The sequence below is a fragment of the Rhodococcus ruitaii genome (genome assembly GCF_055230935.1).
In genome coordinates this window covers 1-113,575 of sequence record NZ_JBUYWC010000007.1, presented here as the reverse complement: position 1 = coordinate 113,575, position 113,575 = coordinate 1, and the positions used below count along the sequence as shown (strand labels likewise).

Sequence of the window (113,575 nt, the reverse complement as noted above, 5' to 3'; positions counted from 1 at the left end):
CGGATCAGTATTGGTGATCAGGAAGACGTACCGGCAGTTGTGTGCGCCGGTGGTGAACATCTTGGAACCGTTGATCACCCAGTCGTCGCCGTCCCGCACCGCCCTCGTCTTGCAGGTCGCGATATCCGAACCGCCCTCGGGCTCCGTGTACCCGAGGCACATCCGCACGTGACCGCTGAACACTCCGGGCATCACCTCGTCCCGCAGTTCCGCCGAGCCGTATGCCTCGACGGAATGCGAGACCAGGATCGTCGTTCCCCATGTCACCCACGGAACATGAGAACGGCGACGTTCGAGTGCCCAGATGCGGCTCTCGACACGAGAGAAACCGCCGTCCTCGGGTGTGCGATACTCGCGTTCGAGGTAACCGGCTTCGCCCATCGCGAGATGGACGCCCTCATCGAAGTTGTCTCCCGTCTCCCGATCACGTCTGCGCACTTCGTCGGTGACATGCTTGTCCAGGAACGTACGAATCTCGTCGAGAAACGCCTGCTCGTCTCCGGCCAGTTCGACCCGTGAGAAATCCATGTTCTCCTCCTCTACACCGCGGCCAGTGCCGCATCGGCACCCGCCGGAGCGACGGAAAGTAGTGCGGAACGTTTCTGTGCCACCAGCCGAGCCACGTGCCGTGTGGTGTCGGCGAGATCTCCGCCGGCCAACGACCAGCCACGCGCCCGCACGAGATACGAACTTGCTGCCGCCTCGGTGGACACGCCGAGCCCGCCCTGGATGTGCACAGACATGGTCGCGGCGGGCGCCGCCTCTTCCGCCATGAAGACGAAGGCCGCGCCCGGAAGTTCAGGTCTGACGTCCGGCTCGTTCTCCAGGAACCACGCTGCCTTGCGCACCAAGGCTCGTCCGCCTTCCACGACGATGGCGATGTTCGCCAGTGGATGCGAAATGCCCTGCAGCGAGGAGATGGGAACCCCCAGCGTATAGCGGGTCTTCGCGAACTCGGCGGCGAGGCGCATCGTCTGTTCCACCAGACCCACCAGCGCCGACGCGGTCAGCAGGCGCCATTCGTCGAGTGCCCGATCCAACTCCGCGATGGCGGTGGGGCCACTCCCGAGAACCTTCCGGTGTGTTGCATCGGCGGGGTCGACCCACGCCATCGGCAGCTTCCCAAGATTTTCGACATGCTCCGGGGCCGGGGCAAACGTGAGGAGCACGACGTCGTCGCCGTCGCGCACGATGAGGTCGTCGGCGATCGATGCGGTGGGGATCAGGCGTCGGCCCGTCCGGTCACCGAGATGTGGGTCGAGACCGACGATGCGTGTGCCCGAGGCCACCGGACCAAGATCCCGGGTGTCCAGACGCGCGAGAAGTCTCGCCGCACAAATATGATCGATCCACGGGATGGGAGCGAGATACCTGCCCGCTTCCTCGGCGACCAGCGTCAGATCGACCAGCGTCGCGCCGTCGCCGCCGGCCTCCTCCGGAAGGGCCATCGTCGTCGCACCGGTCGCGCAGAGTTTCTCCCACAGTGCTCGGTCGAATCCGTCGTCCGCGGCGGCCTGCACGCTCTCGATCGTGCAGCGGGTTTCGAAGAACTTGGCGTACGCGTTCTGCAGGTCCAGCTGGTCTTCGCTCAGGCTGTAGTCCTCGCGCCGCAGCTCGTACCGATCCATCTCTACTCCTTAAGTTGTCGTCCGGAGATCAGCCGAGGGGCTGCCGGTCGCCGAAGAAGAACTCCTCTGCATTGCCGAAGAGGTAGTTGTCGAGTGCCGTCTCGGGCAGGTCGAGTGCCAGCGCCTCGGGGATGATGCGGCGCTGCGTCAGCACCGGCCAATCGGACGCGAAGATCACCTTGTTCTGCCCGCGCGTGCGCATGAAATGCAAGAGGTTCTCCGGCAGGCGTTTCGGCGACCACGCCGATGTCATGAGCCGCAGGTTCGGGAACCGGATCAACATCCGGATCGCGACATCCCACCACGGATCCGCTCCGTGGACCATGCAGAGCTTCAATTCCGGGAAGCGCACGCACACCTTGTCGAGGTGAATCGGGTTCTGAACTTCTCCGGGAAGCGCAGGACCGGGAATGCCGGTGTTCATGCACAGCGGCAGGCCGATCTCGGCGCACTTCGTGTACAGCGGGTAGTACAAGGCATGGCTCGGCGGATAGTCACCGTCACCCCAGAAACTGGGGCCTATCGCCGCATAGCTGACCGGCAGGTCCTGCGTAATTACGGTGAGTTCCCGCAGCGCCTTGATCGGTCGGAACAGACTACCGACCCCCATCGCGAGAGAGAACCGCTCCGGGTGGGCTTCGACGAACTTCCGGGCGGTGAGCCGGGGCGTCGCGATGGAGTCCATCAGGATCGCCTTCTGCACGCCTTGCTCGTCCATCTCGTCGAGCAGTTCCGACATGTCGACCGGATCGAACATCGATTTCGGGCCCTTGAAGTAGTTGTCGCGAACCGACGTCATCCACTTCGGCTGCGAGTCCGCCTCCCCGAAGTGGACGTTGACCAGACAGTCGATAGCTTTGCGCGGCATATGAACTCCGTTCGGACAGCGGTGTGGTCTCTCGCGCGGTAACCGCTACTACTGTATACCTATCGGTATGATCTACCGCAAGATAGGAAGATGTCGACGGTGAGCATCTTCCCCGGTCCCGACAACCCGAGGACGAACCATGCAGAGAGCGATCGCCCCAGAACTATCGACCTGGCCCGACGACCGGCCGCAACTCCTCGCAAGCACATGCGACGACTGCGGCGCGACGGTCTTCCCCGTGCAGCCGTTGTGCCCTCGGTGCAGCCGCGAGCAGATGACCGACGTCGCACTACCGCACACCGGGACACTCGTCGCCTGGACCACGCAGGGTTTCCTCCCCGGCGCGCCGTATCTCGGGGACGAGACACCCGAGACGTTCGTACCGTTCGGTGTCGGCCTCGTGCAGTTGGGAGACGTGGTTCGAGTGGAAGGTCGCCTCACGGAGAACAGTCCGTCGAACCTGAGGTTCGGGATGAACGTCGAACTGACGATGGTCCCGCTCGGGCACGACGAGAACGGCGACGAAGTCATCACTTTCGCATTCCGGCCCGTCGACCCCAAGGGAGCATCGAATGAATGAGGTAGCGATCATCGGCGTGGGGATGCATCCCTTCGGCCGGTTCGACAAGACGGCGATGCAGATGGGTACCGACGCCATCCGCGTCGCACTCGCCGATGCCGGCGTCGAATGGAAGGACATCCAGTTCGCCGTCGGCGGAAGTTGGGAGGTCGCGAATCCCGACGCGATCGTGGGCCTGATGGGGCTGACCGGGATTCCCTTCACCAACGTGTTCAACGCCTGCGCCACGGCGGCAAGCGCCACCGAGGCATGCGCGGATGCGATCAGGCTCGGCAAGTACGACATCGGCATCGCCATCGGACTCGACAAGCACCCCCGCGGCGCTTTCACCGTGGATCCCACACTGGTCGGGATGCCCTCCTGGTACGGCGAGAACGGCCAGTACCTCACCACGCAGTTCTTCGGAATGAAGGCGAACCGCTACCTTCACGACCACGACATCTCCGTCCGGACCTTGGCGAAGGTCGCCGCGAAGAACTACCGGAACGGTGTGAACAATCCGAATGCGTTCAGACGCAAACCCGTCTCGGAGCAGCAGATCCTCGACTCCCCCATGCTCAACTACCCGCTGACGCATTACATGTTCTGCGCCCCGGACGAGGGCGCGGCAGCAGTGATCATGTGCCGAGCGGATATCGCTCACCGCTTCACGTCCAAGCCGGTCTATGTCCGCTCGGTCGAGGTGCGTACACGTACATACGGGGCCTACGAGGTCAACACCACCTACGCGCCGGTCGACGAAGTCCCGTCTCCGTCCGTATTCGCCTCGCGCGCCGCGTTCGAGAAGGCCGGCATCTCGCCGCAGGACATCGACGTCGTCCAACTCCAGGACACCGATGCCGGCGCCGAGGTGATCCACATCGCGGAGGCGGGATTCTGCGCCGACGGCGACCAGGAGAAGCTGATCGCAGACGGCGCCACTGAGATCGGCGGCAGCCTTCCCGTCAACACCGACGGCGGGCTGATAGCCAACGGCGAGCCGATCGGAGCCTCAGGACTTCGGCAGCTGCACGAACTCGTGCTTCAGTTGCGCGGAGACGCTGGGTCACGTCAGGTGCCGGGGAACCCGACTGCAGGCTTCGCACTGCTCTACGGGGCTCCGGGCACTGCGGGCGCGACCGTTGTCACCACGTAGATTCAATCAAACACCGCTGCATGAATAGACAGAAACAACCTTCCGGAGAGATTGTTTCTGTCTATTTGCGGTGCGATCGCCGCCCGGCGTCATTGCGGCCGGGCACGAACCCTGACCGGCACCCGCTCGTAACCCGCGACGTTCTGCATACTCACGCGGGTGCAGTTGTCGAAGTCGACCTCGAACTCGGGCATGAAATCGAGCAGATGACCGAGGGCCAGTGCACTTTCCATCCGCGCGAGCGCCGCACCCAGGCAACTGTGGATTCCCAGGCCGAAGGCAAGACTCTGCCGCCCCGAACGATCCCGCTCAATGTCGAAGACATCCGGGTCGTCGAAGGCGGCAGGATCCCGGTTCGCCGAACCCAACATCAGGAACACCGGCTTGCCTGCAGGAATAGTGACCCCGTGCAGCTCGACGTCGCGCATGGAATACCGCACGTTGTACTGATTCGGAGATTCGAAACGCAGCAGTTCCTCGACCGCATCCGGGATCAGCGAGCGGTCCTCCCGCAGCTTGGTCCACTGATCCGGGAATCGTGCGAAAGTCACGGGAGCTCCTCCGATCAGTTTCGCTACCGTTTCGGCGCCGGCTCCGCCGAGCAGCGACGCGAACATCGCGATCTCCATCGTGGTGAGCTTCGGCGGCTGATCGTCGTCGCGTTCGATCTCGGCCTCGATGAGCTTGCTGATCATGTCGTCCTGGGGATTGCCGCGACGCTCTTTGACGAGTCCGTAATAGAACCGCATCGCTTCGACGACCGCATCGGTTCCGGCCTCACTCATCTCGATCTGCCCGATCTCGCGGTGCAGCGACGCATCGGTCCACAGACGCAGCTGGGTTCGGTATTCCGTTGGGACACCCAGCATCTCCGAGATGATCTCCATCGGGAAATATGCGGAGAAGTCCTGAACCATATCGAAACCCGCGGGATCCACACGACCGAGAAATCGGACGATCTGCGCATCGACCATATCGCGCAAGTCGTTGATCGCACGAGGTGTGAACACCCTGCTCACGAGTCGTCGCATGTGCCGGTGCTCGGGCGGGTCGAGCACGATGATCGACTTGAACGAGGAGATCTCACCCTTGCGCACGGTCGCAAGATCGAGCCCCCGCGCCGACGAGTATGTCTCGAAATCTCGGTACGCCGGGGCGACGTCCTCGTACCGGCTCAACGCATAGAAGTCGTATTCCTCGCTGTAGTAGACGGGCGCTTCCTCGCGCATCCTGGCATAGATGTCATACGGACCGTCGAAGAACTCCTGCGAGAACGGGTCGAAAACGAGCTTCGTGTGGGTCACTGCATCCTCCTGTAGGAAACTCACGTCAAGTCCGGCTCGGGGACATGAAAATGCTCGTCGCGAAGACGGAACGCGTCTTTCGTGCCATGTTGCGCACGTGTTTTCACGAAATTGAACTCGCCGGATGCGAACTGGAGGTTGGTTCCGAATGCGTGGAAGAGATAGCTCGCGACTTCCTCCCCCTGGTACGCCTGACTCTGCTCCACCAAGCGGAACGCTTCCTTGGCGATGACGACGCCGTCGGCCGGCATCCTCGAAGCCTTCTCAGCCCAATACCTGGCGCGGGCTGTCGTGTGTGCGGGCTCGCAGGTTTCGGTGAACACACCGAGGTGCTCGACCGACCCAGCAGTGACGATGTCGCCGGTGAGCAGCAACTTCCGTGCCAGGACGGGGCCCAGTCGGTGGAAGAACATGTGCAGACTTCCGAGCGCCGGACCGAGGAAACGGGTCGCGGGCATGCCGATTCGTGTGTCGCGTGCGATCACAGAGATGTCCGTCATCAGCGCCATCTCGAACCCGCCGCCCAACGCGAATCCGCTGATCTCGCCGACCGTGACCTTCGGAAAGCCCAGGAACTCGTGGTAGAAGTCGAAGGTCTTGCGATCCACGGTCAATCTGCGACGCTGACTCGGTCGGCGCTTCTCGGGTGCCGGGGTATCACCGTTGCCGTTCCCCTCGCCGTACCAGCCGTAGGCGTTGTTCATGTTCGCCCCGGTGCTGAACACGCCTTCCGCTCCCCGCAGCAGCACAACGGTGATGTCGTCGTCGTCGACCACGATGTCCAGGCATCGCGCGAGTTCATCGCGCATCGTCTTGTCATATGAGTTCCGCTGTGACGGATTGTTGAGGGTGATGGTCGCGATTCTGGCATCCCGGTCGCTGTCGAACAGCACCCTGCCGTCGGACGCACTGGCCTTTGTCATCTATATGTCCTTCTCAATAGTGGTTTCCTGCGGCGGGACACAGCCGGTCACTACGTCATCGGCGGCGGCCGAGCCCCGTAGCCCCCAGCTGGTCGATCTGCTTCGCAACCGAGTCGAGCTCGGCGATACACAACACTTCACCGTCCCGCATGAGACGCGCTTCGGACACGAGCCCCCGCTCGGTCTGCTGTCGGACGACATCGAACTCCAAGTCGGTGAGCAACGGGGTGGGCCGTCGATACCGGACGCTGAGTAGCCGCGTCTTGCCCGCAATGCCGACTTCGCAATTATGTTGCTGGATGACGCAATCGAAGAACACGGCGAGAAAGCCACCGTGCACGAGCCCGGGTGGCCCCTCGTACATCACGGGGAAATTCACCGTGCCGGATGCGGTATCGGCGTCGAAGGTTCGGAGTTCGTATTCGGGAAAGCTCGGGTTGAACGAGCCGATGTCGACGGCATGGTCGAGATAGACGCGCCGCGCGCCGCTCGTGTCGTCGGCACGCCGGAGTCGAGAGTCGGCGGGCACCGCCGCTACCAATGTCTGTTCCCACTCGGCGAAGCGGATGAGCATCTCGTCGACCACTTCGTGTTCGTACTCGAGCGACAGCAGCAGCCCGCTGAGCCTGCGGATCCATGCCGCCGCATGCCGGGTCTGCGCCAGTGGCGGTTCGCCGAGCCTTCCCGGGACAGGAGACCCATCCCGGCGGGGCGTGTTCTCCACCTCGTTGCTGGTCATCGCGTCTCTTTCGGCCGCCCCGGTTCCGCCTGCCCGGGTTCCTTGCTAACTTGTACAGAAGGCAACGGTACTACATACCGTATACATCACAGTATAGGTTTGAGGGGTGGTTACGACGGTGCACAACGAAGACGGTTCACCCGCACGCTCCGGAGAGGTGCGCGTCGAACGCGACGGGCAGATCCTACGGCTCACTCTCGACCGCCCTGAGGCACTCAATTCGTTGAGCCCTGCGATGGTGCAGACGCTCATCCACGAACTCACCGACGCCGCACACGATGATTCGCTCCGCGCGGTGCACATCACCGGCGCGGGAGAGAACCTCTGCGGCGGCGCCGACTGGGTCGCGACGAACCGCAAGGATGCGCCCCGACCGCGCGCTGGAAATCTGGTGCGCCGCGTCCCTCATCAGGCTCACCGCATCGTCGAACTGGTCCACGACCTCCACCTTCCCGTCGTGTGCACCGTCCGCGGGTGGGCCGTGGGCCTCGGTTGCAACCTCGCATTCGCAGCCGACTTCACGGTCGCGGCCGACGACGCGGTGTTCTGGGAACCGTTCATCACGCGAGGGTTCAGCCCCGACTCCGGCGCCACCTGGCTCGTGCCGCGGCTCGCCGGGACGGCGCGCGCCAAGCAGATGCTGATGCTCGGCGAGAAGGTGAGTGCGACCGACGCGAGCAACTGGGGCCTCATCTATCGCTCGACCCCCACCGCCGACCTCGATGCAGCCACCGCCGAACTCTTGGATCGTCTCGCATCCGGCCCCACTGTTGCACTCGGGCTTGCGAAGCAGGCCATCAACCGCAGTCATGCGACCTCGTTGACCGACGCCATGAACCAGGAGCTCTACTCCCTGGAACTGGCCTGTCGTACGGACGATTTCAAAGAGGGTTTACGCGCATTCAAAGACCGAACCGAACCCGAGTTCCGCGGCCGCTGACCACAACCGACCTGATCGAGAATCGGAGACCCGCAATGGCATTATCGACGACCGTCGACGAGTCGGCGATCCCCGAATTCGAGACGATCCTCCTCGACGTCGATGCCGACGACCACGTTGCCACGATCACCCTGAATCGGCCGGACCGGATGAACTCGTTCGACCGGACGATGTGCAACGAGATGCGGAATGCGTGGCACATCGTCAAATTCGACGAGCGAGTGCACGCGGTGGTCCTCCGCGCCGCGGGCGACCGCGCCTTCAGCGCCGGTCTCGACATCAAATCCACTTACGGTCAACCCGACAACATCTGGAACCACGAGGACCCCGGCGAACTCCTCAGCCCCAAGTGGCAGAAGATGTGGAAGCCCGTGGTGTGCGCAGTCCACGGACTGTGCACGGCGGGCGCGTTGTACTTCGTCAACGAGTCCGACGTGGTGATCTGCTCCGAGGACGCGACGTTCTTCGACTCCCACGTGTCGGCCGGCCTCGTCTCCGCTCTCGAACCCGTCGGGCTGATGCGCCGCGTGGGACTCGGTGAGACACTACGGATCGCGCTGATGGGCAACGACGAACGCGTAGGCGCAGATGCGGCACTCCGCATCGGGCTGGTCACCGAAATCACCTCGCGCGAACAACTCTGGACGCGGGCGCACGAAATCGCCGCGGTAATCGCCGCGAAACCTCCGACCGCAACGCAGGGAACCGTGAAGGCGATCTGGGAATCCCTCGACAAGCCTTATCGGGCCGCGATGGATCAGGGCTTGATCTACACGCGGCTCGGCAACCCGATCGCGAAGAACGAACTCACCACGCCGGCCCGGGGCACCGGAGCCTCCCACCACACGACACCACCGAGGATCCGCTGATGACCCGAAGCGCGCTCGCCGAAGCCGTCACCGACCATCGCCTCGCGCACCGGATCGAGACGGCGCTCGGCCTCGACCCGGACGCCGGTGCGATCGAGTACGAGGGCCGATGGTCCACCTGGGCGCAGATCGCTCGCTGCGCCGACCGCATCAACGCGGTCTGCCGGCGGTACGGGCCGGATGAAGGAACCGGAATCGGCGTGCTGCTCCGCAACCGCCCCGCACACGTGGCCGCCCTGCTCGGAGTGCTGCTCTCCGGTCGATGCCTCGTCGTCATCAACCCGTCGCGCGGCGACGAGCGCACACGCGCCGATATCGCGGCACTGAACCTGCGCGTCGTCATCGGAGAACCCGACGACCTCGACACCCTCGTCGGACGGCCATCCGGCACGACTACCGTGGCGATCTCAGACATCTCCGATGAACCCGGCTTGGTCACTGCCACCGATCATCCGAAGGCATTCGCCGCCCGCCCCGGTACCGCGGTTCTGATGCTGACCAGCGGAACGACCGGGCCACCCACACGCGTCGAACTCACCTACGACATGCTCGCCCACAGCGTTTTGGGGCCAGCCGGCGACGACTCACCACCCGAACACCTCAGCTCCGGTGTCGCGATCGTCAATGCGCCTCTCGTGCATATCGGCGGGGTGTACCGAACGCTGCAGTGCATTGTTTCGGCGCGGCCCTATGTCCTGTTGCCGCGTTTCGAACTCACCGCGTGGGCCGATGCAGTCCGCCGTCACCGTCCCCGTGCCGTCTCCCTGGTACCGACAGCGCTCCGCATGGTGCTGCACTCGGATCTCACCCGCGACGACCTCTCCAGCCTGCGCGTCGTCACCTCCGGTACCGCACCGCTCTCGGCCGACGACGCCGACGCATTCACCGACAAGTTCGGTGTCCCGGTCCTCACGTCCTATGCCGCAACGGAGTTCGGCGGTGGTGTCGCCGGGTGGAACCTCACCGACCACCGCAAGTACTGGAAGTCCAAGCGGGGAAGCGTGGGTCGCGCCGAACCGGGTTCCCTGCTCCGCATCGTGAATGAGTCGGGGAACGAGGTCCATGCGGATACGGTCGGACTCCTCGAGGTCAAGCCTGCGCAGCGTGGGCCCGCAGCGGACTGGATGCGCACCACTGATCTTGCTCGGATCGACGCCGACGGGTTCGTCTGGATTCACGGTCGCGCCGACCAGGCGATCATTCGCGGCGGATTCAAGATCATGCCCGACGACATCCGGAAGGCTCTCGAAACCCATCCCGCGGTGGAGAACGCCGCGGTGGTCGGGCGTCCCGATGATCGATTGGGTGAAACGCCCGTGGCGATGGTCGAATGTCGCGCCGACACACGAGTCACTCCCGGCGAACTGGACGACTACCTGTCCGTCCGCCTTGCTCGCTACGAAATCCCGACCGCGATCGCCGTCGTCGGCGCCATCCCCCGCACGCCGTCCGGCAAGGCCGATCTGACGGCCGTCCGGAAGAGGATGGGTACACCGTCAGGCCTCTCCTCACCGGCCACCATGGCGGCATTGCTCCGCGCGCGGGCAGACGCGATGCCCACGAAGGACATGGTCGTCGACCCCGTCACCCGAGTCGACTACCGCGAGCTCGACACGTCCAGTCTCCGCGTCGCTGCTGCGCTCGTCGCCGGTGGAGTCACCGCCGGCACACGGGTGGGTCTGATCATGCCGAACAATGCCCGATGGGTACAGATCGCCGTAGCGGTCACCCGGATCGGTGCAGTACTCGTTCCGCTGAGCACCCTGCTCTCCGGAGCTGAACTCCGCGCACAGATCCGGACAGCATCGATCGGACATCTCATCACCGTCGATGAGTTCCGAGGTCGTCGGTACCTGGACTCCCTGGCCTCCGAGATCGGCGAACCCGCACTCGGACCGGGCGAGGTTCTCCACCCGGAACTGCCGTCCGTGCGACGAATCTGGGACGCCGCGGACGTCCTCGACGCACAATCGGATCCCCGCTCCCAGTCGGTGGCTTCCGCGTTGGAAGACGCCGTGAAACCGGCCGACACGATGGTCATCATCTTCACGTCGGGAAGCAGTGGCGCGCCGAAAGGCGTCATGCATTCGCACGGCGGTGCGCTTGCAGCCGTTGCATCCGGGCTGTCCGTTCGCCGCATCACCTCCGACAGCCGGCTCTACCTGCCGATGCCGTTCTTCTGGGTCGGGGGTTTCGGTGCAGGAATCCTGTCGGTCCTGCTTGCGGGTGCCACCCTCGTCACCGAGGAGATCCCGGTGCCCGAAACGACACTGAAACTCCTCGAAGCAGAGAAGGTGACGTTGTTCCGCGGCTGGCCCGATCAGGCCGAAGCGCTGGCACGCAGGACCTCGACGGGTATCGATCTGTCATCGCTGCAGCCGGGCAGTCTCCCCGCGCTGATACCCGCCGCAGAGCGTGGCGAACCGGGCTCACGCGCAAACCTGTTCGGCATGACGGAGACGTTCGGACCGTACTCGGGCTATCGGCTGGACACCGCAATGCCTCGCAAATCCTGGGGAAGCTGCGGCACGCCGTTCGACGGCATGGAAGTCCGCATCACCGATATCGACACGGGCAGCCCGCTCTCCCTCGGTGAGGAAGGCCAGATAGAGGTCCGGGGATCACATGTCATGCAAGGTATCTGCGGTCGCAGCCATGCCGAGGTGTTCACGCCCGACGGTTTCTATCCCACAGGCGATCTCGGCTGCTTCGATGATGCGGGATTCCTCTACCACCGGGGCCGGATCGACGACATGCTCAAAATCCGCGGAGCCACCGTGTATCCGAGCGAGGTGCAGGGCGCACTGAAGATGATCGACGGCGTCGAGAATGCTTTCGTCACGCAGGTCGATGGCGATACCGGGCCGCAGGTGGGCGCCGCGGTGATCTGCTCACGCGCGTTCGACCCGACCGAACTGACCTCGGCAGCAAAGGGACTGTTGAGCTCGTTCAAGGTCCCGACGGTGTGGCTCGTTCTCCGGTCCGACGAGACCATTCCACGCGGAGGCACAGGGAAGGTCGATGCACCTCGACTCCGCGAGCTGCTGGCCCGCAGTTCATGACTCCGATTCCTCGACAACGAAAGGCAAACCCATGAAGAAGCGATTGACCTGCCCGTGCGGCGAATACCTGCGTGGTACCGACGAGGACGATCTTGTCGACAAGGTCCGGCACCATCTCGGCGAACGTCACCCCGACCATGACTACAGCCGGGACGAGATCCTGTTCATGGCGTACTGACCACAGAGGCCATTCCTGGATTCCGAGTATCCGAGCAAGGAGCGAGACAATGCGCGTTGTAGTCGATGGCGACAAGTGTGTGGGCCACGGTCTGTGCGAAGCGACCGCACCCGATGTTTTCGAGGTCGGGGACGGAGGGTACGTCCTCATCGACGACGCCGCAGCCGCCGCAGCCGGCGAAGCCGATCTGCGTACCGCCGTGAATAATTGCCCGTCCGCTGCCCTCAGCATCGTCGACTGACCGGCGCATCCCGGCGGCATTCCGGTATGCGCTACAGTGAGCCGGAATGGTCGGCAGCACTCGGTGCCACCGGCAGTCCGTACCACCGCACGGGCCGCTTCACGCCTGTGCTGCCGCCCTGACGGACGAACTGTGGACGGAAAGTCGGAGAGCAATGGCGCGTAAAGTAGAGCCTCAGAAGCGCGAACGTCGTGAGCGCGGATCCATCAATCCCGAGGACATCATCGCCGGCGCGTTCGAACTCGCGGAGAACGTCCCGGTCGACAACCTGAGCATGCCGCAGCTCGCGAAGCATCTCGGCGTCGGTGTCACGAGCATCTACTGGTATTTCCGCAAGAAGGACGACCTGCTCAACGCGATGACAGACCGCGCTCTCGCGCAGATGCAGGTCGAGGCCGTGATGGGCGACTCCGGCTCGAACTGGCGCGAACGCCTCTACAACCACGCACACGCGGCACGCGGTGCATTCCTGGCCAACCCGATCCTCTGCGACCTGATCCTTATCAGGTCGTCGCTCAGCCCGAAGAACGCTACCCTCGGTGCACGCGAGATCGAGCACATCATCGACGACCTCGTCAAGGGTGGTCTGTCGCTCGACGACGCGTTCGACGCATACTCCGCCGTCCAGCTTCACGTCCGCGGTTCCGTCGTGCTCGCGCGCCTGCAGGAACGCGGCAAGAAGTACGACCCGACGGCGCAGGCATACTACGAGAATCTCGTCATCACGCCGGACAGCACTCCACTGCTCGCGAAAGCCGCTGCTCGAGGGCGAGTGGGCGGTGCACCGGACGACGACAACTTCGAGTACGGGCTCAACTGCATCCTCGACTACACCAGCCGACTCCTCGAACAGAAGCCGGCACCGAAGAAGGCGGCCGCCCGCTCGTCGCGCGCGAAGTAGGCGCCTGCAGATCAACACCTTCAACGACCTACTCACCAACGCGTACATCCGCGACGAGCGCGACGCGGTCAAGGATCTGCTGCGCGAGCACGGACTCACTGTGCTCGCGCAAGGAGCCGGACATCCGAACGAGTTCCGTTGGGCGCGAAGCGCCTACTGACACGCCTGCGCCAACACCACCGATGCCGGGAAGTGAACGCGATGGCCCGGAGTCTCGACGACACGGTCCTCGCCGCACGGATAACCACCACACCGAAAACTGGTATTCCAACGGCCGTTCCCCTCGGCGCCGCCGACCCTCTCGTTGGGTCGATCCTGGCAGACGACCTCATCCAGCTCTTCGACGACGAGATCGTCGCGAGCAGGCCTGCGGAAACGAACCGCTTGTCAAGACGGTCTTGACAAGCATGGGTGTAAAGATAAACTTGACAAGTGTGGATCGCCGACTCGGCGTGGAAACGCAAGATCAGCGATGATGACATCACCCACGCGTTCGAGAACGTGATCCGCTACGTCGAGTACGACGGCGAGGAACGACTCCTCATCATCGGCACCGATACGGCGGGGCGACTTCTCGAACTGGGCGCCGTGCCCGCCGGCGAACCGAACCGGATCATCCACGCAGACCGCCTTCGTGCGAAGTTCTACGATTACCTGAGGTGATACGCATGCAGACGATCAAGCGCACCAGCGCAGACCCCACCGGTCTCGACCACCTGAACCCGAACACCACCGAAGCCCGAGATGCTAAGAACCTGCGGCGTATCGTCGCCGCTCGCAAGCACCTCGCCGACGCCGAATCCGAACTCCGCGCTGCCGTCGCCGCCGCCCGCGAAGACGGCGACTCCTGGGCGGCTATCGGTCTGGCACTCGACACCACCCGGCAAGCCGCCTACCAACGGTTCGGGGCCACCAAGTAGGCCACAGCACATCAGTCCGGAATACCTCGACACTTGTTTCCGACACAGCTACCGCGCAGCAGCGAGCGCTCGAGATCTCCGATGCACCGCCGTATTGGTCGATGATGCGGAAGGTCCAGTGTCCGATACTGTTCACCCGGAGGCTCGGGGGCCGGCAGCGCCCACCCGGCATGTCGCGCGTTCCGCTTCGCTTGGCGCCCAACGCCGAGAGTTCGTCCCCGACGAGGCGATCAGCGACCGATCCCGGATAGTGCCCGTGCGAGGTCAGCGCCACGGGCCGCCGGAATCACCGTCGACAACAGCGTGGATCAGGCGGTGGAGAATCCGGCATTCTGGGCCGCGCACGATGTTCAGCCGAAGACATACGAGACCAAGGAACTTCTTCATCACAAGCGAGGTCTCTTGACGATCGACTGCCATGCCTTCGCCGTGTCGAGCGCTCCGGGACATCAGCTTCTTGTCTATCAGGAACGGTTGGCGAACGGATCATGAACAGTGCGCATGACGAGCCCTGAAGAACCCCGACGGACCCCGACGGACCCTGACGCAAACGTGAGTAATGCTCGCTGAGTTCGGTTTCAGGGCGGGATGATGCTCGACCGGGTGGCAGCGCCGGACCCACGCCTCACCGACGCCTCACCGACGCCTCACCGACGCCGGTCGAGGCCCCACACCTGACCGGGATCGGAGTGCGACGCACCCGATCGAGGAAGTATCCCACTGGTGTCGACGGTGATTCACCGGGCAGGAGCACGTTGTTCTGCCTCAGTTATGAAATCGGCACCTCACTTCTGCCGAGCACCCCGCACGAGGGGTCACTAGCATCCCGCCGACCTGTCGGTAGTGGACTACCGGCAAGCCAGTCTTGCGTCACCGTCTCGGCGCGCCCATAGTCCAGGACTTTGACCCGTCGAGTGATCAGCCAACGGCCTCCATCATTCTCGAGGTGGTCCAGATAGCGGCCGGCAAGTGTCAACTCGATCGTCTCGCCATTCTCCACATGCCGGTGCCTGGCAAGTTCATAGGACTCTGCAACCGCAGTGTCGGCATCGAGATCGATCGTGGTGGCGCCGAGCAGGTGCTGCACCTGGAATTGGTCCCTCTGAAGGAGCATTGTCGACTCGATGAATCCGGCGACTGGACCGCTGTAGATCTGACCATAGTCAACGTACGCCTCAGGGTGGAAACATGAGGCGAGCAATCCACGGTCCAGTCGATCGATGCCGCGAGATGCCGACGCCAGGCAGATTCGGATATCTTCCCTCGCTGTCAGGCGCCCGGTCTCTCCGACGATACGGGCCAACACGCCCTCCAGATCGTTCACTCGGTTCTGGAGCTCACTCAGTTCTGTCATTGTCACACACCTGATTTCGTTGCAACGACTTGAACGTAGTCGAAGGTGGCAACCAAGCTGCCGTCGGTGGCCTGGTTGTGGTGCTCGGCCACGGCCGCGACCCTTCTCTTGTATTGGTCTGCGTCCTCTTCACCCATCGCATGAACTCGGCTGACCATCGGTCCGTAGTATCTCGTGTAGTGATCTACATACGCTTCGGCTGAGTCGTAGCAGGCGCTGTACGACATCGGAGTTACCTGGATGGAAGAGCAACCGTAGCCCAAGAGCTCGGTAACGCGGGCCCCCTCCGACCATTCGAATGCGGGGCGAAGACCTTCAGGTGGCGTTAGGAACTCGGTCCCGACCCAGTAGATGTCAGAAGCGAGAGAAGCACGAGCGTGGCTTGTCAGTGCGACAACACCACCCGGTCGCGTGACCCTGAGTAATTCTCGTGCTGCCTGTTCTTGATCCGGCACGAAGGTTGCGCCGAAAGTCGACGTTGTGACGTCGAAGGCATTGTCCTCGAATGGAAGCGCGGAAGCATCACCTTCAACCCAGTCGATTGGACCAATCCCTTCGGCAACTTCCCGCATGCGGGCACGTTCGAGCAGGACAGCGGCAACATCGCATCCGGTGACCGATGCCCGTCGCCGCGCCGCGGCCAGGGCGGTGTTTCCGGTCCCACACGCGACATCGAGAACCTTGTGTTTCGTGCCGAGCGCGAGATCTGAACAAAGCCTCTCGCTCACCAGTACGTGCTCGGCAGCAATCAATTGGTAGTCGCCGCGCGACCAGACTTCGGATGGCGAATCAAACATGGGTGACCGCTGGAATCAGCCGAACGACTTGCTGCAGGTATGTTTCGGCTAGCTTCATGCAGTCGCTCATGTCGCCTTCGGCGGCCATTCCGAGATAGCCGTCGGGTCTGATCACCGCCACACCGCTGGTGCCGATGCCGAGCGCCGCAGCCAGCTGGTTCTCTGCGGTACGAGGGCCGGTGCGCAGGTCCGCCACTTGGATGTCGAAATTCCCTTCCCACGCTGCAGCCTCGACATCGTGGCCGACCATGACGAGGAGAAAGCGACGATCCCGCAGTAGTTCATAGAGCGTCGAGTTACCATGAATCTGGTTGTTGGGGACGCGGTCTCCGGAATGGAGAGATCCTGGACCCGGCACTCGGGCCGTAAGCGGGCCGTGTCGATAGGTGACCGCACATTGGCTGACCACCGCCGCGGTCTGCCGCATGTCCTCAGGATCGAAGGAGCCCACTTTGTGCGGCTCACGGGCAAGAGTCTCGGCGAGTCGCAGTACTTCGGCGGCGATGGGATGCCGCTCCTGTTCGTACGTGTCCAGTAGGTCGGCGTGTGCATGACCGCAAACAACATGCGCGAGCTTCCACCCGAGGTTGATTCCGTCCTGGATACCAGTGTTGAGGCCCTGGCCGCCGGCTGGGGTGTGGATGTGTGCGGCATCCCCGGCGAGGAATACGCGTCGATCCCGATAGGTGACGACCTGCCGCCGATGTACTCGGAATGCGGAACACCAGAAGGGGTTCGACAGGATGCCTGCGCGGTGTGTGTACCGATCGAACTTGTCCTGCATGTCCGCCAAGGTGGGCGGCGCGAAGTCCTCAGGGTTCATCTGATCGGTCTGCACGCGGTAGTGCGTTCCCCCGAGAGGAACGACAATGTACTGCCCGGCTTCGGCCGAAGTACGGAAGATGCGCACGCTGTCGGGGGGCAGGTCCCAGTCGAGATCCACATCCATCAGTCCCCACCGCTCGGTGTAAGACTGGCCATCGAATGCCATCCCGAGCAATTCCCGCACAGTGCTGCTCGCCCCGTCAGTACCGACCAGCCAGCCCGCTTGAACGGTCACCACAGTCCCGTCGCCGCTCTCGAGCGACGCGACTATTCCCGAGTTGTCTTGTGTGAATCCGAGGAGTTCGGTTCCCCATTCGACCTGGACACCCAACTCTGCGAGACGCTGGCGTAGTACTCCTTCAGTGCCGGATTGCGGAAGTGCTACCGACGAGAACTCCGACGGTGCGAGCCGGTAGTCGACCTCCATGACGCGGGCTTCATCGTGAAAGGCACTCAAGGTCGATACCGTGTGGCCGATCGACACCAGCTCACGCGCAGCGTTGTGAATGTCGAGGAGTTCGAGCGTGCGCGCCTGCAACCCGGTTCCTCGCGACTCGGTGCACGGGCCTGTTGCGCGGTCCACCACGCGGATGGCGACACCGCGTCGGGCAAGTTCGAGTGCGGTCACCAAACCGCTGCCTCCGGCCCCCACGATGAGCACATCTGGGCTTTTGAGTGTCATGTTCTTCGGGTTCTCCTTTGGTGTGTAAGTCACGGTACGACCGGGACCAGCAGGTGAGCGTCATAGTGCGCCCCGGTATGAAGTGTGTGTTTGCCGTTGTTTCGGGTGGTGTGGCGGGGCCATGGTGAGTTGGTAGGAAGCCCCGGATCAGCTTCGTCGTAGATGTCCTTGCCCGCGACGATCAGACGGAGCTTCTCACCAGCACGAAATTGTGTGGACGAGGGCCAGATTTCGATATCCACGCCTACCGGAACGCCGGGTTCGAGGAGGTCCTCGTGGGTGTGCGGATGGATCGGCCGTGATGGGCTCGAGCGCTCCGTGTCGAGCGCGCGGTGACTGGCTCGAAGCCACCCCTGCGCTACGGGTCCGTCGGTGAAGGTCGAATAGAAGATCTGCGGTACGCGATTCCCGTCGGGGCCCACCTTCTCGACAGCGACAAACAGGTCTGCGTCCGTGGCGCAGTCGGTAGAAACCCACAGCCGTAGTGCCATGTAGCCGGTCAGCTCGGTGTCCACGTCAAAGGTGTACTCGAACACTGCGCGACCACTGTCCGATTCGTAGCTGGTCCGGCTTTCAGCGGAGGAGGCGGTGGCTGACAGAGTTCCCTCTGCGGCTTCCAGATACAGTCGCTGGTGGACTGTGCGGGCGAGCGGCCACTCGTTCTCGTCGCGTACCGTTCCGCTGTTGACCGTGTCGCGAATCTCCAGAGACACTCTGGGCCGCGATGCCAGGCCTGGTCCTTCACCCTTGAGATAGTGGTCGAAGAACGCCCTCACTCGCTCGACGGTGTCGGGTTCGTAGAAGTACTGCCACTTCTTCCGCCCATGCACTTCCAACCACTTGTCGGATGAGGCGATGGTGTTGAAGAAGTCGAGGGTTCCTCGAGAGTGGAGTCCTTGGTCTCCCCAGCTCGCGACGATGAACGCCGGTATCGTGATGGACGAGGCGTCGATCGACTTGGATGCCCAGTACTCGTCGTCCCCGAGCAGGGGATGCGCTGCGAAATTGGCGGGAAGATCCTCGACCAGTCCGCGGCCGTTGCCGACCCGCCGATTCACGAGGGCGGTGAATCGTGTCTCGGGGATACCACCGTGGTAGGCGAACTCGCGGTACATATCGGTGAACGCCTCGAACGGGGCAATCGCAGCGAGATGCGGAGGATGACTCGCGGCGACAGCATACGCGCTGCGCGCAAGATAGGAGACGCCTGTGACGCCGACTTTGCCGCTGCTCCATGCTTGGGTTCCGAGCCACTCGACTACATCGTGGTAGTCCTCAGCCTCAGTAACGTCACCGTGGGTGTATGCGCCGGGTGAGTTCCAGGTTCCCCTCGGGTCTGCGAAGGCAACGGCGTAGCCGTGTGAAGTCCAGTAGACCGGGTCAGGAGCTTCGAACGGTGTGAACTGTGAAACCCATTCCGGTGCAACACCATGCCCCCCGGCGAATAGTGCCTCGATTCCACAGTCGTGCTTGCCGAACGCGCCCCACGCGACGATCACCGGCAGGCTCGACGTATCGCGGCCGGCGGGACGATATACGTCGATATTGATGTGACCGCCGGAACGTACATCGACCGGGATGTCCCGATCGACGATCATCCGATCCTGGCGTTCCTGTCGCGGGTTCGTCTGCGGAAACTCTTCATCGAGCTGCTCTGCTGGTCGCAGGACCAGATCCCGGTATCCGACGGATTTCGTATTCATGTGCGTCTCACTTTCAGGCGGATTGAGGGGTTACGGCCATCGCGGTTGACGGGGAAGCGGCGTTCTGCTCTCCGCTTCGCGGGACGAGCAGCAGCAATACCGCGCCGATCGCTGCTACACCTGCAATGACATAGAAATTCGTTTGGAATCCCAACCCGGAGCTCATGATTGCCCCGACGAGGGTTGGTGCGAAGACCGAGCCGAGTCGTCCCACGGTCATCACCCAACTGAGTGCTGACGGGCGACTGGCCAGCGGATAATAGGTGGCGACGTACCCATTGATGAGGATGGTCGTGCCCGACGTGCCGACTCCGGCGATCGCGACGGCGACCAATAGCGTCGCGGTGTCCAACGGCCTGCTCAACAGTACGATCGCCGCGGCCGCCGCGATCAGCGCCACGCTTGTGACAACCTTCGGACCGATCCTGTCGGCGAGCAGTGACACCGACGTCACCCCGATGATTGCTCCCAGGCTGTAGGCAAGCAGGAAGTGGAGCGACGATCCGGTGTTGTACCCGGCCTGTTGCATGATGGCCGGAAGGCCGGTATTCATGGCGAATACGAGGAACAATCCACAGAAGGCGGCTCCGCCGAAGAGGGCAGTTGCCTTCAGGTAGCGGCGCGAGAAGAGCACGGAGATTGCGTCGACCCTCCTGGTGGGTTTTGAGTGCGCGAGGCGGTCCAACGCCGAGAGGGACACACCGAAACGGGTTGCTGTACGTTCCGCTTCATCACGTCGTCCTTTGTAGATCAGGTACTGGAGCGACTCCGGTAGGAACCAGTAGACGAGAGGAAGCACAACAAAAACGGGGAGCACCCCCACCGCGAAGAGGGATCTCCATCCGCTGCTGGGCAGTAGAGCCAATGCGACGAGAGCTGCGACAATTCCTCCGGCGGCGTATCCGGACATCATCAGCGCGTTGTACAGGTTCTCTCGTCCTCGGGGTGCGTACTCGATAGTCAGAGCGGCGGCAGCCGGGATAACAAGGCCGAGACCGACTCCGCCGAGCAGTCGGTAGAGGCCGAGCAATTCGGGAGATGTTGCTATCGCGCATAATCCGGTGAAGGTGCTGAACCATATGATGCTGATCATGATGACCTTGCGCCGGCCGATCGCGTCGGTGAGTGGAGCCGAAATCACGGATCCGATGGCCATGCCGATCAGTGCGAGGCTGGCGATGCTGCCGGCCGTCGCGGCCGTCAGTCCCCAGCCGGGTTCGTTGATGATCGACGGCATCGCTGCACCGAATACGACCAGGTCGTAGCCGTCGAAGATGATTGTGAAGAAGCAGATGCCAACGACGAGGAGGCTGCGGCGCTGTTGCCCGGACTCTCCGGCACCTCGTTGCATGGGTGCTTGTGGGATTCGTGTGTTCTCCATCGTTTCTTCCTCATTCGAAGGTGCGCCGAGGAGGTGTGGGCGCGATACGGAGGAGGCCGGCCTACCTCGGCAGTGGTAGGTGACAGCTCCCGCTATTGAGTCACCGCTAGGGCAATCGTTGAACCGCGATATTCGTCAACGTCCACAAGACAGGCGTCTCGACGCCGATTTCCTGGCCGCGTCGTACGATTGCCCCGCCGATGTAGTCGGCCTCTGTGGGCCGACCTGCTTCCCGGTCCTGGAGCATCGAAGTCTTGTGGTCCGAGTGGTGGACGTATGCATTTTCCAGGGCCGAATCGATCCGGGTGCGGTCGACTCCGATATGCAGTTTGGATGCAACCGCACCGACTTCGTCGAGCACCTTGGTGACGATCGCTCTACTCTGTGCGCTGGCTCCGATTTGACCGACCGTCTGACCATTGACTGCACTGAGAGTGTTCAACCCGGCATTGAACGCAATCTTCTCCCAGATCGCGGCGTTGATATCCGCATCAGCGCGGGTATTCAGCTGTGCTGCGTCGAACGTCTCGACCACATACCGCGCAACTGCATCAGCGCTGGCGTGGAACGGGCCGATGCTCACCTTCCCGTCAGCGCTGGTGGAGACGAATCCCGGCTGCCGCAGGTCGGCGGGGAAATCAGTCACCCCGACGCAGGTGCGGTCGGCACCGAAACGTTGGGCGAGAAGTTCGCCGTTGCCCAGTCCGTTCTGCAAGGTCAGGCCGATCGATTGCGGCCCGATCAAGTGACCGATCGACTCCAGCGCCACGGAAGTGTGAAAACTCTTGGTAAACAACACGAACAAGTCGAAGTTCTCATCGAAATCCCGTGCCGTTCCGGACCGCGCGGCGGTCCACTCCGTACGCCCTTCCGTGCTGACTGTGATTCCATCACGGTTGAGTGCATCGATGGTCCGAGGGACAGCGTCGACGAAGGCAACATCGTTGCCAGCGATCGCAAGTCGGGCTCCGAAGAGCTGGCCCATGGCACCGGCCCCCACAATGGCAATCTTCATATCGTTCCCCGCTTCCTGTCAGAGGTTCAAAAGGGATACTGACGCGGCCGACTCTGCACACTGATCCACTGGTCAGTGGTGAATTCGTCGATTGCCCACTCGCCGTTGAACCGGCCCAAGCCAGAACTCTTCTCGCCGCCGAATGCAACGTGAGGTTCGTCGTTGACCGGAATGTCGTTGATGTGAGTCATACCGGCGTCGATCTGCCGAGCGAATCGGACGCCACGCTCGAGATCTGCGGTGAAGACTGCGCTGGACAGGCCGAAGTCGACATCGTTGGCGAACGCGAGCGCCTGCGCTTCGTCGCGAGCGCGGAGGATGCCCACGATTGGACCGAAACTCTCCTCCTGGGCAATCGCCATCTCCGGTGCGACGTCGGTGAACACGTGAGGTGGCAGAATTTGTCCCATTGCGGTGCCCCCCGATACGAGGTGAGCCCCTTGCTCCTGGGCAGTCAACACCTTGGCTTGCAGGTCTTTGAGCTGCTTGTCGTTGATGATCGGCCCGATCACCGTGGAGGGGTCGGACGGGTCTCCACATTGGAGTGACTCGACCCGCGCGACGAACTTCGCCACGAACTCGTCGTGGACGGGTGCCTCGACGATGATTCGGTTGATCGCCATGCAGATCTGGCCTTGATGCAGAAACTTCCCCATCACTGCGGCACTGACAGCAGCGTCGAGGTCGGCGTCCGCGAGGACCACAAATGGACTGTTGCCACCGAGTTCCAATGCGACGTGCTTGAGGTGCTTTCCCTCGATCGCGTGCCTGGCCACAGACTTGCCGACCGGAGTTGAACCGGTAAACGAGATGAACTTCGGGACTGGGTGGGTGACGAACGCGTCGCCGATTTCTGCCCCGGAACCGATGACCACATTGAGTACACCGGGCGGAAGACCAGCTTCTTCGAAGATGCCGGCGATGATCAGCCCACCGGTCACGGGGGTGTCACTGGCGGGCTTGATCACCACGGCATTTCCCAGGGCAAGGGCGGGGGCGACTGTTCGCTGCGTAAGGTGCAGTGGGAAGTTCCACGGGCTGATGACGCCGATCACGCCGATCGGCTGCCTGTAGACCCGATTCTCCTTGTCCGGTGTGTTCGATTCGAGAATTCGTCCCTGCACTCGGTACGGGAACGAGGCCGCTTCGTTGGTGATGGCGCCGGCGGCCGAGACTTCGATGTTGGCCTTGAGATGGGTGCTCCCCGACTCGGCGGCCAACCAGGCCACGATTTCTTCGCGGCGGTCCTCGAGGATTTGTGCTGCGCGGAGGAGTACTCGTTGGCGCTCGGCTGGACTCGTTGCTGCCCAATCGGTTTGCGCTTGCGCGGCCGCGGTATAGGCGTCGTCGAGATCGTCCGCATCGGCCTGCTGGATTGTCGTGATCTGTGCACCGTTGAATGGATTTGTGACGGTCAGAGCGGAAGGTGAGCGCCCACCGCGCCATTGGCCCCCGATGAACTGTCGATCGATGAACCACGGTGCTACTGAAAGGTCCTTGTTTTCAACGAGAATGGGCATTGCGTTCCTTAGCCGAGTGTGTCGGGATGCCGCTGTGCAGCAGCGACTGTGTGGGATGGGGTATTTCTTCGGGGCGGCTGGAGTACTCGCGGGTTGTTACGGTTCGACGAGGTTCGTCTGGACCTCGATGAGAGCGGGCTGCCCACTCCCGAGGGCAGATGTGAATGCGGATACGAAGTCGTTGCCCGTTCGAACAGAGGTCGCCGTGACGCCGTATCCTGACGCGATTGAGACGAAATCGATGTCGGGAATGTCCATTCCTGGGGTTTCTCCCGCTTGGAGGACCTTCGCGAACCAGCGGAGCGCTCCATATGTGCCGTTCTTGAGTATGACGATGATCACCGGGATGTTGTATTGAGCTGCCGTCCACAGAGCAGTGATGCCGTAGTTCGCGGATCCGTCACCGATCAGTGCCACCACTTGACGGTCGGTGTGTGCCAGCTGTACCCCGACTGCCGCTGGTAGTCCGAATCCGAGGCCACCTGAGGCAGGAAAGAAGTAGCTTCCCTGTCTTGTGAGGTCCATCTGCGCCCAGAATGCTCCGGTGGTGGACGTTGACTCCTTCACGTAAACCGTGTCGGTGGGGGCAGTTTCGCGAAGTAGCGCAAAGAGCTCCTCGGGATGCACCAGGTCCGCCAAGATGTCGGCAGGCGGGATCTCCGGCAAGGCGGGCAGGCAGGGGCGCCGGTCCGTACGTACTCGATTTGCGAGCCGGGACAGGGTGTCACGCACTCCACAGACCAGAGCGTCACCCATCGGTGCCCGTGCAGCTTCTGCCGGGTCGCTGGTGAGCTGGATCAGCCGGGCGTTCACGGGTAGGTACTCGCCCGGTTCGAATTGGTGGTACCGAAACACGGGGGCACCAACAACGAGAATAAGGTCGTAGCCGGCAAGAGTGTCGGTGACCCCTTGCACCGCAGCGGGCAGTACGCCACGGAAGCTGCGGTGGCGGGTTGGGAAGGGGCAGCGTGACGGTGAGGGCGCCAGCCAGACTGGCGCATTGAGCGCATCCGCCAGCCGGACGGCGTCAGAGTTGGCTGCCTCGGCATCAACCTCTGGCCCGAGAACCAAGGCCGGGTTGTCCGCACTGTCCAGCGCAGCCACCAGGGAATCCAATTGGGCCTGACCAAGCACGTTTTCGAATCTGGTTCTGCGAGATAGCAGATGAGGTGCCTCCTGCGGCGCTGGTTGTGCCCAGTCGTCATAGGGGATGGAGACATAGACCGGCCCCTTTGCGGGCAGGTTTGCCAGATGGATTGCTTGACTGATGGAGCGAGGCACGTCCTGAGCGCAAGCGGGTTCGTACGACCACTTCACCAGCGGTTTCGGGAGTGATGGCGCATCGACATTGGACAGCATCACCTCTTGACCGATCGTCGACCGGACTTGCTGTCCGGCCGTAATGACGAGCGGGCTATGTGAGTACACAGAGTTGGTGAGCGGGCCCATGGCGTTGCCCGTGCCGGCCGCCGCGTGCAGGTTGACGAATGCAGCTCCGCCACTTGCCTGTGCGTAACCATCTGCCATGGCGAGAACTGCGCCCTCGTGAAGTCCGAGTATGTACCGGAAGTCCTTCGGCATTCCTGCGAGAAATGGAAGCTCATTCGAACCCGGGTTTCCGAAGATGGTGGTCAGATCATGTGCCCGCAGTAACTCGTAGGTCGTATCCCGCACGTTGAGCGTCACGCGCACTCCGTCTCAGATTGTTGTAGTTCGTCACAGAAGCAGATCATCTGTGGTGTCAACCACAGTAGGGACCAGCAGGGTATCGGTCCAATGAGTAGGATCGATGAGTGGATAGACAATACCTATACAGAGTGCGTACGAACCGCAACCTTGATCTGAACCTGCTCCGGACCTTCGTTCTTCTCTACGAGACACGCAGCGTCACGGCGGCAGCCGAATTGCTGTTCATCACGCAGCCATCAGCCAGTCATGCGCTCAAGCGTTTGCGGCAACAGTTCGGCGATGAACTCTTCGCTCGATCGACCGGCGGCCTGGTCCCGACTCATCGAGCAGTCGAATTGTATCCAAGCTTGCGTCAAGTCCTGGAAGTGGTCGACGAGACAGTGGCCGGCGGCGGCCCCTTCGAGCCATCAACGGCTGATCGATCATTCCGAGTGCTCACGACGGACTTGGTCGAAACCGCCTCCCTGCCGGCAGTACTTGCCTCCGTCGATGCAAAGGCGCCTTACTGCAGAGTTGAAGTGTCCCGATTAGATTTCGACACAGTCGCAGAAGAATTGAAAACGGGCAACGCCGACGCCGCGATATGTACACCATTGCCGGCCACGCCCCACCTTGACGAAATACCATTGTTCTATGGCCACTACGTGGGACTTTGTTCGAGTGCGCATCCGAGGATCGGATCAACACCGACGCTGGACGAGTACCTCAACGAACGACATGTGAACGTCGAATCAGCAACGGTGCACCAGGATACGGAACACGCGCTCGAGCAGATGAACCGCCAACGAGATATCGCCGTGCGCGTTACCCAATTTTCGGCATTACCCGAGATCATCACCCGAACGAATCATATTTCCATCATACCGAGTCGGACCGCTAGCTTGTTCACCCAAGACGGACGGCTCCGGACATTCACCCTGCCCTTTCCTGCCCCCTCCATCGGAATTTGCCTCTACACGGCCAAGCGCGTAATACCCTCCCCGCCCGTGGATTGGCTGCGCAACGAAATCGTAGAGACTCTGAGGATTTCGGCTTAATAATCGCGGGGCCTACGCCGAAGCAGTGCGCACCGGCTCACCGGATGCGGTGCAGGTCGCAGGCCGGTGGCATCTGTGGCTGGGCTTGGTCGGCGCGGGTGGAAGACCGCGGTTCGGCACCGCGCGGACCTTCGCTCACCGACCGAACCTGCTGCCCCTGACGCAGTGACCAACGGTATCGAAATGGACTGCGGCACAGGTATTACAGATGACGAAATGGCCGATGGTCGGTTGGTGACCCGCACCAGGGAACGGTATGCAGCCTTGCAGCGCTTCGTCTCGGGCGGAATGTCGATCTCGGCGATGAGCAGAGAACTGAACCTCGATCGCAGGACTGTACGCCGATTCGCCCGCGCCGGTTCTGTCGAGGAGTTGTTGACCACCACCCGAGCGGCAGGAGTCACCCTGTTGAGCGGGTATGAAACCTACCTGCGCGAACGTTTCGCGGCCGGGCGCACCAATGCCACCCGTCTGACGGCGGAGATCATCGAACGCGACTACCGGGGCAGTGCCAAGACCGCCCGCCGGTTCCTGCAGCCGCTGCGCACTGCCCACCGAGCGCGGTCGGCATCGCCATAGGCACCGTCCGTCCGGCAGGTCACCGGATGGCTGATCTGCCGACCCGACCGTCTCGCCGAGTGGATGACCGGCGTCGACGCCACCGGATCTCCGGTCTTGCGGTCTTTCGCTGCTGCTCTGCGCTGTGATCTCGAGGCTGTCACTGCCGGGTTGACCCTCGAACACAACTCCGGTCCATTCGAGGGTCACGTGAACCGGATCAAGATACTCAAGCGGCAGATTACAGGCGCTCGAACCTCGACCTGCTGCGGAAACAGAAAACGTGTCATCTATCTCGAATGATGAAGCGTGGTGGTGGCTTCACGGAAAGTGCGCCAGATCCACTTTCGGTGAGCCTCGTCATCAGAGCCGAACCGGGGTCAGTCCCCTACAACGCGACGGTGGGGTACGTCTTTCCGGTCCACGCGGCTAGGTTTGCAGCCCAGTCACGCTGATAAGACAGGGGGCCCTTCTCTGCGGTCCAGTCTTCCTCGAAGAGGCCGATGAACAGCGTGAGGTACAGGAAGAAGTGGGCCCCGTACTCGAAAAGCCAGACGTAGTCGTATGTCTCGAGTGCCCGACGTTCGTCGGGAGTGAAGGAGAGCCAGGAGGTCTTCTCGGATGAGTTGAGCCATGGCCCCACTTCACTTTCCCAGTCTGTGAGGGTGGCTCCAGGATCAGCCTTGTATCGGGAAACCCATTTGGGGTCGCGGTCAACGGTGTAGAGGAATTTGTTGACGTAGTACTTGCTCATGCCGAAACGCCTTCCTTGGTTGCGTATACGGGTCCGAGGGTGGCCTGTGAGGTGTCCGCCGCGCGAGCAGCGGCGGCCGTGAGGGTCGCGGTCTTGGTCGGGTACCAGGTCATGAACATCTCTCTGGTGTGATAGAGATCGAGCTGGTCGACATAGTCGGCTTCTTCGCCGCCGGCGATCCCCATCATCAGAATGAGGTCCATGAAGCCGTGTGTGGCGTTGCCGACTGCGGCCATGGATTCGTGGGTAACGTTCTCGAGGATCGCGGTGATGTTCCCGGTCGAGAGCCATTCGATGGCTTTGGCATCGAACTCGGGATCGGGTCCGTGATTGCCGAACATGCGGGGCCCGCCGAGCTCGAGAGACAGGTGCCCGGTGCCGATGGCGGCGATCTTCTTGTCCGAAGGGTAGGAGTCGATGATGGCGCGGATCGCGCGGCCCAGCTCCCAGAACCTCCGGGGTGAGGGAAGCGGGGGGCGAAGATGTTCGTGTAGATCGGTACAATCGGCAGGTCCGCGTCGGGGCGCACGGTGATGATCGGGCAGATGATGGAGTGGTCGATCTTCAGTTCGTGGCTGAACGAGAAGTCGAAGCCGGTGTCGAGCAATGCGCGATGCATGTAGTCGGATAGCTCCGGGTCGCCGTCGAGGAGGTATTTCGGGATGCCGAATTCGCGCTCTTCGTTGTAGAACGTGGCGTCGTAACGTTCTTGCTTGCCGATCAGGAATGTCGGGTAGTTGTCGAGGAAGAACTGGTGGAAGTGGTCGGCCCCGACCATGACGAGCACGTCCGGCTCTGCTGCGGTGAGGGTTTCGCGATAGGCCTCGACCTTGCGTTGCCACTCGTCGGCCTGGGGCATCCGGTTTTCGGAGTGGTCGGTGGTGGCTTTGAGATAGAACGGGTGATGGGTGCTGGCAAGGACCGCCGTCAGTTCGGCCATGGTGTGTGTCTCCTGTTCGGGCCCCGACGTTGGGGCGGAGTGGTGCGTACGTCAGGCAGCGGTGTGTCGAATGGCGCCCGATTGGGCTGGATGCGCGGTGCGCATTGCGACCGGGATCGCCAGATCGGTGAAATTGTCCTCGGTAACGAAAGCAATCACAAACTCCTGGATTCGAACATCAGTTGGGCGGCGGGTTTTCCTCCACGGCGCTGGCCGGTGCGGATTCTGGACTGTCGGGCGAGGCGTAGAAGGCGCCGCGGTCGACGCTCATGTACACCTCATGCGCAATCGGGTTTCGCTGTTCTTCGGCTATCTGGCCAAGTAGGCCCGCGCAGCGGGCCAGCAGTGCGAATCCGCGCAGCAGCTCGACCGGGAGCCCGAGGTCGGACAGGGCGGCTCCGCATACTCCGGCGCCGTTGAGCGGGAGCTTGCGGCCGACCGCTTGTTCGCTCATCCGCCCGATGGCTGCGAACAGCTGCAGGTGCGGTCCCATCAGCTTCTCTTCGGCGGCAATCTCCATCAGCACCGGGGTGCGCGGGTCGCCGTCCTTGTGATTGGGGTGCCCCAGGCCCGGGACGAAATCGCCGAGCTTCTTCTGGCGGGCAATGGCGGTGAGGGCGAGCTGGTCCCAGCCTTCGTCGTTGTCGGGCAGGGCTGCGCCGTTGGTGGTGTGCGCGGCCAGGGTCGCGTGGAGGAATTTTCCGCAGTCCTCGGTGACACCGAGGAATCGGGAACCGCCTCCGAGCAGGCCGGCGGCGATAGCCCCCTGCAGTGAGTCCGGGGCGCTGAGATAGGTCAGGCGGGCCGAGATGGCGGTGGGGGTGAAGCCGTGATCGGCCAGGGCGACCAGCACCGACTCGAACACCCGCAGCTCGCTGGGGGTGGGTCGGCGCAGCGCCACCAGCCAAAACGCGAGTTCACCGAAACCGACCTTGCCCATCAGATCGCCGGCCAGGTCCTGGCCGAGCAGGTTGATCTCGGTGCGGCTCGAGGTTCCGAGGGCTGTGGGGTAACGGTCAGGGGTGTACGCGGTGCTCATCAGTCTTTCCTCGGGGTCGTGGAGGCGGCGGACAGCCACGTGCGGATCTCGTGGCTGTGTTCACCGAGCGCCGGGGGCGCGAGCTCGTAACGCGGGGCGATCGTGGAGAAGGTGATCGGGTGGCGGATCCCGGGCACGGTGTGACCGTCGGACCCGCTCTCGATCACCGGGTTCAACCCGAGGTCCTTGGCGTACTCGACACCCTGGGCGATGGTGTTGATCGGCCCATTCGGTACGCCGACGGCGTTGAGCCGGGTGAACCAGTAGTCGGCCGGCTCGGTGGTGAGCCTGTCGACGAGCAACGGCCGCAACTGCTCGCGATTGGCGGTGCGGTCGGCGTTCGTCGCGAACCTCGGGTCGTCGGCGACCTCGGGGATCCCGAGGACGTCGACGAGCTTGCGGAACTGGGTGTCGTTGCCGGCGGTGACGATGAGGTCCTTATTGGCGGTGGGCAGCGGCTCGTACGGGAACAGGCTCGGGTGCGCGTTGCCCATTCGGTGGGGGGTGACTCCCCCCGCGACGTAGGCCGCGGTCTGATTCACCAGTCCGCTCATCGCCGAGGACATCAGGTTGGTTTCGATGTGCTGGCCCTGGCCCGTGGTGTCGCGGTGGCGCAGAGCGGCGAGGATGCCGACCGTCGAGTGCAGTCCGGCCATGACATCGAAGACGCTGATCCCGGCCCGGTACGGGGAACCGTCAGGATCGCCGGTCAGGCTCATCAATCCTGACATCGCCTGCACGATGAGGTCGTAACCGGGTAGGGACGCCCCCTCGGCGGTGCCGAATCCACTGATTGAGCAGTAGACGACGGGGATGTTGCGCTCCCGGACGGAGCCGTAGTCGAGACCGAACCGGCGCAACCCGCCGGGCTTGAAGTTCTCGATGACCACATCGGCGCGTGCAGCCAGTGCCTGCGCGACCGCGAGGTCGTCAGCGTCGTTGAAATCAAGGACGATCGAGCGCTTGTTTCGGTTGATCGCCGAGTAGTAGGTCGATACGCCGTCGGAGCGTACGGGCGGCACCCACGAGCGGGTGTCGTCGCCGCTGGGGCCTTCGACTTTGACGACGTCGGCGCCCAGATCGGCGAGCAGCATAGTTGCGTACGGTCCCGCGAGAACGCGGGAGAAGTCGGCGATCACGATTCCGTCGAGGGGGCGCTGGGACTCCGGGGAGTCGGAGCGTCGAGGGAGGCCGGTCACTGAGGGGTCCTTTCCTGAATTCGGCGAGAGGACCTCACCCGAAGCCCTGGTGTCCGCTTGGCGGACGACTGTCCGCCGTTGCAATCAGGGTGCTCTCCTCACCCGGGAGATGTCAAGAGGCGAGATTGCGTCCGCACTTCGGACATCGGTCCGCTAGGCGTTACCCTCGGTGTATGCGGACCGCCGCAAAAGGACCCTTGACGAAACGGAGGCTGCTGGTGGCATCGCGAGGACAAGGACCGGATTTCATCGAAGCGCTCGCACGGGGGCTGGATGTGGTGAAAGCGTTTTCCGTGGAGCGGCCGGCGATGTCACTGAGCGAGGTGGCCGCCGCTGCAGATCTTGCGCGTCCGACGGCTCGCAGGATCCTGCTGACTCTGGAGGAACTCGGGTACGTGCGGATCGCCAACGGTGTGCACACCCTCACCCCGCGCATTCTCGACCTCGGTATGGCCTACATCGGCGCCCTGGGGCTGTGGGACATCGCTCGTCCGCACCTCGAGGATCTGGTCGCCCGGACGGGGGAGTCCTCGTCGATGGCCCAACTCGAGGGCTCTGACATCGTCTACGTGGCCCGTGTCGCGGTCCCCAAGCTGATCGGGTTGCGGGTCGACATCGGGACCCGATTCCCGGCTCTGGTCACCTCACAGGGCAAGGTACTGCTTGCGGGTCTGAGCACGGATGAAGTGCTCGAGGTGCTCGCTGAACCGACCCGATCTGGACTGTCGGTGCCCGAGCACACGACCGCGCAGGTCCTTGCCCTGCTCGACGAGGTCCGGAGCCAGGGCTGGGCCACTGCGGATCAGGAACTCGCCCCCGGAGTGCGATCGGTGGCAGTGTCCGTGCGAGACCGTGACGGCCGGGTCCGTGCCGCCATGAACGTCACCGTTCACGCGGCTGAGACATCCATGGAGGTGCTGCTCGACACGCACCTGCCGGCGCTGCAAGCGGCCGCAGAACGCACCATGCAGGACTGGGCTCGGTGGCAGGGTCGACCGATCGGCGCGGTCGCGGCAGAGGTGTCCACGGCCGCGCGTTGACGGCCTATCTGCACGGCGGGTCTTCCCGCAGGTGCCGAGACGCGGGTGTGGATCGGCGGGTCTCCATCGACTTCTTGCCGCCCGGCAGGGCGGCGCTTCGCTCAGGAATTCGTGACGTCCACGGGCCTCCTCATCGAGGAGGCCCGTGGAGAACTACGGCCGGATCCCACTTCTGCGCGTTCGCGGTGGCACCTCGATCGGCCCTACTTCATCGCCGGTCCACTCGGAGTCCGCGGCAGGGCACCGAGATCGGCGGCGCCAACCGAGTCCGAAGCAAGCCATTCGAACTCACATATCGATGCAGGCCGGAACCCGGCGGATCGCGCCAACCTCAACCGGACCGTCTGATCGGTACCGGGTCTTCGGGTTTGCTGATCGTCACCACCGCTTCGCAGAGGTGACCGAAGTCGATCCGGCCTTCGCTTCCTGCCGGAAGCGCCGTCGACGACCCGCACGTCCGGCCGCCTGCGCTGCCTCGACGTACCGGCACACCGCCTTGCGGTCCACAATTCGCTGCGATGATTGCACCCCGGCCGCGGCGCCGGTTGCCGCGTACCCCTTCGATCCGGCGGAATCGCGGACCCAATGTGACGCTTGACATCAAGTGCTTCACTTCGGCAGAATTCGTCTACATAAAATCGGACAGATGTCCGTCAGTCGGACGCTCTCATTGTGTTGTACACGCGGTCTCTCCTCAAATTCCATGCTGAAGCGAAAGGTCCCCCGACGCCATGACACAGAACCACGGAAGCCGAGACGTCTCGGAAGCGTCGACGGATCAGGTCAACGACATCGCCATCGTTGGATTCGGTCCGGTTGGCAGGATGCTTGCGCTGAAGCTGGGACGCCGTGGCCACACGGTGGTGGTTATCGAACGTCAGACACAGACGTACCCGCTTCCACGCGCCGCGCACTATGACGACGAGATCGCACGGATCCTGCAATCTGTCGGTGCAGGACCAGGCGACCACCCTGACTTGGTCGACGCCTACGAGGACTTCTACGAGTGGCGTAGCGCCGAACACAAGACGCTGCTGCGATTGGATTGGAGGAGCAAAGGTCCGTCAGGGTGGAATGTCAGCAACTTCTTCCATCAACCCGCACTCGAGAATCTTCTTGCCGAGCAGATCAATGCCCTTCCCAACGTTACTGTCATGCACGGGTGGGAGGCTCAGTCCTGTGACGAAACCGGGTCGCACGTAGCAGTGCACCTCTCTTCCAAATCCGAAAAGCGGTCCATCTCTGCGAAGTACCTCATCGGTGCGGACGGTGCCAACAGTCGAGTAAGGCAGTGGTTGGGCACCGAGATCCAAGACCTCGGCTACTTCCACGACTGGCTCGTCGTCGATCTCAAACCCACTGTCCCAATGGAGTTCGAACCCCCCGCGTGGCAATTGTGCGACCCGGTACGACCCACGACGATCGTGCCGGCAGGGCCCGGCAGACGTCGGTTCGAATTCATGCGACTCGACAGCGAGACGACCGAGGATCTGGCGCGGGAAGAACGCGTCTGGGAACTGCTCGAGCCCTGGGGGGTCAATCCCGATACCGCAGTGCTGGAACGGTCTACCGTGTACACCTTCCAAGCGCGTTGGTGCCACGAGTGGCGTCGAGGACGCATCTTCCTGGCCGGAGACTCTGCCCATCTCATGCCGCCGTTCGCAGGTCAAGGCATGTGCTCCGGTCTTCGTGACGCGGTGAATCTCGAATGGAAACTGGACCTGGTCCTGAGGGAACTGGCCTCCGACCGACTTCTGGATACATACACTTCCGAAAGGAAAGAGCATGTGAGCCATTTTATTTCGGAGTCGATGGAACTCGGGCGGGTCATCTGTCTCACCGATCGGCAGTTGGCAGCTGAACGAGACACTTCGATGACCAGTGACTTCGAAGAAGGAATCTCGATGCCCGCGCGCCCACTTCCTCGACTCGGTGCCGGCTTCCACCTCGCGGGCGACGGAGGAGGCACCTTGTCGATCCAATCGATCGTCGAAAGTCGCCACGGCAAAGGTCTGTTCGACGATGTGGTAGGCTCTGCTGGCGTTCTGCTGCTCGGTGAACGCCTTTCCAGCGACGCGGTGTCCGACGAGTTGAAACCGACCCTCGAACGCGCTGGAATCGAAGTCATTTCGATTGGATCCGAGGACGACGATGATGTCACCGACGTAGCCGGCGACTACGCGAAATGGTTCGACAATCTCGACGCTGACGCTGTCCTGGTCCGCCCGGACTACTACGTGTTCGGCGTCGCGGCCAGGGGAGGGTCCGTCCACGAGCTCGCTCATCAGTTCCTGGAAAGTTTGGCATCGACCAAGGAAGCTCGATGAGCCCGAACACCGCCTCCACACCGGTGAACCCCTATCGGAGTTCACGGTTCGACCATCTTCGCGGTAGCGTTCGGGCACTCGCCCGATGCGCTGTCTCATACGTCTTCGTATCCTCGGGCGCAACCGTCTTCAGGAACTGTGAAGGTCCGACAAATGCTGCCAGGCCACTCATCGGCCCCGCTGTGGAGCGCTTGCCGATCAGTGTCGAAGACGCTGTCCGAGCGAATGCAGCACTTCAGGTGTGCGCCGGACTCATGTTCGCCGCCGGCACAGGACGCCGGACAGCTGGTCTGGTATTGGGTACATCCCTGGTTCCGACCACGCTCGCCGGTCATCCGTTCTGGCGAGAGACCGATCAGCAGTTGCGCCGCGGACAGCGAATTCACTTCTGCAAGAACCTTGCGCTCCTCGGAGCGCTCACGTACATCTTCTGCGAGGAGGGATAGACCCTCGGCCACCTGTCCTGCCTCAATGGCGCACAAAAGACGTAGGGGAAATGAAGTTGATTCGCACCCCCCAGCCCCAGAGTCGGGTAGCCGGAGGGAGATTCACCCCCCGGCTCCCACAAACCCCGGCATGACAGCCTCCTGCCACCGGGCTTTGTCACCCTGGTCACCAGGTGTCGTGACCCATCGCCAGTGCCGAAAGACCCAGGGATGCCCGAGGGCGATCTCCCGAAGTCTCCGGCGGGCACGGCGAGTGGAGTCGTACCGTCGATACTTGTTGCGGATCCAACGCACCAGGTAGGCGTTGACGCGCATCAGGACCTGATGCAGCGAGGACGGATAGAACCGTCCGTAGTACTGCATCCACCCCGCGACGATCGGGTTGATGGCACGAGCAAGATCACCAAAGGAGTGATAGATCCTGCGATGCAGCCAGCCAGCGGCGAACCTGCTCGCTGATCTTCTTCAGGGCCTGCGTGCTGATCGCGGGCAGGAACGTCGCCCCCTGGCGGACCCGCGCCGCACGCGGCCGAAACGTGTACCCCAAGAACGTGAACGACGTCCGCTCGTATCGCTGCGGCCGGTTCCCGCCCTTGCAGTAGACGATCTGTGTCTTGGCTGGATGCAGCGTCAGACCCAGCGCCCCTATCCGGTCCGCGATACCCTCGAGCACCTCACGGGCCCGGGTTTCGCTGACACAATGCACCACCGCGTCGTCGGCGTAACGCTCGAACACCACATCCGGGTGCTCACGCGCCAGCCACGTGTCGAACGCGTAGTGCATGAACAGGTTCTCGAGTCGAGCTGCGCAAGAGCGCCTGTCGCTACAACCTCGTCGCAGTGTCGGACAACCCACAGTTGGATCGACGGATGCCTGAGTTCCACCATGTTCAGCGCGCGTGGCGGCTTGTCGCCCAGCACTGAGCCTCGGCAGCTCCGCGTCCGTCAGCGAGGGGGACCGAAGCCGTGTGGAATTCAGCGGCCGGACGTGATCCCCAGATAGTCCAGCACATTGGTGCGCATGATCTGGTCCTTCTCACGCTCGTCGAAGTCGCCCAGTTCGTTGATGAAATCCGTCGGCTTCTCTAGACCTTCGCCGTGCGGCCAGTCGGAGCCGAACAGGACACGATCGGAACCGACGAGGTCGGCCAGCGCCCGGATGTCTTCCTCGTAGTACGGCGACACCCACAGGTGCCGGCGGATCGTGTCGACAGGAGGCTCATCGAACGCCCACGGCGTCTGATTCGCCTGCTTGTTCAGCCGCTTGATCAGCAACTGCACCCAGTCGGAACCGTTTTCGATACTCGCCACGCGCAGATTCGGGTGGCGCTTCAACACGCCGTCGAGGATCAGGCTCGCCAGCGTGTCGTGGATCGCGCGATCGGACACGACGATGTTCGCGAGCGGGTTCGATGTCTTGAAGGGCACGAACCGTTCCGGCGCGCCCCAGGCTCGTGCGATCGAGCCGTTGTATCCACTGTCGCTGAGATGGAATGCCACCGGAATATCGGATTCTTCCAGTTTCGCCCACACCTTGTCGTAGATCATGTCGCCGAGCGATCTGGATGTCCCGTGCCCGGCGGGCACCGGTGCGGGTCGGATGTAGACCAGCTTTACGTCGCGTTCGAGGAGGCGGTCGATTTCTGCGACAGCTTCATCGGGATCGGCCAGCGCCAGCATCGGCGCCGAGAAGATGCGGCCCTTGTAGTTGTATCCCCAGTCCTCATCCAACCATCTGTTGAATGCACTGACACTCGCCATCGTTGCCGGGATGTCGAATTTGAGTGCCTCTTCGACGCCGCACGCGAGAGTCGGTAGGAGAATCACACCTGACATCTCCTGCTGCTCGATCATCTCGAGTCGGATGTCGTGATCCTGATACGCGGGGTTGAGTGGCTCGACCTTCATCAGACTTCGTGGGTCGACATCGTCCGGGACCTGCCCGCGGAACAACAAATCCAGCGCACCCGGGACGATCACAGGATCGAATGTCGGATTCGGAACGAATTCGAGAAGTTTTCCCCCGGCGAGCAATTCGGTGCGCTTGCCGCGTTTGATCACTTCGACACCGCGGTCCTTGAAGGCCGGGTCGAGGTACCGTGTGAAGGCGTCGATCTTCTCGTAGTAGTGGTTGTCGCAGTCGACAGGCCGGTCGTACACGACTTCGTCGATACTGGTTGTTTTCTCGGGTACGACGGTCATCGTCGTTCACCTCCGGTCGAAGTTTCAGTACACGGCGGGGCGCAACTTCCCTCGCTCGAACACTAGGCTACACGCTTACTGTTGTCCATACAGTATCTATCCCCGCAGGCGACGGGAGGTTCGCCGGCGAGCACGACGCATCATCACATCGATCATCAGACGGGGCACTCGCCCGAACGGCGGCACAGCGCTCGACGTCGCGAGCATGAAGGGAAGGTCGGTCCCCACCACAGATCGATGGTGACTGAATGTGTCGAAACCCGCCTTGCCATGATAAGCCCCCATGCCACTGCTCCCCACTCCACCGAACGGTGCAGCGGCCGGAAGCATGTGAATTCCGAACTCGTTTCGCGCCACCCCGCCGGTGCGGGTGCTGCGGACGAATCGGCGGAAGTCGTCGTCGTCCGGCCCGAACCAGTAGGCGACCAGCGGTGAAGGGCGCGCATTCACGTAGTCGACAACCTCGGAAAGATCGCGATAGGTGAGGAGCATGAGCGCCGGACCGAAGATCTCCTCCTGCGTGATGCGCATGTCGTCGGAGACATCCGAAACGAGAGTGGGGGGAACCTTTCGCGTCTCCGAATCAGGGAGCAGTTCATCACCCGGCGCGGCGGACTGCACGTTCGCGCCGCGGGAGCGTGCGTCGTCGATCAAGCTCACCACTCGGTCGTAGTTCGCGGCATTGACGCACGAGGGGTATTCGGGGTTGACGACCATGGTGGGGAATCGCTTGCGCCACGTGGACAGCACTGCGGTGGAGAACTTTTCGACTTCACTCTCGTGGACCATCACATAGTCGGGGCAGATGCAGACCTGGCCACCGTTGACCATGCGCCCGAGAGCCACTCGTTCGGCAGCCCGCTCGACATGTGCGCGTGGCCCCACCACAACGGGGTTCTTTCCGCCGAGTTCGAGTGTGACCGGAACCAGGTTCTGCGCAGCCGCAGCTTGGATTCGCTTCCCGACACCCGGCGAGCCCGTGAAGAAGAGATGGTCAAGTGGAAGGGACGAGAACGCGGCACCCACCTCTGCTCCGCCGGTGACAACTGCCAGTTCCGACTCGTCGAAGTACTTCGAGACAAGAGATGCGAACAGATCCGAAGTTTCGGGAGTGATCTCGGACATCTTGATCATCACCCGATTTCCCGCCGCGAAGGCCGCTGCGGCGGGCATGATCACCAGATGCAGTGGGAAGTTCCAGGGGCCGATGATTCCGACCACCCCAAGCGGGGATGGCACCACCTCGGCGCGCAGCCCTGCCAGCCTGCACGCACGCATCAGCGGTGCCGTTCTCATCCATTTCACCACGTTCGCACGGGTGTGTTCGATCGCATCGATGATGCCGACGAACTCCATCGACATCGTGCCGGTCCGCGATTTACTGCCGAAGTCCCGAACCAGCGTATCGACGAGCGCATCGGCGTTGTCGAGCACGAGCGCAACAAGACGATCGATGCGATGGCGACGTGCATCGACCGACGGGTACCCGTCGGCGAGGAACGCCCGTCGCTGCAACGCAAGGATTCGCGACAGCTCACTACCCGGCTCATCCAACGTTGTGACGCCGAGGTTTTCGACCGTGCTCATCACCCTCCCCGGTTCGGATCCGTATTCCCAGGAGCGAACTCTACCGCAATCCTTGCCGTATATATTACAGTCGGTCGAATAGTTTATGTGACGGGTTAGCTGATCTCACAGGAGTCGCCTTGACCGACCTCACCGCCCAGCCCTCGACAGAAGCCCGAGAGTTCACCATCCCGGAACTCGTGGATGCTGTCGCGTCGTCCATCCCAGACAGAGAAGTCGTCATTTTCCGCGACCGGAGGATCACGCAGAGCATGCTGGCCGAGCGATCTCGTCGGCTCGCCGCCTATCTGACCTCCCGCGGACTCGGTGCTCATACTGAGCGCGACCGGCTCGAGGGACACGAGATCGGCCAGGACACTCTCGGCATCTACGCCTACAACGGCAACGAATACCTCGAGTCGATGCTCGGGGCATTCCGCGCCCGTGTCGCGCCGTTCAACATCAACTATCGCTACGTGGAGAAGGAACTCGAATACCTTCTCGCCGACGCCGATACGAGCGCGATCGTCTACAACGCAGCCTTCGCCCCTCAGTTGGTCAAGGTCCTGCCGGCGCTTCCCCATATCAAGGCGCTGATTCAGATCGCCGACGACTCGGGTAACCCCCTGCTCCCCGGTGCCGTCGACTACGAAACCGTACTGGCCGAAACCTCGCCGGAAGCCGCGCCGGAACCTGCGTCGCCGAACGATCTCTACATTCTCTACACCGGCGGAACCACGGGAATGCCCAAGGGTGTGCTGTGGCGCCAGCACGATATCTACATGGCGTCCTGCGGTGGCCGGAACGTGTACACCGGGGAGTGCATCACCTCACCCGGCCAGGTGGCGTCGACCGCGGCCGACAATTCGGGATTCACAATGTTCGTGCTTCCCCCCTTGATCCACGGCGCCGCTCAATGGGCGTCACTCACCGGAATCCTCACCGGACAGACCCTGGTGTTCTCGCCGGTGGTCGACCGGTTGGATCCGACGGCGGTGGCGCAGACGATCGAGACCGAACGCCCCGCCGCGTTGATGATGGTCGGCGACGCCATCGCGCGGCCGCTCGCCACCGAGTTCGCCCGGACCGATGCCGACCTGTCGTCACTGTCGATCCTGGCAAACGGCGGTGCGATCCTGTCCCCCCCGGTCAAGCAGCGCCTCCTCGATCTCGTGCCCAATGCCGTAGTGATCGACGGCGCCGGTTCGTCCGAGACCGGAACGCAGATGACGCACGTCTCCAGCACAGGTTCGGTGTCGACCGGTCAATTCACCCCCGGGTCGAACACCTGCGTCCTCAGCGAGGATCTCGACGGACTCGCCGAACCCGGGCACGACGATCTGGGTTGGCTCGCACAGCGGGGACACGTCCCGCTCGGCTACAAGGGTGACGCGAAGAAGACCGCGGCAACATTTCCAGTGGTCAACGGTGAACGGTTCGTGCTGCCGGGAGATCGAGCGCAAAGGCTCGACGACGGATCGATCCACCTGCTCGGTCGCGACTCGGTGACCATCAACTCGGGCGGGGAGAAGATCTTCGTCGAAGAAGTGGAGATGGCGATCAGCTCGCACCCCGCCGTTGCCGACGTTCTCGTCGCCGGGCGCCCGAGCGACACGTGGGGCGAGGCGGTCGTCGCGATCGTCCAATTTCTCCCGGACCATGCAGCACCGGCCGAAGAGTTGATCGAACATGCCGCGAAGTCCGTTGCACGATACAAGCTTCCGAAGTCCGTGATCTTCACGGAGGAAATTCGGCGCAGCCCTGTCGGCAAGGCCGACTACCGGTGGGCGCGGGCGCAGGCCGCGTCACTCGGTTCCGAGTAGCCCAGAAAGAAGCTTTCCTCCCGCTCTTCGGGTTTCCGTCGGTTCGGAAACGGTGGCAACCCGAAGAGCGGGAGGAAAGTTCATGCATCGATTCAGCGGGTCTGGAACCGCTGCGCCCCGTCGAGGCGCACGACCTCGCCGTTGATGTACGAGTTCTCCAGCAGATGCTGAGCAAGGAACGCGTATTCGTCGGGTGTGCCGAGGCGCTTCGGGAACGGAATGTTCTTGGCGAACTTCTCGAGCCCTTCTTCACCGATCATCTCGAGCAGCGGTGTCCGCATGGTGCCCGGCGCGATGGAGTTGAGCCGGATACCGACCGAGCTCAGATCACGTGCACCCGTCAACGTCAGACCGATGACACCGGCCTTGGCCGCCGAGTACGCGGACTGCCCCATCTGCCCTTCGTAGCCGGCAATGGAGCTGGTCATGACAATGGCACCCCGCTCACCGCTCGGCTTGGGCTCCAGCTTCGCGATCTTCGCTGCCGCAAGGCGGAGCACATTGTAGGTGCCCGTGAGGTAGAGCGAGATCGTGTCGGTGAAACCCTTGCGCGAGTGCGGTGAGCCGTCGCGATTGACGACCTTCTCCAGCACACCGATACCACCGTGAGCGATCACGGCGTACCTGAGTGTGCCCAGCTCATCGGCCTTCGCCAATGTCTGCTCGACGGAGTCGTCGTCGAGCACGTCGGTCCGCACATACACGGCCTTGTTGCCGAGCTCGTCGGCCAACTTCTGTGCCTGCTCATCGGCAATGTCGGCGATCACAACCGCAGCCCCCTCGGCGTGCAGCTTCCGCACGGTCGCCGCGCCCAGACCACCAGCACCGCCCGTGACCAGTACAACTTCGCCTTCGAATGACATGTTTTCCCCTCCTGTGAATTCGGTTGCTACGTCGTCCGGTTTTCAGCTACCGGACCAGTTCGGCTTCCGCTTCTCCGCGAAAGCCTTCGCGCCCTCGGCGGCGTCTTTGGACATGAACACCGGGATGAGGAGATCGAGTTGCTTCTTCCACTTCTCCTCGTCCGACCAACCCCGCGACTCGGCAAGGATCTGCTTGGTTGCGGCAACGGCCAGCGGTCCGTTCTCGGTGATGCGTTCGGCCAGGCGAATCGCTTCGTCCAGAGCCTCTCCCGGCTCGGCCACGACGTTGACGAACCCGTAGCTGGCGCCCTCCTCCGCGCTGAACGTGTCGCCGGTCAACGCCAGCTCGACGGCCTTCTGATAAGGAATCCGGTCGGGCAGCCGCAGGAGACCGCCACCGCCTGCCACGAGACCGCGCTTGACCTCCGGCAGACCGAATTTCGCGCCCTTCGACGCGACGACGAGGTCGGTAGCGAGGACTATTTCTGTTCCCCCCGCCAGGGCATTACCTTCGATCGCCGAGATCAGCGGCTTTCTGGGCGGTTTCTCGGTGAACCCCAGCCCACGACCCTCGATAGCAGCGATCTCGCCCGCGGCATACGCCTTCAGATCCATTCCTGCGCTGAAGTTTCCTCCGGCACCCGTGACGATGCCTACGGACAACTCCGGGCTCTCGTCGAGTTCGTCCATCGCGTCTGCAAGCTGTTGACTGACAGCTCGGTTCACAGCATTTCGTGCCTCCGGCCGGTTGATCGTGATGATCAGGATGCGCTCTCGGCGCTCGAGCAGTACTTCGTCGGACATTGCGGCTCCTCTCAGCCGTCGACTTCGAACACCACGGCGCCGCCTTGGCCGCCACCTGCGCACATCGCTGCTACACCGATCCCCCCACCGCGGCGCGCCAGTTCGTAGACCATCGTGGTCACCATGCGAGCACCCGACGCCGAAATCGGATGTCCCAGGCTGCAGCCGCTCCCCGACACATTCACGATGTCTTCGTCGATGCCGAACTCGCGACACGCAGCAATCGGGACGGAGGCGAACGCCTCGTTGATCTCCCACAGGTCGACGTCGGACACGGCGAGCCCAGCGCGGTCGAGTACCTTGCCGATCACCGCGAGTGCGCCGAGTCCGCAGTCGCGCGGCGGCACCGCGGATGCCGCCCATGCCTTCACGGTGCCGAGGACCTTCAGCCCCTTGTCGCGGGCAAGATCGCTGCTCGCCAGAGCAACGGCTGCGGCAGCATCGTTGATGCCGCTGCTGTTGCCCGCAGTCACCGAGAATCCCTCGATCTCCGGATGCAGGACGGGAAGGTTCGCAAGTCGTTCGGCCGTTGTGTCACGTCTTGGATGCTCGTCCACACCGAAATCGATGAACGAACCGTCGGCACCAGCGACCTTCAGCGGCAGGATCTCGTCGACGAACTTTCCGGCGTCGATTGCGGCGACGGCACGCTGATGTGATCGGGCTGCCCATGCGTCCATGTCCACGCGGGAGATCCCCACGGCCTTCGCGGTGTTCCAGCCGACCGTGATCGCCATGTCGAGCACCGGCGCGTCGGGAGTCTCGGGGTGGCTCGGCGGAATCCATGGTTCGCGGAACTCCGTGCCGCCGGGTTCCGGCACGCGCCACTTCATCAGCGGACCGGTCGAGAGCGACTGGACGCCCCCGGCGATGAGGGCACGTTCCATGCCGGAGACGATCTGTGCAGAGGCATTTCCGATCGCGGTCAGACTCCCCGCGCAGTGACGGTTGACGGCCTGCCCGGGGACACTTTCCAGCCCCGCGGCAACCGCGGCGTGCCGGGCGAGGTCGCCACCGCCGTAATTGGCTTCGGCCAGGATTATGTCGTCGATGTCTGCAGCATCGAGACCGGAGCGGCGAATCACTTCCGGAAGAACTGCGGTGGCCAACTCTTCCGCCGATGTGTTGACCAGAGAACCTTTGAAAGATCGTGCGATCGGGGTGCGAACCGCACCGACGATGACGGGTTGTGGCATGGGTGAACCTCGCGTGATCAGGGGGTGACTGTGCCCCACCCCGGTTTGTCGAAATCGATCGGTGAAGACGTCAGAGTTTTCTGACCGACATCCTCTTGATGCCATGAACGAAATCGCTGTGCACGTATTCGGGGTCGGACACCTCGACCTTCGGAATCCGTGTCAGAAGCTCGCGGAACAGATGCTTCAGCTCCAACACGGCCAACTGCTTACCAAGACAGAAGTGCGGCCCACCCCCACCGAATCCGACGTGAGGGTTGGGTGTGCGACCGACATCGAACTCGAGTGGATTGTCGAAGACTTCCTCGTCGAAGTTGCCGGAGCAGTAGAACAGCACGAGCTTCTCGCCGGCTTTGATCGGCGTGCCCGCAACCTCGGTGTCGGCCACCGCATGACGAGCGAACTCGATCACCGGGGTCGACCACCTGACGAATTCGTCCACAGCCTCCGGTCCGCGCTCGTCCCAATCTTCGAGCAGCCACGAGATCTGCTCAGGGTTGTCGATCAGGGCCTTGAATGCGTGAGAGGTCGCTTGCTTGGTGGTGTCGTTGCCGGCCGACGCCAGGAGAACCATGAACGATCCGGCCTCATCGTCGGTGAGTCGATGGCCTTCGACTTCGGCCTGCACGATGTTGGTCATCAGATCGTCCTGTGGATCGGATCTGCGCTTGCGCGCGAGTTCGACACCGGCCTGTGTGAGCACGCCGAGCTGGGTCATCATGTGCGTTGCGCGCTCTTCGATACTCGCGTATTCATCGTCACTCGTACTGAAGAGGGCTTCTGCTGCATATGCGACCGCTTCATGGTTCGCCGGATCGATCCCGATCATCTGCGACACGGTCTGCATCGGCAGTTTCTTGGAGACCGACTGGACGAAGTCGACGGGCTCGCCCGAGTCGAGATCGCTGAGGAAGTCGTCGACGATCTTCTGGCAGTTCGCGATGATCTGCTCTTCGATCGTACGCACCTGCTTGGGCGTGAACGCCATGCTGATCAATCGACGATAACGGGTATGTTCCGGCGGATCCATGGTGAGGAAGAAGCTGATTCCCTTCTGGATCTCGGCAGGCATCGGGTCCATGCTGATCCCCGCCGACGAACAGAACAGTTCAGGATGTGCGCTCACATATCGGATGTCGGCGTGTCGTGTGACGGCCCAGTACCCCTTTTCCTCGTGCGGGAAAAGCGATTCGGTGGGGCGATGCCACGTGAGCCCGTCGGCTGCGCGCAATCGTGCGAATGTTCTCTCGCGCTCGAAGATGTCCTGGTCCCAGAACGACGAAGCCGAGATATCCAGCGAGTGGTACGGCCGTATCGACGCAGTGGAGACGGTGCTCATGCTACCTCCGGATACCGGTTGTGTGGGGCGTTGAAAGCTGCGGGTGAAGCAAGGACTCGCACTTGCCCGCGCGAGTCGCAGACACCCATACCGTATACCATTCCGTAAGGAAGACGACATGGCAACGACCGACTTTCTCAGATTCCAGTTGTATTTACCGCAAGCACTACCGCAGTGTTGTTCACACGTGCTAGCGTCCGACCTCGTGAGCATCCGGAATGGCACTCCCGATTGGAGGCTCGATGCGGCGCATACGTTCCGATACCACACCTCGTAAGCACGATCACGATTCGCGGACGCCGGGACGAATTTCCTCGGCAGTGGCCACCTACGGCCGAGCCACCCGGATGGGTGCATCCACGATCGCCATCGGCGTGAAGGATCTCGTCGGTATGAGGTTCCAGTGGCGGGAGACACTGCAGCAGGCCTGGTTCATGATCTCGGTGACTGCGATCCCCGGTGTCCTGATGGCAATTCCGTTCGGCGTGATCGTCTCCGCTCAGGTCGGCAATCTCGTCCACCAACTCGGTGCGAGCTCGCTGATCGGAGCAGCGGGCGGGATGGGCGTGATCAAGCAGGGAGCGCCCGTAGCCACTGGACTACTTCTCGCCGGCGCCGGCGCAGCGGCGATCGCAGCCGATCTGGGTTCACGTACGATCCGTGAAGAAGTCGATGCGATGCGTGTCATGGGCGTCGACCCGATCCAGCGGCTCGTCGTTCCCCGGCTGGCAGCAATGATCTTCATTGCGCCGCTTCTCAACATCCTGATCATCGCGATAGGCGTGGGTGCGGGCTACCTCGTCGCGGTCAGCGCTCTCGGGGTGACACCGGGCAGTTACTGGATGTCCTTCGGTGCCTTCACCTCCGATGTAGATGTATGGATCTCGCTCGTCAAATCCGTCATCTTCGGGTTCCTCGTGGTGCTCATCGGATGCCAGCGCGGACTCGAAGCGAAAGGCGGACCGCGTGGCGTTGCGGACGGCGTCAACGCAGCCGTCGTGTTGTCGGTGGTGTCGATCATCGTCGTGAATACCGGAATCACCCAGATCGCCACGATGTTCGCCCCCCTACGGATCGGATAGACATGGCAGTTCCCGCACCCTACGTACCCGGGCTACTCCGTCCGTTCCATCGACTGAGCAGGATGTCGAGGATCCCGGCGATGTTCGAGACACTCGGGTTCACGCTTGTCTTCTGCGGTCGGGTGCTGGCGTCGATTCCACTGACACTGAAGAACTATCGAGCTCAGACCCTTGCAACCATCACCGACATGACCTGGGGGCGCGGATCCATCATCGTCGGTGGCGGCACGGCCGCGGTCATGGTCGTGATGGGAGGAGCGATCGGTGCCTCGATCGGAATCGAGGCGTACAGCGCGCTCGAACTGGTGTCGCTCGGGCCGCTGAGTGGGGTGATCTCTGCCTTTGCCAACACGCGTGAACTCGCACCGATCGCGGCGGGTATCGGGTTCGCCGCGCAGGCCGGATGTCGGATGACAGCCGAGATCGGGGCGATGCGGATCTCCGAGGAGATCGATGCGATCGAGGCGCTCGGCGTCCGGTCCATCGGGTTCGTCGTGACCACCAAGGTCATCGCAGGGATGGTCTCGATGGTTCCGACCTTCGTGATCGCACTGGTAGTGAGTTACTTCGCCACCCGCACGGTGGTCACCACGTTCCACGGTGAACCGAGTGGGGTATACGACCACTACTTCACCCAGTTCGTGCTGGGTTGGGACATGGTCGCCGCCGTGATCAAGGTGCTGGTATTCACGATCGCCATCATCCTCATCCAGTGCTATCACGGCTTCTTCGCCACCGGGGGGCCCGAAGGGGTCGGTGTCGCATCGGGACGGGCTATACGAGCGAGTCTCGTCGCGATCATTTCGCTCGACATGGTCATGACGATCGCCTTGTGGGGCCTCCAATCCCCACTCGAGTTCACGGGGTAGCGCCTTGCCTGCATATGGTCTCCCCGGAGCATCGACGTCGCCGCGCACCGCTCGAACGACAGGCGTCATCGCGGTCGGCGTGATACTCATCGGGCTACTCGGTTGGATCGCACTGCCGGACGACACTGATCCCGGCGCCATGGACGTCACACTGGTCACCGAAACCGTAGGCGAAGGTATCGCATCCGGCACCGAAGTCCGCCGACACGGCGTCACGGTCGGAACGGTGACAGCGATCGAGCGTGCCGCGGCCGGGCAGTACGTCCGCCTCGAGCTCGACTCTTCCGCCGTCGCCGGCCTCACGAGCGCACTGTCCATCGACTACAGCCCGTCCAATCTCTTCGGAATAACGCAGATCACGCTCCTCGAGCAGAGCGGTGGCAGTCCGCTGCAGAACGGCGATGAACTCGACCTCACCGGCCCGGACTCAGACCGAGTTCACGATGCCACCACGTCCGCATTCCTCAACTCACTCGGCGGGCTCACCAACGAGGTGCTGACGCCCGAGCTCGCCGAACTGGCCGGCACGCTTGCTCGCGAAACCCGTGCGTTCACACCCCTGTTGGAGGCGATCATCGCGACGGTCGAATCGATCGAAAGGACCCAGGTCATGCCGTACTCCGGGATCATCCAGGGGCTCGGCGACACGTTTCTGGGGCTACCGTCCACCCTTCACGGCGGCCTGGTCCTCCTCGACTCCGTCTACAACGAGCCGTACCTCACGGTCCCCGAGAATCGCGAGAAGTTCGACAAGACCGTGAGTATGCTCGGTCAACAGCTGATTCCGTCCATTGCCCACCTCTTGACCACGTTGCAGCCCGACTATCAAGGGCTTGCGACGCTGCCCGTGCCCCTCCTCGACGCGGTGGCAACCTCCGGTACCGCCGCAACCCCCGGCGATCTCGGACAGCTCGTCGATCGTCTCGATGCGGCGTTCGCCGACTCACCTGCCGGGCCTGTCCTGCGGCTCGCACTCGGGATCGGCGGTGGTGATCGATGAAGCCGATGGGTCGCACACTGCTCGGGGTCGTGGCATTCGCGGGGGCGATGATCGCAGTGCTCGCGATCGTACTACGCACGATAGAGCAACCCGTCAACGCCGAAACACACACCTACACAGCTCTATTCGTAGATGCCAACGGCTTGCATCCGGGCGACGATGTCCGCCGGTTCGGGGTGTCGGTAGGCAAGGTGGAATCGATGGCATTGGACGGCGCTCAGGCACGCGTCGTCTTCACGGTCGACCGTGACCAGCCGGTATCCACGAACGGACAACTCGCGATCCGCTATCAAAACCTCACAGGACAACGCTATCTCGACGTTCAGCAACCCGAGCAAGCCGGTACAGCATTCGAGCCCGGTGCGGTGATCGGCACGGAAAACACCGTCCCGTCATTCGACGTCACCACGCTGTTCAACGGTCTGCAACCGATCCTCAGAGACCTTTCACCCGAAGAACTCAACAAGTTCACAGGCAGCCTACTCGCCGTCGTCGAGGGCGAAGGGGCAGGCATCGGACCGGCGCTCGATGCGATCGAGGAGTTGAGCATCTACACCGCCGACCGCCAGGAAGTCATCTCCGTCCTGGTGCGGAACCTGTCGACGGTCTCCGAGCAACTGGGAGGAAAGTCCGGGCACGCAATGAAGCTGATCACCGAACTCACCCGGTTGTTCAAAAGCCTGCAGGAGAAGCTCCCCGGTCTGATCAGCTTCGCCGCACAGATACCACCGATCCTCGACCCGCTGGACTCGATGCTCGCCAGTGCCGGCCTCCACGGTGATCCGCATCAACCGTTGAATACTCTGATCGACAATGCCTTCTCCGACGCCACGCTGGCCGTCGAAACACTCGACCGACTTCCCGGTGTCCTGCAGACATTGACTGCACTCACCCCATCTGCCGGTCGGCTGCAGTGCTCGAACGGCGAATCGGCTCCCGGACCGGAGATCTCCGTGCTTCTCGGTGGACAGAGGATAATCCTGTGCAGCGCATCATGATGTTCAGGAAAGGGCGGTCCGCTGCACCACAGGAGATCTCGGACTTCAGATGGGGACTGATCGGCCTCGCACTACTCGTCGTGGGAGGACTCGTCGTGGTTTCTACGTCGTTCGCAGGTACGGGGACCACTACCTATACAGCAACGACATACGACGCGGGCGCGATCAGCTCCGGCGACGACGTTCGTGTAGCAGGAATTCCCGTGGGTAAGGTCAGTGCAGTCGAACTCGCGGACGACCACGTGCTCGTTCGCTTCGACATATCGACCGACGTCTTCGTCGGGTCAGAATCGACGGCGTCGGTCAGGATGCTGACAGTCGTCGGTGGCAACTATCTCGCGCTCACTCCGGCGGGGGCATCTCCGCTCAACAGCAATAGGATTCAGCATCCGATCCAGACCCCCTACAATCTTCCCGAACTGTTCCAGGATGCCGTGACACCCATAGACGAGATCGACGGCGCCACGTTCCGAGAGACGTTCGCCGAACTCGGTACGTCACTCGAGAACGCACCGGACGCACTGCGCGAGTTGGTCACCGCAACGGACAGTGTCGTCGAAGTGCTGAACAAGCAAAGCGCCGATGTGTCGCGCACCCTTGCCATGGCAGACGAGTACCTGACCGCCCTCAACGAGAACCGCGCCTCGGTGCGCCAGATCATCGACTCCTGGATCCTCATGGAGGACATGGCCGAGCAGAGCCTCGCATCGGTCGGAAGTGCGCTCGGTACCGTCGCGCGAATGCTCGAGAGACTGGCTCCCCTCGGGACACACTGGGACAGCGAACTCCGACCCCGAATCGTCGAGCTCACCGAAACGATTCCGCCTCTCGAGGACCTGCAGTCCCGGTTGACCGAATTCCTCGAATCCGCACGGGCCCTCGGAAGCCGACTGGAGCCGCTGAGCGGACAGGCACGCGAAGTGACGATCTGCGTTCCGCTGCCCGAAAGGCCGTGCTGATGATCGCGACTTTCTCTCCCTCACGCCGGTTCGTCATCGTTGCTGTCGCGATACTGTCGGTGATCACACTGTTCGGCGTCACTTACCGGGTCATCGCCCCAACGAACGACACACGTTCGTACTGTGCACTGATGCCCGACAGCATCGGCCTGTTCACCGGCAGTTCCGTCACGGTCCTCGGAGTGCCCGTCGGAACCGTGACGCGCATAGTTCCCGAAGGCACCCGTGCTCGGGTGGAATTCGAGATTCGTGCGGATCGTCGACTGCCGCCGGATGTCGGTGCAACCACGCTCTCCCAAACCTTGATCGCCGACCGGCGCCTTGCCCTCGTGGGAAACCAGCCTCCAGAGGGTTCACCGTCATGGGACAACAGCGCGTGCATCACCTCGACTGCAACACCCAAGTCGATGACCGCCACACTCACAGCATTGTCCGACCTTTCCGACGAGATGAACGGAGGTCCCTCCCAAACACAAGACCTCGCTGACGGCCTGTCCGCACTCGCCGACGGGACCGACGGCACCGGTGACGACATCAACCGGGTTGTCCGGGAACTCGCGCGTGCACTGAATTCTCCTGACGCAGCTGTCGGGCGAATTGGAAACCTCATCGGCGTCCTTTCCGAGCTCGCCGACAAGGTGGAGGGTTACTGGCCCCAGATGAAACTGATGCTCACCCGTCTCCCCGGCACACTTGTCGCGGTCGAGGAACTGCTCATCAGTCCAGCTGTCGACATCGTCGAACGGCTCAGATACGTGCTGCCTCAAGTCAACGACGTCACCACCCTCTTCGGCGGCACCATCATCCGCAACGTGGACGCCAACCGGAATCTCCCCCAGATGATCAGCGCAGGTGTGTACTCGCTGAGTGAGGTCCTACAACTCCTCCCGGTGTACACGGGCGCGTTCGAGCAGGCCATCGACCCCACCACCGGGCACCTCGGCCTGTCTTACACACCACCACCGAACGCCCTACCCGACGAGGTGACCGAAACGTTGTGCTCGTTAGCGGGCGAAGCGTGCGAGGCAGCTGGGCCGCTGACCGCGCTTCTCCCCGACCTCCTCACCCAAGGGGTGCCGCAATGATCGACACGATTCGGCACCGAGTGCTGCGTTCTGCCGCAACAGTGGTGACCTGCGCACTCGTCACCGCGGGCGCGGCGGGATGCGGTTCACTCACGGTACCGTTCCTGGCGTCGTCGAGTGACACCTACCCCCTGCAGATCCAGTTCTCTGACGTACTCAACCTCCCGGCGGGTGCGCCCGTCATGTCCAACGGAGTTCGCGTCGGACAGCTCACCGGCGTGCACATCGACGACGCCGGGTTCGTACTGGCCGACGTGGAGATCGACGTCGGTGTAGATCTGCCGGCCGGGGTGAAGGCCACACTGCGGCAACCCGCCCCGTTGGCAGATGTGCACGTTGCACTGATCTCCGACATCGACCCCGACGGGCCCCCTCTCGCTCCGGGTTCGACGATCCCACTCGAACGCACAACCCAGGCCCCACAGATCGAAGACACACTGGCAGGTTTGGCAACGGCGACGGGAAACGGGACCATCACCAATTTCCTGGCCACCGTCCGCGAGGTGAACCGCGCCTTCCCCGACGACACTGCACGGACAGCGCAGATTTTCGACTCGCTCGGCACCAACCTCGACGACATCGCGGCACACCAGGACGCGGTCGATACGTTGCTCGACGGCATCGATGCCACTGCGCAGACGGTCATCGACGAAGACGAGACGCTCTCCGCTCTGATGTCAGAACACGGTGTTCAACACACGACCGAAGCGATGACCTCCGTAGTCGGAATCCTGTTCATCCTCACCGATCTCGGCCAGATAGCACCCCCCGCCCAGTGGCTGGCACCACTGCTCGGCTCGATGAATGAGGTGGTGAGCGTGACGATGCCGGCCCTGTTCGGTCCGAGCCCTGCAGACACGAGTAACCCCGCTACGATGAGCCGGCTCATCGATCTCCTTCACAGCGACCTCATTCCGTTCGTCACGACCGGAGCGAAAGTCGACCTCACGCAGGTCACCGTCGACGGTCCGGTCCCGGTCACCTACTCCGCGGATCAGCAAGCGCGCCAGATCGTCCAGGCTCTCCACATGCTGGGATTGGTGCAATGAACAGAAAATCCGCGCTCTCTCTCGCGACCATCGCAGCCGTGCTCGTATTCGGCGTGGCGTATCTGGTTTTCGGAGTCCTCCAGACGAATCCGTTTCGGGACTATCGGGAAGCGACGATTCTGCTGAACGACTCCGGCGGCCTCTCGGTGAACTCACCGGTTCTGCTCGTCGGGTACGAAATCGGCCAGGTCACCGCGGTGGGAGTTGGTGGACAGGGGGCCGAAGTGGTCATCCGGTACAACGAGAGTCATCCGATTCCTGTCAACAGCGCGCTGGTCGTCGAGACGCTGTCTGCTCTCGGGGAGCCGTACCTGCAGTTCTCCCCGCGGGAGGGCGGCGGCCCCTACCTGGAGGACGACGCTCGTATCGACACTCGCGACGAGGACGGCCCGGTCACCGTATCGGCGGCCGTCTCGCGCGCAGTCACTCTGATCGAGCAGTTCGACCCCGAGGTCATCGGGCGCCTGGTAGGAACTTTCAACACCGCACTGGGCGGGACGGAAGATGTGATGCCGACGCTTCAACGGTCGATGCGTCTGCTGGCCGAGACCCTGTTGCTACGCAACCCGGAGTTCGAGTCGCTCCTCGGCGATATCCAATCGATGGGCGACGACCTCGACTGGCTCGGACCGACACTCGAGGCAGGCGGACCAGCATGGGCGTCGGTGGGTGCCGAAGTGATCGCTCCGCTGGCTCACGAGATGGCTCTGCTCGCCGAGCAGCGTGACCCGGACAGCTACGTCACCGGCGACGGTCTGCTCCCCACGCTCCACACCCTCAACGACCTACTGGTCGAAATCGGCCCTGAACTGTCCGCACTCACACCGGTCCTCCAACCGGTCGTGAACGACGCAGCAGACCGAATCGGATCACTCGATATCGGCGACCTCGTGACGCAAGCCCTCGGAACAGTGGGCGACGACGGCACTGTCCACCTCCGGATCGACGTCCGGACGTCTGAGAATTGAGGAGATCATGGGTACGTCTTCACTGACCGACAACAACAGCGACGTCAACGAGGCATCCACTGCCGGCGACCCGTCTCGCCGACAGGTATCGCTGTCGACGGTCGTCGCCGGCCTGATCGTGATCGCCCTCGCTGCCTGCAGCATCGTGTTCGCGGTCATGTACTTCTCTGCCGCTTCGACAATCGACGCCGCCGAACACAACGCACAGAACCGGGCGCGTGCAGAACAGGTCGCGACAGATTATGCCGTCGGCGCTGCCACCACAGACTATCGAGATATCCAGAGCTGGTTCGATCGACTCGGGAACACTACCTCGCCGGAACTCTCGGCGAAGTTCGAGTCGACGGCACCATCGCTTCAAGAGATTCTCGTACCGCTGAACTGGACCTCGACGGCAACTCCGATCACCGCGAAAGTCCGATCCGAATCCGACGGCGTGTACACGGTGGACACGTTCGTGTCCGTGTCCTCCACCAGTAAGCAGGCACCGCAGGGTGCGAAGACGACGGTGACCTACACCATCACCGTCGACAGCAACGCGGACTGGGTGATCACCGACGTGGGCGGCATCGACGGCGGCGTTCTGCCGAATTGATGGTGTGGTCCAAGCGAACCACCCATGTGCTCCCGCCGCCTTCCCGCGCGCCGGCCAGCTTCCCGCGATGGTTACAACTTACGCGGGAAGCTGAGACGCGCGCGGGAACTGATGACCACTGCCGCCGGGCACTCACGGTGGACTAACCTGGATTCATGTCGGATCGGGACCGGACCTCGGACGGGAAACCGCAGAACGCGCGACCTCGCGACGCACTGGGTCGCCCCCTCCCCTACGGCGAAGAGGGAGTCGAGGGAATCCCAGAAGACGCACAGTTCGACCCCGACGAAGCGATCACCGAAGGTCAACGACTCTTCGACCACGGTTACCCGTTCCACGCCCACGAGGTGTTCGAGTCGGTCTGGAAGTCCTGTGAACCCGAGGATCGCCCCCTGTGGCAGGGTCTCGCCCAGCTTTCCGTCGGCCTCACCCACCTGCTGCGCGGCAACCCGAAGGGCGCGACGTCGCTACTACAGCAGGGGCAAGCGCGGATTCGTCATTACGAGGACGTGCCGCCACACGGTCTCGACATCGACGGGCTCTCCGCTTGGGCCGACCATCTGCTCACCGAGATCGAGCGCGGCGGCCCGATCCCCGAACCCCCGACACCACGGTTGAGGATGCCCTGATGCCGATACTCCCCATGTTTCCGTTGGGTACAGTACTGATTCCCGGGGATCACCTTCCCCTGCGGGTGTTCGAGCCGCGGTATCAAGAACTGGTCCGCGACTGCATGGCTGCACCCGGCGGCCCACGCTTCGGGGTCGTGCTCATCTCCCGCGGACACGAGGTGGGTGGAGGAGACCAGCGCACCGACGTCGGCACCGTGGCCCGTATCCTGGTCGACAACGAGCTCGGCGGCGGGCGGCACACACTGGAATGCATCGCCGAAGAGCGTATTCGCATTCTCGAATGGCTTCCCGACGATCCGTATCCACGCGCAGAGGTCGAGGCATGGCCTGATACCGGCTCCGCCGACGTGGATCTGAGCGAACTCGATGTGCATCTGGGCAGGCTCTACGGCCTGCTCGACAGACTCACCGAGGGTCGCGCATCGCCCCCGCCGGACGATCTTCCGACCGATCCCGGCGCCCGACTCTTCGCTCTCGCTCGCCACATTCCGATGGGCGATGCCGACCGGTACGCGATACTCAGCGCGCCAGGCCCTGAGGAGAGACTCGCTTCGCTCATCGAATCCATCTCGAGCACGAGCGACCTCGCGGAGTGGCGGCTGAAGAACGGCTGACCGGACCCTCAGGACAACCGCGAATACTGCAGACTGATCCGCCCACGCCAACGTCGTGTATCTGTCCGCCAGGCGCGCAGCATGGCACCGCCGAGGCGGTCACACGATCACGACGTCGAGGGTCCGCGGGCCGTGTACCCCCTCGACACGTTCGAGTTCGATGTCCGATGTCGCCGACGGCCCGCTGATCATCGTGGTGGGCCGCTCCGGGACCAGTCTGGTCAGCGCCTCCGGCACCCCCACCTCGACAGTGCTCATCGGCACCACGCACACATGCAGGTCGGGCACCAGGGTCAGAGCCCGACGGCCCTGGTCGGGGCTACCGTCCAGGAAGATCGTGCCGGTTTCTGCGCACGACACCGTGGACGCTGTCACCACACCGTCGAGGTTCCCGAGGTCCGATGCCGGGGCATCGGCGCTGTCGACGACGACCTCGCCTTCGAACTCCGACAACCACGAAACATCGAGTCCGGCAGGTATTCCCACTCGGTGGACACCGCGTTCGGAGAGCACACGCGCGATGGTGCCGGGCAGTTCGTCGACGGTACTGCGATGCACGCTCGCCTTGTAGTCGACGAGCCGGTCGACCAACAACTCGTAGCGTTCGTCGTCGGGGAGGGTGCGGCCGGCTCGGTAGCTGCGCGGAATATCCACTGGCTCCGCCGGTGCCAGTGTCGCGGCATCACGGATGCGCGCCAGAATCGTCTCGCGCGACGTCATCGGTTCTCTCCGTTCGTCCGCGCCTGCGCGATCGCTGCGGCGCCCTCCTCCGACTGCCACCATTGCCGGAACGTCTGCTTGGGGGGCGCCGGGATGTCGCGCGCTGCCGTCCACCCCGAGAGAGGTCCGGGAAGGTTGGAGATCTTGCCCTTCTTCCCTGCGACGATCCGCAGCGCCCCGGCAGCCTTCTGCGCCGCAGTCCACCGCGCCGATGACGACATCGCCACCGATGCCGCTTTCATCACTGCGGCCTCCGGCCCGAACTTGCCCTGCTCGACCTTTTGGTGCCGCAATTCGACTAGGAGAGAAGGGATGTCGATCTTCACCGGGCAGGCGTCGAAACACGCACCACACAGGCTCGAGGCGAACGGCAGGGTCGCGTTGGGGTCTCCTGGTTCGCTCATACCTGCCAATTGCGGGCTGAGCACCGCGCCGATCGGGCCCGGGTACGTGGATCCGTATGCGTGCCCACCGGTTCGTTCGTACACAGGACACACATTCAGACATGCCGAACACCGGATACAGTGCAGGGCTTCGCGTCCCACTCGATCGGAGAGCGTCGCGGTGCGTCCGTTGTCGAGGAGGACGAGGTGGAAGGTCTGCGGCCCGTCACCTTGGGTGACACCCGTCCACATCGAGGTATAGGGGTTCATCCGCTCGCCCGTCGACGATCGGGGCAGGAGCTGCAGGAACACTTCGAGGTCGCGGTAGGTGGGCAGCAGCTTCTCGATACCCATGACGGTAATGAGTGTGTCGGGCAGGGTCAGGCACATGCGGCCGTTGCCTTCGGATTCGACGACCGCGAGTGTGCCGGTCTCGGCGATCCCGAAGTTGGCACCGGACACGGCAACCGGAACTGTCATGAACTTCCGACGCAGGAATTTCCGCGCCGCTTCCGCGAGGTGCGCGGGATCGTCGTCGAGATCTGGGTCGACGTCGGTCATCTCGCGCAGAAAGATTTCGCGGATTTCGGATCGGTTGCGGTGAATGGCCGGCACCAGGATGTGTGACGGCTTGTCGTGGCCCAGTTGGACGATGAGTTCGGCGAGGTCTGTCTCGTATGCGTGGATCCCCTCGTCTTCGAGGTGTTCGTTGAGCCCGATCTCCTGGGTTGCCATCGACTTCACCTTGATGACTTCGTCGGAGCCGGTCTCGCGGACGAGTCTCGTGACGATGGCGTTGGCCTCGGCTGCGTCGGTGGCCCAGTGCACAACGCCGCCGCGCGCGGTCACCGCGGCTTCGAGCTGTTCGAGCAACTCCGGCAACCGGTTCAGCACATCGGTTTTGACGGCAGCACCGGCATCACGCAGTTGTTCCCAATCGGGCACTTCGCCGGTGACCGCCAGCCGCTTGGCGCGGATCGTGTGGGTCGCCTTGCCGATGTTGCGCCGCAACTGCCCGTTGGCGAGTTCGTGGTGGGCCGCAGCCGGGAAGGTCTCGGTTCCGCGCAGATTACCGAACCCGCGCGGCGGAACGGTGGGCACTCCGAGCGTGGTGGAAGTCATGCGGGCACCGCCATCGACTCGGTGGCACAGAGAATCTCTGCCAGATGAATGGTCCGGGTTCCGGTCTGCAACCGCGACATTCCACCGCCGATGTGCATCAGGCACGAAGAATCGCTCGCGCTGCAGAACTCGGCGCCCGTGGTCGAGACGTTGCGGATCTTGTCCGCCAGCATCGCGGTGGAGGTTTCCGCGTTCTTGAGCGCGAAGGTACCGCCGAAACCGCAGCAGGAATCGGCCTCGGGGAGTTCGACCAGGTCGATTTCCCGGACCGCACGCAGCAACTGGAGGGGCTTGTCGCCGACGCGCAGCATTCGCAGTGAGTGGCACGTGGGGTGGTACGTCACGCGATGGGGGAAGTAGGCGCCTACATCGGTGACGCCGAGGACATCGACGAGGAATTCCGACAATTCGTAGCTCTTGGCTTTGACCGTGTCGACTCCGTCGCACAGGCTCGCACTGCCGTAACGCGATGCCACGATTTCGTGCTGGTGCCGTACCGAACCGATGCAGGAACCGGACGGCGCAACGACCGCGTCGATGGACGCGTCACCGAATGTGCCGGCGTAGTTCTCGACGAGGGGCAGCGCGTCGGGCTGGTAACCGGTGTTGACGTGCATCTGACCGCAGCACGTCTGCCCTTCGGGGAAGACGACCTCGTGCCCGAGCCTGGTCAGCAGGAGGGCAGTGGATTTGACTGCATTCGGGAACAACGTGTCGCCCAGACACGTGGCGAACAGCGCGACTCGCATGGGGATCTCCGCATCGGCTTGTGTGGTCTGACCACACCATAGCTCATCGCGCGTGGTCGACATCACCCGATCGCCGAATTCTTTCGATTTACACCGGAAACTCGATTGTGACCGTCATCATGGTGTAGCTTCCCTGTGGTCAGACCACGTGGTCTGACCACACAGCCTTGCCGCACCAGCGGCCGCGACCTCAGGAGACCCCTTGTGGAAACCGACCTGCTCGCGGTGACATTCACCCCGTCGACCACCGCAGTCGGCGGAAGCCTCACCGCATCCGCGTTGCTCGGCGTTGTGCCGCTGCTGACCTTCTTCGTCCTGCTTGCCGGGTTCAAGCTCAAAGCCTGGTACTCCGGGCTCGGCGCGCTCGCCGTTGCCCTGATCATCGCGGTGATCGGATTCGGAATGCCGGCCCCGCTCGCCGGACTGTCGGCCCTACAGGGCATCGCATTCGGCTTGTTCCCCGTGATGTGGATCGTGGTCACGGCGATCTGGTTCTATGAACTCACCGTCGTCAGCGGCCGGTTCGAAGACCTGCGCCAGGTGTTCAACTCGGTCGGCCGCGGCGACATGCGCGTGCAGGCGATGCTCATCGCATTCTGCTTCGGCGGCATGCTCGAGGCCCTCGCCGGCTTCGGCGCCCCGGTCGCGATCACCGGCGCCATGCTCATCGCGATCGGGATGCCCGCCATCCGCGCCGCCGTCACCGTACTGATCGCCAATACCGCACCGGTCGCCTTCGGGGCCATGGCAATCCCGATCACCACCGCCGGAAACCTCACCGGGATTCCCGCTACTGAGATCGCCGCGGTCGTCGGACGTCAAACTCCTGTGCTCGCGCTGTTCGTGCCGATGCTGCTGCTGTTCCTCGTCGACGGTCGCCGCGGATTCAAGCAGGTGTGGCCGATCGCGCTGGTCACCGGTATCGCGTTCGCGCTTGCCCAGTTCTGGTGCTCGTCGCACTTCTCGTACGAACTGACCGACGTGGTCGCGTCGTTGGTCGGCCTGGCCGCCGCGGTGATCATGCTGCGTTTCTGGGCTCCCCAAACCCCCGAGGATCAGCTCTCGCAGGCATCGGCCGAACCGATCGGCCCCGCCCGCACGATGTTCGCGCTGTTCCCGTACTTGCTCGTCATCGTGGTGTTCGGCATCGCCAAGCTGTGGACACTCGGAGTCGACATCCCGAAGTGGCTGGCGTCCACCGACATCACGATCGAGTGGCCCGGCCTGTACGGAAATCTGCTCAACGACGACGGCACGGCTTCGACCGGCGCGATCTACACGCTGCCGTGGCTGTCCACTCCGGGCACGCTCTTGCTCATCTCGGGCGCCATCGTCACCCTCGTCTACGCGATATGGAACCACGCCGGAAAGTTCCCGATGACCGCACGACTCGCCGTGGTCACATTCGGGAGCACCGCATGGAAGATGCGTCTGGCCATCGCCACCGTCGCGACGGTGCTGGGCTTGTCGTACGTGATGAACCAGTCCGGGCAGACCGTCGCCATCGGCACCTGGCTCGCCGGCACCGGCGCGATCTTTGCACTGTTCTCGCCGATCCTCGGCTGGTTGGGCACCGCCGTCACCGGCTCCGACACCTCTGCCAACGCCCTGTTCGCACGACTGCAGCAGGCTGCAGGCCAGACCGCCGGTATCGATCCGACACTACTGGTCGCGGCGAACACCTCCGGTGGTGTAGTCGGCAAGCTGATCAGCCCGCAGAATCTCACCATCGCGGCCACCGCGGTGGACCGCCCCGGCAGTGAGCCCGAACTACTGCGCAAGGTGGTCGGCTACAGCGTCGGCATGCTCGTGATCCTCTGCGTGCTCGTGTACCTGCAGTCGACGCCGGTACTGTCCTGGATGCTCCCCTGACCAGGCCCGACACATAGGGTGTCCGATTATGCCGACACAGCCCGAACCGCGCGCGTGGGAACAGGTCCTGAACCACCTCGAGCAGATGCTGGTATCAGGGGAGATATCCCCTGGCCAGCGTCTGCCCGGGGAACGGGTACTCGCCGCCGAACTCGGCGTCGGGCGATCGTCGGTGCGGGAAGCCCTGCGTGTGATGGAGGCGATGGGCTTGCTCAAGTCGCAGGCCGGCTCCGGTCCGACCTCGGGCGCGATGATCGTGTCGCGCCCCACAGGGGGGATGACGATGCTGATGCGGATGCAGGTCGCGGCTCAGAGCTTCCCGGTAGCCGACGTCGTGCAGACCCGACTCGTCCTCGAGACCGAGGTAATGCAGTCGCTCGCCACACACACCCCGGATCTGGCCGACGCCGAAGAACTTCTCGACGCCATGGACGACGCTGAGCTGGAAGCACACGAGTTCCTGGTACTCGATTCGCAGTTCCACATCGCACTGGCCGATGCAGCCGGGAACCAGGTCATCGCGGCGATGATGGCGGGTCTGCGTGAGTCCATCGAGGGGTACGTGCTTGCCGGAGCTCCGCTCGCGATATGGCCGACGACATGTGGTCGTCTGCGACACGAGCACCGCGAGCTGATCGCGGCGGTGCGCGCCGGTGATCCCGATCTCGCGAGGAAGCGGATCGAAGCCCACATCCGTGGGTACTACTCCGAAACCCTCGGCTCGGATCCGTCGTAGACCACCCCTGGTCATCGCACTCCGAAACATCGTGTACTGTTGGTCAGGCAACGCGGGGTGGAGCAGCTCGGTAGCTCGCTGGGCTCATAACCCAGAGGTCGCAGGTTCAAATCCTGTCCCCGCTACCATCACCGGCCCGGACTCACTCGAGTCCGGGCCGGTTTGCTGTGCCCACGACGTTAACCCTTAACCCACGATGGCATCCATCGCGAGACGGTACCGTCGTAATGGACCGTAAAATCGCCAAAGATCTGCTGCATACCAGGGCCGGATTCTACGAGTCGACGGGATCGCGCGCGATGACCTTGACCGCGCTCGCGAGGGCCTTGTGCGTGACCGCGTAGATTTCTTCCGGGGCCGTCGTCGGAACAGCTACTTCCAGGATGTCGACAGCCTCGTGCATGCGCTGGCCGTGCGCGTTCGCCGCGCTCCGCGCGGGCAGGTTCGGCCGCTCACTCACATTCCACATTATCTATTACCTGTCGTTACGCTAATCTGGGTGGATGACGTACGCCACACAGACAGTCACCAATGGCGAGGTCGCTCTGCACGTCGTGGAGGAAGGCAATCCGGACGGGCCACCACTCGTGCTCGTCCACGGCTGGCCCGACACCCATGTCCTGTGGGATCGCGTTGTGCCGCATCTGCGCGACGAATTCCGCATCATCCGGTTCGACAATCGCGGCGCCGGTGCCTCCACCGTCCCCCGAAAAGTCGCCGATTATCGACTGGCACTCCTCGCCTCCGACCTGTTCGCGGTGATCAACGCGATGAGCCCCGACGCACCGGTGCATCTGCTCGGGCACGACTGGGGCGCGGTGCTGAGCTGGGAAGCGGTGTGCGAACCGGACGCTGCCGCACGGATCGCGTCGTACACCTCGGTGTCGGGCCCCAACCTCGACCACCTGGCGATGTGGATGCGACGACGACTGCGGGAGGTCCGCCCGCTGGGGCCACTCGAGCAAGCGCTGGCCTCGGCCTACACTGTCCTCTTCCGGATTCCGGGGCTCCCGGTCCCCGCGCTTCGATGGTGGTTCTCCCGGCACTGGCCGCGTTTCGTCGGCGCTTTCGACCGGACCGATCCCCGCGCGATCAGCCCGCTCGCACCGACTGTTGCCGACGACATGGTGCACGGGCTCAAGTTGTACCGAGCCAATATCCGCGGGCACCTCGCCGCTCCACGGGAGCGTCGCACGGATATCCCCGTACAACTGATCCAGAACCTGCGCGACCGTGCAGTTCGCCCCGTCGGCTACGAGGACACCGAACTGTGGGTGACTGATCTACGCCGTGAGACTCTCGACGCGGGGCACTGGTCGCCGCGGTCGCACCCGGGCGAACTGGCCGCTCTCACAGCCCAGTTCGTCCAGGCCGTCGAGCCCGGTACAGCTCCGTAAACGGTGATTCGCGGGTAGATTCCGCGTCAGAGCCGATCGTCCGGGGAGGTGCGATGAGCAACGACGTGACAGCGACCGATCGTCCGCGCGCGCCTCGCTGGCTGCGCCCGACGATCTTCGCGGTGCTTCTCGCAATCGCGTTCTACCAGATGTCGGGGTGGTTGTTCCACAACCTCAAGGGCTTCCTCGGGCTGCTCTTCCTGGCATGGTTGTTCAGCATCACCATCGAGCCGATCGTCGATCTGCTCGCACGTCACGGCATCCGGCGAGGTGCCGGCACAGGATTGGTCCTGCTCACCCTCTTCATCCTCGTGGTCGGATTCTTCGCGTTGTTCGGAGCGATCCTCGCCGAACAGGTCGCTCAGCTTCTCACTACGTTGCCGGACGCGCTGACACGGGTGACAGACTGGGCAAACCGAACATTCGACACCAACTTCGAGACCGGCGACGATCTGCTCCACATCACTCCTGATACGGTCCGCGATCTGGCTGCGCGATTCACACCGGGTGTGCTCGGGGTGGTCAGCACCCTGGTCGGTTCACTGTTCCAGCTGTTGACGATTCTTCTGTTCGTTTTCTACATGTCGGCCGAGGGACCGCAGATGCGGCGGACGATCTCGAGTTGGTTTCCGGCAAAGCAGCAGAAGCTCATTGCGGAGGTGTGGGAGACATCGGTCGACAAAGCCGGCGGCTACGTGGTCTCACGGCTGATCCTCGCGGCGGTCAGCACCTTCTTCACCGGCATCTTCCTTCTGGTCATCGGCGTGCCGTACTGGTTGCCGCTCGCGATCTGGACAGGTGTCGTCTCTCAGTTCATCCCCACGCTCGGCACCTATCTGGCCATCGCGCTACCCGCGATAATCGCTGCGGCAGCACAGCCGTTGGACGGGGTGTGGGTGGTCGTGTTCGGCACGCTCTACCAACAGGTCGAGAACTATGTGCTGCACCCACGCATCACCGCGCGCACGGTGTCAATCCATCCCGCCGTGGCATTCGGGTCGGTGATCGTCGGCGCGACACTGTTCGGACCGATCGGGGCGCTGGTGTCGGTTCCTGTGGTCGCGATCCTGCAGGCACTCGCGGAGTCGTACGGGAAGCGGTACGAGCTTGCAGTGGATACTCCCGACACGCCACAGAACGCCAGCACGCAACAAACCACAGAGGAGTCCGGCGACGACAGCGGTCCTCCACCCGATTCCGGCATTCAGGAACGCGGGACCCGGCCCAGCAAGTAGAACTCGGGGTTGGGCATCATGCCCGCGACACTGGCCATGCGGTTGCTCAACCCGAAGAATGCGGTGATCGCCGTGATGTCCCACGCATCCTCGTCGCTGAAGCCATACGCGTGCAGCGCCGCAAAATCGTCGTCGTCTACCTCGTGCGACCGCGCGTTGACCTTCGTCGCGAAGTCCAGCATCGCGCGCTGACGCTCGGTGATGTCGGCAGTGCGATAGTTGACCGCGACCTGGTCGGCGACCGTCGGGTTCTTTTCGTAGATCCGAAGGATCGCCCCGTGCGCGACCACGCAGTACAGACAGCGGTTGGCTGCCGAGATCGTCGTCACGATCATCTCCCGGTCGCCCTTGGTGAGTCCCGAATCTTCACGCAGCATGATCGCGTCGTGATAGGCGAAGAATGCGCGCCACTCGGCGGGGCGGCGAGCGAAGGCGAGAAACACATTGGGGATGAACCCGGACTTCTCCTGCACCTCGAGAATGCGTTCGACGATGTCCGCGGGCAGATCCGCGAGGTCAGGTAAGGGGAATCGGTCACTCATGGGCTCTAAGTTAATCGAGCCTAACCGGACTGTCCAGGGATCTTCAGGCGGATAGCTCGCTACAGGGAGGGGCGCCGCTAGCCTGGTGCAGTGAGCGTTGATCAATCGACCGTGAAGTCCGGACCAGACCGACGGAAGGCGGAGATTCTCGCAGCCGCGGCCACACTGTTCGCAGCACGAGGGATCGAGGCCACGTCTGTTCGGGAGATCGGCGACCGCGTCGGACTCAATCCCGGGGCGCTCTACCACTACTTTCCCTCGAAGGGCGCGATCGCCAAGGAGCTCATCACAGGGTATCTGTCCACGCTCCTGAATGACTACCGCAACCAAGGACTCGAGGACCTCGAACCCCGGGCGCGGCTGAGCGCCATCGTGAACGTCTCACTCGCAACCGGCGCATCGCACCCCGATGCAACGAAGGTCTATCACGCGGAATTCGCCAACCTGAGAGACGTGCGCGATTACGCATTGGCCCGCGACCTCACGAATCAGATTCAGGGCCTCTGGCTGGATGCGATCGAGGCGGGGAAACGGGCGGGCGTGCTCCGCACGGACGTTCCGACAAAGGTCTTCCATCGGTTCCTGCGCGACGCAGTGTGGTTCAGCGTCTACTGGCGCACCGACGGTGAGTATCCGCTGGACCAGTTGTCGAACGACTGCCTGTCGGTGTTCCTCGACGGCATGGCCCTGCGAACCGACTGACCAGTCGCAACCGTCCCCTGCTCCCGCCCGAAACAGCAGAGCCGAGGCGTGCCGGTCGTGGCCCGAGGAGCCCTCGAACGCGCCTTGCTTGAATGATCATTCAAACAGGGGCTCAGCCTGGTGTTTTGCGATAAATCTACCGAGGGCGCTTGCGTAATCTCAATCTTTAAACGATCATTCAAGGATGGATTCAGTACTTTTCGCTGCAGCCTCTCGGGGAACGTCGGTGGCCCGGTGACGGTCGACTCCCCCGTGTTCGACTTCGACCTCGGACGCCTGCACCACATCGGCATCGTCGTCGATGACATCGAGGCCGCGGCCGCACATTTCACCGAGGCGTACGGCCTCGCGATGGTCCTCGGCAGTGAGACGGAGTATCGGTGTCGAATCGACGGGGCGGAGCACCACACCGTCCAACGCTTGGCGATGAGCATCGAGGGTCCACCACACGTCGAACTTCTGCGGTCGGTGCCCGGATCATCGGTGTGGCATCCGAGTCCGGGTGTGCATCACCTGGGTTTCGTCGTCGACAACCTGGCGCAGGCATCGTCGGAGTTGGAACGGCGCGGGCTGCCACTGTGGATGGGCGGTGTGCACGCCGGACGGTGCCCCGCCGGTACCGCATACCATCGAGACCGCTTCGGCCTCACTGTCGAGTTGCTCGAGAGCGCAGTCGAGAAGCGCTTGGCTGCAAGATTCTTCGGAACACCCCACAGCATGAATGAGTGAGAAGAACCATGCATATGCAAGGGAAGACAGTACTGATCACCGGAGCGGCGCAGAGCCAGGGCCGCAGTCATGCTGTAGCGATGGCCCACGCCGGCGCAAACATCATCGCCATCGACTCATGCCGACAACTCGACATTGTTCCCTATCCGATGGGTAGCGAGGAAGGGCTGGCCGAGACGGAGCGTTTGGTGCGGGATGCCGGTGCAGACGTGCTCGCTGTGCGCGTCGACGTCCGCGATCGGGCCGGACTCGACACGGCGGTCCGGTCTGGAGCAGAACGCTTCGGCGGCCTCGACGTGGTGGTCGCCAACGCATCGATCTGCACGGTGCAGCCGCACAGTGAGGTGACCGACGAAATCTGGCAGACCACCCTCGATGTGAACCTGACCGGCGTCTGGAACACCTGTTCCGTGGCGATTCCGCATCTGGAGTCGAGTGGCGGCGGCAACATCGTCATCACCGGCTCGACCGGCAGCACGGTCGGCCTGCCCTTCTACACGCCCTACGTTGCAGCCAAACATGCCCTCGTCGGCGTGTGCCGATCCCTCGCGCTCGAACTCGCCGACCGCAACATCCGGGTGAACATGATCAACCCCACCGGCGTCGACACCCCACAAGGACATTCGAAGGTGCTTCCCGAACTCCTTGCCGGACGACCCGACCTCGGCCCGATCTTCATGAACTCGCTGCCGATAGACCGGATCGAGGCATCGGACGTCACCAAGGCACTGATGTTCCTCGCTTCCGACGACGCGCGCTACGTCACTGGGGTCATGCTTCCGGTCGACGCCGGCTCAACCATCCGATAGCCGCCCTGACAATCCAATTCCCAAGTACCCCTGACAGATTCAACCTAGGAGAGAAATTGACCAGAGTCATCTACGCCCGCAGTGTCCACGACGAACGCGAGGTCCAGGCGTGCCTGGAGGTCTTACGGGGCGGACCGTATGCCATGAAGATCGGTAAGAACGTCGCCGAGATGGAGCGGCGCGTGGCCGACCTGTATGGCAAGAAACTCGGCTTGATGTGCAACTCCGGATCGTCTGCGCTGTACCTGGCGCTGGAACTACTCGATCTGCCCAAGGGCTCGGAGGTCATCACCTCACCCCTGACGTTCTCCACCGATGTATCGCCGATCGTCCGCGGCGGCTGGGTTCCGGTGTTCGTCGACGTCGAACCCGACACCTACAACGTCGACGTCAGCAAGATCGAAGAGCTCGTCACCGACAAGACCGGTGCCATCCTCGTCCCGAATCTGGCGGGCAATGCCCCCGACTGGGACGCAATCCGCACCATCGCAGACAAGCACGCTCTCAAAGTGATCGAGGATTCGTGCGACTGCATCGGGACCACCCTTCGCGGCACCAAGACGGGATCGCGGTCGGACATCACCGTTACCAGTTTCGCGATGTCGCACATCCTCACGTGTGCGGGCAACGGCGGCATGGTCTGTCTCGACAACGAGAAGCTCCGCGACAAGGGCCTGATGCTGCGCCGCTGGGGTCGGCGCTCCGAGCCGCATCTGTTCGGATCCGCCGGTACCGGCCGTGTGTTCCGCGAAGACCTCGACGGCGTCGACTACGACAACGACTTCATCTTCGACGTGCTGCCGTGGAACTTCGAACCGTCCGAGCTCGGCGCCGCGTTCGGTCTGGTGCAACTCAGCAAGCTGGAGGAGAACTACCGGCGTCGGCACGAGATCTTCGAGGCGTTCTCCAGCGCGTTCGGCGCATACCCCGAGTTTTTCCGCCTGCCGCAGCAGCTTCCGGAGTTTCACACCGCGTGGCTCTGCTATCCGGTCACCATTCGCGAAGACGCCGGCTTCTCCCGTTCGGACCTTCAGGAATCACTCGAGGCTGCGGGTATCGACACCCGAACGGTCTGGAGTGGCAACGTGACACGGCACCCGATGATGCGCAACGTCACCCATCGCGTTCCCGAAGGCGGGCTTCCGAACGCGGATGAAGTCTTCGAACGCGGCATGTCGCTGGGGATGAGCCACGGCATGAGCCAGGAGGAACTCGACCACGTTGTCGCGAGCATCCACGCATTCGCGTCCAAGTACGCGCCGACGCGGGCGTAGACGCCAGCAGTCGGCCGAGGCACCGGCCTGCAGGCACACCCCATTGCTCACAGACGCATCCCGGAAGGTTTATCCATGACAGCAAAACACGCGGTAGTCACGGGCGGTGCCAGCGGAATCGGCGACGCCGTCGTCGATCGACTCCTGGATCGTGGTCTGTCGGTGACCGTGTTCGATCCGGCAACCCCGTCGAGTCCGCGGGCAGCCGTGCGGTATCTCGACGTGGACGTCACGGATCAGGAAGCGGTCGAGGCCGCGATGACGAAGGCTGCAGCAGCCTCCGGCGCAGTTCCCGACGTTCTGGTGACGAGCCACGGCATCCGCGGCGAGTTCGTCCCCGCGTTGGAGCTCGATCCCGAGCGGGTGCGTCGAGTGTTCGACGTGCATGTCCTGGGTACGCTGCTGGTCGCGTCGGCGTTCGCGCGTCCGCTGCTGGAAGCGGAATCGTCCGGGTCGATCGTGACCATCTCGTCGACCACTGCATACGGAGGATGGGCCAAGCAGGCCGACTACGGAACGGCGAAGGCTGCCATCTCACAGCTGACCCGGAACCTGGCGATCGAATGGGCTCCGCACATCCGAGTCAACAGCGTCGCTCCCGGGCACACGCTGACGCCGATGGTGCAGGAGATGATCGATCAGGGCTACGACGTCTCGGAGATCGAGAAACGTTGCCCGCTCGGTAGATTGTGCCGTCCGGACGAAATGGCCCGGTCGATCGAGAATTTGGCACTCGACGCGAGTTTCGTGACCGGTGTGTCCATGCCTGTCGACGGCGGTTGGACGGCAGTCGGAAAATGACGGGCGGCTACCGCACTGTCGGTGATCTCCGGTTGCCCGCAATCGGATTCGGCGCGATGACGATTACACAGGTTCCGGGATACGACGTGGAACGCGGACGGCGCACCGTTCACGCCGCTCTCGATGCGGGGATCCGGTTCTTCGACACCGCCGACGTCTACGGGCCGGCCGGCGGCGGGGACGGCGTCAACGAGCTGGCGCTGATCGACGCACTGCGGACTTGGCCGGGCTCCCTCGATGACGTCGTCGTGTCGACGAAGGGCGGGCACCTTCGATATCCCGCGAACGACACCTGGTGGATCGACGGGAGTCGCCGACACCTGCGGGCGGCGTGCGTCGCGTCCATCGGTCGGCTGGGCCTGGACCCGCTGCCGCTGTACTTCCACCACCGACCCGACCCACAACTGCCGTACGAGGAGTCGATGCTTGCTCTGCGGTCGCTACGGGACGAAGGACTGGTGCAACGCGTCGGGATCTCCAACGCGAACGTCGAACAGATCGGCATCGCACAGCAAGTGCTGGGTGATGCCCTGGTGGCTGTCGAGAACGAATACTCGCCCGCCTTCCGCTCGTCCGAGCCGGAGATCCGGGCGTGCGAGGCGCACGGACTGGCGTTCCTCTCGTGGGGGCCGTTCGGTGGGATGAGACAGGCAAAGGCCCTGGGCGAAGGCGGCTCTCCGTTCGAGACGGTGGCCCGGCAGCGCGGGGTGAGCGTGCACCGTGTCGCCCTTGCCTGGCAGCTTCACCGGTCGCCCGTGGTGATGCCCATCCCCGGCGCATCCAGACCGGAATCCGTGATCGACTCGTTCGCAGCCCTGAGCCTCGGACTCGACGACGACGAACTCGCCTTGCTCGACGATCACTCGGTAGCGACAGCTGATCACAACAATCCACACGCGTGACGACGGCGCCGCGTTGTCGTGGAACGGAGACAAAGGTCCCTCGAGCAGGGGAAGGCATCTCGCCCTGTGTGCGCAAGGTGTAGGCGTCGCGCAGTCGGTATGGCGCTCACCGCGCACGCACCCGGAGACCATGCACCGTCTCGGATTCTGGAAGTCGATTGCCCAGACCGCCGAACGCGGGTTCTTCGATGCGTTCTTCGTAGCCGACGCGCTGAACCTGTCGCCCGCCAGTTCGCACCCCTGGACCACCTGAGCGACGGCCGCGCCGGATGGAACGTGGTGACCACGGCGATTCCGGCGGCAGCAGAGAACTACGGATCCGCGAAATTGCCCGATCACGAAGACCGCTATGAAAATTCGAGTCAGCCGTTGAGCCTCATCATGATCGGCGGTGCCATCGTCACGCTACTCGGCATCTCGCGACTGTCCGAGTCCCGAGGGCGCGATCTCACCGCGAACATCAAGGCGTCCTCGGTCTGCCCCCGCCTACGAGCCGGAGTGTCCGCGCGTCACACGAGGAGTTTCGCACCCGTCGCCGCAACCACCTCTTCGGTGGTGACGCCCGGTGCAGTCTCGATGAGCGTCAATCCATCCTCGGTGACGTCGATGACAGCAAGATCGGTGATGATCCGCTGCACGCATCCTCTGCCGGTGAGGGGAAGCACGCACTCTTCGAGAATCTTCGGGTCTCCTTTCTTACTGACGTGATCCATCATCACGATGACTCGCTTGGCGCCGTGCACGAGATCCATCGCGCCGCCCATACCCTTGACCATGGCACCCGGAATCATCCAGTTGGCGATGTCGCCCTTGGCCGAGACCTGCATCGCGCCGAGCACGGCGACGTCGATCTGACCACCGCGGATCATGCCGAACGACTGCGACGAATCGAAGAACGAGGCGCCGGGAATCGCGGTGATCGTCTCCTTACCCGCGTTGATGAGCTCGGGATCGAGCTCGTCTTCGGTCGGGTAGGGGCCGACACCGAGTACACCGTTCTCCGCGTGCAGGATGACTTCGATCCCTGGCTCGATGAAGTTCGGTACCAGCGTGGGCATGCCGATGCCGAGGTTGACGTACTGCCCGTCGCGCAGCTCTCCGGCCACGCGCGCGGCCATTTCTTCGCGGGTCATGCCCTTGATGCTCCGAGTCATGAGCGCACCGTCCGATTCTCGATTCCGACCTCGATCTTGCCGACGTGCACCACTCGCTGCACGTGGATGCCGGGCGTGTGAATTTCGTTGGGGTCCAGCTCTCCCGGCTCGACGAGCTGTTCGACCTGGGCAATGGTCACCCGCCCCGACATTGCGGCGGGCGGGTTGAAGTTGCGCGCCGATGCGCGGTAGACGAGGTTGCCGTGCCGGTCGCCCTTCCAGGCGTGCACGAGCGCGTAATCGGCGGCGATTCCGCGTTCCATCACATAGGTCTCGCCGTCGAACTCGCGGGTTTCCTTCGGCTTCGAGGCGAGCTCGATACCGCCGTGCCCGTCGTAACGCAGCGGCAGGCCACCCTCTTCGACGGCCGTGCCGACACCGGCCGGAGTGAAGAACGCGGGGATACCGGCCCCGCCTGCGCGCATACGTTCGGCAAGCGTGCCCTGCGGCGTCAGCTCGACCTCGAGCTCACCCGACAGGTACTGACGAGCGAACTCCTTGTTTGCGCCGACGTACGACGAAATCGTGCGCCGGATGCGGCCCTTCTCGAGAAGTAGGCCGAGACCGAAGCCGTCGGTACCGCAGTTGTTGCTGACGGTCTCCAGGTCGGTGGCGCCTTGCTCGAGCAGTGCGTTGATGAGGATCTCGGGGATGCCGACCAGGCCGAATCCACCGACGGCGATGGTCACACCGTCGGGAACGTCGGCTACTGCCTCGGCGGCGGAGGCAACGACTTTGTCCATGCATGCCAGAATAGCCGGATGCGTACGTGATGTGAACCCTCGTCCGCAATACGAACAATCTGCGTCCCAGCCATTGCTTCACGCGTCGGCCCGTTCTAGCCTTGTCCGCATAGCGTTCACCTGTCCTCATTGCGAACTCATGGAGCCTGAATTGACTGTCACGCTGCACTACGAGCAGCACGGAGACCCGTCGGCACCGGCGGTGCTCTTCCTCGGCTCGCTCGGATCCGACCTGTCGATGTGGCAGCCACAGATCGACACGCTGTCGACGGACTGGCACCTCATCGCCGTCGACCACCGCGGTCACGGCTCCTCCCCCACACCGCATGGCCCCTACACGATCAGCGAACTGGGCGCCGACATCACCGCGGTGCTCGACGCTCTGAACGTGCAGACCGCGCACTACGTCGGACTTTCCCTCGGCGGTGCCGTGGGCCAATGGCTCGCGGCCAACCACCCCGACCGCATCCGCTCGCTAACGCTGTTGTGCACGTCATCGGCGTTCCTGCCCGCACAACCGTGGGTCGATCGCGCCGCGACCGTGCGCACCGATGGGCTCGCCTCCATCGCCGAGTCCATCGTGTCGCGCTGGTTCAGCCCCGGCCGCGCCGAGAGCGACCCCGACCTCGTCGGCAGGCACGTCGCGATGGTCAAAGGCACCACCGACGAGGGCTACGCAGGATGCTGCGAGGCCCTGGCAACCTGGGACGGCCGCGACGACCTCGCGCGCATCACTGCACCCACACTTGTGATCGCCGGCGAGCAGGACCCCGCGACCCCGCCCGCCACGATGCAGGCCCTCTCGGAGGGCATCGCCGGGTCCGAGTTCCACATCGTCGCGCCCGGCGCGCACCTCGCGAATATCGAACAGGCCGTTACGGTCACGCAACTGATCAGCGACCATCTGACGAAGAACCAGTCGTGACGGATTCCGCTGCGAAGGACACCTCGGGGGGCGCGTCTCCCGACTACGTGCAGTCGCTTGCCCGTGGGCTGGCGGTGATCAAGGCATTCGGCGCCGACAACCCGCGACGCACCCTGTCCGACGTCGCGCGCGCAACCGGGCTCACCCGCGCTACCGCGCGCCGCTTCCTGCTCACGTTGACCGAACTCGGCTACGTACGCACCGACGGGTCTCAATTCTGGCTGACCCCGAGGGTCCTCGAACTGGGATACAGCTACCTGTCGGCGCTGTCGCTGCCCGAAGTCGCACGACCCCATCTCGAAGCACTCGCCCAGAAGGTCCACGAGTCGACGTCGGTGTCGGTGCTCGACCGCGACGACGTCGTCTACGTCGCGCGTGTACCGGTCAACCGCATCATGACAGTCACCATCACTCTCGGCACACGCTTCCCCGCGCATGCGACCTCGATGGGCCGTGTCCTGCTCGCCGGCCTGCCCGACGACGAACTGGACGAGTACTTCGCGCGCGCCGATCTCACACCCGTCACCGGCTCGACGGCGCACACCCCCGACACGTTGCGCACCGAACTCGACCGGGTGCGGAGTGACGGATTCTGCATCGTCGACCAGGAACTCGAGGAGGGACTGCGGTCACTGGCCGCACCGATCCGCGACACATCCGGCGCCGTGGTGGCCGCGGTGAACATCTCCACCCACGCAGCGCGCTACCCGATCGAAGCCCTCCACGATCGGCTGGTTCCCTCCCTCGTTTCCACCGCAGACGAGATCTCGTCGGATTACACCCGCACCCAGAACAATTGATCGGAGAGTATTCATGACCGACGTAGTGATCTGCGAACCGCTTCGCACCCCGGTCGGCCGTTTCGGTGGCGTCCTGAAAGACGTCGCACCGGAAGACCTGGCTGCCACCGTCATCCGCGAGATCGTGTCGCGTACCGGCATCTCCGGTTCCGACGTCGACGATGTCATCCTCGGACAGGCGTCTCCGAGCGGTGAGAACCCGGCGATCGGACGCATCGCCGCGCTCAATGCTGGTCTCGGCGTGGATGTTCCTGGCATTCAGGTGGATCGGCGCTGCGGCTCCGGCCTCCAGGCGATCCTGCAGGCCGTCATGCAGGTGCAGACCGGCGGCAGCGATCTGATCCTCGCTGGTGGCGCCGAGTCCATGAGTCAGGCCGAGTTCTACGCCACCGGGATGCGCTGGGGCGTCAAGGGCGAGGCCGTCGCCCTCAACGACCGGCTCGCGCGTGCCCGCGTCACCGCCGGTGGCCGCGACTTCCCCGTCCCCGGTGGGATGATCGAGACCGCCGAGAACCTGCGCGCCGAATTCTCCCTCAGCCGTGAGGATCAGGATGCGCTCGCCGTGCAGTCGCACCAGCGTGCCGTCGCCGCACAGCGCAACGGTGTGTTCGCGCAGGAAATCGTCCCCGTGACCGTGCCGCAGCGCAAGGGTGAACCGCTGGTCGTCGACACCGACGAACATCCCCGCGCCGACACCACCGTCGAGACGCTCGCGAAGCTGCGTCCGATCCGCGGCAAGGTCGATCCCGAGTCCACCGTGACCGCCGGGAATGCGAGCGGGCAGAACGACGGCGCGGCCCTGAGCATCGTCACCACCGCGGACAAGGCCGCGAAGCTCGGCTTGCGGCCCCTCGCTCGGCTCGCCAGCTGGGCAGTTGCCGGAGTTCCGCCCCGCACCATGGGAATCGGCCCGGTCCCGGCAACCGAGAAGGCACTCGGCCGTCTCGGCCTGACCCTCGCCGACATGGATGTCATCGAACTCAACGAAGCGTTCGCAGCGCAGGCTCTCGCTGTGATCCGCACCTGGGGTATCGACGCGGACGACAGCCGCCTCAATCCCAACGGCTCCGGCATCTCACTCGGCCACCCCGTCGGCGCGACCGGCGGCCGCATCCTCGCGACACTGCTGCGCGAATTAGACCGTCGCGAAGGCCGTTACGGGCTGGAGACGATGTGCATCGGCGGCGGACAGGGTCTCGCCGCGGTATTCGAACGCATCGCCTGATCGGTGCCCGGTCGCTCCGGCGCGGACATCACCGCTCCGGCGCGACCCGTATCAGCAGCTTTCCGAAGTTCTTTCCTTCGAGCAGACCGATGAACGCCTCGGGGGCATTCTCGAGGCCGTCGACGATGTCTTCGCGGTATTTCAGGCTGCCGCTGCGCACCCAATCCGATGCGTCGCGCAGGAAATCGCGGTACATCTCGGACACGAACTCCGACTGGATGAATCCCCTGATCGTGAGACTCTTGACGAGGATCAGCGAGAAGAATCCCGGGAGGCGGTCGCGGCGCTCGAGGTCGACACCGTTGTACTGGGCTGCCAGACCGCAGACCGGGATGCGCGCATAGAGATTCAACAACGGCATCACCGCGTCGGCGACATGCCCACCGACGTTCTCGAAGTACACATCGATACCGTCGGGCACCGCGTCGGCGAGCTTCTGCGCGAAGTCGGGGTCGCGGTGGTCGACGGCGGCATCGAACCCGAATTCGTCGATCAGGGCTCTGCATTTCTCCGGCCCGCCCGCGATACCCACTGCGCGAGCACCCTCGCGCTTCGCGATCTGGCCGACCGCAGACCCGACAGGCCCGGTCGCAGCCGCGACGACGACGGTCTCGCCTTCGTTGGGCTGCCCGATCTTCAATAGCCCCGAGTAGGCCGTGAAGCCCGGCATCCCCAGCACGCCGAGCGCCGTGGACAGCGGTGCTGCGTCGGGGTCGAGCTTGCGCACCTCATCGCCGCTGACCACCGCGTGCGACTGCCAGCCCGCGCCCGCGAGCACATAGTCGCCGGCCGCGAGGCTTGGGTGCAGCGATTCGACGACCTGCCCGACCGTGCCGCCGACCATCACGTCGTCGAGTTCCACGTGCTGCGCATACGACTTTGCGGTACTCATGCGGCCGCGCATGTAGGGATCGAGGGAGAGGTAGACGGTCCGCAGCAGGACCTGCCCGTCGGACAGTGCGGGAAGGTCGACGATCTCGGTTCGAAAGTTGTCGGCTGTCGGTTTTCCATCGGGGCGAGACGCCAGGACGATACGTGTGCTCTGGTTCTTCGACGATGCACTCATACTCCGGCAGTCTGCCTTACCGCCGGGTCGACGTCAGGCAGCTCCGGGCCGATCACCCCGAGGCGGCTCGTAGTTCGAGAACAGGCGCGAATGGATGGCCTCGGTGAACGAAGGCCCCTCATGCTCGACGGTGCGGCGCGGCCGCGGTTGCTGGGTTTGCGACCTGGCCGTTCTGCTGGACGTGGATCGGATCGACACATCGACTCCTCTCGGGTGTGGGGAGGAGAGTGCTGACCACCGCACACCGTGTCCGACCTGGTGTGCGCCCCCCTTCGCATACATATACCCGGTCGGGTCGCGAGGCGCACACATCAGTCCCGCGCGCCGCACGATGTCGAAACACTGTGAGGGCATCCCGCGTCGCGTCGTAGTCGTCGGCACCCAACAGAATCCAGCGCCTACGAAACTGAGACGGGCACGCGTGCCGCGGCCGCGGCCTTCCGCTTCGCCCGCTTACTCAGCTGCTTGGGCGCATCTGCCTTGGGCGTGTCCGCCTTCGATGCGCCCACCTTCGGCGCCTCGGCCGGCTTCTCCGCGTCAGCGGGGGCTGCCGGCTCGAGTTCCTGCGCGTAGTAGAAGTGCGGACGGCGGTGTCCGAGGAACGAACCGCACCACGACATCACCGCGATGTACCGGTTGCGGAATCCGACCAGGTACACCAGGTGTACGGCGAGCCACAGAACCCACGCGAGGAAGCCGGTGAGTTCGATCTTGCCGACACGAGTGATCGCGCGGAATCGGTTGATGATCGCCATGCTGCCCTTGTCCCGGTACTGGAACGCGGTTCCCGCGGGCACCTTGCCGAGGATCAGCTTCGCGACGTGCCGTCCGCCCTGCATCGCGAACGGCGACTGCGCAGGCAGGTTGTCGAGCGTGACCATGTCGCCGATGGCGTAGATGTTGTCGGCGCGTCCGACGGTGAAATCGTTGTCGACAAGAAGCCGCCCGCTGCGGACGGTCTCGCAGCCCGTGCGCTCGGCCAGGACGCCGGCGAAATCGTTGGCCTGGACTCCGGCGGACCAGATGATCGTTTCAGCCGTGAGCCGGCGACTTTCCTCTGTGGTCGGCGTCGACAGGGTTGCGCCATGCTCGTCGATATCGGTGACCATGGTGTTGACGACGACGTCGACACCGGCCTTCTCGAGGGACACTTTCGAGTACTCGCTGAGCTTTCCGCCGAACGGCGGGAGCACCTTGTCGGCGCCCTCGACGAGTGTGACGGTGACGTCTTCGCCCTTGATGTTGCCGATCGACTCCCCGAAGTAGCGCTGAGCGAGCTCCTTGATCTGTCCGGCCAGCTCGACACCTGTCGGGCCGGCGCCGACAACGATGAAGCTGAGCAGGTTCTTACGATGCTCGGGGTCTGTGGTGATGTGTGCTTCCTCGAAGCACCGGATGATCTGGCGGCGGAGCCGTTCGGCATCGTCCACGGTCTTGAGGGCGAAGGTCACGTCGGCGAACTCGTCGCGACCGAAGTACGCCTGCCGCGCGCCGGTTGCAGCGACCAGATGCTCGTAGCCGAGGGTGTGCCGTGTTCCCGCTGCCTCGTACACGACGGTGTTGTCGTCGGGGTTCACCTCGACCACACGGCCGAGCCGGACGTCGGCGTTCGGGTACTTCGCGAGGATCGCACGGACGGATGGGGCGATCTCGCCGGGCGAGATGACACCCGTCGCGACCTGGTACAGCAAGGGCTGGAACAGGTGCTCGGTGGTCTCCGAGATGAGAACGAACGGCGTGCCTGCCTTGCCCAGCTTCTTCGCCACGGCAAGGGCACCGAATCCGGATCCGACGATCACTACCTCGGTCCGGTCGACGACTGTCGTCTCTCCCTTGTGTGCACCACCCATGCTGCCGATACCTCCACTTTGACGTTCTTGTATGACTTCAAACCTAGGTATCCACAGCCCTTGGAATCCAGTAACCTGGGGTATTCGAAAAACTGTTATCTGTTTCGCTCATAAATGGGGTTTGATGGACTTCCGACAACTACGCTACTTCCTCGCTGTCGGCGAGGAGTCCAGCTTCTCCCGGGCAGCGCAGCGGTGCTTCATCTCGCAGTCCGCGATCAGCCACCAGATCGCGAAACTCGAGCATGAGCTCGGCACGAGCCTGTTCGACAGGTCTACCCGCTCGGTCAAGCTCACCCCCGCCGGTATGCGGCTGATGCCGATCGCCGCGGAGGTACTGGGGCTCGAAGCACGAGCGCTCGACGTGGGCACCGAACCCCGGGACAGCATCCGCATCGCGGCAAACATGAGTTTCGCGACGCAGAGCCTCGACGCGATCGCACAGGTACGCGAGCGGCACCCCAACCTCGACGTCGAGTTCGTCCTCAAGGATTTCACCGATCGCGTCAATTCCGTCGCCTCCGGCGAAGCCGATCTTGCACTGATCCGCGGGGAGGTGGACCGCCCCGGGCTCGAGACAGTGCGACTCGGCATCGAGGATCTGGTGATCGTGACCTCCGGCCACCACCCGCTGTCGGCATTCTCCACCGTCGACCTTGGGGAGCTGGCCCACTTCCCCCTGCTACTCCCGCCCAGGAACAGCCAGGTGCTGCTGCATCGGGTCGTCGAGGACGCCTTCGTCGAGGTGGGGCGGCGTGTCCGTCTCGGGCCGGCGATCGCCAGCGACCACACGGCCACCCTCGAAGTCCTCACCAATCCGCGTGCGTGGACGTTGTTGTATGCCAGCACCGCAGCCGAGACCCCCACCAGGGGGTTGAAGTTCATGCGCGACAATCGTCGCCTGCTGCAGGTTCCGGTGTGCGGGGTGGTCCGCAACGGCACCACCCCGACACCCGAGCTCGAGTTCCTGGTTCAGGCCCTCGCCCATTCGATTGTGCCGACGAACGACGGCGGGCCTCCGATACGCGACTCCATCAGCTGACGTTGCCACCATCGCCGACTCGATGGTTCACACCACGGTGCCCGCGGACACCGGATTACGAGGGAGCTCCCCCGTCTGTCACTTATGCCCGCTGCGTGCCAATGCAACGAGTTGCCGTGGCGTTGCAGTTGGCAGGTACGCGCGAGAAATGGCAACACCGATGCGCGGAAGGTCTGCTTCATCACGGAAGCACATGTACACCGGCTCGTACCGCGGGTTGAACTTCATCTTGAACTGATGCAGCGACCGAAACCCGTAGAACGGTTCGAGGGCTCGGCCGAGCAGGTCCAGTCCACCGTCGAGACCACGCAGGGGTGCGTCGGCACCAGATCTCGCCAGCGGCGCCCCGGACAACGAAACGAACTCCATACCTTCATCTTTGAATGCCAGTACCGAACGGGCAATCAAGAACTCGATCATGTTGTTGGCACCGGGTCCGGTACGTTTGCGCATCACGTCGAGAGTCCAGCCACCGAGACGATCGCCACCGCGGAACACGGGAATCCACGAGAGGACAGCTTGTACGGTGCCCGCGGTATCGATGGCGAGCGCCACTCGCACATCGTCGTCGAGAGCTTCTTCCACGGTACCGAGCGTGAATCCCATTTCGGGAAGATCCTTTTCACCGACCCATTGTTCGGAGATCGCGCGGACCTGCGCCAGGACTTCCTGATTCTGCTCCCGAAGATTTCCGAGAACAAATGCCGTGTCGGCTTTTTCGGCTTTGTTCAGCGCCGAGCGCACCTTCTGCCACTTCTTACCCGTCAACTGGAGGCCGGGTAGGTCGATGATCGTGTCTTCGGCGATCTGCAGCACCAACCATCCCCGCTGCCGGGCCAGGTCTGCGGCCTGTTCGGACACCGAGAACAAGCAAGGGATCACGGCTTGTGATTCGGCGAAGCGAACGAAGTCGTCGACCAGTTCCGGCTGTGCGGCGGTATCCGCGACCGGATCTGCAAGCGCGATGACCATTCCCGCGTGCCGCCGGTAGCCGATCACACCGCCGCCATCGGCGGCGAAGAAGTAGTCCATCCCGGCCCAGGTGATCATCCAGGACATGGTGCTGCCACCGTGCCGGCGGATGAGGCGACGAACCGAATCGACGACATCACCCTCGGGTGCCCCTGCGACACGTCGACGTCTCGTCACGGTGAATGCGCTGCGCCCCGAGAGGAGCAACACTGCTTCCCCCGCCCACAACAGGCCGGTTCCTGCCGTCAGGGCACCGATACTCTCGAAATCCGTGGCAATCACCAGAATCACAACGGTCAGGGTGGCCACGGCAACGACACAGGAGTACAGCACGGTGAGCCACCACGCCCACCGGCGGCCGCGGCGCAATTGCTCTGCCAGTGCCACCGCAACCAGCGCGGACACCGCCGTGGACCATCCGGAAGCCTCGTGCGCCTCTGTCGGTCCGAAGGGCCCATCGCCAGGGAAGAAGAACACCACCACATGCACGGCGGCGATCACCCACAATCCGGCCGATGCGACCAGACGCGCTTCGCGGCGCGTACGCGGTCGCAGTCCGTGTTCCGTGCGTGAACACCAGCGTTCACCGACCAGAACGAAGACCACGAACGCGATCAAGTGAGTCAGATCAGCAAAGCGACCGAGAAACAAGAATCCCACGATGACATAGCCGTAGAGCAAGGCGCGGCTACGTAATCGCCATGGCGACAACACCGTCGCCGTTGCCGCGGCGAGCACCGCGACGACAGCGGTGGTGGCACCCACATCGCGCACGTCCGCCAGCTCCGACGCCCACGTCCACCGGACTGCCTCTCCCAGCATCAGTACACCGCACGCGCCGAGCACTCCCACTATCTGGCCTGTCGCAGCGACGACCGCGGTGATGCGGGTACCCAGCCGCCACTCTCCGATCGCGAGCCCCACCGCAACCAGGACGATCACCGAGACGTACTGCGCCGGCGAGAGCCCCAACCACGGACCGGTCAGGACCGTCCACCAGTGACCGTCGCGCAATGCCGGCACACCGTACGCGACAGCGTCGAACCACGATGTCGTCTCTACCGAACGCCACAGACCCTGCGACACCACGCCTGTCACCAGCAGCGCGACGCACACCGACACCGTCAGCGGAAACCGTCGGATTACTTGTCCGGCTCCCGCCATCGGTGCCGGGGAGCCAGTTTCTGTCGGAATTCGAGAATCGGCGGCAATGTCGTTGCTCATACCCAGCCCTTGTCGAATGTGCGGAATTCCGCCGACGCCACGGTGGTGGCGCTATCGGTTCACCGAACGCGCCGTCAGGTACCGACGCGATCCAGAATGACCTGTTTGGCGGAAGCCCAGGCCGGGGAATCGACATTCCCGAAGTCGCCGTGGCCGACCCCGTCGAGAACCTGCAGTTCGGCCGGATCACCAGCGGCCTGCGCCGCTTCCACATACGTACTCGACTGCACCGGATTCACTGTCTGATCGGCCGTTCCGTGCATGGCGGTCACCTCCAGGCCGACCGGAAGATGCTCGATCGGTGACGCAATCGCGTAGCGGTCGGGATGATCCTCGGGCATTCCGTCGAGCAAGCCGCGCACGAATCCATCGTGGCCAGCAGTGGCTGCGAGTGACAGATCGAACACGCCGGCCATGATCGTCGCGCTCACCGGCCGGATTTGTGGTTGCGCACCTGGGGATTCCGGGGGGAGGGTGTGGCGCCCCGCGATCCACGCGGCGAGATGCCCTCCCGCCGAATGCCCTGCGAGGTGCACACGCTGCAGATCGAGGCTTCCCCCGGCTGCGTCCTGCACCGAGGTCGCGAGCGCTTCAGTGGCGTCGTCGGCATCGGCAAGAGTGACGGGCCAGCCGCCGGTGCCGTCGACACGGCGGTATTCGATGTTCCAGACCGCGACACCTTCGTCGGCGAGCGATCGAGAGAGCGGTTCGAAGTACGACAGGTCGTGATCCTCGAGCCATCCGCCACCGTGCACCATGACCACCACCGGGTGCGGGCCATCGCCCCCCGGCAGGTGAAGGATTCCATAATTGTCGGCGTCCTCGCCGTAGGACACGTGAATGGTTTCCGGCCGCGCATCGACCTCGTCGGTGGTCGTATCACTCGGCGACTCCGAACAGCCGGCAGCAACGACCATTCCCATCACGAGCAGAGTAGTTCGCAAACCTACCGATCGGATCGATTTCATTCGTCACACCCTTATTGTCGAAGCACTGGATTTCCGTGTGTAAGCACTTTCCGTGTGTAAGCACAGAGCGCCACCGATACTGCCCCCTGAGGTACCTCTGCATAGTATGTCGAACTGTGCCAGGGTGAGACCGAACAACACGCATTACTGCACACGAAAATTGTTGACCACCGGCCACATCGGGATACCGCCGTTTCGCAGCTGCCGATCATCCGGTGTTCGTGCAATTTTCGACGTATCACGACACGAACACGGATACTCAGGTATGCGGGTTCTGTCACTGTCGGCCAATCATCGCAATACCAGACCGCTCCGCTTCCAAAGGAGAGTTTGTTGAGTGCGTTTGTCGTAGTGGGCTTGTGCGTGGGGCTGCTGTGTGCGCTCGGGGCACGGATGGTCGCCCGGCTTCGCCTGGCGGCACCGCTGGTGATGGTCCTCGCCGGAATCGTCGTCTCGAGCCTGATGCACGAAGACCTGACCGACCTGCTGGATGCGCCTGCCACCGAACACGCAGTCGAACTGATCCTCGCGCTGCTCTTGTTCGTCGACGCCACCGAGGTCCGCGGCGGAGTCTTCGGAGGTGAACGTGCTGTGTCGACGCGCCTGCTGGTCGGGGCGCTACCACTCTCACTGCTCGGGGCAATTGTCCTCGGCGTTGCATTGTTACCGTTTACCTCTGCCGCCGTACTCGTCGTCGTTGCGTGTGTGGTCGTACCGACCGATCTCGCACCGGCGTCCGGCCTTTTACGCGACAGCAGGGTGCCGGAGAGAGTGCGGCGGCTTCTCAACGTCGAGAGCGGCTACAACGATGGAATCGTCGCGCCCGTGTTCGTCGTCGCGCTCGCAATGCTCGGTGAGGACCACATCGATGAAAACTTCAGTGAAGCACTGGTGCACGGCATCCAATCATTGCTGATCGCCGGCATTGTCGGCACTGCCGTCGGGTTCGGCGGGTCGTGGCTGGCCAGACTGTCCACAGGGCGAGGCCATACCACGGCACAAGGCGTGCGGATGGGTGTGGTTCTGCTGGCGCTTCTTGCCTATGCCACTGCGGGAGCGCTTTCCGCGAACGGGTTCATCGCGGCCTTCGTCTGCGGTATCGCCTACCACGCCGCTCGGACCACAACCGGCACGCTCGACGAGTCCGAGCTGGAGTTGGCGGAAGACCTCGCCACGTTGAGCAGCATGGCCATGTGGTTCCTCTTCGGTGCCACCGTCTCCTACCTGTTCGGCCTGGGATTGCCCGGCTGGGAGGTATTCGTCTACGTGGCTGTGGCGTTGACGCTCATCCGGTTCGTCCCCATCTCGTTCTTCCTCGTCGGCTCCGACCTGACGACGCCCGACAGACGCGCCCTCGCCCTGCTCGGCCCCCGCGGTACCGCATCGATCGTGTTCGGACTCTTGGCATGGCAAGGTATCGACGATATCGACGACGCGTCGCTGGTGCTCTATGTCATGGCCGCCACCGTCCTCGGTAGCGTAGCTTTCCACAGCTTCACCACCGAACAGATCGGGAGAAGATACGCCCGCACCAATTCCCTCATCTCTCATCCCTGAGTCATGTGAACGACAGCGGACTCCCGGCGTCGCGGTGGGCAGTCCGAGACAACGAGAACCTCGCCCCGGCGATACGGACTCACCACACGGGAGCGGGTGCGTTCAGCAATGAGCAGGCGCAGGCACCCGTTGTCCGGGTGCGCGTCACGCACGAGATAGCCGCCCACCGCCCCAGGGCCGAAGATCTCCTCACTCGCAACGATCGTTGCTGAGCCGAATCGCAGCCGCGCACCACGACAAGCGAGGTCGTCGACTTCGAGGGCCGCGAACCACTTGTCGAAAGCTCGCAGTAGGCAGAGCGTCTGTTCATCCTCGACAGCAGTGTCGATGACGACTGCGGTGTCCTGCAGTACATCACCGCCGTCGACGCGGAAGACGCTGGTGCCGGTAACCGACCTCGCGGGATACCGCACCCCGAGCAGATGCGGACGTGCCTGCATCCGGGCGTGCGCGCGCCGGGAGGCGAACGGTAATGCCGGTGCGCCCCGTACGTACCCCACGAGAGCCACCATCAGAGCAACAAGACCCAGAGTGCGGACGGCGATCGACACCACCTGATTCTCGATCTGCGTCGATGTAGGTCCGATCGTCTGGGCCAGAAGTACTACCGCGACGAGCCCACCCAGCACAGCACACAGCAGAGTTCCTTCCGAGAACGGCGTGTGCACATCTCGCCGGAAGTTCTCGAGGATGGAGATGTCGGGAGTGTCCACGGCTCGCTCCTGCCGCAGGTGAGACGGCGCGAGCGTGGATACGGAAGGTATCCAGGCGGTATCGGATCGTCCCGGCCACGGTGCGTACGACGGCGTGTGTGCCACGACGGTTCCTCACAATATGCTCGTGCGTTCAGCTGTTTCCCCAAGGGACTTTTCACCGGGGCGTGAATCCCCACCGGTCATCGTGCATCAGCGCATGATCGAGGCACGACGCGACGACCGGGCACTCGCGACAGAATCGCAGCGGCATCCTGTTGGACGCTCCTGATGTAGCCACGTGGAAGCAGACCTCGCTCGCACTGAGCGCGTCCGCAGCGACGCTGAACGGATGACTGGAAGCAGGATCGGGTAACACCGTCACGACCTCCTGCGGTCGAGGTGCACAAATCTCACGCCGCTGCTGCGGAGCGTGGCGACCGCCGAGTGCAGCCCCGACGCAGTGCCAGACGACGGCTGGTTCATGTGCGCGAGAATGATGGCGCCGTCCGGGGCTGCGAGCAATTGCTTCTCCACGACCGCAGGACTGGCGGTGGCACCGAAATCTGCGTTGACGGAGAAACCGGCGATGCGGACTCCGAGATCACGAGCAACCGCTACAGCGACCTCGTCGTAGTGCGCAGTGCCCGCGCGGAACCAGGTGCTCTCCACACCGAGGCTACGGAGCAGACGGCGATTGGATTCGACCTCCTCGACCACCTCGTCCACATTCGCGGTGCCGGCGATACCGTACGCGGCTCGTCCGGTAACCGATAGCGGGACATGAAGAGAACCGTGATTCTCCACGCGCAGCATTGGATTGGCAGCAAGCTTCTCGGTCTCGGAACGATTGGCTCGTATCCACCGCTCGTTGAGGAATACCGTCGCTGGGATCGCATATTCCGTCAGAGTGGCGAGGATCTGTGTATCGATGCCTGATCCATGAGCGCCACCGCACGCATCGAGAGTCAACGCGATGGTGTGGATTCCATCGGCTGACGGTGCCAGAGTCGAGTCGATCTCCGGGAGGTCGGTTCCCCACAGTTGCGGAATCTTCCTCGAGAAACTGTTCACGTCGACAGCGGTGGCCGAGGTGGCTTCGGCAGCCGATGACGATGCGGGCGACGGTCTGGAGAATGCTTCCATCGGAGCAGGTTCGGACTGTACTGCAACCGGGGCGCTTCGGTTGCCACACGCTGCCACTACGGCGGGAATCGCGAGGGCACCGAGGGCGAGTAGTCGGCGACGAGCGATCCTGCTGGCGAGAAGTTCGTGTACCACGGGGATCGTGCTGTGCACGGATCGCGTCAAGGTGTTGTCGGTCATGTGGAGCGCATTCTCCGCGGTATGAGCTCAGATGCCCGGAGCATCTGCAGCGACAGGTGAAAGAGTCTGCAGTTCGGCGAGCACGTGCGGGTCTTGTAGTTCCATCCACTCCACGACATCGGAGTAGGTGGCGCAGTAGGTATCAGGCAGTCCGCATACGTCGGCCATGAACTCTGCAGTGGCAGGGTTGAACGCGTTGCCGTTCCACTCGTTGAAATGATTGGCGACCACCAGCGGTGCCCGGTTGCCGTTGTAGGCTTCGTCGAACATGTGCCGATACGTTCCGATGGTAATCTCGGCGGCACGTTCGGCGGTATGCGGCTGGTCCTTCGCGCCGTTGAGCGTGTACCAGAAGTTGTAGTCGAGCGCGGTCTGCCGCTTACCGAGCGGTGGTGAGTACACATAAGGAATGGGGAATTCCCAGATCCCGTCCACCTTCTGCGGCCAGGCGATGCCTGGTTCGGATGCGGGCATCGACGAGTCCCAGGTCATCCCGTGCTGGTGCCACGCCGGGATCAGTTGATCCAGTCGACCTTCCAAACATTGGGTGCGCCCACCTCGAACTTCGTCCCCGTCGAAGAGCAGATCCGGCCCGGTGGTGATGCCGTTGTTTGTACGCCAGTTGTTCATCAGTGAGAAGAACTGGTCGAGTTCATGTGTCCAGTCGGCACTTGTCCATTGATGGCCGTGGTAACCGGCCCCATTGCAGAAGTGGCCGACGTAGTGCGTTCCCATCTCATGCCCGGCCTGCCATGTGCGGTTGAGGTAGCCGATCTGTTCGATCACCGCATCCTGGTCTCCACCGAAAGCAATCGCCGCGTTGCCGGGAGCATGACCCGGGCCTTGATAATGGTGCGCGTTGCCGTCAGTGAGGAAGTACAGGCCCGTCATCAAGGCGGAAAAGCGGGCATCAACCCGATCGGCGGTCTCGAGGAACATATCCCAGTTCGGTGTCAGGCCAACACCATCGAACGAGAACAACACGAACTGCGGAGGCGTCTGCCCTGGAGTCAAGGGCACCATCGGGACGTTCGACTCCGCCCGCACAGTCGCAGGTTCCGACTCTGGGGGTGGCGTCACAGCGAGCGATCGACCCGACGCGGGATCGAGAGCCTCGACGTCGTCGGTAGCCGCATCGTCGTGACCACGAGCAGCTATGCAAGCGCCGACCAGGGCAACGCAACCGATCGCCATCGCCAGTCGCATCCTCTGCCGTATCCGAATTGAGCGCATGCCTCCCCACCTCCGCAAACGATCCGTCTGAAATCAGGTGACTGGAGCAAATCCTTTTGACAACAAAGGATTTTGATGGAAAACCGGCGTCGTGGCATCCATCATTCCCCGGTCACGGTAAGGGTTCACCGAGCCGAGACCACAGCCTCCCCGCCGCGGTCAGTCCAGGAAAACTTAACTTATGAATCGGGCGAAAGCGAAGGCTGGAGGTGCGGCAAGTCCGCTTTCCATTTCCAACTCGTCGGTAACATTGGGAAGCCCGGAAGAAAACCCCACGTCACGCGGCATACTTTGCGACTTCACAAGCGATTCTTGTCATTACCACCAATTTTTTTGTCGATGGGCGAGACCGCTTGGACCGCGCTTCCGCCGAAGCGGACATACAGTGTGCGGTTGGTGGACCTCTACACGCACGCGATCATCCTCGAGCTGGCCACCCACAAGGAACATGGAGATTCGAATGCGCCTGAGTACGCGAGCCGCTCTCACTTCGGCGACCGTCGCCGCCATCGCGACCGTCGCCGCCGGATGCAGCAGCAACAGCGCCGACAGCCCCGACCTGCCGTCGACCACTACATCTTCCTCAAACGTCGCCGCGTCAACCAGCACGACCACACCATCACCCGCCACCACCGCGGTCGAACTCGTCGGTCCCAGTCGCGCACCGCTACCAGCCCCGAGCCCCACTCATCCCGCTGCTCCCGCACCAGCTCCGCTGACAGACGTCGACTGCGGCCCCGTCACCGGCAGCAACGGCGCCGACGCCGACGTCATCGCATTCGCGTCCGACGCCGGCCGTGCCGGCTGCACCGACGCGATTACCATCGCCGGCGACTACGTCGGAGCTGCCCGCACGGGCGATGCAGTCACCGTCGACGGATGGACCTGCGAGCCCCAGCCCGACACCACGTTTCCGCACATCTGCTTCAACGACAGCCTCCACATCGGACTACGTGGCGCCGCTGCTCCGGCTACTCCGCCTCCTCCAGCATCGTCGGTCGTCCGTACTCCGGAGCCGAACTCGACACCGCACCGGGTCGACCGCACCGAGCCGCCGGCTCCCGCCCCTGCTGCGACCGTCGACGACGTGAACTGCGGACCCATCACCGACGCCGGCGGGGCCACCCGCCATGTCATTGCCGTCGGCACCGCAGCGGGCCGTGTCGGCTGCACAGACGCGATCACCGTCGCCACCGACTACGCGAGCACCATCGCACCCACCGACACCGTCGCCGTCGACGGTTGGAACTGCCAAGCCGCAGCCTGCCACAAGGACGGCCTCACGATCGGATTGCGCGACAACTGACGTCCTCCCGAATCGGCAGACCTCGCCCCCGAACCCACTGGCCAGCATGGCGGGCCGGTCGAGAAGGGCCGGGTTTGCGAAAAACGTTGTCTCACAATTACTCCAGGACCCACATGGCTCTGATGGTCAGGTGTCGGCTTCCGGTCGAAGACCCAACTCGAACGCATGTCCTCCCCGGACAAAGGACCAACAACAAGGTTCACGAACTCCACAAACGCTACTTGTGGAGCAGCAACTACCCAGGGCCTGCCAGCATCAATAGGGGGTGGTTTCGCCTGAGCACACGGTAGAAACCGCTCGGGTCAATACTTTCACTCCGACAACTGCGCGCGATCTCGATTCATGAACTAAAGTTCGATTGGGCGCTATCGGTATCACAGAGTCTTCGCACAGAGTCGCCGAGCAGTGGCATCGCACAATTCCCTGCAGGTTCGTTACATACAACACAGAATTGCCGTACGAGCGTTCATGAAACCGGGATACACACAGGACCGGTACACACGCGAGGGGAGAAGATTATGACAGTACCCGAAAGCCGTGCCCGACACCGTGGCGAGCACGAGTTGCGACCTGCAGGTTTGGGGATTCGGTTTGCCGCCCGCCTTGTTGATGCTCTCATCGTCGGAGCGGTCCTGTTCGCCATTCTTGCTGGTCTGGGTAGCGCTGGCGATCTTGTTATCACGGTGTCGGCCACCGCCGTTGCCGGTTTTGCCTACTTCATCGCATGCGAATCTCTTTTCGGCGCCACCCCGGGAAAGATGCTCTTCGGTTTACGTGTGAGCGGTCCGAATTCCGGTCATCCGACCGTGTTACAGGCCACCGTCCGCAACCTGTTCATGGTTACCAGCGCTGTTCCCTACATCGGTGGCCTGGTGGATCTTGTCCTTCGGGTCATCATCGCCGTCACCATTCACAACGATTCTTCGAAACAGGGCATTCACGACCGTTGGGCGGGCGGCACACGCGTGCACCAGTACCGTTGACAACCCTGAACCCACTATTTAGGAAAAGGTACCCATGATTCGCCGAATTGCCATCACATTCGCCGTAGCCGCATTTGCGTTGTTGACCTCGGCTTGTAACGACGACGGACCTGCACAGTCCGAAACGAGCAACCCCACCGGTGCATCGACCTCGGCGAGCATCGCCCCGATCGAGGGCAGCACCACAGAAGGTGATTGCGAAGGATCCATCTGCCACAACCCCAACCACGGCGCCGGCACCAACCCTGCCGAAAACGGCGGCGCAGTCATGCAAAACCCACAAGGCGGCAACGAAACCGTCCCCTGCGAAGGATCCATCTGCCACAACCCCAACCACGGCGCCGGCACCGACCCCGCCGAAAACGGCGGCGCAGTCATGCAAAACCCACAAGGCGGCAACGAAACCGTCCCCTGCGAAGGATCCATCTGCCACAACCCCAACCACGGCGCCGGCACCGACCCCGCCGAAAACGGCGGCGCAGTCATGCAAAACCCACAAGGCGGCAACGAAACCGTCCCCTGCGAAGGATCCATCTGCCACAACCCCAACCACGGCGCCGGCACCGACCCCGCCGAAAACGGCGGCGCAGTCATGCAAAACCCACAAGGCGGCAACGAAACCGTCCCCTGCGAAGGATCCATCTGCCACAACCCCAACCACGGCGCCGGCGAGTAGGGCTACTATCCGACGAACCACGCATAATGCGCTCGCACTCCCCGGTTCGGTGTCACCGCACACATCGAACCGGGGTATGCCCGACAGCGGTGCCCCCGGGAGAACCAGTGTCGAACGAATCGCTCATTCCGCATAATGGATCACGTCCCTACGCACCTCAGTCTTGGTACGACTGGTTCTTTCACGTCCTCATTATCGTCGGACTTGCGATCTTTGCACTCACGGTGATTCCAGAGATCATCGACTTTCCTGCTGGGCTTGCCATCGGACTGCTCGGCATGTTCGTTCAAATTGCCATGTTTGCTGCGATATGCCGTTTCCTTCTCCCGCCCAAGGTTTTTCCACGCAGGCGTAGCGATGTCCTGGCGGCGCTCCTGTGGGGAGGGTTGGCAGCCACGGGGCTTGCCTGGCATCGCGAACAGCTTGGGGTCAGGGAGCCTCATCGCGCCTTTCAGCGAGGAACTACTCAAGCTTAGCGGCGTTCTGTTCATACTCAAGTTCCGTGGCCCGAACGTGACTGTGGCCCAAGGGTTCGCCATCGGATTTCTCGTTGGCGCAGCATTCGAAATCGTCGAGAACTTCGAGTATACGGTCGGCCCACCTGATGACAGGACGGTGATGTCAGCGTCCGAAAGTGTTGCCACCGCATTCTCCCGCACGTGGATCGGGTTCGGGATTCACCCCATGCTGGTTGCACTCAGTGGTGCCGCGTTGGCCTACGCACTGATATACCGGGGCAGGTGGCTCCGTCTGGTCGGCATACTTGCAGTGACAATCTCACTTCACGCAGCCTGGGACTACGCGCCGGGGATTGGAGGCGCAGCTTCTGTCGTCCTACTGATAGCGGCATACTCGATCATCGTGCTGGCTTTCATAATGATGCGCCGAGCCGTACTCAGGAACGCTGAGCTGGACGCTCCCCCAAGCCACCCAACCACTACGCAGCAGCAAAGCAAGCAGTGAGGAGCCGCTGTCGGTCGATTCCAGCGCAACAAGGATCTGCGCGTCCCTCCGGGGCCGACGATGTCGTCGCGGACCCAGTCCTGCATGGAGAGTGGCAGGGTCCGCCCGAGTACATATCCGACCAACTCGCATCGAATTAGGTTGCCTCCGTGGCAATGTCATGTAATCTCCTCAATCGGACGAACGGGCGGGTGCGAGCACAGAGCAGACCCTCCGATCCGTTACCAACGAGCCGAACCGGGGCGGGTCGGGGTGATCCCACCCAGCGGGTATGCGACCACGTCAACAAATAGTTAATGCTCTAACTAGTAGTGCATTAACTATGTGCGCACCGTCTCACCTCGGTTCATGTATCTCGGCGCAGCACCCTCACCAGACGCGACCCGGCAGATGCATGAGCACACCGGGGCGTGTCGTCCACGAGTCCCACCGTGCGCGGCGCGTCCCGATGAGTTTCGAGCACGGAGGAGGTCTACCAGGTCATGAGAAAACTGATCTACGGAATCGGCACGTCTCTGGACGGCTTCATCAACGACCACGACGGCAACATCGACTGGACCGAACCCGACGACGAACTGCACCAGTTCCACAACGACAGGTTTCGCGACATCGAGATCTCACTGCACGGCCGTCGGCTGTACGAGCTGATGGCCGAGTACTGGCCGCACCTGCCGGAGGACGCGTCGCCCATCGAGCGGGAGTTCGGCGAGCTCTGGACGCAGAAGCGCAAGGTGGTCTTCTCTCGGACCCTCGACGAGGTCCGGTGGAACAGCACCGTGGTCAGCGAGAATGCGGTCGACGAAGTCCGCCGACTCAAGGAGGAGGGCGATGGCGTCATGGAGGTCGGTGGCGCACACCTCGCAGCCTCGCTGCTACCGCACGGTCTCATCGACGAGTATCAGCTGTTCGTCTCCCCGGTGATACTCGGCGGCGGCACACCATTGTTCCCCCCACTGGACACGCGGATCCGGCTCCGGTTGGCGGAGACGCGGCACTTCGACACCGCGGTGATGTTGCGCTATCTTGCGACCGGCCCGTGACCGCCCACCCGGCGCCGTCGTGACAAAACCGTTATAGTCGGCACGATGACTTCAGTTCTCGGTGTGTCGGTGGGTGCCAGCGCTGTGCGCATCGCGCGCTGTGATGCCGAACCCTTCGACGGCTCTGTCTTCCGCTCCCGGTCGGTGACCGCGACGCTCGACCGACCGGAGGACCTCGCCGCCGAATCCATCGAAACGGTGCTCGCAGAGACCGACCGGACCGACGAAGTCCAGGCCATCGGCGTCGCGTACCAGAGCGAGACGCAGGCAGATACCGTCCAGACCGCGATGCACCGGCTGGAGATCGACAACGTCCGATTGGTTCCCGAAGTGACGGCCGCACTCCGCATGATGGAGGCGTCCGGGGATCTCGCCGGGCACGACACGCTCGTGTTCTACGACCTCGGTAGTTCCGGCCTCACCGTCACCGTCGTCGATCGAACCACCGGGCTTGTGCTGAGCACGGCACGCTCGGACCAGATCAGCGGCGATCTCGCCGACCGGCTGATCCTCGACCACCAACTCGAGCTGCACCGCTTCACAATGCCCGCCGACACCGCATCGCAACTCGCTCTCGCCGCGAGGTGCCGGGACGCGAAGGAGCAGCTTTCCACCAGCGGCACGGCAGTGTGCATTCCGGGCGAAGGCGGTGTGCTGCTGCTCACCCACGACAGCTTCGATGCGCTCATCGACGGCCCGGTGAAGACGTCTGCCCGACTCACCCGGGAGGTCATCCGACGCTCGGGGCGCACCCCCGACGCTGCGGTCCTGATCGGCGGCGGCGCGAACATCCCTCTGGTCGCCTCCGTGATGGAGACGTGGCTGGACCTTCCGGTGATCGTGCCCCCGCAGCCCGAACTGGTGACGGCGGGTGGTGCTGCACTACTGGCCCGCCCGGTGCCGGACGAATTCGCCGACGAGACAGTAGCTATGACGGCTCTACGTGCGCCGGACGAGACGCGCCGAAACGTCGACACCGTGCATGCCGCGGAGACGTCCGCGCCCTCGCGGACACGTCGGGGTCTCGTTCTCGTCGGGAGCGCCGCCGCAGTCATCGCCGCAATCGGCCTCGGCACCGTCCTGCTGCCCGGCTCCGAGGAGGACCCTTCACCCGCCGTCACCCAGCAGAACACCCAGGCGCCGGCAGCGCGGCAAATTGCACCGACACAGCCCGCTGACACCGCGGCGGATGTGCCACCTCCGGAAACCGGTCCGGCCGTGGCCGACCAGCAACCGCCAATCTCGGCGGAGACCGAGATGCCCACCACCTACCAGCCGCAGACGCCGAGTCCGGCGCAGGTGCCGGTCACCCCGCAGACACAGAGCAGCGCGCCGGCCGACACACCGGAGCCACCGCCCGCACCCGAACCTGCGCCTCTCATTCCGGGTCTGCCCCAGATCCAGCTTCCGGAACTCCCCCCGCCTGCTCCGCTTCCCTTGCCGGAGCTGCCTCCGATCCCGGGGTTCTGATTTTGGGGCGGGACGAGATGACAGGGAATTCCATAGTCACACAAGGATTCCGCCAGGGAACACGCCAGTGGAGACTTCTGGTGCTGCTCTCCGCCCTGGTCCTCGCGCCCGCCACTGTGTTGCTGATGGTCGCGATGAAGGCGGCGGGCTCGAGCCCGCTCGACCTCGCGGTGATCGGTGCCGCCGCGCTCGGCCTGCATTGTGCAGTGATCCTCACCGCTCGCTCCACGGTCACTGCATTCGCTGTCGCGTCCGCGGCAATGTTGGTACTGGCATTCGTGCCGGTGCCGGGCTGGTCGAGCGGAATCCTGCTGCCGTCCGCGTTGTGCTTCCTGCTCGTCCTGTGGCGTGTCGTCTTCGATGCGCCGACACCGTGGCCGTGGATCGCATTGGCGGTGGCATTGACCGGAATCGCGGTGGCGGAAGCGATCGGGGCGTCTCGAGCCGACGGTGACTTACCCCAATGGATGCAGACCCTCGAGGCCACACTGCTCATCACGGTGGCGGCGGTGACCTGGGGCATCGCATGGACTGCGCGGATGCAGAACGAACGTGCGGCAGCCGACGCACAGGCCGCTCTGGATCGTGCGCGCCGCACGGAGCGCGCACACATCAGACGCGACCTGCACGACGTCATCGCGCATTCGATCACGCTCATGGTTGCGCAGGCAGAAGCCGCGCGTGTCGGCACCGGTGAATCGCATACGGACGAGTCACTTGCACAGCTCGCCGAGTCGGGACGGAGCGCGCTGCGAGGCTTGCGCGGCATGCTGCGCGTACTCGACGCGGGCCCACCGGGCGCCTCGGATGTGGTGCCGGGCATCGACAGCCTCGACGGCCTTGTGGCCAGAGCTACCACGCCTCTACATCATGTGTCCCTCACCCAGCACGGCATGCGGCGGCCACTCGCCGCCGACGCCGAGGTCGCGCTGGTCCGACTCGTGCAGGAGGGCATCACCAATGCATTCCGCCATCTGGAGGCCCCGGTCTCCGTCGAGGTGACCGTCGACTGGCATCTCGATCACGTCACCGTCCAGGTCAGCGACGACGGCGGACGTGGCCCGCTCCGGACGGGGCCGCCGGGGACCGGCCTGACCGGTATCTCCGAACGGGTCGCGGCAGCCGGCGGCAGTGTCGACATTGCCACCGAGGAATTCTGGACCCTGACCGCTCGATTCCCCGTAGAAGAAGCACTGTGACAACCGCGCACTCCGTTCGGGTTCTGCTCGTCGACGACCAAGTGCTGTTGCGCGACTCCCTGGCGACGGTGCTCGGAGCAGATCCGCGCATCGATGTGGTGGCTGGCGTGGGTGACGGTGCCGCTGCGGTGGAAGCTGTGCGCACGCATCGCATTGACGTGGCCCTCATGGATATTCGGATGCCCGGACTGGACGGCATCCGGGCCACCGAGCAGATCGTGCTGATGGCACCGGCAACACGAGTGCTGATCCTGACGACATTCGACCTCGACGAGTTCGTTCTCGGCGCGGTGCGTGCGGGCGCCAGCGGATATCTCACCAAGGACACTCCACCGGGCCGTCTCGTCGAGGCGATCTGCGATGTCGCGGCAGGAAGCTCCGCGCTCGCGCCGGGAGTCACCGGTTCCGTCCTCGAATATCTGCGGCGAGCACCAGTCCCCGACCGGTCGGCGATCGCGGTGTTGACCGCGCGGGAGGCCGACGTGTTCACCCAACTCGCCGCGGGACGTTCGAACGTCGAAATCGGCCGGGAGCTGCATCTGACGGAGAACACCGTCAAGACGCATGTTCGCGCTGTGCTCGCGAAGCTGGGCCTGCGGGACCGGGTGCACGCCGTCATCTTCGCCTACGAGCACGGACTCGCCGGTGGGTCTCATCCTTCCGGGTGAGGCGGGACATCCGGCCGGGGGATCCTGCGGCGGGTGTGGAGCAGCGAAACTCGGGGTGAGGGCCGAGTGGCCCAGCAGAGGAGACGCTGATGAACCCGCCGATTCCGGTCCGAGCCGAGCAGGTGTCCGTTGCACCAGATCCGTCGATCCGACACACGGTGCTGTGGTTCGTGCTTGTACTGACCGGCCTCACCGCGGTCGTCATGGTGCCGTTGTGGCTCACGGGTGCATCCCCGGACACCTTCAATGCCGTTGTCCCCGTGCTGTCGTGGGCACCGGCCGTGGCGGGTGTCGCGGCATGGTTCGCGAGCGGAAGACGAGTGCCCTTCACGCAGTGGGCCGCGCTTCGTCCGTTCCGGACGGGACGAGTGCTCCGCACTGCAGGGCTGATGCTTGCGGTTTTCGTGACGGTACCTGCCGTCACGACAGCCACCGCGGTGGCTGTCGGAATCGTCGCGTGGCAGCCGACACCGGACGCGCTGGGCCTGCTGCCGCTGGTGCTGCCCTACGCCGTCGTCGCGATGCTCATGACGACGGGCGAAGAGATCGGTTGGCGCGGCGCGCTGCAGACAGCGCTCACGCCGCTCGGCCCGTGGAAGGCAAGCATCGTGATCGCCCTCGCGTGGTCGCTGTGGCACCTGCCGCTCACACTCGGCTTCGCGTCGGGTGGGGGATTGTCCATGCGGGAGGTTGTCGCAACGAGCGTCAACCTCATCATCGCCGGGTGCATCCTGTCCGGGGCTCGACTGCTGTCGGGGTCGATGTGGCCTGCCGCGTGGGCGCACGCACTGATGAATACGACGTTGGTGTTCGCGGCGTCGAATCTCGTCACTCCGTCCACAGACCTCGGCACGGGTGGGTACTGGACGCTGCAAGCGATCAATTGGATCGTGCTCGCAGCTGTTGCCCTCGTGTGCGTGTCGCGCGCAGGTCGCAGCCTGAGGGCAGAGCGCTCACCGCGGATCGACGAGCCGGTCTGCGAGTGACCGGTGCAATACTGGCATAGGCCGCCAGGCGGGGCGCGGAGGTGAAGTTGGAGCCGTCACCACCGAATCGTGGGCGGGGGTAGTGTCCTCGTGATCCCGACGAAGCCGATCGTGTCGACTACTCCGTCCACATCTTGTCGACGAGTTCGAGTCCCTGCTGCGCCCAGGCGATCTCCACCTCACCGCGGGCGATGAGTCCGTCGTACGCAAAGGCCTTGAACGCGACGATCCGCGCGTGTTCTTCAGCAGGATACTTCCGCAGCCGTTGCGCGATGGTCTCGTTGGTGGTGTCGAGAATCGCGGCGCGGACCACGGTCCAGCGGGCGATCTGGTCGGAGTAGTGAGCGATATGGCGACGGAGGAAGTCGCGGGCACCGTCGGGATCGGCCCATTCGAAGTACGCGGCCCGCACGTGCGCGGCATCGCGCACCGGCGCGTAGTCCAGCGGTGAGACCATCCACTCCCGGAATGCCAGAACACCCGAGTCGGTGATCGAGTAGCGGGTCTTGGTGCTCTTCGGCCCCCAGCGCACCTGCTCGCCTTCGATGAGCCCTTCTTTCTCCATCCGGCGAAGTTCCGGGTAGATCTGCGAATCGGGTGCGTGCCACACGTGCCCGACCGATCCGCCGAAGCGTTTCGCGGCATCGTAGCCGGTCAGCGGCTCGGCCGTGAGCAGAGCGAGCAGAGCGTACCGCAGACTCATGGATCACCACCTTCCCGCAGAAGTATTCCATTCTTGCCAAACCACTATATCCATAGATAGTGTGTGCGCCAGCTCACTAACTATCTACATTGATAGATAGTTTGGACTTCAGTGATCGAAGGACCCACACATGACCGACCTCGGACCCGGCGGCGCAACCGCAAAGAACATGGCCTACCCACGCGACACCTGGTACGTCGCCGCGTGGGACCACGAAGTAGGCCGGAAGGAGATCCTCTCTCGCACCATCGCCGGAAAGTCGCTGGCTCTCTACCGCGCCGAAGACGGGCGCCCCGTCGCGCTCGCCGATGCCTGCTGGCACCGACTCGCGCCGCTGTCCAAGGGCACCCTCGTCGGCTCCGACGGCATCCAGTGCCCCTACCACGGCCTGCAGTACAACTCGGCAGGTCGATGCACACACATGCCCGCACAACAGACCATCAACCCGTCGGCGATGGTCGCGTCGTATCCCGTCGTCGAACGACACCGGTACGTGTGGGTCTGGCCGGGGGACCCACTGCTCGCAGACCCCGACACGATCCCCGACATGTTCCAGATGGACTCGCCCGAATGGGCCGGCGACGGCCGCACGATCGATGTGCAGGCCAACTACCAGCTGGTGCTCGACAACCTCATGGATCTCACACACGAAGAATTCGTGCATTCGTCATCGATCGGGCAGGACGAGCTGAGCGAATCCGACTTCGCCGTCACGCACGACGACCGCACCGTCACGGTGACACGGTGGATGCACGACATCGATGCGCCCCCGTTCTGGTTGAAGAACATGCGCGACAAGTTCCCCGGCTTCGAGGGCACGGTCGACCGGTGGCAGATCATCGAGTTCCAGGCACCGTCGACGATCCGCATCGACGTCGGCGTCGCCAAGGCAGGAACCGGAGCACCCGAAGGCGACCGGAGCCAGGGCGTCAACGGTTTCGTCATGAACACGATCTCGCCGATCGACGAACGCACCGCCTTGTACTTCTGGGCCTTCATGCGCAACTACCGGCTCGACAGCCAGCTCATCACCACACAGTTGCGCGACGGCGTTCACGGCGTCTTCCAAGAGGACGAGGAGATGCTCATCGCCCAGCAAGCCGCGATCGACGCGAACCCCGATCACGAGTTCTACAACCTCAATATCGATGCCGGTGGCATGTGGGTGCGGCGTCTCATCCAGCGCATGATCGAAGCCGAACGCACCCTCACCACATATTCGGCCACTCCCGAGCGGGTCCACTGACATGAGCACTGTGCAGAGCAGCTGGCAGCGTGGCCGCGTCACAGCCGTCGGCTCGGCCGCCGATTCGATCGCGAAGATCACCATCGTCACCGACACCCCGGTACGTCCCGAACCCGGCTCCCATGTCGATGTCCGCCTCCCCTCCGGAGACGTACGCTCGTACTCCGTGCTCGCCGGTGACACAGACGGACACAGCATCACCCTCGGTGTCCACCTGTCGCCCACCTCCCGCGGCGGGTCCGTCCATATGCATTCGTTGCGTCCCGGCGACACCCTCGACGTCACCGCCCCACTGCAGAACTTCCCGCTGAGAGTCGGCGCGCCGAGCTACGTTCTGCTTGCCGGAGGCATCGGTATCACCGCGGTGAGCGCGATGGGCGCTGCACTGCGCCACGTGGGTTCCGACTACCGGTTCGTCTACGTGGGCCGCACCCGCTCGGCGATGGCATTCCTGCCCGAACTCGAAGAACTGCACGGTGATTGCCTCGAGATCCATATCGACGACGAAGGAACCGGTCTCGACGTGCCCACCCTGGTCAAGAGCGTGGACGCCCGAACCGAGCTCTACATGTGCGGACCGATCCGCCTCATGGATGCGGTGCGCCGGTCATGGACCGATCGCGCGCTGCCCACGCCCAATCTCCGATACGAAACCTTCGGGAACAGTGGATGGTTCGACGCCGAGGAATTCGTCGTCACCGTACCCGGCCTCGGTGTCACGACCACGGTCGGCACAGGGGAATCGATGCTCGACGCTCTGGAACGCGCCGGAGTAGACATGATGTTCGACTGCCGGAAGGGCGAATGCGGCCTGTGCCAGGTCGGCATCGCCTCGGTGGACGGACTGGTCGATCATCGCGACGTGTTCTTCAGCGAAGCGCAGAAGACCGAGTCCACCAAGATGTGCGCGTGCGTATCCCGTGTCGCGCACTGCCCTTCCAATTCCGCCGCAAGTTTCGCGCCGGGTGTCGTCACCCTCGATATCCCCTGATCTCAGAAGGAATCCCATGGACCTTCGTGCCCGCATCGACGCCTCCCCGATGCGCCCCTACCAGTGGTTGATCGTCGGCCTGTGTGTCGTGCTCAACATTCTCGACGGCTACGACGTCATGGCCTTGGCGTTCACCGCCACGAGCATCGGTGCCGACTTCGGCCTCGGTGGTTCGGAGATCGGCGTTGTGCTCAGTGCAGGTCTGGTCGGAATGGCCATCGGTGCGCTGGCCCTGGCACCGCTCGCCGACCGGATCGGCCGACGCCCGCTCATCCTGATCTCGGTCGCCCTCGCCACTGCCGGTATGGGGCTGTCCGCGACCGCAGGATCCGTGTGGGAACTCGGTATATGGCGGGTGCTCACCGGGCTCGGTATCGGCGGAATCCTCGCCTGCACCACCGTCATCGCCAGCGAGTACTCCTCGGCACGCTGGCGTGGCCTGGCGATCAGCATCTACACGGCCGGATACGGCGTCGGCGCGACCCTCGGCGGCATCGCCGCGGTGAGCCTGCAGGCCGAGTACGGCTGGCGCTCGGTGTTCGTCGTCGGCGCCATCCTCACCGGTGTGGTCCTCGTCCTCCTCGTCGCTCTGCTGCCGGAATCACTCGATTTCCTGACCAGCCGCGGACGCGCATCGGATCTGAACCGGATCAACACCATCGCACGGCGCATCGGACAGGACCCCGTCGTGTCGCTCGATACGCCCTCCGGCACAGGCCCCGTCCGAGCCGGACGCATAACCGATCTGTTCTCCGGTAGCAACATCCGCCCGACAACCCTGCTGTGGGCAGCGTTCTTCGCCACGATGTTCGGCTTCTACTTCGTCAACTCGTGGACACCGTCGCTGCTCGAGACCGCAGGCCTCACGAAGGACCAGAGCGCCACTGCCGGAATGATGCTCACTCTCGGCGGCACCGTCGGATCCATCCTGTTCGGCCTACTCACCAGCCGGTGGTCCACCCGCACCGTGCTGATCACGTTCACCCTGTCCTCGGCGATCGCGATGGCCGTGTTCATCATGTCGATCTCGACGCTGGCCGTCGCGTTCGCGCTCGGCATCGTGATCGGTGGTCTCATCAACGGCAGCATGGCCGGCCTGTACACTTTGGCACCGTCGCTGTACGGACCGCAGATACGAACCACCGGTGTCGGGTCTGCCATCGGAATCGGACGGGCCGGAGCGATCCTCGCTCCCACCGCCGCCGGGGTTCTCCTCGACTCGGGATGGACGCCGGAGCAACTGTACTTCGCAGTGGCCGGCGTTATCGTACTCGCCGCGGTGGCACTACTTGCCATGAAGCCTGCACGGGCCGAATCCACGGCTCCGGATATGGCTCCCTCCGCACTGCGGCTCCGCTGATTCAGGACACTTCGACGAAATTGCCTTGCGCGTCGTAGTACACAGACTGACGGTCGCGCTCGGGCCCGTTGACGATCGCAATCTCCACGACGCCCGACCGGTCTCTGGACACTCTCGGACCGGACGCATCGAGCTCCGCGGGATCACCCACCACTCTGGTGAACGAGTCCTCCCACGCCCGGTGCACAATCTCGGGCGTCACCTCGCCTGCCGGGAACAACGTCGCCTCGAGGGCCTCGTACTTGTCTGCCCCGCCGTAGTCGTAGGGCCGAATCTCGCGACGGTCGGAGTAGATGTTCGCAATGTACTGGTTGAACTCCGTCGGCGCAGCGGGGTCGAGCGCATCGACAGCGAGGCTTCCGGCGGGTGAGTACGAGATCGCCGAGATGCGAATCTCGTTTCTCGACGCTCCGGTCATGTCCTCCAACGCCGTCAGCATCGACTCCACTTCGTCCAGGGTCAACACGGAGGGGTCGGAATCCGCCTGTGCGGTACTCGCGGGAGCTGATTCCGCTGCGTCGGCAGTGTCGTCCGACGATCCGCACGCAGCGAGTGCGGGCAGCAGCGCCAGCGCACCCACCGCGGAGACAAGTCTCTTCATCACAGCTGTACCGTCCTAATCCACGCAGTTCCGATAATCCGGGCAGGATTTTACTGACACCGACGCGGGCGCGGTCCCAGCCGTGCACAAGGTGTGTCCCAGCGCACACTCGGCCGCCTCGGGTGACATGATCCGAGCATGACTGCACCCATCGCACTGCCGCGCATCATGCGCATCGGCGGCGGAGCCGTCCGCGAGATCGGCGACGTCGTCGCGAGCCTCGGCCTGTCCCGCCCACTCGTGGTCACCGATTCGTTCCAGGTCGGCACCGGCGCGGCCGAGAAGATGCTCGACAATCTCGACGCCGCCGGCGCCACCGCGCGCCTGTTTGCAGACGCCGTGCCCGACCCCACCACCGACTCCCTCGACGCGGGTGTCGCTGCACTCGCCGAACACGACGCCGACTCCGTCATCGGGCTCGGCGGCGGCAGCCCGATGGACACCGCGAAGGCACTCGGCATCCTCGGGCGGCAGGGCGGGCAGATGCGCGACTACAAGGCCCCGCGCAACAACGTCGGGCCTGCCCTCCCGATCATCGCCGTGCCCACCACAGCCGGAAGTGGTTCGGAAGCAACCCAGTTCACCGTCATCACCGACAGCAGCAACGACGAGAAGATGCTCTGTCCCGGCCTGGCGTTTCTTCCGGTCGCCGCGGTGATCGACTACGAACTGACACTGTCGATGCCGCCGCGACTGACCGCCGACACCGGTGTCGACGCCCTCACCCATGCCATCGAGGCGTACGTCAGCCGCAAAGCGAACCCATTCTCCGACAGCCTTGCCCTCATCGCCATCGGCACGATCGGCAAGGTACTGCGACGGGTCTATGCCGACGGCAACGACGTCGAGGCCCGTGAGCAGATGATGCTCGCAGCCACCCACGCCGGCATCGCGTTCTCCAACTCGTCGGTGGCACTCGTACACGGCATGAGCCGCCCGATCGGTGCGCACTTCCACGTCGCCCACGGGTTGTCGAACGCAATGCTCTTTCCCGCAGTCACCGCCTTCTCCGTGGTCGCCGCCGCAGCCCGCTATGCCGACTGCGCCCGCGCACTCGGCGTCGCCGCAATCGAAGACGACGACACGACCGCCTCGAACAAGCTCGTCGCAGCACTGCGCGAACTGTGCCGCGACGTCGAGGTCCCCACCCCCAAGGCCTACGGCATCGACAAAGCTCGATGGGACGAACTGATTCCGCTCATGGCCGAACAGGCGCTGGCGTCCGGGTCACCGAACAACAACCCGCTGGTCCCCACCGACGCGGAGATCCGAGACCTCTACGCCCAGGTCTATGGCTGACTGACTGCACATTCAAGGAGACCACCGTGCCCGATCTCAACGAGTGGCTGGGACGCACCGAGCAACACTCTGATTCGTTGCGGGTTCAGCCCGCTCGGTTCATGCAGGCCACACTCGGCCGCACGCCCGACCTGAACGAGGGCGACCCCTTACCTCCGCTGTGGAACTGGCTGTACTTCCTCGAGGCGAAGCCTTCCGGCGAGCTCGGTCGCGACGGCCATCCCGCCAAAGGAGGCTTCCTGCCGCCCGTCTCGCTCCCCCGACGGATGTGGGCCGGAGGACGTTTCACATTCCACGCTCCACTACAGCTCGGTGATTCCGTCAGGAAGCAGTCGACGATCGCCGGCATCGAAAGGAAGCACGGCCGTACCGGAGAACTGTGCTTCGTCACCGTCCGCCACGAGATCTTCTCCGGCGATACGCTCGCCCTCACCGAAGAACACGACATCGTCTACCGTGAAGACCCAGCACCGGACGCGAAGGCGCAGCCGCTGAAGCAGGCTCCCGGCGATGCGGAGGTCTCCGAAACCATCCGCCCCACGCCAGTTCTGCTCTTCAGGTATTCAGCACTGACCTTCAACGGACACCGGATCCACTACGACGTCGACTATGCGCGATCAGTGGAGGGCTATGACGGAATCGTCTTCCACGGCCCGCTGACCGCGACGCTCCTGGTCGACCTCGCTGTCCGCACGGTCGGCAGGGCGCCGAGTCGGTTCAGCTTCCGCGGCCTCGCACCGATTGCGGGGGATGAACCTTTTCACATCGAAGGGTCTCTGGTCGGCGACACCATGGACCTGTGGGCACGCCGACACGATGGCGCCCTGGCCATGCAGGCCGAAGCCCAGTTCGCATGAATTACCGTGTGGTACTGAGGAGTCGAACTGTGTCTATGCATCCCCGGCTCATCACGCTCCGCCGTCCAGCCGGCCGTTCAGCGCGAGATGCGGCCAGTCGGCAATGTCTCGTCGCAGCTGCCGATCATGTGTCGCGAGGACGACCACCGCGTCGGTCGCGCCGAGCGCGTCGGTCAGCTCGTCCACGAGAGTGATCGACAGATGATTGGTCGGCTCGTCGAGGAGCAGAACATGCGGGCGGGACGCGAGCACCAACGCCAGATCGAGCCTGCGCTGCTGCCCCATCGACAGGTCTCGAACTCGTTGCTCCAGATCGTGTTCGGTGAACAGTCCCAGATCTTCGAGTGCCACCGATTCTCCCTCCGGCACTGTACCGGACGACATGAGCGCGCCGATGTGCCTGTCGTACACCTCGCGCACCCGTGACACGGAGGGAGCGGGCGACTCCTGAGCGAGTCGCCCCACTCTCACGAGCTCCGCGATATCCAGATCACCCGAGGTGGGTGCCAATTCACCCGCCAGCACAGCGAGGAACGACGACTTCCCTGCGCCGTTCGGCCCGGCCACCACGAGCCGGGCCCCCGCACCGAGAGACAACGACACAGGCGTGACCAGCCGCCCCGACACCGTGACGTCCTCGGCCCGGATCAGCGGCTCATCACGATCGAGCCCGTCGAGCTCAGCGCCGAGTGCGGGCATCGAGAATCTCAATGGTGGTGGTGGAGTGGTCACCGCATGCTCGTCGAGCGCGTCCTGTCGCCGGTGCACCGACTGCACCAGCGCAGGCGCACGGGTGGCACGCTGATGCTTGCCGGTGCCCTTGTCCGGCCGCCATCCGGTGACGAGCCGGTCCTGGGCTGCCTCGAGGTCGACCGCGAGACGTGCATGCTCGGCCTGCTGACGCGCGTACTGATCGACCCACCGCCCGTATTCCGCGTCACGACCTTTGCGATATCCGGTGTATCCCCCGCCGTGCAGGCGAGGACGGCCGTCCGCACTGGGATCGAGGTCGAGGATCGACGTCGCGACATCCGTCAGGAGTGCACGATCGTGACTGACGAGGACTACGCCGCTGCGGGTCTGTTGCAGCCGTCCGGTGAGGTACTCGAGCCCCGACGCATCCAGATGGTTGGTCGGCTCGTCGAGAAGCAGGAAATCGTGCTCGGCGCCGAGCAAGGCGGCCAGCCGGACGCGGTAGCGCTGCCCCACCGACATCGCGGCGAGTAGACGCGACCGGTCGGTCACCGCCCCCAGCGCTTCGAGGGCGGAATCGACGCGCCGATCGGCGTCCCACGCGTCGAGTTGTTCGGCTGCGTCGAGGGCATCGGCATACGCGTCCGCCGCACCGGGTTCCTCGTCGGCGAGAGCGACTGTTGCCGCATCGAGCAGGCGCAGCACCTCCCGGACGTGGACGAGCTCGATGTCGATGAGGTCGCCGACGGTGCGGTTCTCGGTGACAGTCATTTCCTGCCCAGCGACACCGAGCGACCCGAAGCACCGCACCGTGCCCTGGTCGGGTTCGAGCCGGCCCGCGAGCACATTGATCAGTGTCGTCTTGCCGCGACCGTTGTCGCCGACGACACCGAGCCTCGAACCGGGCGTCACAGCAAGGTCGACACCCTGCAGTACAGGATGGCCACCGCGTGCGATGTGAACGTCGATCGCGCCGAGTTGTGCACTCGCGCGTTGGGGCAAGGTAATGGTGATGGTCATTCTTCCTCCGAACGGAGGCGCGTCACCCACGAGAATTCGAAGGGACTGCGCTTCTGACGAACGGCCGTGTGGACGGCCGGGGACACACGTCGACCCCGCCCGGCTACATCACGGGTCGCGGGGCCTGCGTCGTCAGTGGAAAATAAGCGCTTGAATCACGTCGTCCAGGATACGTATGTATGGCCCGAGGTCAATCGATTTATCCCGACCGGGCACGAGCAGGCGTGCAAGGATGCGGAGGACGGCAGGTCGACTACCCGGCAGGAGACGCCCATGCAGCACACCGAGTCCTCGTTCAGCGGGGGCAACGGCACTCGGATCGTGTACGACCTGTGGTCGCCCGACAACGCAGAGATCACCGGAGTGTTGGTGCTCGCGCACGGCCTCGGCGAGCACGCCCGTCGTTACGACCACGTCGCTCAGCGCCTGACCGAGTTGGGCGTGGTGGTGTTCGCGCCCGACCATCGCGGCCACGGCCGCTCGGGAGGAAAACGACTGCATGCTCGGGAAATGTCGGATTTCACCGACGACCTCGACGAATTGTTCAATATCGCAACGCAGGCCTATCCCGGTCTGCCGGTCTTCTTGCTCGGTCATTCGATGGGCGGGGCCATCGCGTTGGCGTATGCACTCGACCACCAAGATCGCCTGACTGCGCTCGCATTGTCCGGGCCCGCGGTGATCGTCACGTCCGGTACCCCTAGCATCGTCGTGGAGATCGGTAAATTGATCGGCCGCTTCCTCCCCGACCTGCCGGTACAGAAGCTCGACAGCAACGCCGTGTCGCGCGATCCGGTGGTCGTCGCGGCGTACCAGGCCGATCCGCTTGTGCACCACGGGTTGGTTCCCGCAGGAATCGCGCGTGTCCTCATCGTCAACGAGGAGAGCATAGAGAGTCGGCTGTCGTCATTGACACTGCCGGTGTTGGTCCAGCACGGCACGGCAGACGCACTCACCGACCCAGCCGGGTCGCAGCTGATCGCCGACCGGGCCGGCTCGGAGGATCTGACCTTGAAGCTGTACGACGGGCTGTTCCACGAGGTGTTCAACGAGCCCGAGAACGACAGGGTGCTGGGAGATCTCGTCGAGTGGTTACGCCCTCGTATCTCCCCCGAAAGGTGAGTGACGCTCGATGACCACTCGCATGCCCATCGCATTCATCGGCCACGGCAGCCCGCTCAACGCACTCGAATCGAACCGGTACACCCGCGCGTGGGCCGCGTTCGGGAAGTCGATGCCGACACCGCGCGCGATTCTGTCCATCTCGGCGCATTGGTTCATCAACGCAACCGCAGTGACCGCGATGCCGTCACCGCGCACGATCCACGACTTCTTCGGCTTCCCACAGGAGTTGTTCGACGTCGAGTATCCGGCGCCCGGTCTCCCCGAGCTGACCGAGGAGATCGCGGACCTCGCCCGCCCGAAATGGGTGGGCGACGACATCGATTCGTGGGGCATCGACCACGGCACGTGGTCGGTGCTCACCCACATGTTCCCTGAGGCAAACGTGCCGGTGGTACAGCTGAGCCTCAACGCGTACAAGCCGCTCGAATACCACGTCGAACTCGGGGCGTCGCTCGCATCACTGCGGGATGCCGGTGTGCTGATCGTCGGCAGCGGCAACATCGTGCACAACCTCCGCAGCATGGATCGGACGAAGCCCACCGAGGGTTTCGATTGGGCGCGGCGCTTCGACGAGGCTGCCGGTGAACTACTGCGTGACCGACCCGGTGATGCCGCTGCATTGCAGGAGCATCAGGATTTCGCGAAAGCCGTTCCGACGCCGGACCATTTCCTGCCGATGCTGTATTTCGCAGGTCTGCTCGCCGCGTCCGGGGAACAACCGGACGTCCTCGTCGACGGGGTCGACTACGGGTCGTTGTCGATGACGGCATATACCGCAGGTGTGGAGTGCCCGTCCGACGCCGAGAACAGCGGGCACGGCGCGAGGCTTGCTGGTTCGATGGATCCGTCGAACACATAGCGGATCAGGCATAGTTACTCAGGCGGCACGGCCGTCGTCGAGTGCGACGACGGCACGCCGCGCGAATCGGGTGCTCAACGCGATCAGTTCCCTCGCTTCGGGCAATGCTCGCGCGAGGACCGGCCACGCGTGGATCTGCTCGCGCCACAGGTGTGTTTCCACTGTGCGTCCAGCCTCGCCGAGGCGCTCTGTCATGTCCTCGACGTCGGGGCGGGTCAGCTCGAACTCTGCTGCGCACAGGAACATCGGAGGGAAATGTGTCGGGTCGGCATCGACGGGGTTCATCTCGCCCTCGATCGCTTCCTGCCCCGCGAGCCAGCGCGGGCGCAGCTTTTCGAGCGCCTCGATCGGCAGGTAGGCGTCCTTCTTCATGTACTCGAGATCGTGGTCGGAGTCGTCGAGGTCCAGGCTCAGCAGCGGCGAGTAGCCGATGATGGCTGCAGGTCGTTGGAGTCCGCGTCGAGCAGCGATCTCCGCGACCTTGACGGCTAGATACCCACCGGCCGAGTCGCCGCCCACGATGATCCGGGTGGGATCGGCGGCAACCTCGAGCAGGGCAGCGTACGCATTCATCGCGTCGTGGACCGATCCCGCAATCGGGACCGCCGGGACCTGCCGGTAGTCCATCGAGTACACAGGCGCCCCCGAATCGAGCGCAAGTTGCACGCACAGCTGTCGGTGCGTCGACGGTCCACAGAAGATGAAACCGCCGCCGTGGAAATACAGGATGGTGGCGCCCTCGAGGGGATCATCGACGGGTTTGGGCGAGATGATGCACTCGCCGGGCACTCCACCGAGATCGGTGTCGACGATCCGCACCGACCGCGGCCTGGGGGTGACCTTGTCGACCACCCACGAGAGCCGGCCGAGGAGACCGATACCGAAGTCGTTGCTCGGCCAGATGCTCAGGATCGGCTTGACGAGGATCCGAACCACCCAGAGAAGGATCAACGCGATCCGACTCGTCCGATCGTGCCAGGTCACAGAAGCACTGGAGCTCATGTGCACACACTATGGGACAAATCGGGTGGCGGGTACGCGACGTTGCACACGTCGAGGCCCGTCTTGCGGATTACCACACTCGACCTGTCACTGGAGACGCAGAAGTGGCACGAAAAGTTCGTCGTCGGTGAGTGCACCGTGCTGACCTGGTAATTCTGACATCACTCGCTCCCCGTCTGTGCGGATGACGGACGACTCCCCCTTCCCGATCGCGACGATGTCGCCGATGCGTCCGACGAGCGTCGGCGTGGGCTCGGGCCCGAACAAGCCGGCGGCGAGCACATCGTCGCGGGTGCCGACCCACATGTCGTCGCCGAGTTCGTTTCGCCAGCGTTCGAGCACCTTGCCGACGCTGTCGGTGTAGACGTGTCGGCAGCGGGGTTCACCGGCGATGACGCTCACGCCCTCACCCAGGCCCGAAGTGTGATCGAAGTCCACGCGGCGCCCGCGGGAGGCATCGATCATGCCGTGATCTGCGGTGACGAGAAGTCGCGCGTCGCGGGGAAGCGCCGAGGCAAGCTGCTCGACGAACCGGTCGACGACGGTGAGCTGCGCGAGCCACGCATCCGATTCAGGCCCGTACACGTGGCCGAGCGTGTCGACCTCGCCGAGGTAGCAGTAGACGAGGCTACGCTCGTCGGCACCGATCGCCGACACCACGCGGGCAAGCAGGTCGCCATAGGCGGAGACCCCGACGAACGTGCCACCGCGCAGGACAGCGCGGGTCAGGCCGCTGCCGTCGAAATGCCTCGGCACGACGGTGGTGACGGCGATGCCCGCATCAGTGCCACGCTCGAACGCTGTCGGGTGCGGTTGCACGTCCTCCGGGACCAATTCATCGCGCTTGTCGATCGCGGTGCCCGCGAGAGTCCAGCGCAACCAGTTGACGGGTCCTTCGATCTCGTCGACGTACGACTGATAGCCGGTGATGCCGTGGCGACCTGACGGGAGGCCAGTACCGAGAGAGGCGATGCTCACCGCAGTGGTGGTGGGGAACCCGGCGCGGATCGAGTGCCCGGGGGCGGAGGTGAGGAACGGCGCCGCTTTCTCGTTCCGATGCAGTAGTTCCCAGCCCATCCCGTCGACGAGCAGAACGACGGTCCGGGAGCACTCGGCAAGTCCGAGGCGGTTCATCTCGCCGGCAACACCCGCAGAGGCGAGCACCGACGGCAGGAGGTCGGCGAGGGTGGGTTCGTCGTACACGTCGCGCAGCGGCAGGCTCATACTCCGAGTATGGACCGGACTCACCCCGGCCGTCTCTTTCCGCTCGCCACGCCAACAATCACGGCCCCCACAGTGAGACATCTTTCTCTATGTGGCTGTCGAGCACCCCAAGGACGCCGCGCCCTTCACCTGCCGGTACCCAGTCCGACGCTGAACGCTCCTACGGTGGCGTACAGCCGACTGAAGAGGTCATCCAGGTTATTCGCGGACCGGTAAGGGGTGGGCTACTCCACGGTTGCCTCGAGCGCGAAGAAGAGGAACCCGGGCGCAGTGGAGAAGTGGGGGAAACCCTCGGCGTACAGGTCGCGGGCTTCTCGTAACGGCTGCGGCTCGGTGATGCTCGTGAGGCGGAACCCGGCCGACGCGAAGGCGTCGAGCATCTGCTGCATCGATTTGCGCCAGAATCGCATCGGAACCCGCTTCCCGCCGAACTCCCACTCGAACTCATAGCTGGTACTGGCGAAGTAGTCCGGCCGGGGCTCCTGGATGGCGTACGCGACGATCGGGTGGTCGACGGACGCGAACAGGCGGCCGCCAGGCCGGAGCACGCGCCGCATCTCGGTCAGCGTCGGGCCCCAGTCCTCGAGGTAGTGCAGCACCAGCGAAGCGATTACGTCGTCGAACCCGCCGTCGTCGAACGGCAGCGGGTCGTTCAGGTCGGCTACGCGCAGATTGACGCCGTTGCCGAGTCGCTGCCTCGCGAGGTCGAGCATTCCGGCACTGGCGTCGATCCCCGTGACGGTCGCACCGCGCTCGCGGAGGGCGGAGCTGAGTGAGCCAGATCCACACCCTGCGTCGAGGATCCTGCGGCCCGCCACATCACCAGCCAAGGCCAGCATGGCGGGCCTTTCGTAGTACGCGTTGGCGAGGCTGTCGTCGTTCTCGGCCGAGTAGGCAACAGCGAAGGCGTCGTAGTCGTTGGATCGCGGCTGCTTTTCGGTCTCGCTGACCGTATGTCCGTCCTTCATACGGACCATGATGCACTTCGGCTGCAACAAGTTGGCGATCACCTACCGCGCAGGGAGTTTTCCGTCTTTGACGCACGCCCAGACTGTTCCTCCGTCACGCACAGTTGGTCACGAAGGATCCTCTTCCACAACGCGACACCGTAGGTCTCCCGCTTGTTGATGGGATGGGAAATCTTGGTGCGTAGTATCCGCCCGTCACCAAGCACCAATTCGTAGCGATAGTGATCCGGGCTCTTCCCGCCGGTACCTGCATGAGAGGTGCAGGTCCACCCCTCGGCCTCGCAGAACTTCTGATGATCCTTATGCGATGCGACGGGCCAAAACCTACCCACCGACCCGCTTCATCAACCACTCGTGCAACTCGGCGTCGGTCATTGCCTGAGCCATGTACACCAACGGGACATTACTCTCGTGGTTCGGAGCATGGCGCAGCCGCGACACCCAGTCATCGCAATACACGCGAATGTCGTCCACCAGTTCACCCACGGCGTCCGACCACGACTCGCCTTCGGTGGCCAGCGGGTACCCGGTGACGGCGACGGTGTACAGCCCATCGCTGGGCTCGTACTCGGAATCCACGACAACCAGTGTCTCGAGAATGCTTCGGAGCACCGCGGTCTTCACCACCGAGACCGGCCCGTCCTGAGCATGCTTGCGCGACCTCCCCCGCTGTACGCAGACCATCAGTCCATCCTGAGCGGCATCGATCACCTCGGACAGGTGTTCACGACTCTCCGTGAACGTGTCGTAGCGCAAGGTCGGCCGATCGTCGATTACCGTCATCGCACACCTCACCATCAGTTCATTATGCGCAGGGAACGGCCTGGCCAGACCCAATCTTTCCGCTCGCCGAGGTCGTCAGGGCTTCCGGTACCCATACCTGACGCGCCTCATGGCGATTGCGGACCCGCGGATCCGGATGTCGGACATGCAAGTGCCGCCGTCCGCGATGGCGACCGCAAGGTTCACGGACACCCGTCCGCGGTCGTGCACCACATCCGGCCGGGTGATCGCGTCGGACAATACGCTGGTCAGGCCAGTGCGGTCGGCGAGCATCCGGGTGATCACGCTCCCAGCGCGGGAGATGACGTCGTTGCCGCGGACTTCGATGTCGAGACCTCGGGACCAGTTGATAGTCTGCATCTGAGAAGTGCGTCCGTTCCGTGGATCTTGGTGTCTTCGAAAAACCCCATTATCCTTGAGTTGGAGCACTTTTCGCGGTTCCGAAACCCGGTGTCGCGTTACCCTGTGAATAATCCGAGCCGGCAGCCCAGCATCCGGACGCCAGAACCGTCCAAGCATCACCTCGAGGTGCATCTCCACACCCCTCATCCTCGATCGGTCGCGACACGCTCAGAGTGCATTGAAAAGCCCGTTCAGCCTGACACTGCGCAGCCGTTCAAAGCGTCAGGACACCGGGACGTGATCGTCGAGGAACTTCTGTGTCATCTCGGCAATCGTGGACGCCTGCGCATGAAACAGATAGTGGTGCCCATCCAGCACCGTGACCCGCTGGATGGACGGGTTGCTGATCGCAGCGTCGTGCGAGGACTCCCATTCCGGGTCCGCAGTCAGCGACGACGAGGCCAAGAAAGACATGGCCGGCATCGCCGACGGGAAGGTCGCCCCTTCGATTGCGCGTACGTTCTCGGCTTCGCTTGCAGTCTCCGCGAGCATGGTCGAGTTCAACACCCACGAGTACGCCCGAAGATACAATTCTTGCTGTTCAAGGGTGTATTCGTCGGCGTCGCCGAGGCTTTCCCGGTAGTCAGCTGCAAGTCCCAGATAATCGGTGCGTGTATCCAGGGCGATCAGGTCACGGACACCGCCCAAAGCAGTGACGGTGGACATCCAGCCCGGCCACTCCGGCGTGCCCTCGGCAAGTTCGGTCGTGTAACGCTCATCGTCGAGCCCGACCACGGCAGCGACCTCGTCAGGAAGATTCGTGGCCCACCACATCGCATACAGTCCGGAGATCGAATGGGGCATCAGGACATAGGGCCCATCCAATCCTAGAGTCGTGAGTGCAGAACGGATCTCGTTGACGATGCCCTCGCTGGTTCGAGGTGCGTCGGTGCCTTCGCTCAGACCTAATCCGAAGTTCTCGATGGTGACCACTGTGTTCTGCTCAGCGAGGCGCTGCGCCAATGGGGCGAAGTCGAGAATCGGTTCGGGTGTGCCCAATCCAGGCATGAGAACAAGGGTTCGCGGACCGGAACCCTGGACCGCGACGCTCATCCGATGTCCGTCCACATCGACGTAGCGGTGCACGAGTCCGATGGCCTGTTCGATGGCATGCTTGTCGCGGGGCGTCTGCCACCAGTGGAAGACTGTCGACCCTGCGACGCCGACGACGACGATCGCAACCACCCCGAGGAACATCCATGTGATCACGCGAAGGAATCGACGTCGCAGCTTCCGACCTTCCGAACCAGCCCCGCCGCTCGGGACGTCGTCGACCTGATCTCCCGGTTGAACGTCCATGGTCATCGGATCGAGCCCGAGGCGTCCGTCATGCAAACAACCTATCCAATGATATTGGTCGGGGACAGGATCATTCTCTCGCGCGTCGTAGACCCACTTCGCTCGGGTCCAGTGGCGATGATGCACCAGTCCGATCAAGTATCCGTTCCATGGTGCGCCACAGTGGCCTTCGCGATCTGCCGTTCCAGGCGGCGTACCTGCACCAGGGATACGTCCAGTCGAATAATTCCCAGTCTACTGGTGCGTGTATAGCGGCCACACACGATCAGACCTCCGTCGTCGCAGATACACCATGGACGATAACCCTGCTCACCGGCGGCTCGGAAGAGTCAGCGAGAACCGAGGGTGTTGATCTGCACTGATAACACGCCCCTGCCCGCCTCCGTTCCAGCTGCACCGGATGCGGTCAGGAACGTGGAGCGGATCGCAGCCTCCTGGTGATGAGGCCTGCGGCGCGGCCTCGAGTACATCATCCCCTCGCGGACTGCGCCGAGCGCCTGGTTACAGTCGAACGATGCTGTCACCGAGACTGTCCATGCTGTGGGAAACAGTCGATCCGGAAAATGCGCTCCGGGAACGATTCGGATTCGACAGCTTCGCCGCAGCTGAAAACTGGATCTCGACAGTACTTGCGGCGACGTGGGACATCACCGCGACTTAGCGGCTCTCGCATGGTGATCAGCGACCACAACGCGATCACCTGGGTGCAGAGCACCCAGGGCACGCTGGTGGTGAAATGGTCAACATTCCGGTCGCAGCGCCGATCACAGCGGTCAACGGGAGCACGCGAACCTCGCTCGACGGACCGACAGGTGCACTGTCGGTCACCGTCCTTCCGGAGCTGTCCGGGGACTGGTTGGACATCACCGACCAGGCAGCGGTTCGTTCGGCAGGAGCATCCCTGGCCGATGTTCATCGAGTACTCGGTACCAGCCCAGTTGTGCTGATCAGATTTGGATCGTCGAAGACCACTCGGGTGACAGCCCGCTGACCCGTCCTACGCATGCCCTGCAGCGGCAGATGCCGTCAGACAGTTGACCCCAAACAGGGCCTTGAGATCTCCGAACAGGGCTGGAGTCTTGTGGATTCGGAACTGCGGGTCGATTGCCAACCGCGTCGTCCTTGCACTTCCAGTGAGAACTATCTGCACCTCGGTTTCCCCAGGGTGACGATGCAGGACGTCACGAAGAGCTTCGACGTTGGGTCGTGTGCACGCGTGCAGTGGGAGGGTGAGGGTGATCGGGGCCGAGGACTGCCCGCCATTCCCCAAGACGGGCGTGGAGATATCGACGGCGACGACTGAGGTCCTGCCCTCGCGGATGTTGACGTTCGCGGTGACGAGCAAGACGGAATCCTCGGTGAGAGTGTGCTGAAAGCTGGTGTAGGTCGAGGAGAAGACGAGCACTTCGGTGGCAGCGTCGAGGTCCGCGACCTCGACAATTGCCCAGGGCTCGCCCTTCTTGTTCACACGGCGGTCGACCGATGCGACGATGCCGCCGATCACGATCTTCTCGCCGTGACGGACCTTCCCTGCGTGCACGGCTGCGATCGAGGTGTCCGTGAGCGATGTGAGCGCTGCTGCGATGCCGTCGAGGGGATGACCCGACACGTACAGGCCCAGCATCTCGCGTTCGAGCGCGAGTTTGTGCTTGGTGTCCCACTCCTCGTCGATCACCTTCACGTCGAACACCGACGTGATCGACTCGTCGGCGTCGTCGCCGCCGCCGCCGCCGAACAAGTCGAACTGGCCGACAGCCTCCGCCTTCTTGGTGCCCATCACCGCGTCGATCGCGTCGACGTGCACCAGGAACAGGCCCTTGCGCGGATGGTCCAGGGAATCGAAGGCGCCGGCCTTGATCAGCGACTCGGTGACCTTCTTGCTGCACGCCACCGTGTCGACCTTGTTCAGGTAGTCAGAGAAGTCGGTGAACTTCCCCTTCTCGGTGCGGGCCGAGATGATCGAGCCCACCACGTTCGCGCCGACGTTGCGGACCGCGCCGATACCGAATCGGATGTCCTCGCCGACGGAAGCAAAGTTCACCACCGACTCGTTGACATCCGGCGGCAGCACCGTGATACCCCGCTTACGGCAGTCCGCCAGGTAGATGGCCGTCTTGTCCTTGTCGTCGCCGACGGACGTGAGCAGGCCGGCCATGTACTCGGCTGGGTAGTTGGCCTTGAGGTAGGCGGTCCAGTACATGACCAGGCTGTAGCCAGCGGCATGTGACTTGTTGTAGGCATAGCCGGCGAACGGCAGCACGGCCTCCCACAGAGCGGTGACTGCTTCATCGCTGTACCCGGTGGCGCGCATACCGTTGCGGAAGTTCTCGAACTCGGCGGCGAGCACCTCTGGCTTCTTCTTGCCCATCGCGCGGCGCAGCAGGTCGGCTTGGCCGAGCGAGTACCCAGCTACCTTCTGAGCGATCTGCATGATCTGCTCCTGGTAGACGATCAGTGCGTACGTCTCGCCCAAGATCTCGCGGAGCGGTTCGTCGAGCTCCGGATGGATCGGTGTCACGGCCTCATGGCCGTTCTTGCGGTCCGCGTATGCCCAGTGAGCCCCGACCCCCATCGGACCGGGCCGGTAGAGTGCGTTCGATGCGATGAGATCGTTGAACTCGGTCGGCGCCATCCTGAGTAGAAGCTCACGCATACCCGCCGAATCGAGCTGGAAGACACCAAGATTGTCGCCGCGAGCGAGCATCGCGTAGGTAGCTTCATCATCCAGTTCGAGAGCGTCGAGGTCGAGTTCGATCCCCCGATTGTCCCGGATATTGTCGATCGCATCACCAATGACCGTGAGATTGCGCAAACCCAGAAAATCCATCTTCAACAGGCCAATGGCCTCACACGACGGATAATCC

General features: G+C 63.5%; 111 protein-coding genes, 1 tRNA gene and 6 pseudogenes (1 of these 118 cut by a window edge). 64 read left to right on the top strand and 54 right to left on the bottom strand.

Going from position 1 to position 113,575, the window contains the following annotated elements:
- The 3 genes in view from ACZI8W_RS10300 to ACZI8W_RS10290 are tightly spaced (at most 28 nt apart) and all read right to left on the bottom strand, a layout consistent with a single transcriptional unit that may run on beyond the window.
- A protein-coding gene (locus tag ACZI8W_RS10300) for an acyl-CoA dehydrogenase family protein (protein WP_463368393.1) crosses the window boundary here: on the bottom strand, positions 1-528 show its 5' end (the start). 660 nt of this gene lie to the left of the window's left edge; the window shows 528 of its 1,188 coding nt (coding positions 1-528); the start codon lies at positions 526-528; its stop codon lies beyond the left edge, outside the window.
- A gap of 11 nt (positions 529-539) precedes the next feature.
- On the bottom strand, positions 540-1,628 hold the full coding sequence (locus tag ACZI8W_RS10295; RefSeq protein ID WP_463368392.1) for an acyl-CoA dehydrogenase family protein: 1,089 nt from the start codon (positions 1,626-1,628) through the stop codon (positions 540-542).
- A 28-nt stretch (positions 1,629-1,656) separates the two neighbouring features.
- Entirely contained in the window at positions 1,657-2,496 is an 840-nt protein-coding gene (locus ACZI8W_RS10290) for an amidohydrolase family protein (RefSeq protein ID WP_463368391.1), read from the bottom strand.
- A gap of 139 nt (positions 2,497-2,635) precedes the next feature.
- Between ACZI8W_RS10290 and ACZI8W_RS10285 the strand changes: the two genes are divergently transcribed.
- Positions 2,636-3,076 (top strand): Zn-ribbon domain-containing OB-fold protein, encoded by a 441-nt coding sequence (locus tag ACZI8W_RS10285; protein ID WP_463368390.1) that lies wholly within the window; start codon positions 2,636-2,638, stop codon positions 3,074-3,076.
- On the top strand, positions 3,069-4,211 hold the full coding sequence (locus ACZI8W_RS10280) for a thiolase family protein (RefSeq protein ID WP_463368389.1): 1,143 nt from the start codon (positions 3,069-3,071) through the stop codon (positions 4,209-4,211). The genes ACZI8W_RS10285 and ACZI8W_RS10280 overlap by 8 nt, the downstream gene beginning before the upstream one ends.
- Before the next feature lie 89 nt (positions 4,212-4,300).
- On the opposite strand, the gene ACZI8W_RS10275 is transcribed toward ACZI8W_RS10280, so the two are convergent.
- The 3 genes from ACZI8W_RS10275 to ACZI8W_RS10265 are packed head-to-tail and all read right to left on the bottom strand — an operon-like array spanning position 4,301 to position 7,177.
- Complete coding sequence (locus tag ACZI8W_RS10275) at positions 4,301-5,515, bottom strand: cytochrome P450 (RefSeq protein ID WP_463368388.1); 1,215 nt, start codon at positions 5,513-5,515, stop codon at positions 4,301-4,303.
- 20 nt (positions 5,516-5,535) lie between these two features.
- Positions 5,536-6,438: an enoyl-CoA hydratase/isomerase family protein gene (locus ACZI8W_RS10270; protein WP_463368387.1), complete on the bottom strand. Its 903-nt coding sequence runs from the start codon at positions 6,436-6,438 to the stop codon at positions 5,536-5,538.
- A 55-nt stretch (positions 6,439-6,493) separates the two neighbouring features.
- The gene (locus ACZI8W_RS10265) at positions 6,494-7,177 is read right to left on the bottom strand and encodes a hypothetical protein (RefSeq protein WP_463368386.1); all 684 of its coding nucleotides are present in this window, start codon (positions 7,175-7,177) and stop codon (positions 6,494-6,496) included.
- Positions 7,178-7,295: 118 nt separating this feature from the next.
- On the opposite strand from ACZI8W_RS10265, the gene ACZI8W_RS10260 reads away from it, so the two are divergent.
- The 10 genes and pseudogenes from ACZI8W_RS10260 (at position 7,296) to ACZI8W_RS10215 (ending at position 14,780) form a co-directional block, all read left to right on the top strand.
- On the top strand, positions 7,296-8,117 hold the full coding sequence (locus ACZI8W_RS10260) for an enoyl-CoA hydratase/isomerase family protein (protein ID WP_463368385.1): 822 nt from the start codon (positions 7,296-7,298) through the stop codon (positions 8,115-8,117).
- Positions 8,118-8,152: 35 nt separating this feature from the next.
- Positions 8,153-8,986, top strand: coding sequence for an enoyl-CoA hydratase/isomerase family protein (locus ACZI8W_RS10255; protein WP_463368384.1), 834 nt, complete (start codon positions 8,153-8,155; stop codon positions 8,984-8,986).
- Positions 8,986-10,467 (top strand): annotated as a pseudogene (locus tag ACZI8W_RS10250) (class I adenylate-forming enzyme family protein); the annotation flags it as partial. The gene ACZI8W_RS10255 and the pseudogene ACZI8W_RS10250, both read left to right, overlap by 1 nt.
- Positions 10,468-10,470: 3 nt before the next feature.
- Positions 10,471-12,048, top strand: coding sequence for a class I adenylate-forming enzyme family protein (locus tag ACZI8W_RS10245; RefSeq protein ID WP_463368599.1), 1,578 nt, complete (start codon positions 10,471-10,473; stop codon positions 12,046-12,048).
- 31 nt (positions 12,049-12,079) lie between these two features.
- The gene (locus ACZI8W_RS10240) at positions 12,080-12,226 is read left to right on the top strand and encodes a DUF1059 domain-containing protein (protein WP_463368383.1); all 147 of its coding nucleotides are present in this window, start codon (positions 12,080-12,082) and stop codon (positions 12,224-12,226) included.
- Between the two features lie 49 nt (positions 12,227-12,275).
- The gene (locus ACZI8W_RS10235; protein WP_463368382.1) at positions 12,276-12,467 is read left to right on the top strand and encodes a ferredoxin; all 192 of its coding nucleotides are present in this window, start codon (positions 12,276-12,278) and stop codon (positions 12,465-12,467) included.
- A gap of 154 nt (positions 12,468-12,621) precedes the next feature.
- Complete coding sequence (locus tag ACZI8W_RS10230) at positions 12,622-13,368, top strand: TetR/AcrR family transcriptional regulator (RefSeq protein WP_463368381.1); 747 nt, start codon at positions 12,622-12,624, stop codon at positions 13,366-13,368.
- A 432-nt stretch (positions 13,369-13,800) separates the two neighbouring features.
- Positions 13,801-14,031 (top strand): hypothetical protein, encoded by a 231-nt coding sequence (locus ACZI8W_RS10225; protein ID WP_463368380.1) that lies wholly within the window; start codon positions 13,801-13,803, stop codon positions 14,029-14,031.
- Between the two features lie 5 nt (positions 14,032-14,036).
- Positions 14,037-14,288 (top strand): hypothetical protein, encoded by a 252-nt coding sequence (locus ACZI8W_RS10220; protein WP_463368379.1) that lies wholly within the window; start codon positions 14,037-14,039, stop codon positions 14,286-14,288.
- Positions 14,289-14,591: 303 nt separating this feature from the next.
- The gene (locus ACZI8W_RS10215; protein ID WP_463368378.1) at positions 14,592-14,780 is read left to right on the top strand and encodes an MmyB family transcriptional regulator; all 189 of its coding nucleotides are present in this window, start codon (positions 14,592-14,594) and stop codon (positions 14,778-14,780) included.
- Between the two features lie 277 nt (positions 14,781-15,057).
- On the opposite strand, the gene ACZI8W_RS10210 is transcribed toward ACZI8W_RS10215, so the two are convergent.
- The 8 genes from ACZI8W_RS10210 to mdlC form a co-directional block, all read right to left on the bottom strand.
- Positions 15,058-15,642 carry a nuclear transport factor 2 family protein gene (locus tag ACZI8W_RS10210; protein WP_463368377.1) on the bottom strand — a complete coding sequence of 195 codons (585 nt, stop codon included), beginning with the start codon at positions 15,640-15,642 and terminating at the stop codon, positions 15,058-15,060.
- A 2-nt stretch (positions 15,643-15,644) separates the two neighbouring features.
- A complete protein-coding gene (locus ACZI8W_RS10205; protein WP_463368376.1) occupies positions 15,645-16,439 on the bottom strand; it encodes a class I SAM-dependent methyltransferase in 795 nt (264 codons plus the stop codon).
- Positions 16,432-17,946, bottom strand: a complete 1,515-nt coding sequence (locus ACZI8W_RS10200) for an FAD-dependent oxidoreductase (RefSeq protein ID WP_463368375.1) — start codon at positions 17,944-17,946, stop codon at positions 16,432-16,434. The genes ACZI8W_RS10205 and ACZI8W_RS10200 overlap by 8 nt, the downstream gene beginning before the upstream one ends.
- 29 nt (positions 17,947-17,975) lie before the next feature.
- Complete coding sequence (locus ACZI8W_RS10195; RefSeq protein ID WP_463368374.1) at positions 17,976-19,649, bottom strand: CocE/NonD family hydrolase; 1,674 nt, start codon at positions 19,647-19,649, stop codon at positions 17,976-17,978.
- Between the two features lie 13 nt (positions 19,650-19,662).
- Positions 19,663-21,030, bottom strand: a complete 1,368-nt coding sequence (locus ACZI8W_RS10190; RefSeq protein ID WP_463368373.1) for an MFS transporter — start codon at positions 21,028-21,030, stop codon at positions 19,663-19,665.
- A 106-nt stretch (positions 21,031-21,136) separates the two neighbouring features.
- Positions 21,137-22,045 carry a ketopantoate reductase family protein gene (locus ACZI8W_RS10185; protein WP_463368372.1) on the bottom strand — a complete coding sequence of 303 codons (909 nt, stop codon included), beginning with the start codon at positions 22,043-22,045 and terminating at the stop codon, positions 21,137-21,139.
- Between the two features lie 26 nt (positions 22,046-22,071).
- Positions 22,072-23,565 carry an aldehyde dehydrogenase family protein gene (locus ACZI8W_RS10180; protein ID WP_463368371.1) on the bottom strand — a complete coding sequence of 498 codons (1,494 nt, stop codon included), beginning with the start codon at positions 23,563-23,565 and terminating at the stop codon, positions 22,072-22,074.
- Between the two features lie 96 nt (positions 23,566-23,661).
- Complete coding sequence (gene mdlC, locus ACZI8W_RS10175; RefSeq protein ID WP_463368370.1) at positions 23,662-25,251, bottom strand: benzoylformate decarboxylase; 1,590 nt, start codon at positions 25,249-25,251, stop codon at positions 23,662-23,664.
- A gap of 131 nt (positions 25,252-25,382) precedes the next feature.
- Here mdlC and ACZI8W_RS10170 point away from each other — a divergent pair, with 131 nt between their 5' ends.
- Positions 25,383-26,291, top strand: coding sequence for a LysR family transcriptional regulator (locus ACZI8W_RS10170; RefSeq protein WP_463368369.1), 909 nt, complete (start codon positions 25,383-25,385; stop codon positions 26,289-26,291).
- Positions 26,292-26,507: 216 nt separating this feature from the next.
- Positions 26,508-26,870 carry a hypothetical protein gene (locus ACZI8W_RS10165; RefSeq protein ID WP_463368368.1) on the top strand — a complete coding sequence of 121 codons (363 nt, stop codon included), beginning with the start codon at positions 26,508-26,510 and terminating at the stop codon, positions 26,868-26,870.
- Positions 26,871-27,237: 367 nt separating this feature from the next.
- Here the strand turns inward: ACZI8W_RS10165 and ACZI8W_RS10160 are convergent, their stop codons facing one another.
- The 6 genes and pseudogenes from ACZI8W_RS10160 to ACZI8W_RS10135 form a co-directional block, all read right to left on the bottom strand.
- Entirely contained in the window at positions 27,238-27,603 is a 366-nt protein-coding gene (locus ACZI8W_RS10160; protein ID WP_463368367.1) for a hypothetical protein, read from the bottom strand.
- Entirely contained in the window at positions 27,600-27,806 is a 207-nt protein-coding gene (locus ACZI8W_RS10155; protein WP_463368611.1) for a hypothetical protein, read from the bottom strand. The genes ACZI8W_RS10160 and ACZI8W_RS10155 overlap by 4 nt, the downstream gene beginning before the upstream one ends.
- Positions 27,807-27,815: 9 nt before the next feature.
- Positions 27,816-28,022 (bottom strand): annotated as a pseudogene (locus ACZI8W_RS10150) (hypothetical protein); the annotation flags it as partial.
- A gap of 80 nt (positions 28,023-28,102) precedes the next feature.
- Positions 28,103-28,543, bottom strand: a pseudogene (locus ACZI8W_RS10145) (DODA-type extradiol aromatic ring-opening family dioxygenase); the annotation flags it as partial.
- Positions 28,544-28,721: 178 nt separating this feature from the next.
- Positions 28,722-29,582, bottom strand: a complete 861-nt coding sequence (locus tag ACZI8W_RS10140; RefSeq protein WP_463368366.1) for a citryl-CoA lyase — start codon at positions 29,580-29,582, stop codon at positions 28,722-28,724.
- A complete protein-coding gene (locus tag ACZI8W_RS10135; protein WP_463368365.1) occupies positions 29,582-30,781 on the bottom strand; it encodes a CaiB/BaiF CoA transferase family protein in 1,200 nt (399 codons plus the stop codon). The genes ACZI8W_RS10140 and ACZI8W_RS10135 overlap by 1 nt, the downstream gene beginning before the upstream one ends.
- A gap of 218 nt (positions 30,782-30,999) precedes the next feature.
- On the opposite strand from ACZI8W_RS10135, the gene ACZI8W_RS10130 reads away from it, so the two are divergent.
- The 3 genes from ACZI8W_RS10130 (at position 31,000) to ACZI8W_RS10120 (ending at position 34,594) form a co-directional block, all read left to right on the top strand.
- A complete protein-coding gene (locus tag ACZI8W_RS10130) occupies positions 31,000-31,821 on the top strand; it encodes an IclR family transcriptional regulator domain-containing protein (protein WP_463368364.1) in 822 nt (273 codons plus the stop codon).
- A 731-nt stretch (positions 31,822-32,552) separates the two neighbouring features.
- The gene (mhpA, locus tag ACZI8W_RS10125) at positions 32,553-34,148 is read left to right on the top strand and encodes a bifunctional 3-(3-hydroxy-phenyl)propionate/3-hydroxycinnamic acid hydroxylase MhpA (protein ID WP_463368363.1); all 1,596 of its coding nucleotides are present in this window, start codon (positions 32,553-32,555) and stop codon (positions 34,146-34,148) included.
- Positions 34,145-34,594 (top strand): DoxX family protein, encoded by a 450-nt coding sequence (locus ACZI8W_RS10120; protein WP_463368362.1) that lies wholly within the window; start codon positions 34,145-34,147, stop codon positions 34,592-34,594. Before mhpA ends, ACZI8W_RS10120 begins: the two co-directional genes overlap by 4 nt.
- A 102-nt stretch (positions 34,595-34,696) precedes the next feature.
- On the opposite strand, the gene ACZI8W_RS10115 is transcribed toward ACZI8W_RS10120, so the two are convergent.
- From ACZI8W_RS10115 to ACZI8W_RS10100, 4 genes are all read right to left on the bottom strand, one after another.
- Positions 34,697-34,972 carry a group II intron maturase-specific domain-containing protein gene (locus ACZI8W_RS10115; protein WP_463368598.1) on the bottom strand — a complete coding sequence of 92 codons (276 nt, stop codon included), beginning with the start codon at positions 34,970-34,972 and terminating at the stop codon, positions 34,697-34,699.
- A gap of 22 nt (positions 34,973-34,994) precedes the next feature.
- Positions 34,995-35,450, bottom strand: coding sequence for a reverse transcriptase domain-containing protein (locus ACZI8W_RS10110; RefSeq protein ID WP_463368361.1), 456 nt, complete (start codon positions 35,448-35,450; stop codon positions 34,995-34,997).
- Positions 35,451-35,569: 119 nt separating this feature from the next.
- Complete coding sequence (locus tag ACZI8W_RS10105; RefSeq protein WP_463368360.1) at positions 35,570-36,796, bottom strand: amidohydrolase family protein; 1,227 nt, start codon at positions 36,794-36,796, stop codon at positions 35,570-35,572.
- Between the two features lie 96 nt (positions 36,797-36,892).
- On the bottom strand, positions 36,893-38,383 hold the full coding sequence (locus ACZI8W_RS10100; protein ID WP_463368359.1) for an aldehyde dehydrogenase family protein: 1,491 nt from the start codon (positions 38,381-38,383) through the stop codon (positions 36,893-36,895).
- A gap of 119 nt (positions 38,384-38,502) precedes the next feature.
- Between ACZI8W_RS10100 and ACZI8W_RS10095 the strand changes: the two genes are divergently transcribed.
- Positions 38,503-40,185, top strand: a complete 1,683-nt coding sequence (locus ACZI8W_RS10095) for an acyl-CoA synthetase (protein WP_463368358.1) — start codon at positions 38,503-38,505, stop codon at positions 40,183-40,185.
- Between the two features lie 92 nt (positions 40,186-40,277).
- On the opposite strand, the gene ACZI8W_RS10090 is transcribed toward ACZI8W_RS10095, so the two are convergent.
- The 4 genes from ACZI8W_RS10090 to ACZI8W_RS10075 all read right to left on the bottom strand — a co-directional run bounded on the left by ACZI8W_RS10090 (position 40,278) and on the right by ACZI8W_RS10075 (position 44,387).
- Complete coding sequence (locus ACZI8W_RS10090; RefSeq protein WP_463368357.1) at positions 40,278-41,048, bottom strand: SDR family oxidoreductase; 771 nt, start codon at positions 41,046-41,048, stop codon at positions 40,278-40,280.
- A 42-nt stretch (positions 41,049-41,090) separates the two neighbouring features.
- A complete protein-coding gene (locus ACZI8W_RS10085) occupies positions 41,091-41,852 on the bottom strand; it encodes a crotonase/enoyl-CoA hydratase family protein (protein ID WP_463368356.1) in 762 nt (253 codons plus the stop codon).
- 11 nt (positions 41,853-41,863) lie between these two features.
- Positions 41,864-43,048 carry a thiolase family protein gene (locus ACZI8W_RS10080; RefSeq protein WP_463368355.1) on the bottom strand — a complete coding sequence of 395 codons (1,185 nt, stop codon included), beginning with the start codon at positions 43,046-43,048 and terminating at the stop codon, positions 41,864-41,866.
- Between the two features lie 70 nt (positions 43,049-43,118).
- On the bottom strand, positions 43,119-44,387 hold the full coding sequence (locus tag ACZI8W_RS10075) for a cytochrome P450 (RefSeq protein WP_463368354.1): 1,269 nt from the start codon (positions 44,385-44,387) through the stop codon (positions 43,119-43,121).
- 242 nt (positions 44,388-44,629) lie between these two features.
- On the opposite strand from ACZI8W_RS10075, the gene ACZI8W_RS10070 reads away from it, so the two are divergent.
- The 11 genes from ACZI8W_RS10070 (at position 44,630) to ACZI8W_RS10020 (ending at position 54,238) form a co-directional block, all read left to right on the top strand.
- Positions 44,630-45,469, top strand: a complete 840-nt coding sequence (locus ACZI8W_RS10070) for an MlaE family ABC transporter permease (RefSeq protein WP_463368353.1) — start codon at positions 44,630-44,632, stop codon at positions 45,467-45,469.
- A gap of 2 nt (positions 45,470-45,471) precedes the next feature.
- Positions 45,472-46,338: an ABC transporter permease gene (locus ACZI8W_RS10065; RefSeq protein ID WP_463368352.1), complete on the top strand. Its 867-nt coding sequence runs from the start codon at positions 45,472-45,474 to the stop codon at positions 46,336-46,338.
- A gap of 4 nt (positions 46,339-46,342) precedes the next feature.
- Positions 46,343-47,338 (top strand): MlaD family protein, encoded by a 996-nt coding sequence (locus ACZI8W_RS10060; RefSeq protein WP_463368351.1) that lies wholly within the window; start codon positions 46,343-46,345, stop codon positions 47,336-47,338.
- A complete protein-coding gene (locus tag ACZI8W_RS10055; protein WP_463368350.1) occupies positions 47,335-48,336 on the top strand; it encodes an MlaD family protein in 1,002 nt (333 codons plus the stop codon). Before ACZI8W_RS10060 ends, ACZI8W_RS10055 begins: the two co-directional genes overlap by 4 nt.
- Positions 48,321-49,295, top strand: a complete 975-nt coding sequence (locus ACZI8W_RS10050) for an MlaD family protein (RefSeq protein ID WP_463368349.1) — start codon at positions 48,321-48,323, stop codon at positions 49,293-49,295. Before ACZI8W_RS10055 ends, ACZI8W_RS10050 begins: the two co-directional genes overlap by 16 nt.
- Complete coding sequence (locus ACZI8W_RS10045; protein WP_463368348.1) at positions 49,295-50,380, top strand: MlaD family protein; 1,086 nt, start codon at positions 49,295-49,297, stop codon at positions 50,378-50,380. Before ACZI8W_RS10050 ends, ACZI8W_RS10045 begins: the two co-directional genes overlap by 1 nt.
- Positions 50,377-51,429 (top strand): MlaD family protein, encoded by a 1,053-nt coding sequence (locus tag ACZI8W_RS10040; RefSeq protein ID WP_463368347.1) that lies wholly within the window; start codon positions 50,377-50,379, stop codon positions 51,427-51,429. The genes ACZI8W_RS10045 and ACZI8W_RS10040 overlap by 4 nt, the downstream gene beginning before the upstream one ends.
- Entirely contained in the window at positions 51,426-52,397 is a 972-nt protein-coding gene (locus ACZI8W_RS10035; protein WP_463368346.1) for an MlaD family protein, read from the top strand. Before ACZI8W_RS10040 ends, ACZI8W_RS10035 begins: the two co-directional genes overlap by 4 nt.
- Positions 52,398-52,404: 7 nt before the next feature.
- Entirely contained in the window at positions 52,405-52,992 is a 588-nt protein-coding gene (locus tag ACZI8W_RS10030) for a hypothetical protein (RefSeq protein ID WP_463368345.1), read from the top strand.
- 155 nt (positions 52,993-53,147) lie between these two features.
- Positions 53,148-53,621 (top strand): DUF309 domain-containing protein, encoded by a 474-nt coding sequence (locus tag ACZI8W_RS10025; RefSeq protein WP_463368344.1) that lies wholly within the window; start codon positions 53,148-53,150, stop codon positions 53,619-53,621.
- Positions 53,621-54,238, top strand: coding sequence for an LON peptidase substrate-binding domain-containing protein (locus ACZI8W_RS10020; protein ID WP_463368343.1), 618 nt, complete (start codon positions 53,621-53,623; stop codon positions 54,236-54,238). The genes ACZI8W_RS10025 and ACZI8W_RS10020 overlap by 1 nt, the downstream gene beginning before the upstream one ends.
- Before the next feature lie 99 nt (positions 54,239-54,337).
- On the opposite strand, the gene ACZI8W_RS10015 is transcribed toward ACZI8W_RS10020, so the two are convergent.
- Genes ACZI8W_RS10015 through ACZI8W_RS10005 form a run of 3 tightly spaced genes read right to left on the bottom strand, consistent with a single transcriptional unit; the run spans position 54,338 to position 57,212 of the window.
- Positions 54,338-54,958 (bottom strand): LutC/YkgG family protein, encoded by a 621-nt coding sequence (locus tag ACZI8W_RS10015; RefSeq protein WP_463368342.1) that lies wholly within the window; start codon positions 54,956-54,958, stop codon positions 54,338-54,340.
- Positions 54,955-56,463 carry a LutB/LldF family L-lactate oxidation iron-sulfur protein gene (locus tag ACZI8W_RS10010; RefSeq protein WP_463368341.1) on the bottom strand — a complete coding sequence of 503 codons (1,509 nt, stop codon included), beginning with the start codon at positions 56,461-56,463 and terminating at the stop codon, positions 54,955-54,957. The genes ACZI8W_RS10015 and ACZI8W_RS10010 overlap by 4 nt, the downstream gene beginning before the upstream one ends.
- A complete protein-coding gene (locus tag ACZI8W_RS10005) occupies positions 56,460-57,212 on the bottom strand; it encodes a (Fe-S)-binding protein (RefSeq protein WP_463368340.1) in 753 nt (250 codons plus the stop codon). The genes ACZI8W_RS10010 and ACZI8W_RS10005 overlap by 4 nt, the downstream gene beginning before the upstream one ends.
- A gap of 204 nt (positions 57,213-57,416) precedes the next feature.
- On the opposite strand from ACZI8W_RS10005, the gene ACZI8W_RS10000 reads away from it, so the two are divergent.
- From ACZI8W_RS10000 to ACZI8W_RS09990, 3 genes are all read left to right on the top strand, one after another.
- A complete protein-coding gene (locus ACZI8W_RS10000) occupies positions 57,417-59,084 on the top strand; it encodes an L-lactate permease (RefSeq protein ID WP_463368339.1) in 1,668 nt (555 codons plus the stop codon).
- 28 nt (positions 59,085-59,112) lie between these two features.
- Positions 59,113-59,820, top strand: coding sequence for a FadR/GntR family transcriptional regulator (locus tag ACZI8W_RS09995; protein ID WP_463368338.1), 708 nt, complete (start codon positions 59,113-59,115; stop codon positions 59,818-59,820).
- A gap of 51 nt (positions 59,821-59,871) precedes the next feature.
- Positions 59,872-59,948 (top strand) — tRNA-Met (locus tag ACZI8W_RS09990).
- A 146-nt stretch (positions 59,949-60,094) separates the two neighbouring features.
- On the opposite strand, the gene ACZI8W_RS09985 is transcribed toward ACZI8W_RS09990, so the two are convergent.
- Complete coding sequence (locus ACZI8W_RS09985; RefSeq protein WP_463368337.1) at positions 60,095-60,280, bottom strand: hypothetical protein; 186 nt, start codon at positions 60,278-60,280, stop codon at positions 60,095-60,097.
- Positions 60,281-60,323: 43 nt separating this feature from the next.
- Here ACZI8W_RS09985 and ACZI8W_RS09980 point away from each other — a divergent pair, with 43 nt between their 5' ends.
- Both ACZI8W_RS09980 and ACZI8W_RS09975 read left to right on the top strand, forming a co-directional pair.
- On the top strand, positions 60,324-61,217 hold the full coding sequence (locus tag ACZI8W_RS09980; RefSeq protein WP_463368336.1) for an alpha/beta fold hydrolase: 894 nt from the start codon (positions 60,324-60,326) through the stop codon (positions 61,215-61,217).
- A 53-nt stretch (positions 61,218-61,270) separates the two neighbouring features.
- On the top strand, positions 61,271-62,452 hold the full coding sequence (locus tag ACZI8W_RS09975; protein ID WP_463368335.1) for an AI-2E family transporter: 1,182 nt from the start codon (positions 61,271-61,273) through the stop codon (positions 62,450-62,452).
- Here ACZI8W_RS09975 and ACZI8W_RS09970 read toward each other — a convergent pair.
- Positions 62,422-62,994: a peroxidase-related enzyme gene (locus tag ACZI8W_RS09970; protein ID WP_463368334.1), complete on the bottom strand. Its 573-nt coding sequence runs from the start codon at positions 62,992-62,994 to the stop codon at positions 62,422-62,424. The genes ACZI8W_RS09975 and ACZI8W_RS09970 overlap by 31 nt on opposite strands.
- 90 nt (positions 62,995-63,084) lie before the next feature.
- Here ACZI8W_RS09970 and ACZI8W_RS09965 point away from each other — a divergent pair, with 90 nt between their 5' ends.
- The 7 genes from ACZI8W_RS09965 to ACZI8W_RS09935 all read left to right on the top strand — a co-directional run bounded on the left by ACZI8W_RS09965 (position 63,085) and on the right by ACZI8W_RS09935 (position 68,464).
- Entirely contained in the window at positions 63,085-63,696 is a 612-nt protein-coding gene (locus tag ACZI8W_RS09965) for a TetR/AcrR family transcriptional regulator (RefSeq protein WP_463368333.1), read from the top strand.
- Positions 63,697-63,930: 234 nt separating this feature from the next.
- Positions 63,931-64,425 carry a VOC family protein gene (locus ACZI8W_RS09960; RefSeq protein ID WP_463368332.1) on the top strand — a complete coding sequence of 165 codons (495 nt, stop codon included), beginning with the start codon at positions 63,931-63,933 and terminating at the stop codon, positions 64,423-64,425.
- An 8-nt stretch (positions 64,426-64,433) separates the two neighbouring features.
- Positions 64,434-65,234, top strand: a complete 801-nt coding sequence (locus ACZI8W_RS09955; RefSeq protein ID WP_463368331.1) for a mycofactocin-coupled SDR family oxidoreductase — start codon at positions 64,434-64,436, stop codon at positions 65,232-65,234.
- 56 nt (positions 65,235-65,290) lie between these two features.
- Complete coding sequence (locus ACZI8W_RS09950) at positions 65,291-66,508, top strand: DegT/DnrJ/EryC1/StrS family aminotransferase (RefSeq protein WP_463368330.1); 1,218 nt, start codon at positions 65,291-65,293, stop codon at positions 66,506-66,508.
- 75 nt (positions 66,509-66,583) lie between these two features.
- Positions 66,584-67,309: an SDR family NAD(P)-dependent oxidoreductase gene (locus tag ACZI8W_RS09945; protein WP_463368329.1), complete on the top strand. Its 726-nt coding sequence runs from the start codon at positions 66,584-66,586 to the stop codon at positions 67,307-67,309.
- The gene (locus tag ACZI8W_RS09940) at positions 67,306-68,211 is read left to right on the top strand and encodes an aldo/keto reductase (RefSeq protein WP_463368328.1); all 906 of its coding nucleotides are present in this window, start codon (positions 67,306-67,308) and stop codon (positions 68,209-68,211) included. Before ACZI8W_RS09945 ends, ACZI8W_RS09940 begins: the two co-directional genes overlap by 4 nt.
- 130 nt (positions 68,212-68,341) lie before the next feature.
- Positions 68,342-68,464, top strand: coding sequence for a hypothetical protein (locus ACZI8W_RS09935; RefSeq protein WP_463368327.1), 123 nt, complete (start codon positions 68,342-68,344; stop codon positions 68,462-68,464).
- 256 nt (positions 68,465-68,720) lie between these two features.
- Here ACZI8W_RS09935 and ACZI8W_RS09930 read toward each other — a convergent pair whose 3' ends face one another.
- Both ACZI8W_RS09930 and ACZI8W_RS09925 read right to left on the bottom strand, forming a co-directional pair.
- Positions 68,721-69,365: a CoA transferase subunit B gene (locus ACZI8W_RS09930; protein ID WP_463368326.1), complete on the bottom strand. Its 645-nt coding sequence runs from the start codon at positions 69,363-69,365 to the stop codon at positions 68,721-68,723.
- Positions 69,362-70,108, bottom strand: a complete 747-nt coding sequence (locus ACZI8W_RS09925) for a CoA transferase subunit A (RefSeq protein ID WP_463368325.1) — start codon at positions 70,106-70,108, stop codon at positions 69,362-69,364. The genes ACZI8W_RS09930 and ACZI8W_RS09925 overlap by 4 nt, the downstream gene beginning before the upstream one ends.
- Positions 70,109-70,259: 151 nt before the next feature.
- Between ACZI8W_RS09925 and pcaD the strand changes: the two are divergent.
- The 3 genes and pseudogenes from pcaD to ACZI8W_RS09910 form a co-directional block, all read left to right on the top strand.
- Positions 70,260-71,018, top strand: a pseudogene (gene pcaD / locus ACZI8W_RS09920) (3-oxoadipate enol-lactonase); the annotation flags it as partial.
- Between the two features lie 11 nt (positions 71,019-71,029).
- Positions 71,030-71,833, top strand: coding sequence for an IclR family transcriptional regulator (locus ACZI8W_RS09915; protein WP_463368324.1), 804 nt, complete (start codon positions 71,030-71,032; stop codon positions 71,831-71,833).
- 13 nt (positions 71,834-71,846) lie between these two features.
- A complete protein-coding gene (locus ACZI8W_RS09910; RefSeq protein ID WP_463368323.1) occupies positions 71,847-73,058 on the top strand; it encodes an acetyl-CoA C-acetyltransferase in 1,212 nt (403 codons plus the stop codon).
- A gap of 28 nt (positions 73,059-73,086) precedes the next feature.
- Here ACZI8W_RS09910 and ACZI8W_RS09905 read toward each other — a convergent pair whose 3' ends face one another.
- Positions 73,087-74,124 carry an NADP-dependent oxidoreductase gene (locus tag ACZI8W_RS09905; protein WP_463368322.1) on the bottom strand — a complete coding sequence of 346 codons (1,038 nt, stop codon included), beginning with the start codon at positions 74,122-74,124 and terminating at the stop codon, positions 73,087-73,089.
- A 398-nt stretch (positions 74,125-74,522) separates the two neighbouring features.
- Entirely contained in the window at positions 74,523-75,974 is a 1,452-nt protein-coding gene (locus ACZI8W_RS09900) for an NAD(P)/FAD-dependent oxidoreductase (RefSeq protein WP_463368321.1), read from the bottom strand.
- 124 nt (positions 75,975-76,098) lie between these two features.
- On the opposite strand from ACZI8W_RS09900, the gene ACZI8W_RS09895 reads away from it, so the two are divergent.
- Positions 76,099-77,016, top strand: a complete 918-nt coding sequence (locus ACZI8W_RS09895) for a LysR family transcriptional regulator (RefSeq protein ID WP_463368320.1) — start codon at positions 76,099-76,101, stop codon at positions 77,014-77,016.
- 78 nt (positions 77,017-77,094) lie between these two features.
- Here the strand turns inward: ACZI8W_RS09895 and ACZI8W_RS09890 are convergent, their stop codons facing one another.
- Both ACZI8W_RS09890 and ACZI8W_RS09885 read right to left on the bottom strand, forming a co-directional pair.
- Complete coding sequence (locus ACZI8W_RS09890) at positions 77,095-79,212, bottom strand: bifunctional lysylphosphatidylglycerol flippase/synthetase MprF (protein ID WP_463368319.1); 2,118 nt, start codon at positions 79,210-79,212, stop codon at positions 77,095-77,097.
- Positions 79,213-79,286: 74 nt separating this feature from the next.
- Positions 79,287-80,135, bottom strand: coding sequence for an alpha/beta hydrolase family protein (locus ACZI8W_RS09885; RefSeq protein ID WP_463368318.1), 849 nt, complete (start codon positions 80,133-80,135; stop codon positions 79,287-79,289).
- A gap of 378 nt (positions 80,136-80,513) precedes the next feature.
- Here ACZI8W_RS09885 and ACZI8W_RS09880 point away from each other — a divergent pair, with 378 nt between their 5' ends.
- Positions 80,514-81,737 (top strand): cation:proton antiporter domain-containing protein, encoded by a 1,224-nt coding sequence (locus tag ACZI8W_RS09880; RefSeq protein WP_463368317.1) that lies wholly within the window; start codon positions 80,514-80,516, stop codon positions 81,735-81,737.
- Here ACZI8W_RS09880 and ACZI8W_RS09875 read toward each other — a convergent pair.
- The 4 genes from ACZI8W_RS09875 to ACZI8W_RS09860 all read right to left on the bottom strand — a co-directional run bounded on the left by ACZI8W_RS09875 (position 81,728) and on the right by ACZI8W_RS09860 (position 84,739).
- On the bottom strand, positions 81,728-82,450 hold the full coding sequence (locus ACZI8W_RS09875; RefSeq protein WP_463368316.1) for a hypothetical protein: 723 nt from the start codon (positions 82,448-82,450) through the stop codon (positions 81,728-81,730). The two genes, ACZI8W_RS09880 and ACZI8W_RS09875, sit on opposite strands and share 10 nt — an antisense overlap.
- Positions 82,451-82,607: 157 nt before the next feature.
- Positions 82,608-82,808, bottom strand: a complete 201-nt coding sequence (locus tag ACZI8W_RS09870; RefSeq protein WP_463368597.1) for a WhiB family transcriptional regulator — start codon at positions 82,806-82,808, stop codon at positions 82,608-82,610.
- A gap of 2 nt (positions 82,809-82,810) precedes the next feature.
- Positions 82,811-83,755, bottom strand: coding sequence for a polysaccharide deacetylase family protein (locus tag ACZI8W_RS09865; protein WP_463368315.1), 945 nt, complete (start codon positions 83,753-83,755; stop codon positions 82,811-82,813).
- A gap of 27 nt (positions 83,756-83,782) precedes the next feature.
- Complete coding sequence (locus ACZI8W_RS09860) at positions 83,783-84,739, bottom strand: polysaccharide deacetylase family protein (RefSeq protein WP_463368314.1); 957 nt, start codon at positions 84,737-84,739, stop codon at positions 83,783-83,785.
- Between the two features lie 709 nt (positions 84,740-85,448).
- Here ACZI8W_RS09860 and ACZI8W_RS09855 point away from each other — a divergent pair.
- The 4 genes from ACZI8W_RS09855 to ACZI8W_RS09840 all read left to right on the top strand — a co-directional run bounded on the left by ACZI8W_RS09855 (position 85,449) and on the right by ACZI8W_RS09840 (position 88,916).
- On the top strand, positions 85,449-86,294 hold the full coding sequence (locus ACZI8W_RS09855; protein ID WP_463368313.1) for a hypothetical protein: 846 nt from the start codon (positions 85,449-85,451) through the stop codon (positions 86,292-86,294).
- Between the two features lie 518 nt (positions 86,295-86,812).
- The gene (locus tag ACZI8W_RS09850; RefSeq protein WP_463368312.1) at positions 86,813-87,277 is read left to right on the top strand and encodes an RDD family protein; all 465 of its coding nucleotides are present in this window, start codon (positions 86,813-86,815) and stop codon (positions 87,275-87,277) included.
- A gap of 34 nt (positions 87,278-87,311) precedes the next feature.
- Positions 87,312-87,953, top strand: coding sequence for a hypothetical protein (locus tag ACZI8W_RS09845; protein ID WP_463368311.1), 642 nt, complete (start codon positions 87,312-87,314; stop codon positions 87,951-87,953).
- A gap of 402 nt (positions 87,954-88,355) precedes the next feature.
- Complete coding sequence (locus ACZI8W_RS09840) at positions 88,356-88,916, top strand: PrsW family glutamic-type intramembrane protease (RefSeq protein ID WP_463368310.1); 561 nt, start codon at positions 88,356-88,358, stop codon at positions 88,914-88,916.
- A gap of 20 nt (positions 88,917-88,936) precedes the next feature.
- Here ACZI8W_RS09840 and ACZI8W_RS09835 read toward each other — a convergent pair.
- Positions 88,937-89,041 (bottom strand): annotated as a pseudogene (locus ACZI8W_RS09835) (DUF5313 family protein); the annotation flags it as partial.
- 357 nt (positions 89,042-89,398) lie between these two features.
- On the opposite strand from ACZI8W_RS09835, the gene ACZI8W_RS09830 reads away from it, so the two are divergent.
- The 5 genes and pseudogenes from ACZI8W_RS09830 to ACZI8W_RS09810 all read left to right on the top strand — a co-directional run.
- Positions 89,399-89,956, top strand: coding sequence for a dihydrofolate reductase family protein (locus ACZI8W_RS09830; RefSeq protein ID WP_463368309.1), 558 nt, complete (start codon positions 89,399-89,401; stop codon positions 89,954-89,956).
- Between the two features lie 45 nt (positions 89,957-90,001).
- Positions 90,002-91,426 carry a DUF7159 family protein gene (locus ACZI8W_RS09825; RefSeq protein ID WP_463368308.1) on the top strand — a complete coding sequence of 475 codons (1,425 nt, stop codon included), beginning with the start codon at positions 90,002-90,004 and terminating at the stop codon, positions 91,424-91,426.
- 80 nt (positions 91,427-91,506) lie between these two features.
- Positions 91,507-92,625, top strand: coding sequence for a sensor histidine kinase (locus ACZI8W_RS09820; protein ID WP_463368307.1), 1,119 nt, complete (start codon positions 91,507-91,509; stop codon positions 92,623-92,625).
- Positions 92,622-93,293 carry a response regulator gene (locus ACZI8W_RS09815; RefSeq protein WP_463368306.1) on the top strand — a complete coding sequence of 224 codons (672 nt, stop codon included), beginning with the start codon at positions 92,622-92,624 and terminating at the stop codon, positions 93,291-93,293. The genes ACZI8W_RS09820 and ACZI8W_RS09815 overlap by 4 nt, the downstream gene beginning before the upstream one ends.
- A gap of 89 nt (positions 93,294-93,382) precedes the next feature.
- Positions 93,383-94,081: pseudogene (locus ACZI8W_RS09810) on the top strand (lysostaphin resistance A-like protein); the annotation flags it as partial.
- A gap of 316 nt (positions 94,082-94,397) precedes the next feature.
- Here ACZI8W_RS09810 and ACZI8W_RS09805 read toward each other — a convergent pair.
- Positions 94,398-94,982 carry a PadR family transcriptional regulator gene (locus ACZI8W_RS09805; RefSeq protein ID WP_463368305.1) on the bottom strand — a complete coding sequence of 195 codons (585 nt, stop codon included), beginning with the start codon at positions 94,980-94,982 and terminating at the stop codon, positions 94,398-94,400.
- Between the two features lie 130 nt (positions 94,983-95,112).
- On the opposite strand from ACZI8W_RS09805, the gene ACZI8W_RS09800 reads away from it, so the two are divergent.
- Genes ACZI8W_RS09800 through ACZI8W_RS09790 form a run of 3 tightly spaced genes read left to right on the top strand, consistent with a single transcriptional unit; the run spans position 95,113 to position 98,579 of the window.
- The gene (locus tag ACZI8W_RS09800) at positions 95,113-96,228 is read left to right on the top strand and encodes an aromatic ring-hydroxylating dioxygenase subunit alpha (RefSeq protein WP_463368304.1); all 1,116 of its coding nucleotides are present in this window, start codon (positions 95,113-95,115) and stop codon (positions 96,226-96,228) included.
- A gap of 1 nt (position 96,229) precedes the next feature.
- The gene (locus ACZI8W_RS09795; protein ID WP_463368303.1) at positions 96,230-97,219 is read left to right on the top strand and encodes a PDR/VanB family oxidoreductase; all 990 of its coding nucleotides are present in this window, start codon (positions 96,230-96,232) and stop codon (positions 97,217-97,219) included.
- A gap of 16 nt (positions 97,220-97,235) precedes the next feature.
- Positions 97,236-98,579 (top strand): MFS transporter, encoded by a 1,344-nt coding sequence (locus ACZI8W_RS09790; RefSeq protein WP_463368302.1) that lies wholly within the window; start codon positions 97,236-97,238, stop codon positions 98,577-98,579.
- Position 98,580: 1 nt separating this feature from the next.
- Here ACZI8W_RS09790 and ACZI8W_RS09785 read toward each other — a convergent pair whose 3' ends face one another.
- Positions 98,581-99,180 (bottom strand): hypothetical protein, encoded by a 600-nt coding sequence (locus ACZI8W_RS09785; RefSeq protein ID WP_463368301.1) that lies wholly within the window; start codon positions 99,178-99,180, stop codon positions 98,581-98,583.
- Positions 99,181-99,318: 138 nt separating this feature from the next.
- Between ACZI8W_RS09785 and ACZI8W_RS09780 the strand changes: the two genes are divergently transcribed.
- Positions 99,319-100,479: an iron-containing alcohol dehydrogenase gene (locus ACZI8W_RS09780; protein ID WP_463368300.1), complete on the top strand. Its 1,161-nt coding sequence runs from the start codon at positions 99,319-99,321 to the stop codon at positions 100,477-100,479.
- A 26-nt stretch (positions 100,480-100,505) separates the two neighbouring features.
- Positions 100,506-101,336 carry an HTD2 family dehydratase gene (locus ACZI8W_RS09775; RefSeq protein WP_463368299.1) on the top strand — a complete coding sequence of 277 codons (831 nt, stop codon included), beginning with the start codon at positions 100,506-100,508 and terminating at the stop codon, positions 101,334-101,336.
- A 51-nt stretch (positions 101,337-101,387) separates the two neighbouring features.
- Here the strand turns inward: ACZI8W_RS09775 and ACZI8W_RS09770 are convergent, their stop codons facing one another.
- Positions 101,388-103,049, bottom strand: a complete 1,662-nt coding sequence (locus ACZI8W_RS09770; RefSeq protein WP_463368298.1) for an ABC-F family ATP-binding cassette domain-containing protein — start codon at positions 103,047-103,049, stop codon at positions 101,388-101,390.
- Positions 103,050-103,322: 273 nt separating this feature from the next.
- Between ACZI8W_RS09770 and ACZI8W_RS09765 the strand changes: the two genes are divergently transcribed.
- A complete protein-coding gene (locus ACZI8W_RS09765) occupies positions 103,323-104,171 on the top strand; it encodes an alpha/beta hydrolase (protein WP_463368297.1) in 849 nt (282 codons plus the stop codon).
- A gap of 22 nt (positions 104,172-104,193) precedes the next feature.
- A complete protein-coding gene (gene ygiD / locus ACZI8W_RS09760; RefSeq protein ID WP_463368596.1) occupies positions 104,194-105,033 on the top strand; it encodes a 4,5-DOPA-extradiol-dioxygenase in 840 nt (279 codons plus the stop codon).
- An 18-nt stretch (positions 105,034-105,051) separates the two neighbouring features.
- Here ygiD and ACZI8W_RS09755 read toward each other — a convergent pair whose 3' ends face one another.
- The 6 genes from ACZI8W_RS09755 to ACZI8W_RS09730 all read right to left on the bottom strand — a co-directional run bounded on the left by ACZI8W_RS09755 (position 105,052) and on the right by ACZI8W_RS09730 (position 110,621).
- Entirely contained in the window at positions 105,052-106,035 is a 984-nt protein-coding gene (locus ACZI8W_RS09755; RefSeq protein WP_463368296.1) for an alpha/beta hydrolase, read from the bottom strand.
- 87 nt (positions 106,036-106,122) lie between these two features.
- Positions 106,123-107,259, bottom strand: coding sequence for an alkaline phosphatase family protein (locus ACZI8W_RS09750; protein WP_463368295.1), 1,137 nt, complete (start codon positions 107,257-107,259; stop codon positions 106,123-106,125).
- Positions 107,260-107,483: 224 nt separating this feature from the next.
- Positions 107,484-108,227 carry a class I SAM-dependent methyltransferase gene (locus ACZI8W_RS09745; protein ID WP_463368294.1) on the bottom strand — a complete coding sequence of 248 codons (744 nt, stop codon included), beginning with the start codon at positions 108,225-108,227 and terminating at the stop codon, positions 107,484-107,486.
- A gap of 324 nt (positions 108,228-108,551) precedes the next feature.
- Entirely contained in the window at positions 108,552-109,010 is a 459-nt protein-coding gene (locus ACZI8W_RS09740) for a hypothetical protein (RefSeq protein ID WP_463368293.1), read from the bottom strand.
- A gap of 75 nt (positions 109,011-109,085) precedes the next feature.
- Entirely contained in the window at positions 109,086-109,370 is a 285-nt protein-coding gene (locus tag ACZI8W_RS09735) for a hypothetical protein (protein ID WP_463368292.1), read from the bottom strand.
- Positions 109,371-109,634: 264 nt separating this feature from the next.
- The gene (locus ACZI8W_RS09730; protein WP_463368291.1) at positions 109,635-110,621 is read right to left on the bottom strand and encodes an alpha/beta fold hydrolase; all 987 of its coding nucleotides are present in this window, start codon (positions 110,619-110,621) and stop codon (positions 109,635-109,637) included.
- Between the two features lie 604 nt (positions 110,622-111,225).
- Between ACZI8W_RS09730 and ACZI8W_RS09725 the strand changes: the two genes are divergently transcribed.
- Together ACZI8W_RS09725 and ACZI8W_RS09720 are read left to right on the top strand one after the other, a co-directional pair.
- On the top strand, positions 111,226-111,372 hold the full coding sequence (locus ACZI8W_RS09725) for a hypothetical protein (RefSeq protein ID WP_463368290.1): 147 nt from the start codon (positions 111,226-111,228) through the stop codon (positions 111,370-111,372).
- A gap of 75 nt (positions 111,373-111,447) precedes the next feature.
- Positions 111,448-111,702 (top strand): hypothetical protein, encoded by a 255-nt coding sequence (locus tag ACZI8W_RS09720; protein ID WP_463368289.1) that lies wholly within the window; start codon positions 111,448-111,450, stop codon positions 111,700-111,702.
- A gap of 6 nt (positions 111,703-111,708) precedes the next feature.
- On the opposite strand, the gene dnaE is transcribed toward ACZI8W_RS09720, so the two are convergent.
- Positions 111,709-113,575 (bottom strand): DNA polymerase III subunit alpha (gene dnaE / locus ACZI8W_RS09715; RefSeq protein WP_463368288.1); only part of this gene is annotated, 1,867 nt, incomplete at its 5' end.

Bases quoted from the DNA above. Each gene is read 5' to 3' on its own strand.
- ACZI8W_RS09910 (WP_463368323.1), top strand. From the start codon at position 71,847: ATGACCGACGTAGTGATCTGCGAACCGCTTCGCACCCCGGTCGGCCGT.
- ACZI8W_RS10040 (WP_463368347.1), top strand. From the start codon at position 50,377: ATGATCGACACGATTCGGCACCGAGTGCTGCGTTCTGCCGCAACAGTG.
- ACZI8W_RS10230 (WP_463368381.1), top strand. From the start codon at position 12,622: ATGGCGCGTAAAGTAGAGCCTCAGAAGCGCGAACGTCGTGAGCGCGGA.
- ACZI8W_RS10065 (WP_463368352.1), top strand. From the start codon at position 45,472: ATGGCAGTTCCCGCACCCTACGTACCCGGGCTACTCCGTCCGTTCCAT.
- ACZI8W_RS09830 (WP_463368309.1), top strand. From the start codon at position 89,399: ATGAGAAAACTGATCTACGGAATCGGCACGTCTCTGGACGGCTTCATC.
- ACZI8W_RS09750 (WP_463368295.1), bottom strand. From the start codon at position 107,259: ATGAGCCTGCCGCTGCGCGACGTGTACGACGAACCCACCCTCGCCGAC.
- ACZI8W_RS09735 (WP_463368292.1), bottom strand. From the start codon at position 109,370: ATGCAGACTATCAACTGGTCCCGAGGTCTCGACATCGAAGTCCGCGGC.
- ACZI8W_RS10045 (WP_463368348.1), top strand. From the start codon at position 49,295: ATGATCGCGACTTTCTCTCCCTCACGCCGGTTCGTCATCGTTGCTGTC.
- ACZI8W_RS09765 (WP_463368297.1), top strand. From the start codon at position 103,323: ATGCAGCACACCGAGTCCTCGTTCAGCGGGGGCAACGGCACTCGGATC.
- ACZI8W_RS09940 (WP_463368328.1), top strand. From the start codon at position 67,306: ATGACGGGCGGCTACCGCACTGTCGGTGATCTCCGGTTGCCCGCAATC.
- ACZI8W_RS10240 (WP_463368383.1), top strand. From the start codon at position 12,080: ATGAAGAAGCGATTGACCTGCCCGTGCGGCGAATACCTGCGTGGTACC.
- ACZI8W_RS10085 (WP_463368356.1), bottom strand. From the start codon at position 41,852: ATGTCCGACGAAGTACTGCTCGAGCGCCGAGAGCGCATCCTGATCATC.
- ACZI8W_RS09980 (WP_463368336.1), top strand. From the start codon at position 60,324: ATGACGTACGCCACACAGACAGTCACCAATGGCGAGGTCGCTCTGCAC.
- ACZI8W_RS10290 (WP_463368391.1), bottom strand. From the start codon at position 2,496: ATGCCGCGCAAAGCTATCGACTGTCTGGTCAACGTCCACTTCGGGGAG.
- ACZI8W_RS09770 (WP_463368298.1), bottom strand. From the start codon at position 103,049: ATGACCATCACCATTACCTTGCCCCAACGCGCGAGTGCACAACTCGGC.
- ACZI8W_RS10165 (WP_463368368.1), top strand. From the start codon at position 26,508: ATGGCCGATGGTCGGTTGGTGACCCGCACCAGGGAACGGTATGCAGCC.
- ACZI8W_RS09795 (WP_463368303.1), top strand. From the start codon at position 96,230: ATGAGCACTGTGCAGAGCAGCTGGCAGCGTGGCCGCGTCACAGCCGTC.
- ACZI8W_RS09930 (WP_463368326.1), bottom strand. From the start codon at position 69,365: ATGACTCGGAGCATCAAGGGCATGACCCGCGAAGAAATGGCCGCGCGC.
- ACZI8W_RS10020 (WP_463368343.1), top strand. From the start codon at position 53,621: ATGCCGATACTCCCCATGTTTCCGTTGGGTACAGTACTGATTCCCGGG.
- ACZI8W_RS10155 (WP_463368611.1), bottom strand. From the start codon at position 27,806: ATGGACCTCATTCTGATGATGGGGATCGCCGGCGGCGAAGAAGCCGAC.
- ACZI8W_RS09845 (WP_463368311.1), top strand. From the start codon at position 87,312: ATGATTCGCCGAATTGCCATCACATTCGCCGTAGCCGCATTTGCGTTG.
- ACZI8W_RS10090 (WP_463368357.1), bottom strand. From the start codon at position 41,048: ATGTCATTCGAAGGCGAAGTTGTACTGGTCACGGGCGGTGCTGGTGGT.
- ACZI8W_RS10210 (WP_463368377.1), bottom strand. From the start codon at position 15,642: ATGACAGAACTGAGTGAGCTCCAGAACCGAGTGAACGATCTGGAGGGC.
- ACZI8W_RS09945 (WP_463368329.1), top strand. From the start codon at position 66,584: ATGACAGCAAAACACGCGGTAGTCACGGGCGGTGCCAGCGGAATCGGC.
- ACZI8W_RS10055 (WP_463368350.1), top strand. From the start codon at position 47,335: ATGAAGCCGATGGGTCGCACACTGCTCGGGGTCGTGGCATTCGCGGGG.
- ACZI8W_RS10255 (WP_463368384.1), top strand. From the start codon at position 8,153: ATGGCATTATCGACGACCGTCGACGAGTCGGCGATCCCCGAATTCGAG.
- ACZI8W_RS09740 (WP_463368293.1), bottom strand. From the start codon at position 109,010: ATGACGGTAATCGACGATCGGCCGACCTTGCGCTACGACACGTTCACG.
- ACZI8W_RS09995 (WP_463368338.1), top strand. From the start codon at position 59,113: ATGCCGACACAGCCCGAACCGCGCGCGTGGGAACAGGTCCTGAACCAC.
- ACZI8W_RS10015 (WP_463368342.1), bottom strand. From the start codon at position 54,958: ATGACGTCGCGCGAGACGATTCTGGCGCGCATCCGTGATGCCGCGACA.
- ACZI8W_RS09855 (WP_463368313.1), top strand. From the start codon at position 85,449: ATGCGCCTGAGTACGCGAGCCGCTCTCACTTCGGCGACCGTCGCCGCC.
- ACZI8W_RS10120 (WP_463368362.1), top strand. From the start codon at position 34,145: ATGAGCCCGAACACCGCCTCCACACCGGTGAACCCCTATCGGAGTTCA.
- ACZI8W_RS10205 (WP_463368376.1), bottom strand. From the start codon at position 16,439: ATGTTTGATTCGCCATCCGAAGTCTGGTCGCGCGGCGACTACCAATTG.
- ACZI8W_RS10105 (WP_463368360.1), bottom strand. From the start codon at position 36,796: ATGACCGTCGTACCCGAGAAAACAACCAGTATCGACGAAGTCGTGTAC.
- ACZI8W_RS09975 (WP_463368335.1), top strand. From the start codon at position 61,271: ATGAGCAACGACGTGACAGCGACCGATCGTCCGCGCGCGCCTCGCTGG.
- ACZI8W_RS10195 (WP_463368374.1), bottom strand. From the start codon at position 19,649: ATGAATACGAAATCCGTCGGATACCGGGATCTGGTCCTGCGACCAGCA.
- ACZI8W_RS10140 (WP_463368366.1), bottom strand. From the start codon at position 29,582: ATGAGCACCGCGTACACCCCTGACCGTTACCCCACAGCCCTCGGAACC.
- ACZI8W_RS09805 (WP_463368305.1), bottom strand. From the start codon at position 94,982: ATGAGTCTGCGGTACGCTCTGCTCGCTCTGCTCACGGCCGAGCCGCTG.
- ACZI8W_RS10200 (WP_463368375.1), bottom strand. From the start codon at position 17,946: ATGACACTCAAAAGCCCAGATGTGCTCATCGTGGGGGCCGGAGGCAGC.
- ACZI8W_RS09905 (WP_463368322.1), bottom strand. From the start codon at position 74,124: ATGAGTGCATCGTCGAAGAACCAGAGCACACGTATCGTCCTGGCGTCT.
- ACZI8W_RS09745 (WP_463368294.1), bottom strand. From the start codon at position 108,227: ATGAAGGACGGACATACGGTCAGCGAGACCGAAAAGCAGCCGCGATCC.
- ACZI8W_RS09890 (WP_463368319.1), bottom strand. From the start codon at position 79,212: ATGAGCAACGACATTGCCGCCGATTCTCGAATTCCGACAGAAACTGGC.
- ACZI8W_RS10080 (WP_463368355.1), bottom strand. From the start codon at position 43,048: ATGCCACAACCCGTCATCGTCGGTGCGGTTCGCACCCCGATCGCACGA.
- ACZI8W_RS09935 (WP_463368327.1), top strand. From the start codon at position 68,342: ATGCACCGTCTCGGATTCTGGAAGTCGATTGCCCAGACCGCCGAACGC.
- ACZI8W_RS10030 (WP_463368345.1), top strand. From the start codon at position 52,405: ATGGGTACGTCTTCACTGACCGACAACAACAGCGACGTCAACGAGGCA.
- ACZI8W_RS09785 (WP_463368301.1), bottom strand. From the start codon at position 99,180: ATGAAGAGACTTGTCTCCGCGGTGGGTGCGCTGGCGCTGCTGCCCGCA.
- ACZI8W_RS10235 (WP_463368382.1), top strand. From the start codon at position 12,276: ATGCGCGTTGTAGTCGATGGCGACAAGTGTGTGGGCCACGGTCTGTGC.
- ACZI8W_RS09970 (WP_463368334.1), bottom strand. From the start codon at position 62,994: ATGAGTGACCGATTCCCCTTACCTGACCTCGCGGATCTGCCCGCGGAC.
- ACZI8W_RS09725 (WP_463368290.1), top strand. From the start codon at position 111,226: ATGCTGTCACCGAGACTGTCCATGCTGTGGGAAACAGTCGATCCGGAA.
- ACZI8W_RS10265 (WP_463368386.1), bottom strand. From the start codon at position 7,177: ATGACCAGCAACGAGGTGGAGAACACGCCCCGCCGGGATGGGTCTCCT.
- ygiD (WP_463368596.1), top strand. From the start codon at position 104,194: ATGCCCATCGCATTCATCGGCCACGGCAGCCCGCTCAACGCACTCGAA.
- ACZI8W_RS09780 (WP_463368300.1), top strand. From the start codon at position 99,319: ATGACTGCACCCATCGCACTGCCGCGCATCATGCGCATCGGCGGCGGA.
- ACZI8W_RS10285 (WP_463368390.1), top strand. From the start codon at position 2,636: ATGCAGAGAGCGATCGCCCCAGAACTATCGACCTGGCCCGACGACCGG.
- ACZI8W_RS09955 (WP_463368331.1), top strand. From the start codon at position 64,434: ATGCATATGCAAGGGAAGACAGTACTGATCACCGGAGCGGCGCAGAGC.
- ACZI8W_RS10190 (WP_463368373.1), bottom strand. From the start codon at position 21,030: ATGGAGAACACACGAATCCCACAAGCACCCATGCAACGAGGTGCCGGA.
- ACZI8W_RS10180 (WP_463368371.1), bottom strand. From the start codon at position 23,565: ATGCCCATTCTCGTTGAAAACAAGGACCTTTCAGTAGCACCGTGGTTC.
- ACZI8W_RS10245 (WP_463368599.1), top strand. From the start codon at position 10,471: ATGGGTACACCGTCAGGCCTCTCCTCACCGGCCACCATGGCGGCATTG.
- ACZI8W_RS10270 (WP_463368387.1), bottom strand. From the start codon at position 6,438: ATGACAAAGGCCAGTGCGTCCGACGGCAGGGTGCTGTTCGACAGCGAC.
- ACZI8W_RS09790 (WP_463368302.1), top strand. From the start codon at position 97,236: ATGGACCTTCGTGCCCGCATCGACGCCTCCCCGATGCGCCCCTACCAG.
- ACZI8W_RS09800 (WP_463368304.1), top strand. From the start codon at position 95,113: ATGACCGACCTCGGACCCGGCGGCGCAACCGCAAAGAACATGGCCTAC.
- ACZI8W_RS10010 (WP_463368341.1), bottom strand. From the start codon at position 56,463: ATGACTTCCACCACGCTCGGAGTGCCCACCGTTCCGCCGCGCGGGTTC.
- ACZI8W_RS10035 (WP_463368346.1), top strand. From the start codon at position 51,426: ATGAACAGAAAATCCGCGCTCTCTCTCGCGACCATCGCAGCCGTGCTC.
- ACZI8W_RS09720 (WP_463368289.1), top strand. From the start codon at position 111,448: ATGGTCAACATTCCGGTCGCAGCGCCGATCACAGCGGTCAACGGGAGC.
- ACZI8W_RS09850 (WP_463368312.1), top strand. From the start codon at position 86,813: ATGACAGTACCCGAAAGCCGTGCCCGACACCGTGGCGAGCACGAGTTG.
- ACZI8W_RS10025 (WP_463368344.1), top strand. From the start codon at position 53,148: ATGTCGGATCGGGACCGGACCTCGGACGGGAAACCGCAGAACGCGCGA.
- ACZI8W_RS10160 (WP_463368367.1), bottom strand. From the start codon at position 27,603: ATGAGCAAGTACTACGTCAACAAATTCCTCTACACCGTTGACCGCGAC.
- ACZI8W_RS10075 (WP_463368354.1), bottom strand. From the start codon at position 44,387: ATGAGCACCGTCTCCACTGCGTCGATACGGCCGTACCACTCGCTGGAT.
- ACZI8W_RS09865 (WP_463368315.1), bottom strand. From the start codon at position 83,755: ATGACCGACAACACCTTGACGCGATCCGTGCACAGCACGATCCCCGTG.
- ACZI8W_RS09900 (WP_463368321.1), bottom strand. From the start codon at position 75,974: ATGGGTGGTGCACACAAGGGAGAGACGACAGTCGTCGACCGGACCGAG.
- ACZI8W_RS09755 (WP_463368296.1), bottom strand. From the start codon at position 106,035: ATGAGCTCCAGTGCTTCTGTGACCTGGCACGATCGGACGAGTCGGATC.
- ACZI8W_RS10100 (WP_463368359.1), bottom strand. From the start codon at position 38,383: ATGAGCACGGTCGAAAACCTCGGCGTCACAACGTTGGATGAGCCGGGT.
- ACZI8W_RS09885 (WP_463368318.1), bottom strand. From the start codon at position 80,135: ATGGGAATGGTCGTTGCTGCCGGCTGTTCGGAGTCGCCGAGTGATACG.
- ACZI8W_RS09895 (WP_463368320.1), top strand. From the start codon at position 76,099: ATGGACTTCCGACAACTACGCTACTTCCTCGCTGTCGGCGAGGAGTCC.
- mhpA (WP_463368363.1), top strand. From the start codon at position 32,553: ATGACACAGAACCACGGAAGCCGAGACGTCTCGGAAGCGTCGACGGAT.
- ACZI8W_RS10070 (WP_463368353.1), top strand. From the start codon at position 44,630: ATGCGGCGCATACGTTCCGATACCACACCTCGTAAGCACGATCACGAT.
- ACZI8W_RS10280 (WP_463368389.1), top strand. From the start codon at position 3,069: ATGAATGAGGTAGCGATCATCGGCGTGGGGATGCATCCCTTCGGCCGG.
- ACZI8W_RS09825 (WP_463368308.1), top strand. From the start codon at position 90,002: ATGACTTCAGTTCTCGGTGTGTCGGTGGGTGCCAGCGCTGTGCGCATC.
- ACZI8W_RS10185 (WP_463368372.1), bottom strand. From the start codon at position 22,045: ATGAAGATTGCCATTGTGGGGGCCGGTGCCATGGGCCAGCTCTTCGGA.
- ACZI8W_RS10295 (WP_463368392.1), bottom strand. From the start codon at position 1,628: ATGGATCGGTACGAGCTGCGGCGCGAGGACTACAGCCTGAGCGAAGAC.
- ACZI8W_RS10005 (WP_463368340.1), bottom strand. From the start codon at position 57,212: ATGCGAGTCGCGCTGTTCGCCACGTGTCTGGGCGACACGTTGTTCCCG.
- ACZI8W_RS09925 (WP_463368325.1), bottom strand. From the start codon at position 70,108: ATGGACAAAGTCGTTGCCTCCGCCGCCGAGGCAGTAGCCGACGTTCCC.
- ACZI8W_RS10220 (WP_463368379.1), top strand. From the start codon at position 14,037: ATGCAGACGATCAAGCGCACCAGCGCAGACCCCACCGGTCTCGACCAC.